The sequence below is a fragment of the Bacillus sp. 3255 genome, from assembly GCF_031456485.1.
Lineage (GTDB): Bacteria > Bacillota > Bacilli > Paenibacillales > NBRC-103111 > Paenibacillus_E.
The window spans coordinates 1-115,343 of record NZ_JAVDUS010000006.1 but is presented as its reverse complement, the minus strand read 5'-3'; the positions used below and the strand labels follow the sequence as shown (position 1 = coordinate 115,343).

Annotated in this window: 115 protein-coding genes, 3 pseudogenes and 1 riboswitch (1 of these 119 running past the window's edge); of the genes and pseudogenes, 27 read left to right on the top strand and 91 right to left on the bottom strand. The window is 46.7% G+C overall.

The genetic code is table 11. The annotated features are described in order from the left end of the window. From J2X61_RS11255 to J2X61_RS11230, 6 genes are all read right to left on the bottom strand, one after another. Window positions 1-651, bottom strand: the 5' portion of a protein-coding gene (locus tag J2X61_RS11255; protein WP_379240052.1) for an ABC transporter permease. 231 nt of this gene lie to the left of the window's left edge; the window shows 651 of its 882 coding nt (coding positions 1-651); it begins with the start codon at window positions 649-651; its stop codon lies off the left edge, out of view. Window positions 652-877: 226 nt separating this feature from the next. Continuing rightward, a complete protein-coding gene (locus J2X61_RS11250) occupies window positions 878-2,689 on the bottom strand; it encodes a cache domain-containing sensor histidine kinase (protein ID WP_274470019.1) in 1,812 nt (603 codons plus the stop codon). After that, window positions 2,686-3,702, bottom strand: coding sequence for a response regulator (locus tag J2X61_RS11245; protein ID WP_310187831.1), 1,017 nt, complete (start codon window positions 3,700-3,702; stop codon window positions 2,686-2,688). Before J2X61_RS11245 ends, J2X61_RS11250 begins: the two co-directional genes overlap by 4 nt. Before the next feature lie 91 nt (window positions 3,703-3,793). Then, window positions 3,794-5,356, bottom strand: coding sequence for an extracellular solute-binding protein (locus J2X61_RS11240; RefSeq protein WP_274470021.1), 1,563 nt, complete (start codon window positions 5,354-5,356; stop codon window positions 3,794-3,796). 112 nt (window positions 5,357-5,468) lie between these two features. Then, window positions 5,469-7,775 carry a glycoside hydrolase family 95 protein gene (locus tag J2X61_RS11235; protein WP_310187829.1) on the bottom strand — a complete coding sequence of 769 codons (2,307 nt, stop codon included), beginning with the start codon at window positions 7,773-7,775 and terminating at the stop codon, window positions 5,469-5,471. Between the two features lie 191 nt (window positions 7,776-7,966). Beyond that, on the bottom strand, window positions 7,967-9,700 hold the full coding sequence (locus tag J2X61_RS11230) for an ABC transporter ATP-binding protein (RefSeq protein WP_310187828.1): 1,734 nt from the start codon (window positions 9,698-9,700) through the stop codon (window positions 7,967-7,969). A gap of 222 nt (window positions 9,701-9,922) precedes the next feature. Between J2X61_RS11230 and J2X61_RS11225 the strand changes: the two genes are divergently transcribed. The 5 genes from J2X61_RS11225 to J2X61_RS11205 all read left to right on the top strand — a co-directional run bounded on the left by J2X61_RS11225 (window position 9,923) and on the right by J2X61_RS11205 (window position 15,953). Further along, on the top strand, window positions 9,923-11,344 hold the full coding sequence (locus J2X61_RS11225; RefSeq protein ID WP_274470889.1) for an ABC transporter permease: 1,422 nt from the start codon (window positions 9,923-9,925) through the stop codon (window positions 11,342-11,344). A 45-nt stretch (window positions 11,345-11,389) separates the two neighbouring features. After that, a complete protein-coding gene (locus J2X61_RS11220; RefSeq protein WP_396135433.1) occupies window positions 11,390-12,871 on the top strand; it encodes an ABC transporter permease in 1,482 nt (493 codons plus the stop codon). A gap of 114 nt (window positions 12,872-12,985) precedes the next feature. Further along, window positions 12,986-14,815, top strand: coding sequence for an ABC transporter substrate-binding protein (locus J2X61_RS11215; RefSeq protein WP_310187826.1), 1,830 nt, complete (start codon window positions 12,986-12,988; stop codon window positions 14,813-14,815). Window positions 14,816-14,902: 87 nt separating this feature from the next. Beyond that, window positions 14,903-15,358 carry a hypothetical protein gene (locus J2X61_RS11210; protein WP_274470026.1) on the top strand — a complete coding sequence of 152 codons (456 nt, stop codon included), beginning with the start codon at window positions 14,903-14,905 and terminating at the stop codon, window positions 15,356-15,358. 166 nt (window positions 15,359-15,524) lie between these two features. Beyond that, the gene (locus tag J2X61_RS11205) at window positions 15,525-15,953 is read left to right on the top strand and encodes an SRPBCC family protein (RefSeq protein WP_274470027.1); all 429 of its coding nucleotides are present in this window, start codon (window positions 15,525-15,527) and stop codon (window positions 15,951-15,953) included. Window positions 15,954-16,232: 279 nt separating this feature from the next. On the opposite strand, the gene J2X61_RS11200 is transcribed toward J2X61_RS11205, so the two are convergent. The 8 genes from J2X61_RS11200 to J2X61_RS11165 form a co-directional block, all read right to left on the bottom strand. After that, a complete protein-coding gene (locus J2X61_RS11200) occupies window positions 16,233-17,948 on the bottom strand; it encodes an adenine deaminase C-terminal domain-containing protein (RefSeq protein WP_310187825.1) in 1,716 nt (571 codons plus the stop codon). A gap of 21 nt (window positions 17,949-17,969) precedes the next feature. Further along, complete coding sequence (locus tag J2X61_RS11195) at window positions 17,970-19,031, bottom strand: ABC transporter ATP-binding protein (protein WP_310187824.1); 1,062 nt, start codon at window positions 19,029-19,031, stop codon at window positions 17,970-17,972. Window positions 19,032-19,046: 15 nt separating this feature from the next. Continuing rightward, window positions 19,047-19,835 carry an ABC transporter permease gene (locus J2X61_RS11190; RefSeq protein WP_274470030.1) on the bottom strand — a complete coding sequence of 263 codons (789 nt, stop codon included), beginning with the start codon at window positions 19,833-19,835 and terminating at the stop codon, window positions 19,047-19,049. Window positions 19,836-19,839: 4 nt separating this feature from the next. Next, window positions 19,840-20,661 carry an ABC transporter permease gene (locus J2X61_RS11185; protein WP_274470032.1) on the bottom strand — a complete coding sequence of 274 codons (822 nt, stop codon included), beginning with the start codon at window positions 20,659-20,661 and terminating at the stop codon, window positions 19,840-19,842. 27 nt (window positions 20,662-20,688) lie between these two features. After that, window positions 20,689-21,621, bottom strand: coding sequence for a nucleoside hydrolase (locus J2X61_RS11180; RefSeq protein ID WP_274470033.1), 933 nt, complete (start codon window positions 21,619-21,621; stop codon window positions 20,689-20,691). A 72-nt stretch (window positions 21,622-21,693) separates the two neighbouring features. Beyond that, the gene (locus J2X61_RS11175) at window positions 21,694-22,791 is read right to left on the bottom strand and encodes an ABC transporter substrate-binding protein (protein ID WP_274470034.1); all 1,098 of its coding nucleotides are present in this window, start codon (window positions 22,789-22,791) and stop codon (window positions 21,694-21,696) included. 266 nt (window positions 22,792-23,057) lie between these two features. Beyond that, window positions 23,058-23,408, bottom strand: a complete 351-nt coding sequence (locus J2X61_RS11170; RefSeq protein ID WP_274470036.1) for a DUF2294 domain-containing protein — start codon at window positions 23,406-23,408, stop codon at window positions 23,058-23,060. A 409-nt stretch (window positions 23,409-23,817) separates the two neighbouring features. Continuing rightward, window positions 23,818-24,492 (bottom strand): O-methyltransferase, encoded by a 675-nt coding sequence (locus J2X61_RS11165; protein WP_274470037.1) that lies wholly within the window; start codon window positions 24,490-24,492, stop codon window positions 23,818-23,820. A gap of 130 nt (window positions 24,493-24,622) precedes the next feature. Between J2X61_RS11165 and J2X61_RS11160 the strand changes: the two genes are divergently transcribed. Continuing rightward, window positions 24,623-25,510, top strand: coding sequence for a LysR substrate-binding domain-containing protein (locus tag J2X61_RS11160; protein ID WP_310187822.1), 888 nt, complete (start codon window positions 24,623-24,625; stop codon window positions 25,508-25,510). Here the strand turns inward: J2X61_RS11160 and J2X61_RS11155 are convergent. Further along, the gene (locus J2X61_RS11155; RefSeq protein WP_310188062.1) at window positions 25,482-26,063 is read right to left on the bottom strand and encodes a cysteine hydrolase family protein; all 582 of its coding nucleotides are present in this window, start codon (window positions 26,061-26,063) and stop codon (window positions 25,482-25,484) included. The two genes, J2X61_RS11160 and J2X61_RS11155, sit on opposite strands and share 29 nt — an antisense overlap. A gap of 151 nt (window positions 26,064-26,214) precedes the next feature. On the opposite strand from J2X61_RS11155, the gene J2X61_RS11150 reads away from it, so the two are divergent. Next, a complete protein-coding gene (locus J2X61_RS11150) occupies window positions 26,215-26,637 on the top strand; it encodes an Lrp/AsnC family transcriptional regulator (protein ID WP_274470039.1) in 423 nt (140 codons plus the stop codon). Between the two features lie 60 nt (window positions 26,638-26,697). Here J2X61_RS11150 and J2X61_RS11145 read toward each other — a convergent pair whose 3' ends face one another. Next, window positions 26,698-27,150 carry a GNAT family N-acetyltransferase gene (locus J2X61_RS11145; protein WP_310187820.1) on the bottom strand — a complete coding sequence of 151 codons (453 nt, stop codon included), beginning with the start codon at window positions 27,148-27,150 and terminating at the stop codon, window positions 26,698-26,700. Window positions 27,151-27,290: 140 nt separating this feature from the next. Between J2X61_RS11145 and J2X61_RS11140 the strand changes: the two genes are divergently transcribed. After that, window positions 27,291-28,205, top strand: a complete 915-nt coding sequence (locus tag J2X61_RS11140; protein ID WP_310187819.1) for a hypothetical protein — start codon at window positions 27,291-27,293, stop codon at window positions 28,203-28,205. Window positions 28,206-28,261: 56 nt separating this feature from the next. Here J2X61_RS11140 and J2X61_RS11135 read toward each other — a convergent pair whose 3' ends face one another. Together J2X61_RS11135 and J2X61_RS11130 are read right to left on the bottom strand one after the other, a co-directional pair. Next, window positions 28,262-29,020 (bottom strand): cyclase family protein, encoded by a 759-nt coding sequence (locus J2X61_RS11135; protein WP_274470892.1) that lies wholly within the window; start codon window positions 29,018-29,020, stop codon window positions 28,262-28,264. A 103-nt stretch (window positions 29,021-29,123) separates the two neighbouring features. Beyond that, window positions 29,124-29,678, bottom strand: coding sequence for a protein-tyrosine phosphatase family protein (locus J2X61_RS11130; protein WP_310187817.1), 555 nt, complete (start codon window positions 29,676-29,678; stop codon window positions 29,124-29,126). On the opposite strand from J2X61_RS11130, the gene J2X61_RS11125 reads away from it, so the two are divergent. Continuing rightward, a complete protein-coding gene (locus J2X61_RS11125) occupies window positions 29,658-30,293 on the top strand; it encodes a peptide-methionine (S)-S-oxide reductase MsrA (protein WP_310187815.1) in 636 nt (211 codons plus the stop codon). The two genes, J2X61_RS11130 and J2X61_RS11125, sit on opposite strands and share 21 nt — an antisense overlap. A 15-nt stretch (window positions 30,294-30,308) precedes the next feature. Here the strand turns inward: J2X61_RS11125 and J2X61_RS11120 are convergent, their stop codons facing one another. Then, window positions 30,309-30,944 (bottom strand): TetR/AcrR family transcriptional regulator, encoded by a 636-nt coding sequence (locus tag J2X61_RS11120; RefSeq protein ID WP_396135432.1) that lies wholly within the window; start codon window positions 30,942-30,944, stop codon window positions 30,309-30,311. A 142-nt stretch (window positions 30,945-31,086) separates the two neighbouring features. Here J2X61_RS11120 and J2X61_RS11115 point away from each other — a divergent pair, with 142 nt between their 5' ends. Continuing rightward, a complete protein-coding gene (locus J2X61_RS11115; RefSeq protein WP_310187813.1) occupies window positions 31,087-31,740 on the top strand; it encodes a peroxiredoxin-like family protein in 654 nt (217 codons plus the stop codon). 60 nt (window positions 31,741-31,800) lie between these two features. Here the strand turns inward: J2X61_RS11115 and J2X61_RS11110 are convergent, their stop codons facing one another. Beyond that, window positions 31,801-32,682, bottom strand: a complete 882-nt coding sequence (locus J2X61_RS11110) for a putative RNA methyltransferase (RefSeq protein ID WP_274470048.1) — start codon at window positions 32,680-32,682, stop codon at window positions 31,801-31,803. Window positions 32,683-32,954: 272 nt separating this feature from the next. Here J2X61_RS11110 and J2X61_RS11105 point away from each other — a divergent pair, with 272 nt between their 5' ends. Next, window positions 32,955-33,509 carry a DUF3231 family protein gene (locus J2X61_RS11105; protein ID WP_274470049.1) on the top strand — a complete coding sequence of 185 codons (555 nt, stop codon included), beginning with the start codon at window positions 32,955-32,957 and terminating at the stop codon, window positions 33,507-33,509. A 122-nt stretch (window positions 33,510-33,631) separates the two neighbouring features. Here the strand turns inward: J2X61_RS11105 and J2X61_RS11100 are convergent, their stop codons facing one another. Then, window positions 33,632-34,363: a DUF4253 domain-containing protein gene (locus J2X61_RS11100; protein ID WP_310187810.1), complete on the bottom strand. Its 732-nt coding sequence runs from the start codon at window positions 34,361-34,363 to the stop codon at window positions 33,632-33,634. A gap of 300 nt (window positions 34,364-34,663) precedes the next feature. On the opposite strand from J2X61_RS11100, the gene J2X61_RS11095 reads away from it, so the two are divergent. Together J2X61_RS11095 and J2X61_RS11090 are read left to right on the top strand one after the other, a co-directional pair. Continuing rightward, the gene (locus J2X61_RS11095; RefSeq protein ID WP_274470051.1) at window positions 34,664-35,065 is read left to right on the top strand and encodes a VOC family protein; all 402 of its coding nucleotides are present in this window, start codon (window positions 34,664-34,666) and stop codon (window positions 35,063-35,065) included. A gap of 158 nt (window positions 35,066-35,223) precedes the next feature. After that, entirely contained in the window at window positions 35,224-36,510 is a 1,287-nt protein-coding gene (locus J2X61_RS11090; RefSeq protein WP_310187807.1) for a galactokinase, read from the top strand. Window positions 36,511-36,708: 198 nt separating this feature from the next. Here the strand turns inward: J2X61_RS11090 and J2X61_RS11085 are convergent, their stop codons facing one another. From J2X61_RS11085 to J2X61_RS11010, 16 genes are all read right to left on the bottom strand, one after another. After that, entirely contained in the window at window positions 36,709-37,710 is a 1,002-nt protein-coding gene (locus tag J2X61_RS11085; RefSeq protein WP_274470053.1) for a type I glyceraldehyde-3-phosphate dehydrogenase, read from the bottom strand. A gap of 32 nt (window positions 37,711-37,742) precedes the next feature. After that, a complete protein-coding gene (locus J2X61_RS11080; protein ID WP_274470054.1) occupies window positions 37,743-38,309 on the bottom strand; it encodes an NADPH-dependent FMN reductase in 567 nt (188 codons plus the stop codon). Between the two features lie 163 nt (window positions 38,310-38,472). Continuing rightward, on the bottom strand, window positions 38,473-38,697 hold the full coding sequence (locus J2X61_RS11075) for a DUF896 domain-containing protein (RefSeq protein ID WP_310187806.1): 225 nt from the start codon (window positions 38,695-38,697) through the stop codon (window positions 38,473-38,475). A 170-nt stretch (window positions 38,698-38,867) separates the two neighbouring features. After that, on the bottom strand, window positions 38,868-40,727 hold the full coding sequence (locus J2X61_RS11070; RefSeq protein WP_310187804.1) for an FtsX-like permease family protein: 1,860 nt from the start codon (window positions 40,725-40,727) through the stop codon (window positions 38,868-38,870). Beyond that, window positions 40,717-41,472, bottom strand: coding sequence for an ABC transporter ATP-binding protein (locus tag J2X61_RS11065; RefSeq protein WP_310187802.1), 756 nt, complete (start codon window positions 41,470-41,472; stop codon window positions 40,717-40,719). The genes J2X61_RS11070 and J2X61_RS11065 overlap by 11 nt, the downstream gene beginning before the upstream one ends. 161 nt (window positions 41,473-41,633) lie before the next feature. Beyond that, window positions 41,634-42,629, bottom strand: coding sequence for a sensor histidine kinase (locus tag J2X61_RS11060; protein WP_274470058.1), 996 nt, complete (start codon window positions 42,627-42,629; stop codon window positions 41,634-41,636). A 13-nt stretch (window positions 42,630-42,642) separates the two neighbouring features. Continuing rightward, window positions 42,643-43,335, bottom strand: coding sequence for a response regulator transcription factor (locus J2X61_RS11055; protein WP_274470060.1), 693 nt, complete (start codon window positions 43,333-43,335; stop codon window positions 42,643-42,645). Between the two features lie 89 nt (window positions 43,336-43,424). Next, window positions 43,425-44,147 (bottom strand): class I SAM-dependent methyltransferase, encoded by a 723-nt coding sequence (locus J2X61_RS11050; RefSeq protein ID WP_379240069.1) that lies wholly within the window; start codon window positions 44,145-44,147, stop codon window positions 43,425-43,427. Between the two features lie 39 nt (window positions 44,148-44,186). Next, a complete protein-coding gene (locus J2X61_RS11045; RefSeq protein ID WP_310187800.1) occupies window positions 44,187-44,405 on the bottom strand; it encodes a hypothetical protein in 219 nt (72 codons plus the stop codon). Window positions 44,406-44,872: 467 nt separating this feature from the next. Continuing rightward, complete coding sequence (locus tag J2X61_RS11040; protein WP_310187798.1) at window positions 44,873-45,490, bottom strand: hypothetical protein; 618 nt, start codon at window positions 45,488-45,490, stop codon at window positions 44,873-44,875. Further along, complete coding sequence (locus tag J2X61_RS11035; RefSeq protein ID WP_310187795.1) at window positions 45,447-45,974, bottom strand: RNA polymerase subunit sigma; 528 nt, start codon at window positions 45,972-45,974, stop codon at window positions 45,447-45,449. The genes J2X61_RS11040 and J2X61_RS11035 overlap by 44 nt, the downstream gene beginning before the upstream one ends. 166 nt (window positions 45,975-46,140) lie before the next feature. Beyond that, complete coding sequence (locus J2X61_RS11030; RefSeq protein ID WP_310187794.1) at window positions 46,141-46,416, bottom strand: hypothetical protein; 276 nt, start codon at window positions 46,414-46,416, stop codon at window positions 46,141-46,143. A gap of 255 nt (window positions 46,417-46,671) precedes the next feature. Next, window positions 46,672-47,205: a hypothetical protein gene (locus J2X61_RS11025; RefSeq protein ID WP_310187793.1), complete on the bottom strand. Its 534-nt coding sequence runs from the start codon at window positions 47,203-47,205 to the stop codon at window positions 46,672-46,674. A 160-nt stretch (window positions 47,206-47,365) separates the two neighbouring features. Continuing rightward, on the bottom strand, window positions 47,366-47,842 hold the full coding sequence (locus J2X61_RS11020) for a hypothetical protein (RefSeq protein ID WP_310187791.1): 477 nt from the start codon (window positions 47,840-47,842) through the stop codon (window positions 47,366-47,368). 289 nt (window positions 47,843-48,131) lie between these two features. Further along, complete coding sequence (locus J2X61_RS11015; RefSeq protein ID WP_310187789.1) at window positions 48,132-49,562, bottom strand: aldehyde dehydrogenase family protein; 1,431 nt, start codon at window positions 49,560-49,562, stop codon at window positions 48,132-48,134. 61 nt (window positions 49,563-49,623) lie between these two features. Beyond that, entirely contained in the window at window positions 49,624-50,766 is a 1,143-nt protein-coding gene (locus tag J2X61_RS11010; RefSeq protein WP_310187788.1) for an MFS transporter, read from the bottom strand. Window positions 50,767-51,123: 357 nt separating this feature from the next. Here J2X61_RS11010 and J2X61_RS11005 point away from each other — a divergent pair, with 357 nt between their 5' ends. Together J2X61_RS11005 and J2X61_RS11000 are read left to right on the top strand one after the other, a co-directional pair. Then, window positions 51,124-51,789 (top strand): TetR/AcrR family transcriptional regulator, encoded by a 666-nt coding sequence (locus J2X61_RS11005; protein ID WP_274470072.1) that lies wholly within the window; start codon window positions 51,124-51,126, stop codon window positions 51,787-51,789. A gap of 221 nt (window positions 51,790-52,010) precedes the next feature. After that, a complete protein-coding gene (locus J2X61_RS11000) occupies window positions 52,011-52,880 on the top strand; it encodes a hypothetical protein (RefSeq protein WP_396135431.1) in 870 nt (289 codons plus the stop codon). Between the two features lie 57 nt (window positions 52,881-52,937). Here the strand turns inward: J2X61_RS11000 and J2X61_RS10995 are convergent, their stop codons facing one another. Then, window positions 52,938-54,080: a sensor histidine kinase gene (locus tag J2X61_RS10995; RefSeq protein WP_274470074.1), complete on the bottom strand. Its 1,143-nt coding sequence runs from the start codon at window positions 54,078-54,080 to the stop codon at window positions 52,938-52,940. Beyond that, on the bottom strand, window positions 54,077-54,769 hold the full coding sequence (locus J2X61_RS10990; RefSeq protein WP_274470075.1) for a response regulator transcription factor: 693 nt from the start codon (window positions 54,767-54,769) through the stop codon (window positions 54,077-54,079). The genes J2X61_RS10995 and J2X61_RS10990 overlap by 4 nt, the downstream gene beginning before the upstream one ends. A 171-nt stretch (window positions 54,770-54,940) precedes the next feature. Between J2X61_RS10990 and J2X61_RS10985 the strand changes: the two genes are divergently transcribed. Further along, window positions 54,941-55,339 carry a DUF6223 family protein gene (locus tag J2X61_RS10985; RefSeq protein WP_274470076.1) on the top strand — a complete coding sequence of 133 codons (399 nt, stop codon included), beginning with the start codon at window positions 54,941-54,943 and terminating at the stop codon, window positions 55,337-55,339. A 76-nt stretch (window positions 55,340-55,415) separates the two neighbouring features. After that, window positions 55,416-55,805 (top strand): DUF6223 family protein, encoded by a 390-nt coding sequence (locus tag J2X61_RS10980; protein WP_274470077.1) that lies wholly within the window; start codon window positions 55,416-55,418, stop codon window positions 55,803-55,805. Window positions 55,806-56,222: 417 nt separating this feature from the next. On the opposite strand, the gene J2X61_RS10975 is transcribed toward J2X61_RS10980, so the two are convergent. The 4 genes and pseudogenes from J2X61_RS10975 to J2X61_RS10960 form a co-directional block, all read right to left on the bottom strand. Continuing rightward, a complete protein-coding gene (locus J2X61_RS10975) occupies window positions 56,223-56,804 on the bottom strand; it encodes a histidine phosphatase family protein (protein WP_310187785.1) in 582 nt (193 codons plus the stop codon). Window positions 56,805-56,913: 109 nt separating this feature from the next. Further along, window positions 56,914-57,900, bottom strand: coding sequence for a Rieske 2Fe-2S domain-containing protein (locus tag J2X61_RS10970; protein WP_310187784.1), 987 nt, complete (start codon window positions 57,898-57,900; stop codon window positions 56,914-56,916). A gap of 81 nt (window positions 57,901-57,981) precedes the next feature. Next, window positions 57,982-58,077 (bottom strand): annotated as a pseudogene (locus tag J2X61_RS10965) (tryptophan-rich sensory protein); the annotation flags it as partial. Window positions 58,078-58,327: 250 nt separating this feature from the next. After that, on the bottom strand, window positions 58,328-59,620 hold the full coding sequence (locus J2X61_RS10960; RefSeq protein WP_310187783.1) for a histidine--tRNA ligase: 1,293 nt from the start codon (window positions 59,618-59,620) through the stop codon (window positions 58,328-58,330). Here J2X61_RS10960 and J2X61_RS10955 point away from each other — a divergent pair. Next, entirely contained in the window at window positions 59,615-59,866 is a 252-nt protein-coding gene (locus tag J2X61_RS10955) for a hypothetical protein (RefSeq protein ID WP_310187781.1), read from the top strand. The genes J2X61_RS10960 and J2X61_RS10955 overlap by 6 nt on opposite strands. A 113-nt stretch (window positions 59,867-59,979) precedes the next feature. Here the strand turns inward: J2X61_RS10955 and J2X61_RS10950 are convergent, their stop codons facing one another. From J2X61_RS10950 to J2X61_RS10865, 18 genes are all read right to left on the bottom strand, one after another. After that, window positions 59,980-60,486, bottom strand: a complete 507-nt coding sequence (locus tag J2X61_RS10950) for a DinB family protein (protein ID WP_274470083.1) — start codon at window positions 60,484-60,486, stop codon at window positions 59,980-59,982. A gap of 342 nt (window positions 60,487-60,828) precedes the next feature. Continuing rightward, the gene (locus J2X61_RS10945) at window positions 60,829-61,203 is read right to left on the bottom strand and encodes a YciI family protein (protein WP_274470084.1); all 375 of its coding nucleotides are present in this window, start codon (window positions 61,201-61,203) and stop codon (window positions 60,829-60,831) included. An 833-nt stretch (window positions 61,204-62,036) separates the two neighbouring features. Beyond that, window positions 62,037-62,201, bottom strand: a complete 165-nt coding sequence (locus J2X61_RS10940) for a hypothetical protein (RefSeq protein ID WP_158082244.1) — start codon at window positions 62,199-62,201, stop codon at window positions 62,037-62,039. A 166-nt stretch (window positions 62,202-62,367) separates the two neighbouring features. Further along, complete coding sequence (locus tag J2X61_RS10935; RefSeq protein WP_274470087.1) at window positions 62,368-63,561, bottom strand: acyl-CoA dehydrogenase family protein; 1,194 nt, start codon at window positions 63,559-63,561, stop codon at window positions 62,368-62,370. A 341-nt stretch (window positions 63,562-63,902) separates the two neighbouring features. After that, window positions 63,903-64,463 (bottom strand): GNAT family N-acetyltransferase, encoded by a 561-nt coding sequence (locus tag J2X61_RS10930; protein ID WP_274470089.1) that lies wholly within the window; start codon window positions 64,461-64,463, stop codon window positions 63,903-63,905. Between the two features lie 168 nt (window positions 64,464-64,631). Then, on the bottom strand, window positions 64,632-65,489 hold the full coding sequence (locus J2X61_RS10925) for an aldo/keto reductase (RefSeq protein WP_310187778.1): 858 nt from the start codon (window positions 65,487-65,489) through the stop codon (window positions 64,632-64,634). 253 nt (window positions 65,490-65,742) lie between these two features. Then, on the bottom strand, window positions 65,743-66,924 hold the full coding sequence (locus tag J2X61_RS10920; protein WP_310187775.1) for an MFS transporter: 1,182 nt from the start codon (window positions 66,922-66,924) through the stop codon (window positions 65,743-65,745). 80 nt (window positions 66,925-67,004) lie between these two features. Then, entirely contained in the window at window positions 67,005-67,277 is a 273-nt protein-coding gene (locus tag J2X61_RS10915; RefSeq protein WP_396135429.1) for an ArsR/SmtB family transcription factor, read from the bottom strand. A 618-nt stretch (window positions 67,278-67,895) separates the two neighbouring features. Continuing rightward, window positions 67,896-69,143, bottom strand: coding sequence for an amidohydrolase family protein (locus J2X61_RS10910; RefSeq protein ID WP_274470094.1), 1,248 nt, complete (start codon window positions 69,141-69,143; stop codon window positions 67,896-67,898). A 30-nt stretch (window positions 69,144-69,173) separates the two neighbouring features. After that, window positions 69,174-69,989: an ABC transporter permease gene (locus tag J2X61_RS10905; RefSeq protein ID WP_274470894.1), complete on the bottom strand. Its 816-nt coding sequence runs from the start codon at window positions 69,987-69,989 to the stop codon at window positions 69,174-69,176. 96 nt (window positions 69,990-70,085) lie between these two features. Continuing rightward, complete coding sequence (locus J2X61_RS10900) at window positions 70,086-71,432, bottom strand: FAD-binding oxidoreductase (protein WP_274470095.1); 1,347 nt, start codon at window positions 71,430-71,432, stop codon at window positions 70,086-70,088. 17 nt (window positions 71,433-71,449) lie between these two features. Continuing rightward, window positions 71,450-72,247: an ABC transporter ATP-binding protein gene (locus J2X61_RS10895; protein ID WP_379240369.1), complete on the bottom strand. Its 798-nt coding sequence runs from the start codon at window positions 72,245-72,247 to the stop codon at window positions 71,450-71,452. A gap of 21 nt (window positions 72,248-72,268) precedes the next feature. Further along, window positions 72,269-73,102: a creatininase family protein gene (locus J2X61_RS10890; RefSeq protein ID WP_379240083.1), complete on the bottom strand. Its 834-nt coding sequence runs from the start codon at window positions 73,100-73,102 to the stop codon at window positions 72,269-72,271. Between the two features lie 57 nt (window positions 73,103-73,159). Further along, window positions 73,160-73,882: an NAD(P)H:quinone oxidoreductase gene (gene wrbA / locus J2X61_RS10885; protein WP_274470099.1), complete on the bottom strand. Its 723-nt coding sequence runs from the start codon at window positions 73,880-73,882 to the stop codon at window positions 73,160-73,162. An 11-nt stretch (window positions 73,883-73,893) separates the two neighbouring features. After that, window positions 73,894-75,270, bottom strand: a complete 1,377-nt coding sequence (locus tag J2X61_RS10880; RefSeq protein WP_274470100.1) for an amidohydrolase family protein — start codon at window positions 75,268-75,270, stop codon at window positions 73,894-73,896. A 23-nt stretch (window positions 75,271-75,293) separates the two neighbouring features. Further along, window positions 75,294-76,379 (bottom strand): ABC transporter substrate-binding protein, encoded by a 1,086-nt coding sequence (locus tag J2X61_RS10875; protein ID WP_274470101.1) that lies wholly within the window; start codon window positions 76,377-76,379, stop codon window positions 75,294-75,296. A 202-nt stretch (window positions 76,380-76,581) separates the two neighbouring features. Next, on the bottom strand, window positions 76,582-77,577 hold the full coding sequence (locus J2X61_RS10870; RefSeq protein ID WP_310187771.1) for an aromatic ring-hydroxylating dioxygenase subunit alpha: 996 nt from the start codon (window positions 77,575-77,577) through the stop codon (window positions 76,582-76,584). A 30-nt stretch (window positions 77,578-77,607) separates the two neighbouring features. Continuing rightward, window positions 77,608-78,993 carry an amidohydrolase family protein gene (locus J2X61_RS10865; RefSeq protein WP_274470103.1) on the bottom strand — a complete coding sequence of 462 codons (1,386 nt, stop codon included), beginning with the start codon at window positions 78,991-78,993 and terminating at the stop codon, window positions 77,608-77,610. A gap of 277 nt (window positions 78,994-79,270) precedes the next feature. On the opposite strand from J2X61_RS10865, the gene J2X61_RS10860 reads away from it, so the two are divergent. Then, the gene (locus tag J2X61_RS10860; RefSeq protein WP_310187770.1) at window positions 79,271-79,729 is read left to right on the top strand and encodes an Lrp/AsnC family transcriptional regulator; all 459 of its coding nucleotides are present in this window, start codon (window positions 79,271-79,273) and stop codon (window positions 79,727-79,729) included. 50 nt (window positions 79,730-79,779) lie between these two features. Here J2X61_RS10860 and J2X61_RS10855 read toward each other — a convergent pair. Then, window positions 79,780-80,497: pseudogene (locus J2X61_RS10855) on the bottom strand (HD domain-containing protein); the annotation flags it as partial. A gap of 442 nt (window positions 80,498-80,939) precedes the next feature. Here J2X61_RS10855 and J2X61_RS10850 point away from each other — a divergent pair. Next, the gene (locus J2X61_RS10850; RefSeq protein WP_310187769.1) at window positions 80,940-81,113 is read left to right on the top strand and encodes a dehydrogenase; all 174 of its coding nucleotides are present in this window, start codon (window positions 80,940-80,942) and stop codon (window positions 81,111-81,113) included. 1,100 nt (window positions 81,114-82,213) lie between these two features. Here the strand turns inward: J2X61_RS10850 and J2X61_RS10845 are convergent. Together J2X61_RS10845 and J2X61_RS10840 are read right to left on the bottom strand one after the other, a co-directional pair. After that, window positions 82,214-82,657 carry a GlcG/HbpS family heme-binding protein gene (locus J2X61_RS10845; protein WP_274470107.1) on the bottom strand — a complete coding sequence of 148 codons (444 nt, stop codon included), beginning with the start codon at window positions 82,655-82,657 and terminating at the stop codon, window positions 82,214-82,216. A gap of 444 nt (window positions 82,658-83,101) precedes the next feature. After that, entirely contained in the window at window positions 83,102-83,833 is a 732-nt protein-coding gene (locus J2X61_RS10840) for an NADPH-dependent F420 reductase (protein ID WP_274470108.1), read from the bottom strand. Between the two features lie 152 nt (window positions 83,834-83,985). Here J2X61_RS10840 and J2X61_RS10835 point away from each other — a divergent pair, with 152 nt between their 5' ends. After that, window positions 83,986-84,345 carry a winged helix-turn-helix transcriptional regulator gene (locus J2X61_RS10835; protein WP_274470109.1) on the top strand — a complete coding sequence of 120 codons (360 nt, stop codon included), beginning with the start codon at window positions 83,986-83,988 and terminating at the stop codon, window positions 84,343-84,345. Window positions 84,346-84,498: 153 nt separating this feature from the next. Here J2X61_RS10835 and J2X61_RS10830 read toward each other — a convergent pair whose 3' ends face one another. From J2X61_RS10830 to J2X61_RS10760, 16 genes are all read right to left on the bottom strand, one after another. Further along, window positions 84,499-85,080 (bottom strand): dienelactone hydrolase family protein, encoded by a 582-nt coding sequence (locus J2X61_RS10830; RefSeq protein ID WP_310187768.1) that lies wholly within the window; start codon window positions 85,078-85,080, stop codon window positions 84,499-84,501. 159 nt (window positions 85,081-85,239) lie between these two features. Then, window positions 85,240-85,689, bottom strand: a complete 450-nt coding sequence (locus J2X61_RS10825) for a GNAT family N-acetyltransferase (RefSeq protein WP_274470112.1) — start codon at window positions 85,687-85,689, stop codon at window positions 85,240-85,242. 197 nt (window positions 85,690-85,886) lie between these two features. Then, window positions 85,887-86,495 (bottom strand): hypothetical protein, encoded by a 609-nt coding sequence (locus J2X61_RS10820; protein ID WP_310187767.1) that lies wholly within the window; start codon window positions 86,493-86,495, stop codon window positions 85,887-85,889. Window positions 86,496-86,723: 228 nt separating this feature from the next. After that, window positions 86,724-87,107, bottom strand: coding sequence for a hypothetical protein (locus J2X61_RS10815; RefSeq protein ID WP_310187766.1), 384 nt, complete (start codon window positions 87,105-87,107; stop codon window positions 86,724-86,726). Between the two features lie 253 nt (window positions 87,108-87,360). After that, the gene (locus J2X61_RS10810; protein WP_310188056.1) at window positions 87,361-87,579 is read right to left on the bottom strand and encodes a helix-turn-helix domain-containing protein; all 219 of its coding nucleotides are present in this window, start codon (window positions 87,577-87,579) and stop codon (window positions 87,361-87,363) included. Window positions 87,580-87,582: 3 nt separating this feature from the next. Next, the gene (locus J2X61_RS36340) at window positions 87,583-87,780 is read right to left on the bottom strand and encodes a hypothetical protein (RefSeq protein ID WP_396135428.1); all 198 of its coding nucleotides are present in this window, start codon (window positions 87,778-87,780) and stop codon (window positions 87,583-87,585) included. Next, window positions 87,764-87,994, bottom strand: coding sequence for a helix-turn-helix domain-containing protein (locus J2X61_RS10805; protein ID WP_274470118.1), 231 nt, complete (start codon window positions 87,992-87,994; stop codon window positions 87,764-87,766). The genes J2X61_RS36340 and J2X61_RS10805 overlap by 17 nt, the downstream gene beginning before the upstream one ends. Window positions 87,995-88,325: 331 nt before the next feature. Further along, the gene (locus tag J2X61_RS10800) at window positions 88,326-88,796 is read right to left on the bottom strand and encodes a hypothetical protein (protein ID WP_310187765.1); all 471 of its coding nucleotides are present in this window, start codon (window positions 88,794-88,796) and stop codon (window positions 88,326-88,328) included. A gap of 263 nt (window positions 88,797-89,059) precedes the next feature. Continuing rightward, the gene (locus J2X61_RS10795; RefSeq protein WP_310187764.1) at window positions 89,060-89,437 is read right to left on the bottom strand and encodes a VOC family protein; all 378 of its coding nucleotides are present in this window, start codon (window positions 89,435-89,437) and stop codon (window positions 89,060-89,062) included. Between the two features lie 86 nt (window positions 89,438-89,523). Continuing rightward, a complete protein-coding gene (locus tag J2X61_RS10790; RefSeq protein ID WP_310187763.1) occupies window positions 89,524-90,342 on the bottom strand; it encodes a helix-turn-helix transcriptional regulator in 819 nt (272 codons plus the stop codon). Between the two features lie 402 nt (window positions 90,343-90,744). Then, window positions 90,745-90,909, bottom strand: coding sequence for a hypothetical protein (locus J2X61_RS10785; RefSeq protein WP_310187762.1), 165 nt, complete (start codon window positions 90,907-90,909; stop codon window positions 90,745-90,747). Window positions 90,910-90,967: 58 nt separating this feature from the next. Beyond that, window positions 90,968-91,234 carry an NUDIX hydrolase gene (locus J2X61_RS10780; RefSeq protein WP_310188054.1) on the bottom strand — a complete coding sequence of 89 codons (267 nt, stop codon included), beginning with the start codon at window positions 91,232-91,234 and terminating at the stop codon, window positions 90,968-90,970. 14 nt (window positions 91,235-91,248) lie between these two features. Further along, window positions 91,249-91,440 (bottom strand): hypothetical protein, encoded by a 192-nt coding sequence (locus tag J2X61_RS10775; protein WP_310187760.1) that lies wholly within the window; start codon window positions 91,438-91,440, stop codon window positions 91,249-91,251. A 110-nt stretch (window positions 91,441-91,550) separates the two neighbouring features. Next, on the bottom strand, window positions 91,551-91,949 hold the full coding sequence (locus J2X61_RS10770; protein WP_310187759.1) for a hypothetical protein: 399 nt from the start codon (window positions 91,947-91,949) through the stop codon (window positions 91,551-91,553). A 574-nt stretch (window positions 91,950-92,523) separates the two neighbouring features. After that, entirely contained in the window at window positions 92,524-93,387 is an 864-nt protein-coding gene (locus J2X61_RS10765; RefSeq protein WP_274470127.1) for an RNA polymerase sigma-70 factor, read from the bottom strand. After that, window positions 93,365-94,666 carry an NAD(P)/FAD-dependent oxidoreductase gene (locus J2X61_RS10760; RefSeq protein ID WP_274470128.1) on the bottom strand — a complete coding sequence of 434 codons (1,302 nt, stop codon included), beginning with the start codon at window positions 94,664-94,666 and terminating at the stop codon, window positions 93,365-93,367. Before J2X61_RS10760 ends, J2X61_RS10765 begins: the two co-directional genes overlap by 23 nt. Before the next feature lie 277 nt (window positions 94,667-94,943). Between J2X61_RS10760 and J2X61_RS10755 the strand changes: the two genes are divergently transcribed. Continuing rightward, window positions 94,944-95,528: a TetR/AcrR family transcriptional regulator gene (locus tag J2X61_RS10755; RefSeq protein WP_274470129.1), complete on the top strand. Its 585-nt coding sequence runs from the start codon at window positions 94,944-94,946 to the stop codon at window positions 95,526-95,528. A gap of 7 nt (window positions 95,529-95,535) precedes the next feature. Further along, the gene (gene map / locus J2X61_RS10750) at window positions 95,536-96,282 is read left to right on the top strand and encodes a type I methionyl aminopeptidase (protein ID WP_274470130.1); all 747 of its coding nucleotides are present in this window, start codon (window positions 95,536-95,538) and stop codon (window positions 96,280-96,282) included. A gap of 479 nt (window positions 96,283-96,761) precedes the next feature. Here the strand turns inward: map and J2X61_RS10745 are convergent, their stop codons facing one another. Next, window positions 96,762-98,117 carry a hypothetical protein gene (locus J2X61_RS10745; RefSeq protein ID WP_310187758.1) on the bottom strand — a complete coding sequence of 452 codons (1,356 nt, stop codon included), beginning with the start codon at window positions 98,115-98,117 and terminating at the stop codon, window positions 96,762-96,764. Between the two features lie 1,373 nt (window positions 98,118-99,490). Here J2X61_RS10745 and J2X61_RS10740 point away from each other — a divergent pair. Further along, entirely contained in the window at window positions 99,491-102,319 is a 2,829-nt protein-coding gene (locus tag J2X61_RS10740; protein WP_310187756.1) for an NPCBM/NEW2 domain-containing protein, read from the top strand. A 189-nt stretch (window positions 102,320-102,508) separates the two neighbouring features. On the opposite strand, the gene J2X61_RS10735 is transcribed toward J2X61_RS10740, so the two are convergent. From J2X61_RS10735 to J2X61_RS10695, 9 genes are all read right to left on the bottom strand, one after another. Next, window positions 102,509-103,141, bottom strand: a complete 633-nt coding sequence (locus J2X61_RS10735) for a hypothetical protein (protein ID WP_310187755.1) — start codon at window positions 103,139-103,141, stop codon at window positions 102,509-102,511. A gap of 170 nt (window positions 103,142-103,311) precedes the next feature. Further along, window positions 103,312-104,529: an MFS transporter gene (locus tag J2X61_RS10730; RefSeq protein ID WP_310187754.1), complete on the bottom strand. Its 1,218-nt coding sequence runs from the start codon at window positions 104,527-104,529 to the stop codon at window positions 103,312-103,314. A gap of 68 nt (window positions 104,530-104,597) precedes the next feature. Further along, window positions 104,598-105,173: a TetR/AcrR family transcriptional regulator gene (locus J2X61_RS10725; RefSeq protein ID WP_310187752.1), complete on the bottom strand. Its 576-nt coding sequence runs from the start codon at window positions 105,171-105,173 to the stop codon at window positions 104,598-104,600. A gap of 99 nt (window positions 105,174-105,272) precedes the next feature. Beyond that, the gene (locus J2X61_RS10720; protein WP_310187750.1) at window positions 105,273-105,782 is read right to left on the bottom strand and encodes an AAA family ATPase; all 510 of its coding nucleotides are present in this window, start codon (window positions 105,780-105,782) and stop codon (window positions 105,273-105,275) included. A gap of 154 nt (window positions 105,783-105,936) precedes the next feature. Beyond that, the gene (locus tag J2X61_RS10715; RefSeq protein ID WP_310187749.1) at window positions 105,937-107,412 is read right to left on the bottom strand and encodes an amidase family protein; all 1,476 of its coding nucleotides are present in this window, start codon (window positions 107,410-107,412) and stop codon (window positions 105,937-105,939) included. A 743-nt stretch (window positions 107,413-108,155) separates the two neighbouring features. Further along, window positions 108,156-109,103, bottom strand: coding sequence for an EamA family transporter (locus tag J2X61_RS10710; RefSeq protein WP_274470138.1), 948 nt, complete (start codon window positions 109,101-109,103; stop codon window positions 108,156-108,158). A gap of 80 nt (window positions 109,104-109,183) precedes the next feature. Beyond that, a riboswitch (purine riboswitch) is annotated at window positions 109,184-109,284 on the bottom strand. Between the two features lie 111 nt (window positions 109,285-109,395). Beyond that, on the bottom strand, window positions 109,396-109,896 hold the full coding sequence (locus J2X61_RS10705; RefSeq protein ID WP_274470139.1) for a hypothetical protein: 501 nt from the start codon (window positions 109,894-109,896) through the stop codon (window positions 109,396-109,398). Between the two features lie 305 nt (window positions 109,897-110,201). Then, a complete protein-coding gene (locus tag J2X61_RS10700; RefSeq protein ID WP_274470140.1) occupies window positions 110,202-110,636 on the bottom strand; it encodes a hypothetical protein in 435 nt (144 codons plus the stop codon). 209 nt (window positions 110,637-110,845) lie between these two features. Next, window positions 110,846-111,193, bottom strand: a complete 348-nt coding sequence (locus J2X61_RS10695) for a winged helix-turn-helix transcriptional regulator (protein WP_274470141.1) — start codon at window positions 111,191-111,193, stop codon at window positions 110,846-110,848. A gap of 128 nt (window positions 111,194-111,321) precedes the next feature. Between J2X61_RS10695 and J2X61_RS10690 the strand changes: the two genes are divergently transcribed. Further along, window positions 111,322-112,110: an SDR family NAD(P)-dependent oxidoreductase gene (locus tag J2X61_RS10690; RefSeq protein ID WP_274470142.1), complete on the top strand. Its 789-nt coding sequence runs from the start codon at window positions 111,322-111,324 to the stop codon at window positions 112,108-112,110. Window positions 112,111-112,916: 806 nt separating this feature from the next. Here J2X61_RS10690 and J2X61_RS10680 read toward each other — a convergent pair. Further along, on the bottom strand, window positions 112,917-113,582 hold the full coding sequence (locus tag J2X61_RS10680) for a GntR family transcriptional regulator (RefSeq protein WP_274470143.1): 666 nt from the start codon (window positions 113,580-113,582) through the stop codon (window positions 112,917-112,919). Window positions 113,583-113,758: 176 nt separating this feature from the next. On the opposite strand from J2X61_RS10680, the gene J2X61_RS10675 reads away from it, so the two are divergent. Together J2X61_RS10675 and J2X61_RS10670 are read left to right on the top strand one after the other, a co-directional pair. Beyond that, the gene (locus tag J2X61_RS10675) at window positions 113,759-114,292 is read left to right on the top strand and encodes a YbhB/YbcL family Raf kinase inhibitor-like protein (protein WP_274470144.1); all 534 of its coding nucleotides are present in this window, start codon (window positions 113,759-113,761) and stop codon (window positions 114,290-114,292) included. Between the two features lie 283 nt (window positions 114,293-114,575). Next, window positions 114,576-115,247, top strand: a pseudogene (locus tag J2X61_RS10670) (MFS transporter); the annotation flags it as partial. Window positions 115,248-115,343 lie beyond the last annotated feature (96 nt).

Below are 115,343 nucleotides of genomic sequence, written 5' to 3'. Positions count from 1 at the left end.
CAATAAGAACAAGATCGTTATTGTCGGCATAATCGACGGCAGCGTTATCGACAGCACCTGGCGGAACCTGCCTGCCCCATCGATTTCAGCCGCTTCATAGAGATCCGGATTAATCCCCGCAATAGCCGCCAAATAAATAATCGTTCCCCAACCGCTATCCTTCCATATGCCTGAGGTAATCAGAATCGAACGAATATAGCTGTTCTCACCGAGGAAATAAATAGGCTCAATATGAAACAAGCCCAGGATGTGGTTGATAATGCCGGTCGTTGGCGACAGGATCCCGATGACAATCCCGCCGACAATGACCCAGGAAAGGAAATGCGGCATGTAGATGACCGTCTGCAGAACTCTTTTGTACCCATTGAACCGGATTTCATTTAACAACAGAGCTAAGATGATCGGCACGGGAAAAGCAAAGAGCAAATCATAAACGCCGAGCAATATCGTGTTCTTGAGAATGATGAGAAACTCATCATAAGCGAACATCCGTCGAAAGTGTTCGAAGCCTACCCACGGGCTGCCTGTTAAGCCTTTGAAGATATTGTAATTCTGGAAAGCAATTGACGAGCCGAGCAAGGGAATATATTTGAATATGACAAAATAAATAAGCCCCGGAATCGAAATGACATATAAAGGCCAGTGTTTCATGACAAAGGCTCTTTTCGCTTTTCGAGATGCAAATGTGTACACCGGCTGGCCGGCTGATTCTGTTTTGGACGCCATGATGTTCTTTCCTTTCTCTCCATCGGAATTTGATGGACTCATCATACTATGGACATCCGGGTGAAACCATGGAGAAACTTCAATTCCAGGTGTGTTTTTCAACAATCCGGGCATAAAAAAAGAACCGCAGCATGGCGGTCCTTCCCTACAATCAATTACCCCTGGCCAAGGTAGGCATGACCATGATCAGCTTGGTCCCCTTGTCCACTTGACTCTCGATCTGCAAGCCGTACTGTTCGCCGAACACCATCTGAATTCTCCGGTGGACATTCACCATGCCAATGCCGCCGATGCCTGTGGCAGCGTCCTTCTCTTTATCCGCGAGCTGGTTCGTGTGCAGCTTCTCACGCAGCTCCTCCAGCCTGGCCTCGTTGATACCGAGTCCGTTATCCTCCACGCTAACCCAGAACTTATCTTCATCCTCCCCTGCGTCGATGCGAATATAATGATAATCCTCCACGCCGTCTGCGAAAGCATGTTGGAAAGCGTTCTCGATCAGCGGCTGCAGCGTTAACCGAACCATGTTGTACAGCAAATAATCCGGATGAATCCGGACATCGATATCGAACTCCCTGCCGATACGATGCTTAAGAACGACGAGGTAGAACATAACATGCTTTAATTCGTTCGTGACGGTGATCTCTTCCAAATTCGTCTGTACCGAATAACGCAGCATATAGGCAAGCGCCTTGACGATTTCATATATTTCTTTGGAATCCCGGATGACTGCATAACAGACGATCGTTTCCAGCGTATTGTACAGGAAATGCGGATTTATTTGCAGCTGCAAAGACTGCAGCTCCGCCTTCTGGCGCTCCATCTGACTCTTCTGATCGCTTAACTCGGCTTGATAGACCTGATTGATAAGCTCCGAAAGGCGGGTCACCATGAGATTATAACGGCTCATCAGCTCCGTAACCTCATCCCGGTGCTCCGGAAGCGGAATTTGCACCCAGTTCCCTTGCTCCGTCTGGCGCATTGCACCTCGCAGCAAGCGTATCGGCCCCGTGATCGACCGGCCGAACCGGAATGCGATCCACAGCGCAATACCGAGCGTAAAGCACCCGACAACGATCGTCGTCGTCCGAATCGTATCGCTCGGTTTGCGCAGCTCCGCCACCGACATGGCGACAACCAGCCGCCAATCGCCATATGTGGAGCGCTTGCTCATGAACATTTGCGGCTTGCCGTCCAGAATCGCCGTGAAGGCATGCGAGCCTGCCTCCAGCACCTGGCTGCGTATCTCTTCGGGCAGCTTCGTGGCCGTTCGCTCCGTCTCCGGGTGATACACATACTTGCCGTTCTCATCGGAGATGAAGAAGTAGCCGTTCTCCCCCAGATCAATGCCCTTCCACAGCTCGGACAGCTCGGCCGCCCGCAATTCCACCACCAGAATGCCTCGGGGTTCCGTCGAGGAAAGTCCGCGAATCTGCCGGACCAGCGAGATATTGGGTTGTCCGGTCACAATGCTGTAGTTCAGCACGCTCAGGCTTCCACTCGGATCCGTATTGGCTTTGAGAAATTCCAGCTGTTGTTGAGCTTCCAGCTTGTTGAACGAGCCGCCAACGGAATCATTATAGAAATACATCGCATTGTTATGGAAGGAGATCATATAAATATTGGAAATTTCCGGGTTACGGGCGAACGCCGGTTCAATAATAAGCTCCTTAATCAGCTTGCGCAGCTCATAATAAGGGTATCCGTTCTCACCTTCAGGGAGGTCGATGAACCTCTTTACATCATTGCTGCTCAATAATGACACCATCGACCTCTCATAGCTCCGAATATACAGATCCGTATGGTGAGCGGCATTGCCTACCACCTGTGCCAGCTGCTTCTCCACGATTTGATCCAGTTCGTTGGAGGAGCTCCAGTAGGAGAAAACGCCGACGCTGGTCAAAGAAATCAGAATCACAACCAAATAGGACAGAAACAATTTAGGGTATAAATTCAATCTCTTCATTTCATGCCGAGCGTATCCCGGTAATCCGATGGTGAAATACCGAAGATTTTCTTGAAGGTTTTGGTGAAATGGGGGTAATCCTCGTATCCTACCTCTGCCGCAATGTCCACGGTTCGCAGGTGTGGAACCGCCAGCAGCTCGCGAGCTTTGTTCATACGTTTATGAATCCGGTAACTGACGAAGGTTTCATTCGTCATCTTTTTGAACAAGGTGCTGAAATAATTCGGTGTAATCCCTACCCGATCCGCCACTTCCTTGAGAGAAATATCGACGGACAGATGATTATCGATGTAAGATTTGGCTTCCTCCATGGGATCTTTGAAATTGCCCCGGCGCATAACCAAAATATCCGACATCACAGTTTGCAGCCGATCCTCGAATTCTTGATAAAGCTCCGCCTTGGAAGACGCTTCGAAGGCTTCCGTCATCTCGGTGCTGAGCTGCCGGTTCTTCTCTTGGAACTGTTTCTGCAGCAGCGCTGCCGTATCCAGCAGTTGACTCTTCAGCTGAGCCGCAGTCAAATGGGAGCCGGATTCTTTCCACTCCTCCATAATTTTCCGCAGCTCGTCTTCCTGAAGCAGCCAGATACTGTGTTCGATCCGTTCAACCCAGTCCACATAGCGTGTAACCGGAATATACCCTTGCGATTGCGATTTCATCATACTGTCGAATACATCATGCAGATCCGGCGGTGTAACCGGCTTAAGCAAATAGTGTTTGACTCCGTATGACAGGCACTTCTGCGCGTAATCGAAATCGCTGTAGCCCGACACAACGACCATCATAATATGCGGGTAATTCTCATAAACGTTACGGCAAAGCTCCAAGCCGTCCATCTTGGGCATTCGGATATCCGTCACAAGCAGGTCCGGTTCAAACTGCATAATGTACTCCAGTGCGTCCACACCATTGACCGAAGTTTCAATGTTTTGAAACTTGTGCGTATAGCTTTGCGCCATCATCATCAGGCCGTTGCGAATTACAGGTTCATCATCTACGATTAACAGTCTCATGCTGCCCAAGCCTCCGCCTCCGCTCCAAAGAAAAAAGGGACTTGTCCACCGCTTGCGGGAACAATTCCCTTTTTCCTGTGAACTGACCATCTTAATTTACATTTTTGGAAACGATAGCGCCATTGCCTTTCTTATAACGCTCCGTAGCTTCTTTTATAATATCATTGCCGCCTTTATTCTTATACTCTTCAATCACTTTCGGCCAATCGGAGATCGGCTCTTTGCCGTAAATCATCTTAACCATATGCTCGAGGATAAGTTTCGGTCCTACATCGTCGCCCGCAGGGGCTGCGTCCGGATACTTCGAGAACGATTCAAGCTGCGGTACGAAACGGATCGTGCCTAAGCCCTCCTTGGAGACGACCGTGTCCAGGTACTTGATCATATCGCGCCCGTCCGCGGACATCTCTTCTTTGGCTTTGTTGTAGACGACATCATGCACGAACCAGAACATCCCGCGGAATTGATCTTCCTCAATGGCAGCAGTAGCCGTTGGAGGCGTAAATTTGATTTGGCCATTCTCGGTCGTATACGTATCGCCTTCGATGCCGAAGGAGAAATATTTCTCGGCTTCCGGCGTCAGCATCCATTCGAAGAATTGAATAATCCCGATCGCTTTCTCCTTCGAGACCTTATTATTAATGTAATAGGACGTACCGATACTGGAGTAAAGCAGATGTCCGCCGAAGTTCTCCGGACCGCGAGGGGATGAAATAATTTCAATTTTCCCATCCGGCACCAGGTTCTTCAATTTGTTGCGGTAATTGGACAAGCTTTGAGCATTCGCCGACCACATACCGACCTTGCCCGCTTCGATGTTTTTGTTATAATCGGTTGAACTGATGGAGGCGAAATCCTTGGGAATCAAGCCTTCGTCAAACATCGTCTTGAACGTCTGAAGCGCCTTGGTCATATTCTCCACATCGAAAAATTTCGGAACGACTTGCTCACCCTTCACTTCGAATTGCGCAGGGAGCACGTCGAACGCGCCGAGAATCGTATCGGCATACTTGAAATTCTCACGCATTTGGTACGGATTCTCAACCCCGTTGGCTTTGAGCGCTCTCATCACATTCAGAAATTCATCCACTGTTTTTGGTGCGGGAAGTCCTGTTTTGGCAAGTAAATCCGTTCGAATGAAGGTGGCACGGCGGGACGGATTGGAGAGCCACGATGGAATCCCGTAGATTTGACCGTTATAGCTGGTCTCTTGCCACGCTTCCTTTGGCACCGCTTTCATGATGTTTGGAGCATACTGCTTCAATAAATCGTCCAATGGCATGAAGACCCCGGCTTCCACCGATCCTGACATCCCCTTCGTCGTAGCGCCACCGACATTTTGCACGACATCCGGAATATCGTTGGAAGCGAACATCAGAGACATCTTCTGGTCGAAATCTTTCAGAGGAATCATCCGAAGATCGAGATCAACGTTCGTCAGTTCCTCCAGCTTTTTCACCCATTTCTCCTTATTCACATCTGGCGTTTGCTCGGCATATTTGAATCCGCTGGTGCTCATGGACATGGAAAATTTCTGTACGTCTTCTTTCTTGGCTGCCTGGCCCGCCTGCGGTTTCGGATCTCCGCTCCCGCACCCCATCAGCGCGCCAGCTGCCAGAACCAGGGTTAATGTAACAACCATCCCTTTTCTCATTCGTTTCTGCCCCATTCTTTATCGTAATTATCCAACGGAATCGGATATCTACATCTTACCCTCGCTGGGGACGATCAGGAATGTGTTTTTTACCACTGATGTTGTGTTTGTATTAACACTTGAGGAGCCGGTACGTATGTCCCCCCTGCACTTGGAAGCTTGTTAACGGATCCTTGCCGGACCGGGCGACCTCCTGTTCATCCAACATCACGACGATAGGGACGGTGCTGCGAACCGTACAGACACCACTCCTAGATGCTTGTATCGCCGCTTCGCTTAATTGCCCTTCGTCCCAAACCAGATCAACAACATAGCCGCCTCGCGCTCTAATGCCCTTGATACGGCCGGACTTCCACTCGTCAGGCAGGGCCGGCAGCAGATTAAGCTCGCCCATGTGGCTCTGGAGCAGCATCTCTGCAATGCCCGCTACCGCCCCGAAATTCCCGTCAATCTGGAATGGCGGATGTGCGTCGAATAAATTCGGGTATGTGGATTTCTCGAACAGATTCGACAGATAGGCGAGCGCCGAGCCGCCATCCCCGAGCCGTGCGAACATGTTGATGATCCACGCACAGCTCCATCCCGTATGGCCGCCTCCGTTCGCCAGTCTGTTTCGCAGCGTCACCATAGCGGCTTCCGCAAGCTCCGGCGTCGCATGGATGTCAATCTGTGTTCCGGGATGCAGCGCAAACAGGTGCGAGATATGCCGGTGGCCGGGTTCGAATTCCGCATAATCCTCGAGCCATTCCAATAACTGGCCGTTCGCTCCGATTCGCGGCTGCGGAAGCTTAGCCATTCGCTCCGTCAATTGGCTGCGAAAGTCTTCGTCGCACGACAACAGCCCGCTGCTTGCGATGCAAGCTTCGAACAAGGCGCGGACGATCTGCGTATCCATGGACGGGCCCATGCACAGAGTACCTTTCACTCCGTTCGGCAATATATAGCTGTTCTCCGGAGAAATCGAAGGCCCTGTCACATAGGTTCCATCCGGGGCTTCCGTCAAATAGTCCATGAAGAACTCCGCCGCTTCTTTTAACACAGGATAAGCCCGCTCCTGCAGAAAGGTCAAATCCAACGTATACGCATAATGCTCCCACAGATGCAGGCTTAACCATGCCGCCCCCATCGGCCACAGGACGCTGGTGGCGAGAATACCCTCAGGCCGGGTCTCCCCCCATATATTCGTATTATGGTGCGCCACGAAACCTCCGCAGCCGTACAGCTTCTTCGCCGTTACTCTTCCTGGGACTCGCATTCTTTCCACCAGCCCAAACAGCGGTTCATGGCATTCCGACAGACCACAGACCTCAACCGGCCAATAATTCATTTGTGTATTAATATTAATCGTATACTTAGACTCCCATGGGGGCGTGAAGCTGTCATTCCATATCCCTTGCAGGTTGGAAGGGAGACTTCCGGGACGGGAACTGGCAATGGTCAGATAACGGCCATACTGGAAATATAGTTCCGTCAACCGCTCGCTTTGCTTCGGCCTTCCCTCCGCTGCCGCTTGCATGAGCTCGTCGGTTGCCAGTAGCTGCTCCTCTTCCGGTGACGACAAGCTGAATTCGACGCGTTCGAACAGCGACCGGTAATCCGCGGAGTGCCTCTGTTTCAGCTCGGCATATGTGTACGCATCCGCTTCCTCCAGCTGGCGCAAGCAGGCTGCTGCCGGATCGGCCTCCCGGAATGTACTGTTGGCCGCAAATAGCAGCGTCACTTCGGAGGCGCCTTCCACGGAAATAAAGTCGCCGATCGTCTTGATCACGCCATCCGGAGACTTGGCTCTAAGCACGCCGCTGAAGGCAACTCCGTCCTTGCCGCATTCGCCGTTCATCACAATGCTGTCTGAGGACCGTGCATAGCTATCTCCCTCATAAGGACGCCGGTTCAAATTCACACAGAACGTAAGCCCGCCCGGCTTGCTGCAGGTCATATGAATGGCCATCACCTGGTCCGGGTAGCTTGCGAAGATTTCCCTGGTGTAAGCCGTATCGCCAACATGGTAAAGAACCCGGGTTATCCCTGTCTGCAGGTCCAATTCACGCAAGTAAGAGTGGACCTCTCCTTGCCTAATGTTGAAAAACAGCTTCATCTCCCCAAGCGGCTGATACGGATTATAATATTTGGGCGATGAGAACATGGACATCCTCGCTAGATAAGTCGCTTGCTCTACATCACCATCGAATAGCAGCTTGCGAATATGCGGGAGGTTCTCCAGCGCGTCCGGATTCTCTCCCACCTTGGGCCCGCCATACCAGATGGAATCCTCGTTTAACTGGATCTTCTCCTCCATGACCTGGCCGAAAATCATGCCGCCTAAACGACCGTTGCCTACCGGCAATGCCTCCGTCCACTGCTTGGCCGGCTTCCGGTACCATAATCTAAGTTTCTTATTCGCCGCTTCCAGGTTTCTCATAGTCTCTCCTTGTCAACATTTGTTATATGGATTAAAAGATAGCTTAACAAAACCTGACCGTTTTATGTTTGGCTGAATTACGATAAAATGTTGCTGCATTATGATTTGATTCTCATCCGCGCTTTCGGTCACCACGATTAAAAAAAGCTGCCATATCGGCTGCTCTGCATCATTCATACTTCTATTCTCCGTTACTCGCTTACCGCCAGCCAATGCCCGGTCTTCACTTCCACGAACCGCGACCGTTCCAGCCCGTACGGATCCTGAGTCGTAGGATCGATAGGCGGCACGAACTTCTTGCGGGACTCCACCGCTGGATCTGGCACCGGAATCGCAGCCAGCAGCGACTTGGTATATGGATGCAGCGGGTTTGCGTACAGCTCTTCGCTCTCCGCCAGCTCGACGATCTTCCCTTTATACATAACAGCCACACGGTCGCTGATATGCTTAACCATCGACAGATCGTGAGCGATGAACAAATACGTCAGCCCCAGCCGCTGCTGCAGTTCCTCCAGCAGCTTGACGATCTGGGCTTGAATGGAGACGTCGAGTGCTGACAACGGCTCGTCGCAGACGATAAACTCGGGCTCGACAGCCAATGTGCGGGCGATGCCGATTCGTTGCCGCTGACCGCCCGAGAACTCGTGCGGGTAGCGCATAGCATGCGATGCGCTGAGACCGACCATGTCCAGCAGCTCCTCGATCCTTCGCTGCCGCTCCAGCTTGCCGGTGGTCATCCGATGAAGGTCCAATGCTTCGCCGATAATATCGGCAATGCGCAGCCGGGGATTGAGCGATGCATAGGGGTCCTGAAAGATCATCTGCATGTAACGCCGCATCGTCTTCATCTCGCTGCGGGACAGCCGATTGATCGGGATGCCTTTGTACAGCACCTCTCCGCCCGTCGCCTCATGCAATCTCAGAATGGTCCGCCCGGTGGTGGATTTGCCGCTGCCGGATTCACCGACGACGCCAAGTGTCTCCCCTGCGCGGATATCGAAGCTGATATCGTTGACTGCTCGAATAATCTGTCCTTTGCCCAAATTGAAGTGTTGTCTGAGCGACCGGACTTCCAGCAGGGGAAGGTTATTGGTTGAACGGCTGACAGCGGAGACTGGCTTGGCCTTCTTCTTCTCATCAAGCCGGGGTAATGCCTGCAGCAGACGCACCGTATATGGATGTTTCGGCGAAGAGAAAATTTCCTGCGTCGTGCCGGTCTCGACGACCTCACCGTCCTTCATAACGACAACACGGTCGCACATTCCGGCAACCACCCCCAGATCATGGGTAATTAAAATAATCGATGTGCCGAGCTTGCGCTGAATTTCCTTCATCTGGTGCAAAATTTGCGATTGAATAGTGACATCCAGAGAAGTCGTCGGTTCGTCGGCGATAAGCAGTGACGGCCGGCAAGCAAGAGCAATTGCGATCATCACCCGCTGGCGCATCCCGCCGGAAAATTCATGCGGATACTGGAAATAGCGGGCTTCTGCGTCAGGAATGCCGACCAGCTTCAGCATCTCGACCGCATCCCGATGCGCCTGCTCCTTGCCGAGCCCCCTGTGCTTAATCAGACTCTCCTCAATCTGCCGGCCAATGCGCATCGTCGGGTTCAAGGAGGACATCGGATCCTGGAAGATCATGCCGATATCACGTCCGCGAATCTCCTCCATCTCCGAATCCGTCTTATCCGCCAGATTCTCTCCTTTGAACAGAACCTTCCCGTTCTTCACCTTTGAAGGAGGCGCGGGCAACAGCCGCATAATCGTACGTGCCGTAACGCTTTTCCCGCTGCCGGATTCCCCTACGATGCCCAGCGTTTCGCCTTCATGTACCGAGAAGCTTACATGGCGAACGGCTTCAACTTCTTTATCCCTGGCATAGAACGAAACAGATAAGTTGTTTACTTCTAAGATTGACTTCATAGGATCACCTTTGTCTTATGAATAATTGGCAAAATCATTCTATTGATCTGAGTCACTTGCAAAAATATAAGTTTATCAAAATCATACAGAAAGAAATAATATTTCAAGTGTTATTGACAACTTTGATTGCTCAATTTAAAATCTACTATATCGATCGGAATAATGCAATATAAAACTAACCAATAAAAGGAGCACACAAACTTGAGCGGGCACACTGTCCCAATGGATTCCCGTTTAGTCGACCGACTCGGGAACATCTTCATCAAAATGCTATTGCATCCGACTTACCGCATCTTGCTCCTGCTGACCGGAGCTCCCTTGCATCCAGTCATCTATCTCGTCTACCTCCGCCGCAAGAAGGAGAGTAGGTATAAGAATGCGCTGGATAAGTTAGAGCGGGAATGGATTGCATCCGGCTGCAGGGACAAGCTGCTCACGGAGACGAAGGAACAGCTTGTACGCAAGCATCAATTTTTCGGACAAGCCGTTATGCCGGAGAAGCTGGAACGGGATGCTGACCGGATTGCGTCGGCCACATTCAAGGAAGCCTTATTAAGCGAGCTCACAGCCGGGTCCAATCGAGAGGACCAAACGCCGGTTACTTATGCGGATACGTTTGTCCGGTTAATCCGACACCCTGTGTTTCTCACGATATCGGTTATCCTTGGCTTCCTTATGTATGCGCTGATGTTCATCTATAGCAACCCTTATCTAAAATATACAATCGAGCGTCTTTGGATGACCGTCTTTGTTATTTTCGGAGTCGCTTTTCTCGTCTTTACCATTCTCTATGTATCGCCGATGAATCCAGCCGCCAACATTATTGGGGAGACCGCTACCGCTGAGCAGATTGCCGCATTCAACAAGGTATACGGACTGGACCAGCCCTATCTCATTCAGCTCTGGGATACGTTCCGGGGTATACTGACTTTCGATCTGGGCAAGTCATTCGCAGGCAATGAAGTGGTCACCACTTCCATCGCTTCGAAGTTTCCCGTGACACTGACGCTGACCGTCATCTCGACGGTCGCAGCCGTTTTGATCGCGCTGCCCATTGGGCTCATTTCTGCTACACGGCCTAATTCATTCTTGGACTACACGTTCATGCTTCTCGCTCTGATCGGACTATCGATCCCGAACTTCTGGCAAGGACTGATTCTGATTCTGAATTTCTCTATCAAGCTGCATTGGCTGCCCGCTACATATAATCCGCAGAACGCGTTGACGATGATCCTGCCGATTATCGTATTGGGAACCGGTCTTACGGCAGCTGTCGCCCGAATGACCCGCTCTTCTATACTTGAGGTCATTCACGAGGATTATATTACGACGGCGAAGGCCAAAGGACTGTCGCGCAGGCAAGTGCTGTGGAAGCACGCTGTCGGCAATGCCCTGATCCCTATCATTACAGTCATCGGACTTCAGTTCGGCGGAATGCTCGGAGGAGCTGCCGTGACGGAGAAGGTTTTCAATATCAGCGGGCTTGGAAGCTATATCGTAGACAAGCAGTTCATCCCTGATATCCCAAGCATTATGGGCGGGGTCATCTATACCGCCATCACGATCTCGATCGTCAACGTTATCATTGATATTTTGTACGCTTTCATCGATCCAAGAATACGTTCCAAAATGAAACAATATTAGCAGGTGAGCCGCATGATCCGACAACCCACTCTATCGAAACAACACATGCACTTCAGACTACGTTCCTGTGCCGAATACGGGCAAGCCGGCTTCGCCGGAATAGCTTCGTTGGTTATGGCCTTGGTACTGCTCATGAACAGCTTGCAGGGGGGCGAAGCATCGTTCGTGAAGCCTGTCGTCTTCGCTACCTTTGCTGCCTATTTGCTCTTCACGCTGCTCCAACTGGGTACAATGGCTCTGATCCGCAGAGACTTGATCCGCCACGGAGAGCTGCGCCGCACCACCCGCTTAACTGGCTATGTGCTGCTAACCAGTTTGCTGACCGTCAATATCTTTGTCGTAACGGCTGCCTTTCAGCTTATCAAGCGCCAAAAGAGCTCAGCTTACACACTCGCGGTCTACGCGCTGTTGACGACCGTATTCGTTTGCGCCGTATCGGCATTGAACGTCTTTAAGCCATATGTATCCAACTTATTCGTGCCCGGTATGTCTCTTCTGCTGGCGGCCGGAGCCGTTCAATTGATTGCCCTGCTGCTAGTCGCCAAATACGCAGAAAATAAGATCATGCCCAAGTGGATGTGGATAGTCACCGCCCTGCTGTTGGTGACCTCCGTAACCGGTAATTTGTTCGCGCTGACGCTCGGTGTCCTGTTGATAGCCAAGCTTCGGAATACGGACGGTACGTCAGAATCGAAGCTGAATGAGGTCATCGACCGGCTGTCCCGCAGCACCACCTCAATGCTGGGCTTGTGGTTCATTGGCTTTCTCCTGGCTATCTCCTTGTGCAGCTACTTGACGTTCGATTATGGAATCGCCATCGACAATAATTACGGGGCGATCTTGCAAGCTCCAAGCCTGGCTTATCCGCTAGGGACAGACAATTTCGGACGCTGCTTGTTCTCCCGGATCGTATTCGGCGCTCGCATCTCGCTCTTCGTCGGCATCCTCTCCACGTTGATCCCCGTCATCGTCGGCGGGGCATTGGGGGCGGTATCCGGTTACTATGGACGCCATACGGACAATCTCATCATGCGGGCGCTCGATGTTCTGTACGCCATTCCCGGCATCCTGCTGGCCATTGCGATCATCGCCGCTTTCGGCGCCAGTACGGTCAATCTCATCCTTGCGCTGAGCATAGGGGCCATCCCTACGTATGCCCGAACGATGCGAGCTACCGTACTGCTCGTCTCATCGCTTGAGTATGTGCAGGCTGCACGCGCCTTCGGTGCAGGAGATCTGACTATCCTTCTCAGGCATATCGTACCGAACGCCATTGCGCCGATGATTGTCAAGTCCACGTTGACTGTCGGCGGAGCTGTCATCTCAACGAGCTCCTTGAGCTATCTCGGGCTAGGCGTTGAACCGCATATCCCGGAGTGGGGCAATATTTTGAAAGTAGGCAGTTCCTATCTCGAAACACATGCCTATACGGCCATATATCCCGGCCTTGCCATCATTGCGTTGGTGCTGTCCTTCAACTTTCTAGGAGACGGATTACGCGATGCGCTTGATCCCAAGCTGGACTAAAGTTATGCTTCAGGAATTTCCATTCTTACTCCATAGCCGCTACGTTACGAAACATGCAGGATTTCGGTATGAATGTACGTTCATATATTAGATATTAATAGGAGGGCAAGTTCCATGATTAAGAAAAGTAAGATTATCTTCCCCGTTATCCTCAGCGCCACTATGCTGCTAAGCGGATGCAACCTCACAACCAAGAATGAGGCTGCCGTAACGCCAGCACCAGGAAGTGAGAACGCTGCCGTCAGCAACACTCCCGTTGATATTGAGCTGTTGGGCACGAGCGCGAATGAGACTGACCTTAACATCGTCCGCGATCAACTGACCAAGAACGGCTTCAACGTCAAACTGAACATCCAACCGGATTACGGCACGTTCAAAGCCCAGCAGGACGCAGGCAATTTCGATATCGCCCTGTCCAGCTGGACTACCGTAACCGGCAATCCGGACTATGCGGTGCGTTCCCTCTTCAAAACTGGCGGCGACTACAGCATCATGAGCGATCCCGAGATCGACAAATTGATCGATCAAGCCGCAGCGCAGACACCGGAACAGTACGCGGAAACATACAAGAAATTCGAGCAGCAGCTCGTTTTTGACAAAGCCTATATCGCGCCGCTCTACAACTCGCTTAAAGCCCAGGCGTTTAATCAGGATATTCTAAAGAAAGAGTCTGTACGCCTCTCGAAATCACGTTCCCTTCCATGGGAGGAGCTGGACTTCAAGGATACCTCCAAACGTGCCAAGGATCCTATCATATTGCAATCATCGCTTCCTTCATTAACGTCCCTTGACCCGATTAAGGCTAACGATGGCTCCATTAATATTATCAACACGAACATGTACGTGCGCTTACTGAACTTAGCAGACGACGACAAGCTGACCCCCGAAGGTTCCCTGTCGTATAACTTTGCAATCGCCGAAGGCAATTCCGACTATTATTTCATCCTGCGGGACGATATTCGATTCGCCGAGATTAAGGACAAGCTCGCGGCCGATTCCGGCGAACGCGTAGGCGGAGAAGATGTCATCTTCTCACTGAATCGCGCTAAGGACAAAAATTCCGTTCCGAATCACCGCACCTTCACTTTACATGAACATATCAAAAACGTTGAGCTTGTAACGGACCCCGCCGTTCTCGAAACCGTCAAAGTGTCAGGCAGTTCTGACACGGTCAAATCCGCATTGGAAAAAGGCCTTGATGCGAAAATTTCGTCATTGGTCTCCGACAAAGCCAAGGCCAGCAATAAGGAAGGCAAGTATCAGATCGTTAAGCTGACAACGACGGAGCCCTTCCCGCAAGTATTGAACTATCTCGCCCACCAATCGGCGGGTATCGTCTCGAAGAAGCAAGTCCAAAGCATTAATACGTACGATGTGGCGAAATACGACGTGAATAAAGATATCTCTTACGGCGACCAGGTAACCGTTACCGAAGGCGCCAAATACAATAATAAGTTGTATACAAGCGGTCCTTATATCCTGTCCTATAAAAACGATTATGAGGCTGTCTTCTACAAAAACCCGGGATACATGAAAGGCACGAAATACGAGCCCAAAGTAGACTCGATTAAAGTTCGCTTCATTAAAGACGCGGAAAGCTCCCTGTCGGCGCTAAGGAGCGGTGAGATTCATCTGTTCTACGGCGTGTCCGAGATTAAATTCGACGTTGTGAAAGCCGATAGCAAGCTTTCGCTCCAAACGATTCCTAGTAACGCTGTGTCTTACCTGTTGTTCAACACCAAGAATCGCGAAGTGGCGAAGAGTGCCGACTTGCGCAGAGCCTTGCTGTACTCTCTGAATCAAGACGAGTTCCTGGCTTATTACAAAAACAATAAGTTCAAAGCCGTATCGACGTTGAGTCCGCTAGTCAAAACGGGCTTGGAAGTCAAAGCCGATCCGGCTAAAGCGAAAGAGTTCCTGAGCAAATATAAAACTAGCAAGTAAACCGCATGCAAAAAAGACTGCCTCATTCTGAAAAATGACGTAGCAGTCTCTTTCTTGCATCGTACTCGCAGATAGGAGCGATTAAGGATGTCCTCTTCCGAAACAAACCTGGTTAAACTGTCCCAATGGGATGCGCTTATCCTGGAGTCGCTTAAGAGTCTAGGTTGGCAGGCCGATGAGCTGCTTCGCCGGGTCCGTGACGGCGAGCTCCCCACAGACGACAGCAAATTCAAATTCGACTATACGCGCTTAACCGAGCTGGCGGGCAGCGATTCGGCTGCCTTCGAACATGCCGTCCGGCATGGGTACCGAATCAAATACAATACACTTCGCGGCATCGCCAGCTGGCTGCTGCTCGCTTACGGGCATGAAGCCGAACTAAACCTGGAGCCAAGTCGCGAATCCGTCGTGGCTCATCTTACCGAGAAGGAGCGCGACGGATTGAAAGCTGTGCTTTCCTATGGATGGGTCGTACACGGCAAACATGACGCTTCACCCGAAACGACATCTACTTACATCATCGAGCCATTGGTCCGAGGTTGATGTTAGATATGACTAGACAGCCCTTTCGTCATTCATGGCGGAAGGGCTGTCTTGCGTATCCAACCGATTTCGTTATTGTTATTATTATTGTAAAACTTTCGATTCCTGTCCTGGTAATGGTATAATTAGTCAGAAGTCCAAATCTCTATAGTGAGGCGGTAGGATAATGGAAACAGGTAACAAAGTGACAATAACGGTTGAAACCACAGTCCATGCACCGGTTGAGAAAGTGTGGGCCAATTGGACGGAACCGCAGCACATTACGCAATGGTCTTTCGCTTCCGATGACTGGCATGCGCCGAACGCTGAAAATGATTTAAGGGCTGGCGGTAAATTCCTAACCCGAATGGAAGCTAAGGATGGCAGCTTTGGCTTTGATTTTGGCGGTGTGTATGATGAAGTGAAAACAAACGAATTGCTTGTGTACACGCTTGGAGATGGCAGACAAGTGACCATTCATTTTACTGCGCAAGGTAATGACACCAGAATTGTTGAAGAGTTTGAAGCGGAAGGAACGCATCCCGTCGAGCAGCAGCAAGCAGGCTGGCAGGCGTTTCTTGACAATTTCAAGAAATATACGGAGAATGCTAAGTAATCTTGGGCATACCCATAGAAATAAACCTTCCTTTCGGAAGGTTTATTTTTATGGCTCGAACACCTTAATTTTCCTTAAGTTCGCGCTGATTCTATCATAAATAAGTATATTGCCTGTGGAATCAATCGCATATTCGGGGGATATGCCTAACGTAAATCGTGATTCTTGGGGATACCCCGCCTTAGTAGGCATAGGTTCATAGTTACCGGTCAGATTGTTATAGAATTCATCCGGATTCAACGCAAAAAGCCGCGATTGACGCAGCAGCTTCCTGCTGGATTATATACGATTGATAAGGAGAGGCACGACAGCCCCCTGATTCACGTCGATTAAGCCGAAATCGGTAATTTTCAAAGCCGGACTGACAGGCAGTGAATGCGTGCTGATGGACATGATCGGATTATAATGGCTATAGCCTAACGACTCCATCGCTTTCCGCAATTGTTCCACTTCCGACGCAACCTCTTCGAGCGGCGCTTCGGTCAGAATCCCGCCAACCGGCAGCTTCAGACCGGCGATCACTTTGCCATCCACTACGACGCTGAAGCCCCCTTGATTGCGAATCACTTCATTGGCGGCGATCATCATATCGCGGGCATTGTGTCCGACAACGAGCAAATTATGATTATCGTGGGAATAGGTCGTCGCCACTGCGCCGCGTTTAATCGTATCGCCGCCAATCAAACCGTAAGCGCGGTTGCCGTTTTTCCCATAGCGTTCGAAAGTAGCAATAAGTCCCTTGCCGCTTCCCTGCCAGCGGAGCTCCCCCGCGTGAACATCCACCTCAACGTGCTGTTCTTCCGTGAACGTTGAGCCGTTCTTCACCATCATGGCGCGGCAAGCATAACGGCCATCCGCCGCTTCCGCCTTGACAGCGAAATCGGCTTCCGTTAACAGCGGCATATGGACGCTCTCATAATAATGCGCAGGAAAAGCTGGAGAGCTGGCCGTATACGTGTACGCCTCCTGAACATCATAGACCTTGCGTCCGTTCTTGAAGACTTGATCGATCGTCAAATGATCAAGATCGGTTACTAATTGAAAGTCACCGATTTTGCCCGGCGCAATCACGCCGCGGTCATACATTCGCATTCTTTTGGCCGGCGACAGCGTACTGGCATAAATCGCATGCTCCGGTTTCATGCCCATCCGGATCGCTTTGCGGACAATATGGTTCAAGTGCCCCCTCCGCTCGAACGAATCTGCCATCACATCGTCGGTTACAAAGCAGTAATGCTCGGACACCTCATGCTCCATCAAATACGCCATCACTTCAGGCGTCATGGATTTCTCCTGAATCTCAATGAACATACCTGCCGCGATCCGGGCCTCCATGCCCTCAATCGTCTGGTGCGTATGGTCGGAATCAACCCCGCTGTAGATCATCCGGTGCAAATCCAGATCCAATAATTTCGGCACATGCCCCTCAATAATGAGATGAGGATAATTCTTACGAATATGGCGCAGAATTTGGTTCGTTTTGCAGTCCGGATCCGTGATCACGTCAACATAATTCATAATCTCGCCCAAACAAATAATTCGCTCCGTCCGCAGCAGCTCATCCAGATCCGCAATCTCGATCGAGCCCCCGGTCGTTTCCATCGAAGTGGCCGGTACCGAGCTTGGAATGGCATAGAACATATCCGCCGTGCAATTCTTGCTGGCCTTGATGAATTCCTTAACCCCGTCAAGACCGAACACGTTGGCGATCTCATGAGGCTCCGGCACGATCGTCGTCACACCGTTGCGAATGAGACCGTAGGAGAACGTCTCCGGCGTGACCATCGTACTTTCAATATGCAGATGGATATCAATGAGACCGGGGATCATGTAACGCCCGTCCCCATCTACGGTTTCGGCCGCTTCGAACGTGTCCGCGCCATTCTTCCCGATATATAGAAACTTGCCATCCAGCAAGGCGGCGTTGCCCTTAATGAATGTCTTGAAGTAGCTATTGTATATCTGTACATTCTCGATCAGCAAATCTACTTGCATATGTCTTAACCTCCAAGTACACTACTCAACTAATACCAATTTCTCGCTTGGAAAATGAAGCCCTACCTCTTGACCGTTCGCATACGGAGTTTCCATCTCTTTATTCACGGTGAAATCTCCCAGCGGCGTTTCAACGACATATTGATAGCTTCTCCCCAAGAAGGTGCTCACCTTCACACGGCCCGTCAAGCGATTCGGCCCATCCTCGATTTCGGCAGGCAGTGCGATCCCCACGTCGTCCGGGCGAATAGCCCCTTTCAGGCCAAGCTGCTCGCCTTTACCGGCATCCTTCGTTACCGTGAACATGCGTTCTTTCACCTTCAAGGCGATATGTTCGTTGGTATCAAATCTTGTATCAAAGGTGATGAAATTCGTAAACCCGATGAATCTGGCAACGAACTCTGTTTTCGGATATTTGAAAATCGTCGCCGGTGCGCCTAATTGCTCGATAATCCCTTTATTCATAATGGCAACTTGATCCGAGATCGAGAAACATTCCTCTTGATCATGGGAAACATAGACCGTAGTGATCCCCAGCTCCTGCTGGATCCGCCGGATCTCGACCCGCATGTTGATGCGCAGATTGGCGTCCAGGTTGCTTAGGGGCTCGTCGAAGAGCAGCAGCTCGGGCTCGATGACTAGTGCTCTGGCGATGGCTACCCGCTGTCTTTGGCCTCCCGAGAGCTCTTTCGGATAACGCTTCTCGAATCCGGACAAGCTGACGACATCCAGAATCTTCCGGACACGACGATCCAGCTCGGCGCCGCTCACCTTCCGAAGGCGAAGGCCGAAGGCGACATTATCATAAATCGACAAGTGCGGAAACAAGGCGTAGCTCTGGAAAACGAAGCCGAAATTGCGCTTGTTAACAGGGATGCGTGTGTAATCTTTGCCGTTTAAAGCGAATTTGCCGGCCTTAGCTTCCAGGAATCCGGCGATGAGCCGTAACGTCGTCGTTTTGCCGCAACCGCTTGGCCCTAGCAGCGAAATCAAGTTTCCTTTGTCTACTTGCAAGTTGAAGTCCTTCAAAATATATTGCTGATCATAGGCTACAGAAATATTCTCCAGCGTAAGCAATGCCATGGATGTAACCCTCCGTTATCGTTTGGTGAAGTAGGATAATCCCATCAACCGTTCAATGATGAACATAAGTACCGCGGTGAAGATCATGAGCAGGACCGAAATAGCGGCAATCGTCGGGTCAAAATGATTCTCCACATAGGTCAGCATTTGGATAGGCAGCGTGCTGACCCCCGGCCCTGTCATGAAGACCGAGATGTCGACATTATTAAACGATTCCAGGAAGGCAATCAGAATCGCCGCAATAATACCGGATTTGATGTTCGGCAGAACGACTGTGAAAAAAGTTTTCAATTGGCCGGAGCCCAGACTTAATGCCGCTTCTTCAATGGCAAAATCGAAATTCGCCAAGCTCGAGGCAATGACTCTAATAATGAAAGGTAGCATAATCACCGTGTGCCCGATCAGCAAGGCTGCATAGATGGGAAGGTGATAAGTGACGATCAAATACTTCAGCATCGTGAACCCCAGCACGATACCCGGAATAAGCACGGGAGAAATAAAAACGGCATTGAGCGCCTCTTTCCCCTTAAACGAAAACCGGCTTAACGCATAGGCGGCCGGAATGCCAAGCAGCAGAGCGAACAGATTGCCGATCAGCGATACGATGACAGAGGTGACCGCGGTCGTCATGAACATCTTGACTTCCAGAATGTTGCGGTACCACTTCAACGAGAATCCTGTCGGCGGAAATTTCAATACGCTTCCCGGCTCGAATGAAGCAAAAGCTATAATAACGAGCGGCCCGAGCAAGAATACATAGACAAGAAACGTAAATAAGGCCAGTCCTCGATTCTTTTCCCGCATATTACTACCCCTTCGGATTTAATTTGGTCGCCAGCTTGTTCATCAGTGCGATGACGACGAAGGTGATCACGATCATAATGACGGCGATGACGGAAGCAAGATACCAATCGTTGAGCGTAATCGCATTCTGATAGAGGAAGGTGGAGATGACCCGCTGCTTGCCTCCGAGCAATGCAGGCGTCGTGTACGCCGTCAAGCTTCCGACAAAAACAAGAATACTGCCTATGATTAGGCCCGGCACGCTGAGCGGCACGATGACTTTGACGAAGGCCGTGAACCGGTTAGCGCCCAAGCTCTCCGCCGCTTTGATCAGATCCGGATCAATATTCTCAAGAACGCCGACCAGCGTAATCAGAATGAGCGGCAGGAACAAATGGATCAGACCGATCATCATCGCTGCCGGCGTGTACAAAATATCAAGCGGCTCTTGAATGAGACCGATGGCAAGCAGCACATTATTAAGCAATCCTTTTTTTCCCAAAATGATCATCCAGCTGAACGACCTGACCACAGAGCTCGTCAACAGCGGAAATATCGCTAAGGCCAGCAGAACCGCCTTCATTCTCGGACTCTGCTTAGAAATGTAATAAGCGACCGGAAAGCCCAGCAAGATACAAAGCAGCGTGGTTACGAGGCTGACACGCAGCGTCGTCAACACGATCTTAAGAAAATAAGGGTCTTTGAAGAAATTCATGTAGCCACCGAACGTAAATGACCCTTTGTCAAAAAAAGTTGAACCTATCGTCAGAAGGATCGGGACTACCATGAATACCGTCAGGAACAAAAGTCCCGGCAGCAAAAGCAAATATAAGTACGTTTTTTTCATGCAGCTTACTCCTGTTCCTAAGGTTCGCTAAGCACGCAGCGTGCGGATGAAAAGTTGGAGAAATTCGTCGGCCGATACCTCTAAACACACATGAACATTAGCTTCTCGCGCCAGACGGCCTTGGAAATCGCAGACCGTTTGCCCGTCGCAGAGCTCGCTTCGCGTTTCAACATCAACATAATACTGTTTGGTTGTAACCAGCCCTTTATTCAGTGCCACCCCGACAGCAAGCGGGTCGTGCAAGGCACAAGCTCTAACTCCGTTGCGTTCATAGTAACGCTCCATATACGCCGCTGTGCTTTCTTTGACATACCGGCCAATCGGCGAGTCCCCGAGCTGGCGGATATGCTCCTCTGTCAGCAGCGCTTTCCGGGTTACATCCAACCCAACGAGCGTTAACGCCGGGAAACCCGCTTGGCAGACGATCTTGGCGGCTTCCGGATCGACGTACATATTAAATTCCGCCGTAGGGGTTACATTGCCGAAGCCTTGGACGACGCCGCCCATCACGATGACTTCCTGTACCTGATGAACGAGTTCAGGATACTTCATAACAGCCAAAGCCAGATTCGTTAACGGTGCTGTCATGACCAGCGTGACTTCTCCCGGATGGCGCTTCACTTGGTCGATGATGAAATCAACGGCATGCCCTTCTGCAGCCTGTATATGAACCGGCATATCGCTTAATGCGCCGCCAAGCCCGTCATGACCATGAACGCGATGCTCGAAAAAAGTTCCCCGCATCAAAGGCTTGTTCGCTCCTTTGATAACCGGGATCTCATGCTCCATGCCAAGCAGCTGCAGGATCTTGCAAGTATTCTTCGTTGCTTGGTCCAATGAGACGTTGCCGTTCACCGTCGTGATCCCAAGCACATCCATCTCTCCGCTGCGGACGGCGAGCAGAATGCCTAACGCATCGTCGATTCCCGTATCCACATCGAGGATGACCTTTTTTTTCATGACTGTGCCCCCTTCTAGTCCATTTGAAAAAACAAGGGTATATCCTGTTCATATACCCTTGTGTGCATGTATTTATTGAGCGACTTCTTTGTTCCAGCGGTCAATCCACGATTTGAGATGCTGATTGACGAATTTCATATCCAATTTGTGCAGCCCGCTCACGACATCGGCGCCGTAAGTAATCCCTTGCGCATCTTCAGCCGAGAGTTGAAGCGTCGTGTTCACCGGTGAATCCACTTTGGCCTTCGCCGATTTCTCCTGAACTTCCTTGCTCAAGTGCCAGTTGATGAAATCTTCCGCCAGCTGCTTATTCGCGCTTCCTTTGACTACGTTGACCGTATTCATGATGGCATAGGCCCCTTCGGTCGGGGAGATGAACTTCGTATCCGGCACGGCCGCCTTCAGATCCTTCACGTACATTTCCATAATCGGGCCGGCGGCAATTTCACCTTGGGAGAACATATTGACGAATTCGGACGTTTGGCCGTAATACTTCACGACGCTTTTGTTCAATTCTTTCACTTTGGCGAAAGCTTGATCCTCATTGAACGTCGTGTTCCCGGCTACCAAAGATGCCGCATCCAGGACCATCGGCCCCGTCGTGGACGTAATGTTAGGCATCGTCAGCTTCTTCGCGAGTTCAGGACTCCACAGGTCGCTCCACGACTTGATCTCTTTGCCCGCTGCTTTGGGGCTGTAGGCAATCCCCAAACGGCCTACCGTATAAGCCGGACCGTAGTCCTCTCCGAGCGGAGCTTTGGCGATATCGTAGATATCTTTTAAATTCGGAATGCGGCTGCGGTCGATTTTCTCGAACAATCCCGCTTCAATCCCTTGTTGGGCATAATAATCGGATAAATAGATAAGATCCACTTTGGAAGTGCCTTGTTTCACTTTATTCAAACGTTCGGAGTTATTCCCGATCTCCAGGACAATCTTCACATTATGTTCTTTCTCAAACGGTGCGTAGACTTCTTTCTTGAAGAAATCATCCGAGAACCCCCAAGTAGAAATAACCAATTGCGTAGGCTCCCCTTTGGCTGCTCCAGCAGGCGATGCCGCTGACGTACTGGCTCCCCCTTGTTCTTGCGAAGGCGCAGTTCCGCACCCCGTCAACGCCAAACCTACTACTGATAAAGAAATCAAACCTCGAAGCATTTTTTGTTTCATCTTCAACAACCTCCCAATTTCTTGTTCATATATAGTTTGATGCGTAAATCCCGTGTAAAATTTTACTAATATTCTACCCTTGTCATCGGCAGATCTATCCGCCTTGTTCCCAGCTATAGCTATAAAAAAACAGAAAAGTGCCCTTGGTAGAAGAAAAACTTCTAACAAGAGCACTTTCCATCGTAAACAATGTAAAGAGACATCTGTCTAAGGATATGAACCGGTTGGCTCTTAAGATAGATCAAAAGAGAATAACCGACATCTGACTATTTCGCTGGTTTGAGAATAATGTTCGTTATGGCCCATTGAGTCGGTGGATCATAGTCTCTTAAAACCGCCTCCATGGACAAACCGAGTTCCTGCTCCAGCCTTTCCCGGATTCGCTTCTTATAGATCGAGGACATATAGAAGTCGACCTCGTGCTTCAGCGTCGGGGCCTCGCCCTCCAAAGCAGTAGAGCGCGGTGAACGGCGATGCTTGGCATGAAAGGTAATGATGTTCTGTTCTATCGATACCTTGAGCAGCGTTGTGCCAAAACCGAATAATTCCTTGGATATCTCGTTATACAGGTGACATAGCTTCTTCTTAAATTCATTCGAATCATCCGGCAAGGACATGATATCACCTTCAAACACAAATAATAAACAAGTATGTGGGGCAACTATATTCATAATACAGAGATTTCTCGAATTTATCAAGACAATCGTTCGTGATTTTATCTGAATCATGCTTGCATTTACCTTCAGCCATTCAAAAACCGCTCGATTTCCGAATGTCATGACAAAAAAAAGAAGCTGAAACCATCAATTTCAGCTTCTTGCTTGCGTTTTACCTGAAAGGAGAACTCAACAAATTGCAGGCGATACTTCATTTCATTTTCAATTCCACAATGGATACACTTTATATAACGAACATTATCCGGTAAATCAGTCTTGCTTCCCGTTCCATTCATAACGCAATAAATGATAGTATGGCCATTGAATTAACGAATTATACATGATGCCGCAACAAATTTGATCGATTCGTTTACGCGCTTGTCACGATCCCCATGACGAACCCGTCATATCCTTTACTTCCGACAGTCTGAATGGCGGTTGCCGTGATCCGCGGCTCATCGGCCAGCAATTCATAAAACGCTCTTACCCCCTTCACACGCGGATCCTCCGTATGTTCGTTAATGATTTCACCATCACGAATGACATTATCGCCAAGAATGACCGTACCGGGATGCGAGAAATGAAGCGCCCATTGCAAATAGTTAGGATTATTAGGCTTATCGGCATCTATGAAAATGAAATCAAAAGGAGCGACGCCCTCGTCTTTCATCCGTGCCAATTGTTCCAACGCATCGCCGACCCGAAGCTCGACAAGTTCATTCAACGAAGCGAGCGCCAGATTGGCCCGCGCCACCTCGGCATGATGCGGATCCAGCTCCAAGGTGACCAACTGGCCCCCGGCAGGCAGCGCTCGGGCTAACCATATTGTACTGTATCCGCCCAAAGTACCGATCTCCAAGATCCGTTTGGAGCCATGCATGCGAACCAACAGGTTGAGAAATTTCCCTTGATTCGGCGTAACGTCATAAGGCGGCAATCCTGCCTGTTGATTGCTTCGCAGAACGGACTCCAGAATATTATCCTGCGGAATCAATTGCTGAGTAATATACTGGTCTACATGTTCCCATACGTTGGCTTGATTCATTCCGATCACGTCTCCTCTTCTTTTGTACTTCTGCTATCAGTATAGAGGAGTTATAATCATAAATATAATATAAGATTAACGACTATTTATATATTATTTGTATAAGTCGCAGAGACAGGGGAAGATCGCAATGAACCTCCATGCCTTACGCTTGTTTCATGTCATCGCTACGACCGGAAGCGTGACACGCGCCTCCAAAGAGCTGAATATAAGCCAGCCTGCCATTACCGCCCAAATCAAAAAATTCGAGAAAGAGCTGCGTCTCACACTGCTGGAACCTCAAGGCAGAGGCGTAGCCTTAACCGAAGCCGGGAGCGAGATTGCTAATCTGGCGAAACGGCTTTTTGCCGTCGAACAACAAATTGAACAGTTCTCCCAGGATTACCGCAACGGGGTCAAGGGCTGCATTCGGATAGCCGCAACCTATTTGCCCGCTCATTTCCTGCTGCCTGTCTGGATCGCCAATTTCAAACAACAATACGAGCTGGTTGAAATGATGATTACCACGACGAATTCAACGGATGCTCTGAAGCAGCTGTTGCATGCGCACGTGGATATCGCCATTTACGGGGGAATCCCCGAGGTATACCCGGATACGATTCAGTCCGAAGAATTGTTTCAGGACGAGCTGTGGTTTGTCGTCGCACCTGCTCATCGCTATGCCAACCAGCGGGTTTCTCTGTCCGAGATGATGAAAGAACCCTTTGTCATGCGTGAGGAGGGGAGTTCGACGAGAGAACGATTATTATCTCTCTGCCGGACCTACAATTCCCCCACGCCGACGATCTCTTTGCAATTCAACGGGCTATATGAAGCGATAACGGCCGTTATCGCGGGTTACGGCGCAAGCTTCGTCTCGTCATTAGTTGTACGTGAACATGTTGAGCGCGGACAGCTATGCCGGGTTCATGTCGATGGAATCAACCTCATCAATTCGATTGCGATCTGCACGCGCAGAAACGAGCCATTATCTGCTTCTGCCATGAATTTTATCCATATGATTCGTGATAATCTATGATCGCAAGTACATCGCTGGTTGTACTAATCTGTGCGAACTCTTCATGCAAGTTCACTAGAGTCATCTCGTGAATGTTCTCTGGCGTGTGATAGGTTCCATCAGGTCCGCTGCGACCGAATGTCGCACAAGCATCTTCGACAAGGATAGGATTAAATCCTAAATTGCCGGCCATACGGGTTGTCGTTTCCACACAATGATTCGTCGTTAGCCCTACGATCACTATTTGCTCACACGCCATCTGCCTAAGTACTTGCTCTAGATTAGTGCCAATGAATGAACTGTTCACGTTCTTAAGGAAAATGTGCTCTCCACCCATCGGCTCGATCCCCGTTTTGAATTGGCAAGTTGGTTGATTGTGATAAAAAAGCGATGATTCTATTGGCGATACGTGCTGAACGAACATGACGGGTCTCCCTGAAGATCTCCAAGCTTTCAGCAATACCTTCATATTATCCTCTGCATCCTTATTATTTCGTTCCCCCCATTTGGGGTCGTCAAATGCTTTCTGTACATCAATCATGAGTAAGGGTGTTTTTGGTGCTATCAAGCTCATCGTCACAGTTTTGCTACCTCCGTAAGTTAATGCAATCATTCTACCGAAAAGATCAGCTCATTTACACAAGGATATGAATGTGTTTTAATGAATCGACTTATGAAAGCAAGGAATTTGCGAGGATATACTTATTAAAATAAAGGAGGCCCTCATGGACCAGGTTGACCTTAAAATTGTGTTGGAACTTCAGATGAACGCGCGCATTTCGATGACGGAGCTAGGCCAGCGCGTTGGCCTCACAGCCCCAGCGACTGCTGAACGCGTCAAAAAGCTTGAGGATCGTGGCGTCATCGAAGCCTATCGGGCGAAGCTATCTGCGGAAGCCTTTAATAAACGGGTAACAGCTTACATTTTATTTGAGACGGAACGCTGCAAAGCTTTCGCAGAATTCTGTAAGGAGCATCCAGAAGTGATGGAATGTCATCGACTTGCGGGACAATACAGCTACCTTGTTAAACTTGTCACCGAATCGGTACAAACTTTGGAAGCTTTTATCGACAATGCCATGCCCTATGGCAAATCGTCTACACATATCCAGCTCTCTTCCCCAGTTGACTACAAAAGCTTTCGCTAACTGCAGGATTACACTCCAAAAAAGGCAACCGATCTGTTCGGCTGCCTTTGCTTTATAAACTTATAAGTCTTGAGATAATCGAATCATATCCCTACACGGAATTCCGTTCTCATAGATCTCTTCTTCGTAGTGTCTAATGAAAAAGTCCACATCCACACCAATAATTCTAAAGCCACACTTTTGATAGAGGGCTAATTGTCCAATGCCAGAATTCCCTGTACCAATTTCGATTGTTTGATATCCTTTCTCCTTGGCTGTATGGACGGCATGTAAGACTAACTGCTTCCCTAGACCTTGTCCTTGCCTATCTTCCGTAACCGCAACGTTCACCAATTCAACCGTGGCAGGTCTTGTAGGTAAAAGCACATAAGTACCAATTATTCGGTTATCCTCTTCGGCTACAACACACTCCCCTCTTTTGACATATTCCTCTACGAGCTTTCGGGATGGGTCCGCTAATAATAACAATTCCATTGGATAATTTTCGTTCGAATTCAGTTTTCTGATGTTCATTTCTTTCTCCTTCTAGATTGGTAAAAAGCAAGATGATCGGGTTGTGCCTAGCAATCTCTTTATTTTGCTCTCCATTCAATATTGAGGTACCATGAATTGTGGCAGTAACACATATAAGCTTTCAGTTAGGAGAAACTGATATGAAAAACAAAGCAGGAAATATGCTAAAGGCGGCAGTACTTGCGTTTGCAGTCATTCTGGCGGCAGTTCCAACCTTCACCCAAACCGTTTCAGCGAATTCGTCCCTCCAGAGAAACCAGAGAACATCCTCAGTTTCTGCCGATCAACCGATCTACAAATACCCGTTTGAAGTGATGAAGGCAGTTAGAATCTATCTAGGCGCTAAGCCAAATTCGACAGAGATGGATCGTCAGATTAACACAATGTCAAAAACAGAAGTCATGGATATCTACCTTGCATCCAAACATAATAAAGCAAAAGGGAAAGTCATAAGAAAAGCTGTAGATGATATTTTCAACATAAGTCTGGATACCATCTCCGCGAAAGGGGAAGGAAATATCATGGCTAGCTACCCTGCAGACATCATGGAGGGCGTCCGTAAATCGTTGCATATTGATCCTTCATCTACAGAACTCGATGCCAAAATCATGTCTATGGCCAAAGTCGCCGTTATGGACAAATTCCTTCAATCCTTTGGCAAAGAAATTTCCGGATCGGAAAGCAGATGGATGATTAATGAAATATTCGGTGTTAATCTGAATGGAATTGATTCATTAGCCAAAGCCCGTATATCTCTTTTCTCAAAAGGACAATGGATCACTCAAACTCCTACAGATATCTTCGTTATTCTTACAGGAAAAGGTGACGTCGATATAAATGTTGGTGTTACAGATTACTACAAGCAAAAAACAGGATCCGATCAGCTGCCGGTTGAGGTTCAGGACTTCCTGGAAAATCTTGGTTTTACATATCAAATTGAAACTAACTTCTATACGTACACGAATCCTAGCGGCGAATCAGTGCCTGATTCGTTCAAAGGTCAATTGATTGGGAAACTGGTTTCATACATCCATGATCATTATTTAACACCGTAATATGAATTACAAGAAACCAGCAAACTCAAGGGTTTGCTGGTTTTTTCATAACAAATTCATTCCTCTACGATTGCGACCGGGCGTGACCAGCCCGCACTCGCCTTTTCCACTTTGACCGGAAAGCAGCATACTTTGAAGCCGAACGGCTTCGGAATTTTTTCCAAATTGGCCAGTTTCTCGATCTGGCAATATTCCCGGTCCTTGCCGACATAATGTGCGGCCCACAGGACACCTTCCCTTGGCTGCTTCTTGTAAGCTTCCGCTTGCAGGTTGAGCGGGATGTCCCAGCCCCAGCCGTCCGTACCGACTACCTTGATGCCTTGATCCAGCAGCCAAAGCGTAGCTTCGGCCGATACACCGGCGTGAAGGAACGCATAATGCTCGTGATACAACCGCTTGTCCGCATCGCTCCGGATGAGAACAATATCGTACGGTTTCAACGTGTACGCGATCCGTTTCAGCTCGGCTTTCAAGTCATCCGTCGTAATCTCGTAACCCGGCGGCTTCGTGCTGAAATCGAGCACGACCCCGTCGGAATAAAACCATTCTAACGGCAGTTCGTCAATGGTTCTTGCCTCTTTCCCTTCCGAAGTTGGCCAGTAGTGCCATGGTGCGTCGATATGAGTACCCGCATGCGTATTCAGGGTTACCGTTTCCGTCGCCCACGCTTTACTTTCCGGAAAATCCTCCTGCTTAAGCCCAAGTGCCGCCGCCGCTTGCTGTGCCCCAGCCTCATGGTTCGAATACTCGATCTTCGCCGGTAAAGGCTCGCGGATACGCGGGCTAATCGGCACGCTTAAGTCGATAAGCTTCATCATTGGTTCCTCCCTTGTCTCCCGATTCAAGCCCATTATAGCATAATCATCCAATTGCAGAACCTCCACCCTTGCGGGATGGCCTCTTCTCCCAAGAAAATGATCAATTCCCGTCAAATATTTTCTCTAGAGCTTCACGCTGCGGAGGCTTAATATTTACTTTTGGACGTATGCTTTTTGCCATGGCCTCAGCTTCGTCAAGGGTTTTCGCTATCCCTAAAGTGATGAGGGTTCCAGCAGCCACCGCGCCGGCCCGGCCGCCGCCGCCGCCGCAGTGAAAGCCAACCTTCTTACCGCTTTTGTAGGCTTCAACCACATGGTTAATCGCTTTCTGGAACCATTCATCTTGGGGACCTTGTGCATTGTCTCCCAGCGGGACTTTAATCCATTCTACGTTAGCGTTTGGATCCGCACATTCCGTCGCTTCGCCGCGTAGATCTACAATCACTTCCACGTTTTCGTTTTTCACCATGTCTGCAACGTCCGCAGCGCCGCCGAAGAAGATCTTATCGTCAATGAGGCTTTGATAGTTTTTTGGCATGTCATTCTCCTTTAGTTTGGGTTTTCTAAGCAAGCTGTTTTCTCCGTTTTCATTATCGAGCTTCCAAATGGTATGATGAATATGGAGGTGGCCAAGATGAATGATGGCACAATTCAAACTTTAACATTGGGTATGGGTTGCTTCTGGAGCCCTGACGCTTTGTTCGGACAATTAACCGGCATCATAAGAACGCGTGTAGGCTTTGCCGGAGGGACGACGGATCATCCGACTTACCGGCATCTAGGAGACCATAGCGAAATGGTCGAAATGGATTTCGATTCTGGTATCGTAAGTTTGGAGACCCTGTTGAATGTGTTCTGGAGCAACCATAATCCATTGAATATCAACGATTACAAAGGCCGACAGTATAGATCCTTGATATTATTTCGAGATTCCACACAGAACGATGTCATCCAGGAGGTCAAGAGAAGCATCGAGGAACAAGGCCAAGGAATACTGGACACCGAGATTGCTCCTTTTACCGTTTTTTATCCTGCCGCAGATCGACATCAGAAATATTATTTGAAACGGTATCCAGCTGCGGTTGAAAAACTGAGAACGATCCTTCCCACCGATGAAGAACTGACGAATGCCACCTTGGCTGCACGCTTAAACGGTTTGGCTAAAGGTTATACCAATTTGGAGAAAATTATCAATGAAATCCGGACCTGGCAAATGAGCGGTAAGGAACAAGAAGAGATCATCCAGCTAATCAAACAAATAAAATGGTGAGGGCAACCGGGTTGTTCAATGGATCTTCGAGCAGAATTGCTCCAGGTAGGAAGAGAAACTGACCATATTCATTTTCATGTATCTGTTGTCTCCTTCCAGCTTGCTGAGCATAATGCCGCCTTCCAATAACGAAAAGGCAAACGAGGCTAATGCGTCCATATCTAGGTTTTCTTTGAATTCCCCTGTTTGTATCCCTTCATTAATGATCCGCTTCATCATGTCCAAAGCATCGTGTAGACCGTGTTGGGCTCTTTGACGCAATGTGGGATGTGTATCGTCACTCTCTACGGCTGTGTTCTGTAAGGGGCAACCGCCTATGAATGGGGGATTGTTCACAACATCCTCATATACACGGAAGAATGCGAGCAGTCGGCCCGCTGCGGACTCCTCTTTACTAATCGCTTCGGCTAAACTCCTGCCTACAACACTGGCGGCATACTGATAGGCTTCCAGGGCAATTTCGTCTTTGCTGCTGAAGTGGCGATAGATTCCTCCCTTCTGGATCCCGGTAGCGGCGATAATATCGTTTAATGACGAACCGGCGTATCCTTGTTGGTTAAAAAGCTGCGCGGATTTCATGATGATATGTTCCCGTGTTTTTTCCCCTTTTTTCATATATCCTCCCCTACGAGTGAGATTCTGTTTAATCATTATAACAAAATTTAGGATTACACTCTTGCCTTCCGCTCGGGATGTGATAAAATCAAAAAAGATACCACATGGTATCTTTTGCTAATATGTTTATATGGGTGTTGTCACGTCTCTAATGTCCACAAAAAAGGAAAGTTGTGCCATGACGCTTCAAGAACAATTGGATCAGCAAAAAGCGGGCTTTATGACAAGAGTACTTGCAGAGGTTCAGGCTGATATTTTACGGCTCGTGAAGGAGCAGCAGCAATCCGGTATCGATTTCGGCCTGAAGGAAGGGGCCCAAGCTCCGAATTTCACGTTGACCAATCCGCTCGGCGAACCAATCACCCTGTATGACGAGCTTGCCCAAGGGCCGGTTGTCCTGGCCTTCTACCGCGGCAGCTGGTGTCCGTTCTGCAATATTCAGCTCAGAGCCTACCAGCAATTACTGCCTGAGATGGAGAAGTACGGCGGCAGGCTGATTGCCGTCTCTCCGCAAAGCCCTGATAACACGCTATCCCAGAAGGAGAAAGAGGAGCTGACCTTCCAGGTGCTAAGCGATCCGAACGGCCTTGTCGCCGAGAGCTACAACCTTTTGTTTGAATTGCCCGTTTATCTTCAGCACACCTATCAAAAGCTTGGACGGGATCTCACCGGGTTCAATAACACAGACCGTTGGATACTGCCGGTTCCGGCGACGTTGATCATCGATAAGGAGCATATCGTGCGTCGCGCCTACGTCGATCCGGATTTCATGAAGCGGATGGAACCGGAGGAAATCATCGATCTATTGAAGAAAATGAACGGCGGGTATTGATCGTTCAAATTAAATAACGGCAGTCTTGTCAACTGCCGTTTCTTTGTATGCATTTGAGCTCTATCTCTTTCCAATCAAAATTTTAAAGTCCATAGTAACTTGTTTCAGATTCATCCGTGCGATTTTTTCTATGCGCTCCTTGGAAGTCCCCCAGGATAACGGCGTCATGCCGAGCAAAGGTTCGATTAAGGGCCCACTCAAGTTTACTTGATAGCGAATGCTTGCAACATCTAACAACTTGAACTGCTCGCTGAAATGACGAATTGTAAGTGAATTTGAATAAACCTGTTTATCGGATCCCTGATAGAAGATTTCTCTTAGTTCTTTCAGATAATCCCGTTCAGGGACGACTTTAATCACCAAACCATGATCCGTCATCAATCTCTGGAATTCTGAATAATTTGCCGGTGAAAGAATGTTTAGAATGAATTTGAATTGCTGATTTGCAAATGGGGAGTTCGCAATGTCCGCGACACACCAAATCACATCCGAATATTCGGCTGCAGCCAAACGAATCCCCTCTTTTGAAATATCAATTCCTACAGCCAATAGCGGGTTTAGTTTTTTCCGCTTTATTTCTATTAGTATGTTATTTAAGTGAGTGCCTTCCCCACAACCTGCATCCAGTATGCTTATAGGTTCATAGCTCGGGAGTTGACTCCTAATAATGTCACTTACCGCAGCATGTAAGGGATTAAATAAACCCCTTTTGCTGATCACCCTTCTGTCTTCAAAAATTTTTTGATCATACTTTGTATTACTGGCTCGGGACAGCAGGTTCATATATCCTTGTTTTGCTATATCAAAACAGTGCTGATTGCTGCAAACTAGACTTCGTAAATGGATCATTTGCATCTGTTTTTTACATAAGGGGCAAATAAATATCTCTTGAAAGCTTTCAATTTTACCAGCGCTCATCAACTTTTTACTTTTTTCGAACACAAAAAGCACCCTTTCATTCGTATTAGGTGAATGAAAAAAGGCACAGTCAAATAAGCCCTAGCCATTTTTGTAAAAAAAAGCTGGGTTATGTGAGCTGCACCTTACATTACCGTAAACGAATGAATTTGATGATCATGGGTTAACGCTCCTTCATTGTCCTCCATTAAAACATTCTTATATTAGCATGTTTCAGCTTGTAAGAGAATTGAATAAAAAAACCTTTCCTTGCAAAAAATAACTTTCGACATCATTACATATCAGGAGTTGAATCAATGACTAATATATTGGAATCAGCCATCGATACGATTAAATCGCTAACGGATGAAAAAAAGCCTCAACCCCTTCATGTAGGAGAGGTCATGGCTTGTTGGTTTTACTTGGCGGGACTTGAATTGGCCAAAGTAACGGTTCAATCCGGTATGAATACCACGAATGACACGGAACTTCAAAACATGCTGAAACAAGATTTGGAACTCAACAAAAGTCAACGGGAACAGCTCTATACCTTCATGCTGAAAGAAGGAATAACTTTACCGCCTGCTCATGAAGATATGCCCAACTCGGATCCTAACAGTGTCCCGCTTGGTGTGAAATTGAAGGATGAAGTGCTGGCCAATGAGTTATCTTTAAAAATAGCCAGTTTGATTATCCGTGCGGCAAGTGCCAATGCAGAATCGATTCGCACGGATTTTGGCATCATGTTCCTTCAATTCCAGGCCGAAAAAGTCATGCTGGGGGCTAAATTAAAACAATTAATGCGAACTCGCGGCTGGATTAAAATACCTCCGCTATTCATTCCACCCGGTTCCGAGCACTCACAAACTTGAGATTCACCTATACTGGCTCCTCTTTAGAGACGATCTGAAGAGGAGCCTTCTGCGTTTGTATCCTATTGCCCCTTTATCAATGTTATGAACTAAAGTTTACCGTCAGTGTATTAACAATGTTCTTAGTCCCACCAAAAATACCATCGTGGGGAATTAATAAGTAATCCTGCTAGAGAATTTACTGTTCCCACCCCTTGCCAAACAATGTCACCACAAAACCCAAATTGTTCCCAAGCTAGAAATTCTGATTCTTCCTGTGTTTTAGGCGGTTTCTCAACAAGTAATTCCCAAACATCATGAGTGACTAATCCTGGTCTGGCTCCATATTTTTCATACCAGTATTTGAACACTGCAACTTGCTCCTCTGGTAAAGGACAAGAATTAAATCCGCCCATCGGTATCCAAGCGGCCACTTCCCAAGGTTTAATTGCAGGGATTTTTGCAATTATTATAGTCTGATTACCCACATTTTCGATTGACATAAAATCATTCATCTGTTCCTCTATAGAAAACTCACCAATGATGTCGTACTCTTCCTCCTCAGGCATGACTTCATCAATTCGTTTCTTTAATAATTCTATTGCATCAATATCATTCGCCTTGGCTATGATTGATTCTCTACGATACTTATCAGTCATGGTATCAACGATTTCAATCATAATCTCAGAAGGAATAATTATTAGAGGCGTATATCCTTCGTCTTCTCCCTTAATTAGAGCTTGCTGGTACTTAGTCATAATTCTTTGAACATCGTTTTCTCGAATAATTTGACACTCACAGCCTAATTTAGAAATGATCTCTTTTAGACTATCCTTCTTTTCCGTTTTTTTCCTGAACCTATCGAATATTCCCACGCCTAATTAACCTCCTAAATTAAATCTATAGGTATAGGTCTAACAATATCATTAATCGTTCACCGTTTCGTGGTTCTCTCAATGCCTTAATATCTCTATTGGTTATGCCATACAAGTTCAACACGATATCACGTAATCCTGTCCGTTTGCCCGTTTGCCCGTTTCGTAGCCGACGCGAAATCCAGCAGACGCCGCATCCAAGCCCCCTATACAAGATTCGCTTCTGCTGCCAGAAGTAGAGTATAATAGGTGTAGTTGAGATTATTTTCCATTGAGATTATATTCCAGGAGGCTACCGCCATGTCACAGGAGATTTGGATTAACCTGCCGGTCAAAGATGTTGAGAGGTCAACTGCCTTTTTCAATGAGATTGGATTACATGCAGTGAGTTTTGGTAACGAGAGAGCCAAGCTTGCCATCGGCCAAACAACGATTCTGCTGTTCCCGGATGCGGCGTTCGAGAAATTTACAGGTTCAAAAATCGCAGATACTTCCCATAGCGCAGAAGTCATATTTTCAATTGGCGCTGAAAGCCGAGAACAAGTAGATGCCTTCATTCAAAAAGTAGAGTTTGCCGGAGGAAGCATCTTTGGCAAGCCGAGCGAAACGGACGGCTGGATGTACGGTGCAGGATTTGCCGACCTGGACGGTCACCGCTGGAACCTGCTGTACATGGATCAGAGCAAAATGCCGAAACGCTAATAAGGAAACGCCGGTCACCTGCTTAAGGTTACCGGCGTTTTTAGATGGACGTGCCTCCGATGACTTTCATAAATATGCTACCTGTGAGCGCTGCCTTCCGGTACAATGGACATGATAACTACTAACACAAACTGTTAGAACTAGGAGGAACATTCACGATGAACGATCAATTCGAGCAGCTTTTTCATTCGGCTCAGGCCCAACAGCTACTGGACCAGATGTACGGTAGCGAAGAACGAGAGGGACAGATCGACAGGTACAGGAGGTGTAAGGAAGGATACAGTACCCAATATGGAAGTACAGAGTCCTTGAAATACTTCAGTGCTCCGGGTCGCACCGAGATAGGCGGCAATCATACGGACCATAACAATGGAAAGGTGCTGGCGGCTAGTATTCAGTTAGATACGATTGCGGCTGCAGCAGCCGTGGACACCGGAGTGATTACCGTCGTTTCCGAAGGGTATCCAGGCATGTCAGTCATCCATCTAAATGATCTAGAGCCTCAGTCAGGCGAGCGCGGGACGGCTGCTTTGATTCGCGGTATCGTACACGGCTTCCAGCAGCACGGGTACCGAATCGGCGGATTCAATGCATACGTCAGCAGTAACGTGCTTCCGGCATCAGGTCTCAGCTCCTCTGCATCTTTCGAAGTTCTGGTCTGCCAGATACTAAGTACCTTTTATAACAACGGAGAGATGGATGCGGTCATGATGTCGCGCATCGGCAAGCATGCCGAGAATCTTTATTGGAACAAGCCGTCAGGAATGCTAGACCAGATGGCCTGCTCGCACGGCGGTATGATCACAATCGACTTTAAGGAGCCGACAGAGCCTCAGATCGAGCGTATTCCAGGTACTTTCGAAGCTGCAGGCTACAGCCTTGTCATCGTCAGCACCGGCGGTAATCATGCTGACCTGACGAAGGACTATGCATCGATTCCGAACGAGATGCGGGCGGTGGCGCAAGCCTTCGGCGTAGAGGTATGTCGCGATTTGACGGCAGAGATGATCTACGGCCGGCTCGCGGAACTCCGTGAAACTGCCGGAGATCGCGCGGTACTGCGGGCGCTCCACTTCCTGGATGAAAATGACCGCGTAGGGCGGCAGGTAGAAGCAATTCAGGCGGGCGAGTGGCAGAACGTGCTGAAGTATATTACCGCCTCAGGGAATTCCTCGTGGAAATGGCTGCAGAACATCTACCAAGAATCGGTGTCGCGCGAACAGGGGATTGCGCTTACGCTCGCCATTACCGAACGTTTCATCGACCGGTTAGGCGATGGTGCTTGCAGAGTACACGGCGGCGGGTTCGCCGGCGTCATTCTCGCCGTTCTGCCACATGCGGCGGTAGCGGAATACCGGGAACTCATCGCGCGTACGACTGGAACGGAAGTGTTCAAGATCCGGGTACGCGAAATCGGTGCGGTCTGCTTGAATACGCTCTTATAGGTTCCTTGGCTTAATCAACGATTGTATGCTTCCCTTATGCCAAAGGTTATTTATAACTCACCTGTCGTAAGGGGAGCATGCTTTTTTTGTTCAAGCCGAGTATAGACGAAAAAGATGCACCCAAGCATGCACGGGCTGCCACTTTCGGCTCCGCGCATACGATCTTAGATGCATCCGTTTCGTCATCCATTATCCAGCTTATGATTTTGCAACAAGATAAGCGGCTACTTCAGCTAACCGAGAAGCATAACCCCATTCATTGTCATACCAAGTAGCGACGGACAATAGTTCACCTTGTACTTGGGTCAATGGCAAGTCAATAATCGAAGAATGTGGATCCGCTACAATACGGGACGAAGCCCATTCCCCTTCCAATACATCAAGAACACCTTTCAATTCGCCTTCTCTTGCCGCTTTTCGGAACATATCGTTAATCTCTTGAACCGTGCACGGCTGTTCCGTTATCAAATTAAGCTCCGCGATGCTTCCCGTACGGGTCGGAATCCGATAGGCTTTGCCTGTGATTTGCAGGTCGTTCCAAATGAATTTCAGCGCTTTGGCTGCACCTGAGGACGACGGAATGATGTTCTCGGCGGCGGCCCATGAATCGCGGCGATCCTTCATCGGCTGATCCGTTAACGATTGCGTGTTCGTATACGAGTGCACCGTGGAGAATAATCCATATTTAATGCCAAAGTTTTCTCTGACCAATTTGACAACCGGTGCAAGCGCATTGGTCGTACAACTCGCCATGCTTATGATTTTATGCTTTTCCGGATCGAAGCTTTCTAAGTTGATTCCTTTCAGTAAGACGGCGTCGCAATCGTCTAAGGTTTTGCTCGGACCGCTGACAAGCACCCTTTTGGCCCCTCGCTCCAAGTGCAGTTCGGCTACGGCTCGCGTAACGGCTCGTCCGGTACAATCAATGACCAGCTCAACGCCAAGCTCACCCCAATTGGGTAACTCGCTGGCCGAATTTAAGAACCGGATCTCACGGTCGCCGATGACGATTGCACCTTCATGTGCAGATACTTGCTCATGCCAACGCTTGTAATTCGTATCCACTTCAAAAAGTGCGGCAAGCGTAGATTCGTCTTTAATATCTGATATCGAATAGGGTGTAAACAAATTTTGTTGCAGAGCTGCCCGAAGGAGCTGTCTTCCGATACGTCCAAATCCAAAAATCGCAATTTTACTCATAATAGCCTCCATATATGTTAGATTAGTTAATCTTACTGCTCATTCAGCCGTTGTACCTGATCCATCCATTGCACAAATGATTGAACGTACCGCTGCACATATTTGCGAGTCGTTTCATCTGTGAGCTTGCGGGTAGTTGAATCAATCTTATCTGTGATTTGCGAAATATACATTTTCTGAGCTGGCATCACATAGGACAAGGTGGCATCCAACGTTTGCCTGATTTGCTGCTGCGAAAGAATCGTCCCTTTGGCGCCAGGTGTTGCGCCTATCACACCTACAGGTTTATGAATTAAGACAGCCGTTTTGGTTGGTGTCGATGCCCAGTCCAGGGCATTCTTCAATACACCCGGTATGCCTGAATTATACTCTGGGCTAACTATGAGAAGACCATCTGTCTTCTGTAATGCCTCGCGAAAATGCCTAACTGAATCCGGCCCGTCCCCATGATCCAAATCCGCGTTATACAAAGGTAAATTAGCAATCGATATGTTTTCATATGCTGCAGAATCTACAAGGTCCGGTATCGTATTTGCTATCATTCGGTTGAACGAGTTTTCTCTCAAACTTCCTACAATAATCCCTATCCTTTTAGACATCAAACAACCTCCAGAATTCAATCTCAAAATAATCATACAATACTTTCCATAGTTCGTGTGAGGTAACTTTAGATAAGCGTACCGCCGCTGTTAACCTGGCAGGATGCCAACCACCAAGTTATCTCTATTTCAACATTCTTAAAATTAAGATATGTGGCGTGAATTATTGAGTATTAGCTATTTTTTGGGCAATAAGCTTTTTCGGCGTCACATCGTTCCCTAACTCATCCATTACAGAGACTCCCAACAGCGTCGAGAATAGTTGCCCGCGTAAAATCTGTAAATACTGCGTCCGGAGTTCTGCCTGTTCCAATTTCTCGGTATCAGATAGGCCTGTGCTGCGCTCAATTCTGCTTAGTTCATTAATTCGGTTCAAAATTGGAATCATGTTCTTTACCTCCTCGAAGTCGATATCTTAATTTCGTTTATCTTAATTTAAAGATAACTGATTTAAAGATAATTGTCAATAGCTATCTGAAAGATTATTCATCGCACTTCGATTTCAAAGAAAAAAGCAACCGCATCATGACGGCTGCTGCTGTGGAGTTTATACCCGCTTCAACTGAAGCTTAAATGCTTTCTGATCACAGTCAAGTAATTCCTTCTAATGAATAAGAAATAACCGATCTGAAGGAGCAGGAAGATGCCCATCACGGTAACCGCGGCGGCGCCGACTTCCAGCTTAAACAGCCTCTGCAGAGTTCCTAGCGCAACGGCGGCATGAACCGATGCCACGATGTACGGGAACAAGAACAGTACGCCGATTTCTATCGAAACCATTCTTCTCATTTCTTTCCACGTTACACCGATTTTGTGCAATTGTTTATACTTCTGTTTGTCCGTTTCCTGATCCATATAAAATTTGTTGTAAATGAAGCTGCCTGAGGCCACGAAGAAGATGGTGCCTAAGAATACGGATAAGAACATAATCGTGCCGTAAGCTCTTTTTTCCGTTTCATAAACATGAGATTTGGACACAAATAACACGCTCTGGTTATCTCCATACTTCTTCTCATATTCATCATAGACGACATAAGTGCTAGACCAATCTTTTACGTCAAACAGATACTGGGGCTGAACTTCTTCCGAAGATACAAGTCGATCAAATGCACTATCGGAAACAACATATATCGCATGAAATTGATCTTGAAACAGCTTTGCTCGTATTTCTTCCGTTATAGGGATGCTGTTTCCCTTAATGACTAAATGATTAACGCCGACGTTTTCCTCGGGTGGAACGATGATGACTGCTTCTTGCTCCCGAAGAGCAACGGTTTTCAAGTTTAATGGCTTGGAGAGTTGATTATAAACGCTTGCTTTGATTACCGGTAATGCCGCCCCGTCCTCTTGGGAAACATATTTGGTATCTATCACTATTTCTTCATAGGGAAAACGATGCTGCTGCAGCTGTTCTTCAATCCAGCGGATTTCTTCTGAGGCGGAAGGATGACTACCTAGCGTTTGGTAAGTGAAAGCCAGCGGATACCGCTCTTCGATTTGATTGAAGGTATTCGCCCAAAAGACATAGGAAGCGCCGCTCAAGATAATAGCAGCTGTCGATGTGATCGTAATGATGAAAAACATGCGGGTATTGTCACGTATTCGATAGAACAGATTGGATACCCAGATTAGATTCGTGTTTCGTAAATAAAAGAACCTGTTCTTTTTTAATAATGCGATCGCGTAAACGCTGGACTGCGAGAATAACAAATACGTTGCTATGACGACCATGCCGATAATCATTAAAATGAATTTCTCCAGATTCTCCTTGATCGGAACCAAGGATAAGGCATATCCGCCAATCAGCAGAAGGAAGCCGAAGACCGCGATCCCTTTGGAAAACTTGGGAATGCTCTTAGGAGCCCTCGTTGCTTTAAGCAGACGTAAAATATCTTGGTCCTTCACGATCCAAGATGTGAAGAAAGAGACGAATACACCGAGCAGCAGGAAGCATCCGAGCGTGATTAGCATCGCTTTTCCCGGGAAATAAAACGGCAAGGAAGAAAGCCTCAGCAGCTTCTCGATGATGATCAGGAACAGTTTGGAGAAAACCAAACCTGTTAAGATGCCGCCGATGGCTGCCGCGGTACTGATGATCATATTTTCTATGGCAATCATCTTGAGAAGCTGTTTCCTTGACATGCCGAGCATATATAGGGTACCGAACTCCTTGTACCGCTTTTTCAATAATACGCTGATGGAATAAAAGACAAAGAAAAACAAAAATAAGTAAGCAATTATTTCAGCTCCCATAAGAGATACTTGAATATAGGATTTGAATGTTCCTTTATCGGGATGCAAAATAAACGTAGTCAGAGAGAAAAATAAGGTAACGGAGATCAACGTACTTAAGAAATAAGCGAAATATGCCTTTCCGTTGCGCAGGACATTTCTCGCCGCGAACTGCTTAAACTCCATGCGAAGCTCCTCCTAAAAGCGAAAGCACGTCCAGGATTCGTTGGTAGAACTGCACCCTGCTCCCACCGCTGTGAATTTCATTGTAGATCGTGCCGTCTTTAATGAAGATGATCAGATCGCAATAGCTGGCTGCCATAGCGTCATGAGTTACCATCATTGTGGTCAGCTGCTGTTCCTTATTGACCTTCTCAAACAGCTCCATGACGGTTCTTGCTGATTTAGAATCCAAATTTCCGGTTGGTTCATCGGCCAGGAGGAGAGAAGGATGATGAATGATGGCTCTAGCAATCGCCGTTCGCTGTGCTTCGCCTCCGGAAACTTCATAGGTTCTTTTGCCCAGCAGGTGATCAATACGCAGTGTTTTGGCAATAGCGTTCAGTCTACTTTCCTGCTCCATCACCGGGATCCGGTCCAACGTAAGGGGCAAAACCACGTTCTCCCCGATGGTTAACGTATCCAGCAGGTTAAAATCTTGAAAGACAAAGCCAAGCTCCCTGCGTCTAAAAAGCGCTAATTGATCTCCCTTCAACTGTAACGGATTGAGGCCTTTAATTAGAATGTCTCCTGCTGTGGGCTGGTCGACCGTCGAAATCATATTTAACAATGTCGTTTTGCCGCTGCCCGATGGTCCCATGACGCCCACAAATTCCCCGGGTTCAACGGAAAAACTGATTTGATTTAAAGCATGATGCAGCACTTCTTTGCCATAGGTTTTACTCACATGACTGACTGTTAACATGTCCATTGCGACGACTCCTTTGTATCATAACTTTCATCTATCTACACTTTACCTCGCCGCCTCCCTATGAGCGATTCATCTTGCTTACTCGAAGCTTACATTGTTGTAAGGTTCGAAGGATGCAAAAAGAACATGCACGAGAAGCAAGGCACGTTCTTCAGAAGGTACTAGCTATGATTCGCTTGGATATGATCAAAAAGAATGGTGACTTTCGTCCCCCGGTTCACTTCGGACTGAATATGAATGGGATGATGGAGGTTGTCGCATATCTTCTTGGCAAGATACAGCCCCATTCCCGTCGATTCTCCCATAATCCTTCCATTTTCCCCGGTGAAGAAAGGGTGGAAAACTCTTTTGATATCCTTCGGATGGATACCAATGCCCTCATCCGTGACTTCCAGCACACTATGCTCGTCTGTCTTATAAGCGGATACTGTCAAATATTTGCCCTTACCGCTGGAATACTTGATGCCGTTGATTATCAGTTGCTCGATCACAAATTTTATCCATTTGGCATCGGTATATACCTCAATGCTGTCATCCACATCTGCTTTCGGCAGGATTTGATTTTTAATGAACAGCTTTTTCTCCTGGCTGATGCTATCTACAATTAACGGCTTCAAACGGACCTTCTCGATTACAAAATCTCTTTCAAACGCATCGAGTCGCGCATAATATAAGGCCATATTGAGGCCTTTTTCCATTTTATAAACTTCTTCGCTCATGCTGTGCACATAAGGCGCTCTGCTTGCTTCCAGCTCAAGCCTGATGACCGAAAGCGGTGTTTTCATCTGATGCACCCATTGATTGATGAAAGTTAAGTGTTCTTGATGGTTCTTGTTGATTTGCTGTATGTTCTCTTCATATAAACGGTATTGCTGCTTGAAAAGCGCGGAAATCTGGCGCCCCCAAAATGAATCGCCTTGATCCACAGAGGACTCCTCGATAGATTGGAAACTACGGTGCAATAAGGCATAGACATCTTTAGTCTTCACATATTTCCAGCCTAAGCATACAAGAAGAATGAAAGAATTGAATAAGAATGCGTACAAAACATCTGCCAATCGAAAATCGCTTGCAAGAACGCAGTAAAAAGTGGTTAACATCACCGATAAATAGTAAACAGCGATATAACCCTTATGCTCATCTAAAAACAAACGCATATGCCACCGCCTTCTACCAGCTCTTGTTTAATTTGTAGCCCAAGCCTCTAACCGTTTCGATCCCATGCTCGATAGCAAGATCCTGCAATTTTTTTCTTAGCCTGGTGACATTGACGTTGAGCGTGTTCTCTTCCACAAAATCAGCGTGATCCCACATTTGTTCCAAGAGATAGTTCCTGTTCACTACCCGAGGGTAGGTTTGAATCAAGCTTTCGAGCAGGATCGCTTCTTTCTTGGTCAGAACGGCCGTCTTGCCTTGAAACACCAGCTCTAATCGTTCCGGGTATAATTGTAAACCGTCCAGTTCGATGACCCGCTCGCCGGCCGCATGAGCATAGTCTCCAAAGACTCGTCTGATTTGGCTGTTTATTTTGGCCATGACGACCTCGTAGGAGAATGGCTTCGTGATGTAATCGTCGGCACCGTTCTCAAGAGCTCTCACTTGATCCAGCCCGCTTTCTCTCGCCGATATGAATAGGATGGGGACCTTGGAAGTTTCCCTGATCCGCCTGCACCAATAAAACCCGTCAAACTTGGGCAAGTTAACGTCCAGCAGGACGAGATGAGGCTTGATGAGATGAAATTGTTCCATGATGCTTTCAAAATTCTCCGCCACGCTTGCCGAAAGTCCATATTTCTCAATATGCTCTTTCAGCAGACGGCTTATCGAGGTATCATCTTCTATAATGAATATTGTATAGTTCATAGCGAACGCCGCTCCCCCACGTTTAAAATCACTCCCTTCATACCATTTTAACCAATCGTGTTTATAACCATAAGAGCGGGTATTGCTCTTCAATTACACCTACGGCTATCTTGTACTGCCCAGGTTACAACGTCACTTTTCAGTAACACTTCTTTACCATCTCTAATAATTTCAATTTCGTAACCCTTAACAGTTTGTTTCAACACTCGCCAATTCTTATACAACATTTGGAGTTTGCTAACTAACTCATCTGTATCGAACAGTAATTCGAACATAGGATCTATCTGTGCACCTGTTCCTATAACAGTTTCACTAATGTTCGAATTAATAATCAAACAATGAATCCCTTGTTCTCTTGTTCCCTCTATCATTTTTGTTAGTACCCTATCGAAAGTTACCTTAGAATCCAAATGCTCTAACGCTGATACTGAAAATAAATAATCATAGGAATTAGGTAAAATGTTGAAATCACTAATATCAGAAATAACTGTTTCAATTCTATCGATAACCTCGTATTGCTTACCATAATTCTCAAGATTTCTTATAGCAGATTGAAGCAAATCCACACAGACAACTTTCCCGCCAGCATTCGTGAGCCTTTGGGCTAAGGGAATACTGTTTCTTCCGACGCCGCATCCTAGATCCAGTATCCGCAAGTCATTTTTCTCATCCAATCCTTCGAATAAATCTAGAATCGTTTTTACGGGTTTATGCAGCCAAGAACCATGCTGAAAAAGTATAGAATTTTCATAACAATCATCGTGATACTGTTTTTCTTTCGATCGAATTCTCTCAAGTCGGTTAACTGACAACACTTTCCCCCCAATGGTTTTTACATTAAAATCTCTACTTTATTTTGACTCATTTAAAACCCCGTAACCACCATCTGAATTAGCGCCATATCGGTTCTTTCTTATTGTATCAATAACGGTTTCATGAAGCTCTTTCTGGGTTTTTAGGCCTTTCGTTATTCCTTCCTGCCATTTAGCGAATGCCGGTGCTTCTAAGTGAGAAACTTGTCTCCAAGTAAATGGGCGAACCACTTCATTAGCATAGACGGCTAGAATCATGCAATCCCCTGTCGTATGAACTCCACACCATCATCCTGAATACACCATCCAAAGCTCCATACAAATTTGCTTTCGGATGCATTATAATAGCATCCTCATTTAGTACACCAACGCCTTTCTTGGTGATCTCCTCATAAGTAACATTCAAGAAGTTGTTCACCTCTTTCTCAGTAATATTCTCGATCTATTTTACCATTTTCTTCTCTACCAAGTATTGGAACTATCCCACTCTTTAGTTCAAAGAAAAAAGCAGCCGTTCCCTGACCGGCTGCCGCGCTGCTAATCACTATCGTGTCCTGTTAATTGAATACTTGCGCTCTTGCTCAATTTCACTTCGGCGTTGTAATAATGCATCAATGTATTTTTCAAAATCATGGAAGTCGCGTACACCAATCGAAATCAACGATGCCCCCTTCCTTACGAATACATTCATATAATAATTTTACTTCCGTGCACCCCATAGAGGATTATGAGGCTGATTCGTTCCAATATCCCAATTTCAACTTCTCATCTACAATTTGAAACCGGAATTGCTGCTTTCCAATCCAAAATGGATTCGGATCGTTCGCTTGATGGCGTAGTTCAGCATAAGCATTAATGATGACTACGGGACCATCCGCCCGGATCTGATCCGTTGCCCTCAGCTTTAATGTTTCTCCCTCCGTAAACCGTACAGAGCCCGCCGTATCCACTGCCTCGAACTTATCTCCGTCCTTTTGCGGAATACGGTTGTTAAACACATACACATAATCATCCAATAAAGCCACTACCTCTTTGCCTAACGGTGATAATGCTTTACGCTCCTCTAAATCCATTACTTCTGGATTCGGTGGCACATGATCGGTATACGGTTTAAACGAATCGGAGCCTGTACTCGGCAGTACCGATATGGCGGGACTAGTCGCTCGTGGAGATTCCTCTCCCACGCAACCTGTCGCGCTGGCCAATACAATTAGAAAGACAAATATATATTTCATCATAGGATCTCCACCCGTTAGGTCATAAAGGCCACCGATCAACCGGCAGCCTTGCGTTGCTCGTCTATTGAATAGGCGTAAATGAAACATTCCAAATACCATCATCATCTTTAATCATTTTAAATCCCGATTTGCTTTGTGCATCTTCACTTGACTGATACTCAATATACCCTTCAAAATCGCTTAATTGTACGAATTCCCCGTTTTCAATATTACGAAATGTTTTAAGAATTTGTTCTTTTGTTCCTCTATCGGAACTCGGGATTTTTTTATCCTCTTCCTTTGACCATTGAACATACCCGCTTTTATCTGTATATAGTTCATATGCAACCTCATTTTTATTGTCCAATCTGGCTTGAACATATAACTTTGCAATACTAATTGGTTCTAATACTTTCAAATGCTGTTCATTTAAGTCTTTTTGAAAGTTGCTATACACCTCATGTTCTCTGTCTGACAATTTAAAATCTGACGATGAGGTTGTAAGTGCTGTCTGAAGTGGTGTTGTTTCAGCGTTCTTACTTTCCTTGCTAAAGCAACCTGTAATTGTGACAAGTATTACCACCAATGATAAAACTATATTCATCTTCATTTTCTAACTTCACTCCTTTACATACACATGCCAATATTTACCAACAAAGTGATAGACGCGATATCCTTATATAAAGTTTCGAAATACAAGCTCAATTAGATTTTTTTTAAACGCCAATAGCTTAATGAGGCCGCCGAGGATCGTAACAATTTCAGATAATTATCTCCTATCTATACAACATTTTTACACTTTCTAATTTATCTTCTATGGTTGCACTCACCAATATAGATCCAGTCATCATTTTATATAGAGTATACAGTTCCATATTGTAGGATGTTACTGATAAGACTTGTAATTTGTTATTACCATCAGTACTTCTTAAATCATACCTTAAGATATCTCCTACGCAAATAACTTCACAAGCACGCCCTGCTATGTTCCAACGTCCTGCCCCTAAGTTATCAACACTTCCGACAATGAATGCCTCAATTCCATTCATCATTTGTAAGCCTCCAATATGGTAAATACTGAAATAGACGCTATAAACATAATGATAGTTGCGTGTATCTGCCCGTTACTTAATGAAACAAGGGACAGCTGCCTGCCTCGGCATTCTGTCCCTTGTTTTCACACTATCGTGTCCTATTAATTCAATATCATCTAATCAGTGTCTACTTGCCTTCCCAACTGCTCGTCCCCGCTTCGTCACAACAAAAAAGGCACTGATCATTGTAATCAGCGCCTACATTGTGCATGTTCATTTGTCCGTCCGGTACCGCCGCTTGAACCTGCGGCCGTAGTCCTCCAGCTGACGAAACGGCAACTGGTGACACACCAGCCCGTTCACGAGAAGCTTTTCGGAACCCGGTAACGCACTCCATTTCGAGAAGAGCCTTTCCGTCTCCGATTGCCCCTCCTCTACCCAAAACTGAACCTTCTCCACATCCGGACTGCCGGCTTTGATCATGTCTAGAAGCGCCACAAGACCTTGCACAAACAAGGTCGAACGTCGGTATTCCGGACGCAGGTACGCGACCTCCACTTGACAGATGTGCCGATCCTCATAGCCGTTAAGACCGGTTCCATAGACGAAACCGGCAGCTCCGACAACCTCGTAATCCTCTTCCGAGAGGATCAACATCGCCTTACCGAACATAAGTGGACTGCTCACAAAACTAAGTTGAACGGCAAATGCATACGACATGTTCAGATCGGCATAGTGCCGGAGCAAGAACTTCACGTAAATCTCATAATCCAGTTCCGTCGTACACGGTCGGCATAGATAGGACATTACTTAGCAGGTTGCGGCTGTACTTGTGGAATTGCTCTCAAGGTATCATTGAGAATAGCGAATCTTCCCAATTTACCGCCAGTTTTTTTGTCGATATTTGGTGGTGGCAAAAACATTGTGTGATCCTCCATTTCGCATTAAGTAGTATTTATTACCTACATTATACCTTGAAAAGTCGGGTTAAGGTAGTCCTTATTTGGTGAATTTTGACACAAAACACAGTCTCTTCTCCAAGCGGACTCTCTTGCGTATGGCTTATATTGGCAAATTTGGAATAAAGTTTGCATATGTATGTATTCTCCGATAAAGCATTGAATCTGAGTTCCTGAACATTCGGATGCGCTTCGGCGATCAGTTCAACCATGTAATAGAGTCCTTTCACAAATAGGCGTGTCCCCCGGTGTGCTTTGTCCATAATAGCAAAATTTACGAAGGCGATTTCCTGATCGGCGAAATCTTTCTCAGGCGTGCCTTGATAATAAGTCATCATCCCCAGCACGTTATCGTCTGAATCCATGATAGCAATCAAATGGCCCTGCGTAATATGAGAACATAATAGGGAGACCATGTCCAAAGTACCATAAGAAGGATGCAATTCACGTCTGTTCTCAACAGCAAATAAACTGACTTTGGCCAAATCCTCGTCGCTGACGCAACGTTTGCAGTAGGTTGTCATCTATAGAGCTCCTTTCCCGGTATTGCCTTTCATGTACGGCTCATCCGTATTCGTTTCAACGTGTCACGACACAGACTAATAGGCTACGGCATAAGCGCCTTCAACTAGTCTCCGCCTTTCATTACTCATAGAGTATCGCAGTTTGTCGAAGCTGTAAACGATTGCGGGTTCATTCGCAACAAAAAAGGAGCCTCTCGCTTTTCGAGTGCCCCTTAGAAGCTTCACTTCTTTAAACTTACCCAATTTCAATTTAGTTACTTACGCCATGGCCTGTAATTGTTTTCGTTTCCAAACACTCTTCTATACCATATTCCCCATATTCCCGTCCAATTCCCGATTGCTTATACCCGCCGAACGGCGCTTTCATTTCGTGAACGGCCCCGTTAATGAGGATGGTTCCCGCCTCAATTTGGGAAGCAAGCTCATTCGCTTTCTCCAAATTTCCGGAGTGAATATAGGCAGAGAGGCCGTAGGCCGTATGATTGGCCATCTCAACAGCTTCTTCTTCTGTTTTATAAGTGAGAATCGCTTGTACCGGTCCAAAAATTTCTTCTTTCGCAATCGTCATTTCTTGCGTTACATTCGCGAAAAGCGTTGGCTTCACGAAATATCCGCTCTCCAGACCCTCGGGATGACCAAGCCCGCCGGTGACCAGTTCGGCGCCTTCGTCCAAACCGATTTGAATATATCTCTGCACATTCTGATATTGTTTTTCTGTAATAATCGGACCGAGCGCAGTATCTTCATGTGAAGGCAGGCCGACTTTCGCGGCTTCCAGCGCCGCTTTTGCCAATTGCTTAACCTCTTCAAGGCGGTGCTCTGGAACAAGAAGGCGAGAACCGGCGATACAAGCTTGACCGTTGTTAGTAAGAGCTTGGTTTACGGCAATCGGTATCGCTTTTGCAAAATCCGCATCGTCCAAGACGATAATTGGCGACTTGCCGCCAAGCTCCAGCGTGACTCGTTTCATGGTATCGACGGCGCCACGGCGGATCTCTTTCCCAACACGAGTTGAACCTGTAAAGTTAATCATGGCAACATCCGGGTGACGTGTCAACTCGGCTCCAACCGTGTGTCCGTACCCATTCACGATATTAATCACCCCTTTGGGCACACCTGCCTGGTGGAAAGCTTCGACGATCTCATCCGTCTGAATGGCGCTAAGCTCGCTTGGCTTAATGACAGCCGTACACCCCACCGCAATCGCCGCAGATAACTTCGCTGTAATTTGAGAATAACTTGCATTCCATGGAGTGATAATCCCAATTACACCAATTGGCTCAGATACGATTTTGGCTGAGGCAATATAGCGCGTGAACTCAAATTTCTCTAAGGCTTCCTTCGTATTCAAGAAGTTGCTGGCTGCAAGTTTCACTCTGCCGACCGCCATTCTCCTCGGAGCGCCATATTCTTCGATATTGGCTTCAACCATGCTGTCCATGTTAGCCATGATTGCGTCGTGCAACCGCCCAAGGATTTCAAGACGTTCCTGAACGGATGTATGTCTGAATGTCTTGTAAGCTTCTTTAGCAGCTGCGATAGCTTTCTTCGCGTCTTCTTCATTTCCAAGAATGACTTTTCCGATAACTTCTTTGTTCGAAGGATTAATTAGTACCTGTTCGTCTGTCCCCAGTGGTTGAACAAATTCCCCGTTAATATAAATTCGATTAATTTTGCGCATATATATATCCTCCCTCTCCGGCCAATCATATTTTTTGATTATTGCTTCAATGTGGTACGCATTAATTGTTTCTCAGCTCCGCAGCTTGCGGTGTCTGTACTCTTTTGGCTAATAGAATCGATATCAAGGCAGATGCACCTAAAACGATGGAAATAAGTAAAAATGTTTCTCTTGTAGATTTGAATCCAAACAACGATGGCACAACATTCATGAAAAGCGGACAAATAAACTGGAACGTATAAATACTGGCCAATAAGATCGAAATTGCCATTGTGAGTCGCTCTTTCGATACCATTTGAGCTGTTTTCGTGAAAGACATCGGGAAGAAGAATCCTTGCGCAAAGCCTAGCAAAAAGACAGCAAAAGCAATCATCCATATATTCTGTGCGTAGCTTTCGACTAAAAATCCTAGACTATACAACATGATTCCAAATGCAACCATATAGCGATGGAATACCCGAGTAAGCATGGGAAACGCAAGTCCAGCAAGAAAAATACTAAACAAGGATAGGGCAGAAAAATAACCGACACTCGAAGCCGTACCGACACCTATTTCCGCTAAATATAAAGACATGCTGGTTGGAATCGTAAAATAAAGCAGGACATGCAGCCCGCTTAACATGGCAACTACATAAAAAAATGCAGGAATCTTCGCCACTGAAGTGTTTACCGTGCTTTGAACTTGGACGGGCGGAAATTTCGGAATAAAGCAAATAACCAAGATCAGCAAGATAATCGCGTAGGAATAGCTTAAGAAAACGCTTCTCCAGCCGAATGAGGCAACAAAGCCACCGATCGATAGAAAAATAGCTCCTCCGATTCCATTTATAGCTGTAACCCAGCCGTTCATTTTGGTGCGTTCATCACCTTGAAAATTCTCAGCAATGAGGGCATTAAAGGTTGGTGAAATTAATCCGATACTCAATCCAAGAATAGCCCGGAAAACCAGGATCAAAGGAATGGAGTTAACGAATGAAGGTCCGATTCCTCCAATGATATAAAGCATTAAACCCACAATAAGTATGCTTTTCCTGGAAAATTTTTTGGCCAAAGTACTGGCGAATAGTAACGTAGGCAAAATAAATAAAGAAGATAAAGTGACTACCCATTGAATGAGCAGGGAACTGGTATCCGGGAAATCAAGTTTTAATAATTTGATTGCAGGAGCTGCCAGCATGGGTGCGAATGAAGCCGTAACTGCCAAGAATAACAAAGCTATTCTCGCGCTTGTTTTCATACTTATTTGTCCTTTCTTTCTTCAAATTCAAATGATGATTCCATTGTTTTCATTATCTACATATTTCTCCTCCTCGTTCCCACATAGTTAGAAATGCATCGTCGACATGATTCATTATATACAAAAAACATACATTTCGTCTATTATAAATATTCCGTTCATTTTGTATCGCCATAAAACAAATTATAAGACAGTGCAGATTCTCGTCTGCTCTGTCTCACCATTTTTAGACTAAATAAATATATAACGTCTTTTTTATTTTTAATGTTTATAGTTCAGATTTTTCATGTATAATAGAAGGAGAGTTCGCAGGGAGGCAAAACAATGAATAAACCAGTACATCAACCAGATGGAACGAAGATTAAATTACTTAAGAAGCTAATTACGTCTGTCATGAAAGATGGCTTTCAAAGCTTAAGGATGGATGATATCGCCAAATATATGGATGTTAGCAGAGCCACGATGTACAAGCACTTTTCTTCCAAAGAAGAAGTCATCGAAGGCGTCGTTCGAGTTTTTGTCGATTATATTAACGAGCTTGAAGATCCCAAGTTGGAAAATGACGATACCTCATTCGGCACCTGGTTTCAGCAATTGTTTGAACAATCCTTATCGCTTGTCGGCAAGATTACGGACGTTTTTTTAAAAGATCTTCAAGCAGCTTATCCGGATTTATACGATTTGCTGAAAGGAACTTTGAATAAGCGTGAGCAGCAAACACTGAAGTTTTATCAATACGGAAAAGACAAAGGTATTTTCAACCCGATAAATGAGAAATTCATTTTACTGCAAGATGATATTTTGCTTCGTGAAATCATTCAAGTGAAGTACTTACTCTATAATCAAATATCCATTCAACAAGTTTTACATGATTATTATCAATTTAAGAAGATTCAACTATTCAAAGCGGATAAGATGTCCATCGTCGATGACGCCAACATACATCCAATCATCGACCATATCGTTGAGAAATTTAACCGAACATTATAAGTTGCGAATACGGTTCACCGTTTCAGTCGATATAACTAAGGCCAACCTTTTGCGGGTTGGCCTTTTCTATTTCGTCGCTTACAAGCATGTCATTAAGACTTAAGTCCAGTATAAAGCTATAACTTGAGTCTAACTTTGTTTCATTCCCAAGTCTGTTACGTCGTACCATATTCTGCCTGTAAAGTGAAGGTAATAAATCTTTTATGAAAGGGTGTTCGGAATTGATAAATCAAACTTGGGGAACGAAGCCGAAAGTGAGGGTTTTTGAAGGGGAGAAATGGCTGGTGATTACCGGATTGCTCGGTTTTCTGCTGGCAGGGATTTGCGGGGTATGGGTCATATTTCATGGTGCAGAGATAGCTCCGCATGGGGATGTCTCCAAAGCAATCTCGTTTAATGCTGCACTCGGCATCTTTATTTTATCGACGGCAGCGATTAGTCCGTTTTCTGCATTAGGAACGAAAAGCAGAACGGTCTTTCGCTGGTCTTACATCGTGCTTGCTCTGTATTCCTACTTTGCCGAAACGGTCCAAAATTTTCGCGGCGTCAACCCGAGATTTGTGAAGAACGGTACAGCCTTCGATCAAGGGGTCGGTTCTATCTTCGCCTTTGTAGCGCTGCTACTGGTGCTGTTCTATTTGTTTCTGGCGATTCAATATTTCCGGAAAAAAGCTTACAAGCTCCGTCCCGAACTCGTGCTTAGCATCCGCTATGCGATGATAGCCGTAATGTTCTCGTTTGCGGCCGGAATCTGGATATCCGTCAATCAGGGCCGAACCGTCGGCCTGCATGGGAACATCATTTGGCTGCATGGCCTCGGTTTCCACGCTCTTCAAGCATTGCCGTTGGTTGCGTGGCTGACAAAGCGCTCATCGCTAACAACTACGGTTCCCAGCAAACCTATCCATATTACGGGCGGCGCCTATTTACTTGGATTAACAGCGATCGGCACGCAGACGATTCTCGGCTCCTCGATTTTGGAATGGTCTATACTTCCGCTTCTCGCCCTTGGTTTCTTTTTGATTTCATTAGTGCCTGCAATACTTCTGGTTCGTTCGCGTCATATTGCCTCCATCAATAAGAGCTATTAAGCCCAGCAATTTCTTCTATACTGTATCACCATCAAGGTTGCGCCGGGTTATAACGATTTAAATATCATTCCCTTTAGGCAGATAAACGATAAATGTAGTACCTGCATCATGCTGACTCGCAACGCGAATGAAACCGCCGTGGGCTCTTACAAATTGATGAACGATAGATAATCCCAGCCCCGTTCCGCCTGTATGACGCGAACGGGCCTTTTCCACGCGATAAAAACGATCGAACAGGTGAGGAAGCTCTTCCGCGGGAATTCCGATGCCGGTGTCCATTATAGAGACACATGCATAGACCGCATTCTGGTCCATGACATTATCTTCAATAACGACCGAAATCTTTCCGCCTTCCGGCGTGTAACGGATTGCATTGGTCAGTAGATTGATAAATACCTGGGTGATCCGTCTCACATCAACCATAACTATCACTGGCCTCGTGCTCGACGAGAGGCAGATTGCCAGTCCGTTCTCTTCAGCCTCCATTTTCACATCATCCACGATTTGTTCAAGTCTATCCGTTAGATCGAGCGGTTTGCGATCCAAGGTTAACCGGCCCGCTTCAGCCAATGACAAAACATGTAGATCCTCCACCAGCAGGCTCAAGCGGATCACTTCGTCATGCAGTCTAAGCAGCGTTTCAGAAGGAATGTATGGACCGGCCTGTTGGGCATTTTCCAATTTTAGCTGCATAATGGACAGCGGCGTACGAAGCTCGTGAGCAACATCAGCCACCAATCTTCTGCGGGCTTCCTCGGCTTCGTGCAGACGAAATGTCATATCATTGAACGTTCGGGCGACTTTCCCATACTCATCTTTCGTGTCTATTGGTACTTTGACGTTCAGGTCGCCCTGTGCAACCCGCTCTATGGCGGCTATAAGCTTTTTGAGCGGGAGGGTCAGCACACCCGATATCCAAAAATTGAAGAACAACCCAATTGCAACAAAAAAGAACAAGCGCACGCCGTGTGTGACATTAAGCAGTGCACTCAACCGCATATTTTCAAGGATATAAGATTTAAAGACTTCGATTTGCTCTTCGGGCGTGGCATTCAAATAATTGGCATCGATTTGTTCCCTTTTAAATTGATCGATCAAACCGCCTGTGTATACTTGCGTTGTAAGGGAGAAAGTGATGCTTACAATAAGCACGAGCAGTCCCATATAGGCAAATATTTTCATACGGACCGTCATCTTCATGAGCGTTCACCGAATCGGTAGCCGAAGCCATATACCGTTTGAATATATTGTGGACTAGCAGGATCGTCCCCCAGTTTGCGGCGAAGATTCCGGATATGGGAATCCATCGTTCTTTCGTATCCCATGTACTCATTCTCCATAGCAGCATTTAATAATTGCAAACGGCTAAAGACAATGCCGGGACGACTCGCCAGTGTGAACAGAATTTTGAATTCAGTAGGTGTTAATTGGATTTCCTGACCGTCTTTAAATACCTGGCACTTAGCTTCGGAAATAAACAAGTTGTCTCTTTCCAAGAACATCGCCCTGTCTTTGTCTTCAGGTCCGCGTAAGCGGCGAAGTAAAGCCCGAATGCGCGAAGTGAGCTCACGCAAGCTGAACGGCTTCGTCAAATAATCATCCGCGCCAATTTCCAAACCGACAATTTTATCCGATTCATCCGATCGCGCTGTGACCATAATAATGCCGCAATGTGAGGTTTGCCTGATTTCGCGGCACACGTCAATTCCGCTTATCTCCGGGAGCATCCAATCAAGAACCACGAGATCAGGCCGTTCAGACCGGGCTATGATAAGTGCCTCCCTGCCCGTACGGGCGGTCAATACCCGGAACCCTTCTCGTTGCAAATAGGTCTGAATCTCCTCCAGCATGCCCTGCTCGTCTTCAACTAGCAACAATTTCGGCTCCATTCCCATCACATCATTCCTTATAGACTTATTCTATTGACGAGAGTTATATCACTTACCGAAATTATACCGTGATTTGGTAGATTCTTAAAGAAATCCACACAAAGAGAGGAAGATCTGCATAAGTTCTCGACATTTGTTGTGTAAACTGGCTGTGAAAGGAGAGAAATCATCATGAAAGTTAAACTTGTTTCATTCGCAATTCTTTCTGTATTTCTACTAGTTGTCCCGACGATCGCCTTTGCTGAAGGGACTGGTGTTGGTTATGGCACTATCACCCCCGGGCGGCTCTTGACGATCGCGGCTGCGTTGATTGGGTTATGCAGCGCAGTTGCTGCTGGGATCACTCTCGCCCGTCCAACCGGTCGTTTGGCCACTGGAAAATGGTCGTCTGTTATGTCCATTGTGTTGAGTCTGTTTTGTGTGCTTCTCTCTGCATTTCATCTAGCCGTTACCCCTGGCGGTTTCAACACTGGCAACGGACGTGCTGGAGCGATCATAGCGATCGCGATCGGCCTAATCGGCTTGCTGCTTGCTGGTACGGCTTGGACCCGCTCTCTTCGTAACAAATAATTTGACGATTGTTCTGCCTCTCTTGAGAACGTGCTTTTTGGAGGGCGCAAGTAATGTCAGTGGAAGGAGAATAAGCGTGAAATTAAAACTTGTTTCGATCGTAATCCTTTGTGCACTTCTATTTGTGCCAACAATTGCCTCAGCTGAACAGGTCTACGGTTTTACCCCCGCACGAATCAAGATTATCGTTACGGTAGTAATGGGGTTGGGCAGTTTGGTCATCAGCTGGTGGTCCTTGGTCCGTGCCTCTGATCGTTCCGGCAAAGGGAATTGGCGAATTGGGACCATCGTGGCCGTCGTGTTGGCATTGATTGCCTATTTCATCGCTGGGCCGCACTTTAGTCACACTCCTGGCGATATTGGTTCCGGTAACGGGCGGGGCGGTGCCGCCTTCGCTGTCATACTGTCGATAATCTCGACTGTCCTCTCTGGAATGGCTTGGTACAGTTCCCGCCGTACCCGCTGAACCGATGTATATCATAAATAAAAAAGCAAGCGGCCACAGCCCCGCTCGACTCGGACTTCGGCCGTGAGGCTTGGACCCAGGCGTGCGACGGTACGATCCTGAAGCCCGAGCTGCCATGGGAGGGCGAGTGTATCGAAGCCGCCGCCATGTGCAAGCGGGAAGGCAAGCTGATCATGTTCTATGCCGGGGCCTATAATAATTGGCCCCAGCAGATCGGATGCGCCGTAAGCGATGACGGTATCCGTTGGGAGAGGTTGTTTGGGACGGGTATATCCCTCAGCTTAGAAGGTAATGCGTGATTGCAGAAAGATCGTCCGGTATTTTTCCGGACGATCTTTTCTAGTCATCTTTTCTGCTTCCTAAGAACCACTTATCCGCCAAATTCACTCCTTTTTGATATTCAACTGTCGTGTCGCGCTAGCTTAACCCAAAATCCTCATTCCACAGTCTAATTACTTCTTTTAATTCTAAATTTTCAAAGCTTAATTTATAAATATCTGGTTTCTTTAATTGATTTAAAAAATCCAAACCATAACTTGAATCAAAATAATTCATCATCAAAGTCATGACAAGTCCATGTGTTCCAATAGCTATCTTTTTCCCAGAGTGTTCTTTCAATATGTTTATTATCACTGAAATCGATCTATTCTGGCAATCAGAATTAGACTCCCCTCCCGGTAAAGAATAATCAAACTCATAAAATTTCTCTCTAATAACTGACATTAACTCACCATTTTCAATCATTTCACCTGCAAAATCCCTTTCCCTGAGATCTTCAAACGTTTTGATGTCTAATTCTAAGTGCTGTGCCAGTCCCTCAATACTCAGGATTGCTCGGTTATAAGGGCTAGATATAATAACATCTATTCCTTCTTCTTTAAGAATTTCTGTAACTTTTTCAACATCGCCTTCGCCCTTAGTGGTAAGTCCTCTTGTTCTTTCGGTTCCTTCAGTGTATGGTGATTCGGCATGCCTAACCATATAGAGGGTGGTCTTCATATAATCCTCCTTGAAATGCTAACTTACGTGTTTCAACTTATTGAACCACATTTTGGTTTTTTATAGTAAGAAAGTTAAGTAAAATTTTCTTTTCGTGAGGAGACCCCCACTAAACATAAATCCGGGGTTCGTTGCCAGCCAGAAACTTATACCACCGCTGCCGGAACCTAACCTGCGGACCATCAGCCGGCACATGCGCCTCCATGCGTAACGCCTCCGGGATTGGCCGAGGATGCTGACTTTCGACAATGTCTCGGTCTTCCTCAAGAACCCTAGAGCTGTATTTGGAAAATAAATAGTTCATCCCCGGCACGAACGTTGCAAAATTACGGCCTGCATACCCGTATATGGCGGTTATTTCCTCTTCAATTGGGGTGAACGTGACGTAATTGATGAATTTATTTTTTGCTTCCTGGATCGGGGTCAGAATCCATTGCTGGGGGAAGCGATATTTCAACTGAGCCCCTCCATTGCTGACAAGGATGTCGTCCCCTTCAGTTTCGAACGAAATACGGATTTCCACGGAAGAGTTTTTGCCAATCGTCTTGCGGTGAACGATGGGAACATGGGCTACGTCGATGACGCTTTCGATCACTCTCGTCAAATGCGCATTCCATTTAGCGTCGTATGCGGCCCATTTAAACGTGGGGTCATTCAGTTCGGCGAACAACTGGGGCTCCAACAGCAGCTCCTGAGACTTATCCCCTTTTGCTTGCGGGTACACCCATAGCAGTCCTGCCCGTTCTATGGCGGGGTATACAACCGTATGGGCGAATTCCGGAATCGCCCGCTCCGGGTGAGCCGGAATATCGATACAACGCCCGTCGGCATCGAATGTCCAAGCGTGGTAAGCACACCTCAACTGCCCTCCGCGACAGGATCCAAGGGATAAATCCGCCCCTCGGTGCGGGCAATAGGCATGTATCGCTTGCAATGCTCCAGCACTGTCTCGATACAACACGACATCCTTACCTAGAAGCCTACGCTTTATCGGCTTCGAACTCAGCTCCTTCGACCAACCGACAGCATACCAAGCTAGAGGAAACACGCGCTGATCACTTTCTTTAATTTCCCGATACAATATCGTATCAGACATGAGATTGTAGCCCTCCTATGTGTTAGCATACCATCAGTTCTACTTTATAGGCAGTTGGAGCATCATTTCGGGCATCTTCATTTAAGCATTAAGCTTATAGATGGTCCAAGCAAAAAGAGTGGCAAAGCAAGACCAAAGTAAATACGGAACCAGCAGCCAAGCTGCAAATTTAGAATAAGGAACACTCCAAAAATAAGTTCGTCCATTTGATTATTATTATTAAGTTACAACCAAAGGTATTACTATTCGGCCCATCCTAACATTCCTAAAACTCTTTCGTTCAATCCATTGTCAACTAAGGTTCAGTCCTCCAGCTAGACTTCCTGGCAGCAGATAATGTGTTTTCATTAATGTTAATGAACATTTCAGTAGGACAATCTTTAGCTTTACATTATTGATTTAGTTTACAATTAAGCCCCATAGAATTTTAATCCACAATCGTGATACTTGAGGAGATTAAGTCAATGACCTCCTGAATACTCAGCAATATTTCCTTCTGTTCGTCCATGTCCTTCAAACAAAGTTTCCCAAGTTTTTCTTCATTTTCACCTATCAGAATCACATATCGAATCCCCTTAGAAGAGGCTGCTGCAAGTGATTTTCTTAACTTTCTTCCACTTGTGTCTATACTTGTACGCAAACCATTTGCTCGCAATTTAGCAGCTGTTTTAAGCACTTCTGGAACCGTTTCCCCAATAGGAATTACTAAGACTAAAGGGACTGGTAGTTGAACTGGGCGATTCTTAAGCATCTCCATGATTGATTCCATTCCAAAAGAAATGCCTACTGTTGGATATTGAATATCGTCCCTACCGATTAACTGTCCAATAATGGCATCATAACGGCCACCACCGCCTAAGCTTGAAGTAAAAGAGCCAGAAGCGTCGAAGATCTCATAAACAGTTCCTGTATAAAAAGATAATCCACGAGATAGATAGGGATCAAACTTGCATATTTGCTCTAACCCCAAATTCTGGATGATATTCTGCAGATACTGGACTTCTAGTGACCCGGGGGTTTCTTGGATTCCATATTTATATGACACCATCTCAAAAGTTGGATTGCCTAATTCCATTAATCCTTTTATTGCATTGATTACTTGGGAATCTAAACCTTTGCTAACAAGCTCATTTATTACCCCGACATTCCCAACTTTTTCAATTTTATCGAGTGTCAACATAACAGATTGCTTTTCACTGGAAGGGACACCAATTGATTCAAGAACTTCACTCAAAAAACGTCTATTGTTCCACTTGAGAGTAATCGGTATCTCCAACCTTTTGAAAACCTCAACTGCTAACTGCATTAACTCAGCTTCTGCCTCAGGTCCTGCAATTCCAACTACATCAACATCACACTGCAAAAATTCACGTAAACGACCTCTCTTAACAGGTCCATCTCGAAATACCTTACCAATTTCGTACCTCTTATAAGGAAGCTCAATACCTGGATTTAATGCGATCACTTTTGCAAAAGGAATAGTGAGGTCATATCGAAGTCCAAGATTTCGCATACCTTGATCTGTTATTTGGTACATTTCCTTTAGTATTTCATCGCCGCCTGAATACTTCGATGCCAAAAGATCGAGCTCGTTTAGTATAGTGGAATCCATCCCATCAAAATCATACAGTTCAAACACTTCTTGAAGTGTGGATTGAACTTTTTTTCTAAGCGATTGTTCCTTTCCAAAAAAATCATAGGTACCTTTTACATTTTGCACAAGAATCAATCCTTTCAATTTTTTGATAAAATAAAAAACGCGCAGGACCTCATGGTCCTGCGCGCTCGATATGCCGCAGGGAGGCCAACGCGAAAAGCGTTAGCCCACCCTGGATTTTTTACAGGTGTGCTAACGCCTTTTGTGATGATGAAGTTGATTCAACATGATTCTTTTCATGAGGCTCAATCTCCTTTGACACTTGAATACAACGATTATAACGGATCACACCAACCCATGCAAGATTGATTCGGTGTGTCTGTCGCGGCCAGCTGGCTGTCCCTTGTTTTTGCATTATCGTTCCTCGCTAGCGGAGCAAAGAGGCAGACGCCGTGTCGGCACTGCCTCTTCAATATATTTCATTAATTGTTCGCGCGGGCTGCGCGCATGGCCGCGGTTTCCTCTTCGTTCGGTCCGTAGATGCCCGGAGCCGCAAGTCCCGCTTGACGCATCAGAATCGTCATCTGACCACGGTGATGGATTTGATGGCGGATCAATATTTGCAGCACACCGCCGTATGTCGTCTCGATAAAGCCGAACAGGACCAACTTCTCCAGCAGCTTGGCGTCCGTCCATTGCTCCTTCAACGCCGACGAGACTATGTCATAAACCTTGCGATAAGTCTTGGTGATTTCGGCTGCGGAAGCTGGCTGCTTCGAAAGGTCCGGACCTTCCATCTGCAGACTTGCCGCTCTCAGAAAAGCGCCGTAGCTGCCCACCAGATGCCAGGCCAGTTCGCCTAACGTCCGTGGCTGAGCCTCCGAAACGGCTTGCATCAGCGAATCGTCCGTCAGCTTGTCCAATACTTTCAATGTCAGCTCTGCCTCTTGCCTACTATCTTCTAGAAATGCATTTACGCTCGTGTACATCATCATCTCTCCTCATAGAGTTGGATTAAAATACGCTGCCGACGACAACCTTCATAGCTCGCCTTGAGGAAACGCATCTACCTGCAATCGATATGCATTGCAAGGTGGTCTCAGGAAATATCTTACATCACAACAGATACAAACGCCATTAAAAATTCATCGCCGATATATGCTTCGTCCTCTCCCCCTGTTCGTCTGATTGCTTAAAGTTGATACAAGAGCGTCTTCTCCTTGATGGTGCGGGTTTCTAACTGAATTTAACGGCAAGTTTTTAAGGCCACTCCTTGCGGAATGGCCCTTACTTTCATACAGTGAACGATCTTTTCCATAAAACAGTTGAGTCTAATCTCTCGAATCAAAATAGTGAATCGGACGGATCTCAATCCCCCATCCAAATTGCTCGCCCGAAGTCACTTGCACGGCTGGGTGTAAGGAAGCAATCTGAATCGCTTCCTCTATGTCCCGTGCTTCTATGAGAAAAGCACTGCCAATCATCTCCTTCGTTTCGATAAAGGGACCGTCCATAACCATCACTTTCCCATTCGCCCGCCGCAAGCATTTCGCTTCGGGTGCGAGACCTGCATCGATAATCACTTGCCCGCTCTTGTATAAATTCTTCAGGTGGGGCGGACATTCGTTCATTATAGCGTCAATCTCATCCTTTGGTCGGGCATCCATTTTATCTGAATCCAAGTAACCCAAACACAGAAATTTCATTTTCATTTCTCCTCTATCGTGAGTTTGGAGCATTCATTCTCGCTTCTATTTAATCGACGAACTGTATACAAGTAAATCGACATACCCTTAAAAGTATTTTATAAAAATCATCGAAGGCTTCTTTATCTTTACATAGATTGATCTGTGCAATGGCACGCAAATTGGAACATCCGAAATAGAACATGTCTTGCCGATCAGAAATGCATTTTCGAAATAACCATCAATTTTTACTATCAAATTTATCACCGCTAGTTTAATGAGTTATTTGTTTTTTAACAAAGCAGTTAAGTCAATTTCTTTCCCAGAATCTGCAGAGGTAGAATTCTTAGCTTTTCCATATTCAAAATGTTACGGCGATCTGCTCCTTGGTAATTATGCTAACGTTTCCCGATAGATTAACAATAACTACTCTTCACTAGACTTTTTGTTTTGTCTATACCGCACTATCGCCAGTGGTAAATTTGCCACTCCAAGGATGAAACAAGATACAATAGGTATTAACTGAGGTATAGTGGGATAATTCGGTTTTCCATCTCCTACAGGTCCTATTTTTGGTTGATGGGCATCCCACAAACCATATAAAAGCCCTACCACGGGTATCAAAATACAAATTACACTGGTAATCATGTGAAACACATACTTGTTCAATTATTCCCCCTCCATCCGATGTCGCTTGAGTACATCTCCTAATCTATACGTTTCCTCAAATAGGGAGTTACGTTAATCTGCCCGTTACTTCAATGAAACAAGGGACAGCTACCTGTCGCGGCGATCTGTCCCTTGTTTTTGCACTATCGTTCTCCGTTTCTTCAATGAATCCCGAACATTGTTTCCTAATTTTTCTCTAATATAACAAGTGAATAAACTGTTGCACCCATCTCACCACCTGACATAGCACTCTGAGATACAACCTTCCATCCCTCTTGTAAAAGCTGATTTAAATCACTTAAGTTATTCTTTTTATCGTTATAATAATGAACTACAATTGCCTTTTGCATGAATACACCTCCAGAACACCATCGTACCATACATATTATTCCATCAACCTGCCCGTTAGCATGGAAACGGCAGCCGATCGTAGCTCTGATTCCTTGGAATGCCTCGACGATTTGGCAATGGCGTGGAAGAAAGATGGCTTCATTTACATCCCCTCACCACCGGCTTTTATGTATTCGTAAGTTTCACTTCATCCAAAGCTCTCTGCGCCAATCCGTTAACCACGATGTCGTCCATCGGCGGATTATGCAGTCCTGCCCGCACGTCGCGGTACATCCGCTCCAATGGTAAACTGCGTGACAAACTCGCAGCACCGACGATACGCATCGCTGTATCTACAATCGAGATAGCTTGATTCGTGGCCACATGTTTGGCCAAGCCCAGCTCCGGCTTTAGCGCTTTGCGCTGCTTAGGTTCCCGGTCCCAGCGATCGGCAACCGAGTAAAGCACCATGCGAGCCGTTACAAGCGCGATTTCCATTTCGCCAATTTGACGCCGAATATTCGGTAATTCAGCTATCGGTGTGGTCAAGCTGTTCGGTCGATACTGCTGCGCGAAGTTAATCGCAAAGCTTCTAGCCGCATGTGCAATCCCGATATAACAAGCGGGAATATGCAATAGCCAGCCACCGTCGTCCGGTCTGCGCTCCTCGCGTGGTGCTCCCGAACGATGAACAAGCTGATCGTCTGGCACGAATACGTCTTCAAGCACCACATCGTGGCTCCCCGTAGCGCGCATACCAAGTGTGTTCCATGTTTCTTCTACACGTACGCCAGATCCGTAACGCACAAAAAACTCCCCGGTTTCCTCCGTGCCCTCAATCGCCGCCGAAACAGTAAAACATGTGAGTATCGGACTCAGCGTACTGTAGGTTTTGCGTCCACTCAGCAGCCATCCGCCCTCGGTGGCAACAGCCTTCGTTTCCGGTCTTCCCCCTCGACTCGGACTCCCTGTTGCCCGTTCCGTCGCCAAATGATTAATTAATGCACCTGTTTCTACCGATTCTCGGCAAAAACGTGCGTACAACGTTTCCGGCCAAGCATTCGTAAAGCGTAGCTGATGCAGCAAACCAACGTGCCAGCCCACCGCAAGCGTTGTTGAACCATCGCCTCGCGCGAGTCGTTCCTGGGCAAGTACCAATTCGTACAGCGACGCTTCCTCTCCGCCGTAAGCTCGCGGCACTGTCAACTGCAAGTAGCCTGCTTCACGAAGATCCGCGAAATTGGCGAACGGAAAGCTTCCCTCTGCATCATGATGTGCCGAACGACTCGCGAAGCGAGCGGCTAATCGATCAGAACGTTGCGCAATTTCCGCCTCTCGTTCATTACGAATATATATATCAGTTCCTATGCTTCCAGTCATTTCTCTCTCTCCTCTGCTTGTAAATTAAGTCCCTTAATTTCGACTTTTGAGATCAAAGGTATTTTATTGAAATCCTCAAACGTCTTTATCTCGTAAGTTATCTTCAAATATTTCGCATCCTATGAGTTCTTGTTCTGTGAAATTCTGTCTTCTAGCGGTAGTTGTTCTCCATAATTTTAACACAGATATTGATTGATATTATTGAAGAAATCTGCCCGCTAACGTAACGAAGCTGCCGATAGTGCCGGCAGCTTCAACTATAGTTCCCAGTTAGCTAAACATTCAATTTTTCGAGAAAGGAAAGCACGCTATCTTTCGTAGTTTCTTCCAGAATGGTTTTCCTATATGCATTGTTGTTTGGAACCACTAGATAGTTTTAAGTATTCATGCTTCAAAATACTCATCATTATACGATCGACATATTGACCATTTTTATAGACTTCGTCTCTTAGTATGCCATCCTTATTGAAACCAGCCTTTTCATAACTCCGAATAGCACCAGGATTATCAGCATCTACCGTCAAATACACTTTATGAAGGTTTAAACGCTCGAATGCAAAATCCAGGACAACACCTGTCACTTCTGTAGCATAACCTTGCCCCCATACCATTTTGTCCCCAATCCAAATACCAAATTCAGCATGCTTGGACCAAGGGTGGATATTAAACAATTGGGTATTGCCAATCGGGATGCCGTCTTCTTTTATTATGGTAAAATAGACAGATGATAGATCTGTTTGCGCGTACTTCCGTGTACGTTCTCTGACCACTTCCGGTGTTAGGGGCATACCACTTCCTGATGGTAACGTTCGGTTAACTACAGGATCGGACAGCCATTCATATCGCTTTTCCCAATCTTCTTCAACAACACGCCTTAATGTTACTCGTTGTCCGTATAGCATATTTCCCCTCCGTGTACCTAGATTGGTACTTATTTTGTATACAGTAAATCCATATGTAGGGTATTCGCGAAAGCTTTTTGACTATCCTGCCCGTTAGCGGGGAAAAGGCCGCCGGTTCATATTGGCTGCCTGGTTCTAGTCAGTATTAAGCTATAGTTCCCTGTTAGCTTAACTTATTCCGCCGAATGGGAAGTGAAACTCTATCTGTTCAAGATCTTCTTTTTCTAACTCCCAGTTCAATGCATTTAGATTATCTATAATATGTTCCTTATTCGACGCTTTGGGGATTGAAACTAATCCTTCCTGCCTTAACACCCAATTTAATGCTACTTGATGAGCAGTCTTATTGTATTTTACCCCTATTGAATCTAATACGTTTCTTTCCTGTGATCCGACCCTAGGGAAACCCTTCATACCAAATACACCTGGTGCATATCCAAATGGTGAATATCCCATAATCGTAAGCCCATTCTCCTTAGCAAAGGGCAAAACGTCACTCTCAATACTTCTATCATTCAAATGGTATCCAACTTGATTACAAACCAATGGTACTTTACCTAAATGGAATTGGGCCCGTTCCATTAAATTAATTGAGAAATTGCTCACCCCAACATATTTAACAAACCCCTTGTTCACTAGTTCAACCATTGCCCCCATTGTTTCTGAAACATCGTACTGATCACTCGGCCAGTGCTGTAAATACATATCGATATGACTTGTCTTTAAACGATCCAGACTTGCCTCAGCAGCGTTTAGAACACCTTTGTAGGAACAATTCCTAGCAGAAACCTTCGTCACAAGGAAGACTTCTTTTCTTATGTCTTGTATTGCCTTGCCTACAACTTTTTCTGCTCCGCCATTAGCATATTCTTCAGCAGTATCAATTAACTTTAGCCCATTTGCTATTCCGAAACGTAAGGCTTCAATTTCTTCTAACTCCCGATCTTTATCCTCACCAAATTTCCAGGTACCTTGGCCTATAACAGGAATACTTATCCCCGTTTTGCCCAGTTCACGAAATAGCATAACAATCCCCCTTAGAACGCTATTATTCAACTATAGTATAACATTCTTATTAGCGAGAAGGCTGCCACTCTATGTTCTAGCGGCAGCCTTGTTAGAAGTCTATGTAACTATCGTGTCCCGTTAGTTCAATAACGCTGAGAAGAATGTTGTTTATTTGAGATATTCGGAAGCTATGGTGGAAAAGGCTACGAAACTCCGTTTCTCCTACTTTTCAATCAAAATGGAAATATCCAGATGAATTTCTTCTATGCATTTATGAGGCAAACTCCTTCTTTGTTTTCGCTTCCCTTGCTAAAATACCGCTGAAAATAAAAGATAACAACGAACCGGCAAAGCAAATAGCCGCAAAAATGCCTACTGCAGAAAAACCGTTAAAAGCCGCGTAAATCAGGCCTGCAATCCAAGAACCGAACGTTGTCGCAGCGTACATGATCGAATTTGCTAAGCTGGAGATCGTGCCGCGGATGGCTGGATTTAATGAATTCAGCAAGCCCAATATTAATGGAAAAGTGATCCCCATGTTCACGAATATGAAAAAGTAAACACTTTCGAAAGCCGTAACCGATGGCAAGTGAGGCAAAACAATAAAACATATGATTGAGACAAAAAAGCCCACAACCAGTGTATTAAAACGGTTTAGCGCTTTGATGACGTAGGCACCGCCTATGCTGCCAACTATATTCCCGAGACCAAGAAAAAACATCACGTACCCCGCTTGATCAATGGAAAGATGAAAGCGATCTGCCACCCATTTTCCAATGAACGAAAAGGCTGCAAAGAATCCGCATTGAAATAAGAAATGTGCGAGGAAAGCCCTTCTAGCAGTTCGACTATTCAATAGTGGGAGGTATCTGCTGAAAATCGAAGTCTTGGCCTTTGGATCTTGATTCGGTTTCATTTCAGGCAAAGCATAGAAGATGAATACCGCCACCAATAACGCACATATCCCGATTGTAAAAAAAGGATAAGACCAATGGGTTGAGGCAAGCAGACTCCCGATAGGGATACCGAACGCTTGGGAGGCAGCCAAGCCTGCCATGACGATTCCTGATACTTTGGCGATTTTTTGTGCTGGGAACAGAGCAGGGATCATGGCCCAAACTTGAGGCGCTGTGAATGCAGCGCTAACACCGGCTAAAAAGCGGAATAAGAACATCGACCAAAAACCTGTGGCTAAGCCGCACAACATAGTTGAAACCGAGAAACAAACCATGCCGAAAAGCATGACCTTTTTGCGGTCCCGACCATCGGAAAGCGGTCCGGCAATTAGCGCAAATAGGGCATAACCTAAAGCATAAGATCCTACCATCCAACCCGAATACTCGGTCGGAATATGAAATAAAGATTGTAGCGTGGGGATAAGCGGAGAAATCAAAAACGTATCTGTACCGATTACAAACATGATGAGGAAAAACAAGGTTGTTAATTTAAACATGATTAATCACCTTTCGCCCTTCTCATTTAGTTCTATAGTTCAAATATTATTGAACAAATGAAGAAAAAAGAAATTTCCTTCTACAACGTATCCAGAAATCCAGGTAGGTATGTTTGAAATGTCTCTAATTCGATACTCATATACTTCGCTTGAGCTTCTTTTCGTACTTTTATCAATTTCGCCTCCTTTAAAGTACGTAAGTGATACGAAGTATTCGATTTCGAAGTATCGCGAATGTCTCCTACTTCTCCACAATTCATCTCCTTCTTACTGGCGTATAAAGCTCGTATGATGTCTAATCTGGTTTCATCAGCTAATGCTTTAAATATTTTGACTCTGAGCTCGTCATGCATAGTATTTTGAGTAGTCATAAAACTATTGTACTAAGATTTCTCTACAAATCAAGTCTTTAAAAATAACTCCACCTTCTCGGAATTATCATGCAATCTTAAAAGTTAAAATCACACACAAGTCAACATCAACAACAAGTATTATTTCCCTCTTATTGAACTCTCTGCCTGCTTTCCGCGGGAATGAGATAAAGTTCTTGTCACCCGACTCCTTCGGTGAGAAGGTTGTCTTTTTTCTTTCCCTACACCTACACTATCTAAAGTGATTATCATTAAAAATAGCAGCTAAATAAGTTATTAATTTAGAATGAACTAACTCTATTTTTATCTTCTGACACGGGAAGATAGCTACCACATCAGGCTCCATTCTGGAATCATTTTCAAATCAAGAGATTGTTCGTTTTGCTTGGGCTCGGGAACCTGTCCATACACTAGATAATATGACAATAACTAGCCCTATCCTGCACGTCTGAATGAACCGCTTCACACCTTCATCTCCCCCGACAAAACTTACAACTTTGAACATTGCCATTAACATTCAGATCACCTTTCCTTCTTTTACCTAGTAAACATTAGTAGAACAAAAAATACCCCCTGTTCAACGTAACCAGGAGGCGGTTATTAAAGGTCATATACAAGGGTTCGTGCGGGCTCCGTTTCCGCTGCGATGCGGCCGTGACTGACCACATACCGGCTCAGCGGCTGCTCGCGCACCAAATCGAAGGCATCGCGCCCGGGCAGCAGCACGAAGGAGGCCGGCAGGCCGGGCGCCAGCCCGTAATCCCGGAGCTGCAGCACCTTCGCTGCGCCGGACGTGACCATGCGCACGAGCGCGGCCACTTCTTCGCGCCCGGTCATATGCGCGAGATGAGCCGCCATATGGGCGGCAGAGAGCAGGTTGCCCGTGCCCAGCGGATAGAAAGGTGTCTGTATGTCGTCATGCGCCAGACTGACATTCACGCCGGCCGCCCGCAATTCTTTGATCCTGGCGATGCCTCGGCCTCGCGGGTACGCGTCGTACCGCCCCTGCATCGCACTGTTAATGAGCGGGCAGCATACGATATGGATACCGGAGCGAGCCGTCAGAGCCAGCACCTTCTGAAAGTAGGCCTCACCGTAATAGGCCGTAGCGTTCGCATGCGCTGCGGTTACACGCTCGCGCAGGCCGTAACGTATGGCGAGATGGGCCGTGCTTTCCAGGAAGGTGGAGCCGGCATCGTCCGTTTCATCGCAGAAAATATGAACGAAACCGCCATGCTTCTCCGCCAGCTGGAACACGATATCGAGCGAAGCCAGCCCTTCCTCGCGCGTAGGCTCAAGATGGGGCACAGCGCCGACGCCGTCCGCGCCGAGCGCCAGCGCCTGCTCCAGCCTGCGCTCATTATCCGGGCAAGCCCGGATGCCATCTTGCGGGAACGCGATAACCTGCACATGCATGTGCGGCTTCATCCGTTCGCGCAAATCGAGCAGCGCCCGCAGCGCCGTCAGGTGCGGATCGGATATGTCCGTCTGCGTGCGGACATGAAGAACGCCAGCGGCCATGAGCTGCCGAAGCACCTGCTCCGCTCGCCGCAGAACGTCCTCGTGCGTGAGCATCGCTTTGCGCTTCTGCCACAGCCTGATGCCCTCGAACAAAGTGCCGCTTTCGTTCCATGCCGGTTCCCCGGCCGTGAGGACGGTGTCCAAATGGATGTGCGACTCCACGAAAGGCGGAAGCAGTACATGCCCGCTGGCATCGATCTCCCTCTCCGCCTGATCGTCCACCTGTCCGATGACAGCGATCCGGCCGTCTTTCACACCGACATCGACAACGCCCCGGTTCTCCGGATCATCGAGGATCCGAGCCTTACGAACAATCATATCCAGCATCGGCTTCACCTTCTTCCCACGTTGTTTCGATTAGCCTTCCTTTTTCATCTCGGATTCGTGCCAGGAGCTTAACACCCATTTGGCGAAGGCATTGACCAAGAGAAAGAAGAAAATGCCGAGAGCGGATGCGGAGAGCCCGCAAGCGAACAAATAAGCGGTCTTCAACCTGGCGGCGGCATACGTAATCGCATAGCCCAGCCCGCCATGGCCCCCGCCGATCCCGGCGATATATTCGCCGACGATGGCTCCGACGACGGACAGCGTGCAGGAAATTTTCAGTCCGGCAATCATGTACGGCAGCGCAGCGGGAATGCGCAGCCGCCACATCGTTTGAAACGCATTGGCATTGTAGAGATAAAACAAATTGCTCATATTTTGATCCGTCGAGTTCAGTCCGATCAAGGTGTTCGACAGCATCGGGAAAAAGCCGATCAGGAATGTGATGATGACGATGGCATTCATACCTGCATCGAACCAGATGACGATCAACGGTGCAACGGCAACGATCGGAATCGTCTGCAAAATAATGGCGTACGGATACACGCTTTTCTCAATCCATTTGGAGCTGGCCAGCAGAATCGCCCCCGCTACGCCCATAATAATGCTGAGAAAGAAGCCAAGCACAGCTTCCATCGTCGTCGTTCGGACGGATACCCATAACGAATGCTCGTTTTCGATGGCTGCCGCCACGATATCGGAAGGTTTCGGCACCAGATAGACCGGCGCCTTGACCAGATAGGCGATAAGCTCCCAGCCGCCGATGAATACGACGAAGGCGACTAGCGGAGGCAGCAGGTGTTTGAACAAAAACAGGAAGCGTTCCCCAGGGGAGACGCCGCCGTCCATCCGGTTCGCCCAAGCCGCCCGCTCACGGGCAGGAAATATTTCGTCGGGCAGCATTTGCACATATTTTGAATCTACAGCCATGATCGTATCTCCCTTCTAGTTAAGGTTCAGGCTCATCCTTAATTTCCCCGGATTCAGCAGCCCCCTGGGATCGTTCTCGCGCTTCCTGCGCTCCATGCCGCCGACTTCACCTCGTCCGCCTTGCTCGAGCACCCAGGTATGAGGATCGAAGATGCGGACGCCGATGGATTCGCAGTATGCAATCATTTCGTACAAACGCTCCTCGCTATGGAATCGCACGACAGGAAGCGCATTAGGCGTAATCTCGCCCCCGCTGCGCACCCACTCGAAATGCAAGTACATCTCATCGCCGAACTTCGCTTTTAAGAGCTCTATTTGTTCGAGATAACGGTCCAATTCGAAGCCGGCTTGCAAATAGGTCATGGACGCATCGGTCTTCATGGCCCACAAGGTCGTGTGATTCCATGTGAAATCCGATACACCGATCGTTTTACGGTACTGCTCCGCTGCGATGTAATGTCCGATGTGTCCGCCATATTGGCCGGCCAAAGCTTCAACTGCCGCCCTGCTGTCCTCCGCAAACTCCAGCATTACTGCGGCCATGCCGGGCCGGATCACTTTGGCGAAGGGAACGAAATAAGAGGGAATCGGCCATTCCATCGGCGCAATCAAACGCTTGGGAACCGACTCCTCTCTCGCCAGAGCCTCTCCGAACCGCATCGACTGCTGCAGCGTAGCGAACTGTACGATCGCTTGCGCCCACTCCGTACGCGGAGAGAGCGGAATCGTCACCTCCGTCAGAATGCCGGTCGTACCATAATTGTGAATGTAATTGAACAATTCCCGGCCTTGAACGACCAGACGCCGAGGCTGCTCCTCCATGGTGTAGATAACGGCTTCCAGCACATTGCCGTCCCACAAATTGCCATGCGTGATCGAGCCGATTCCGCCGGAGCCGCCGCTGACGAAGCCGCCAACGGTCGCTTTCACGTAGGTACTCGGATAAATGCGGATCTCCTGCCCGGCTTCTCGCGTTTTTTTGTCGATCACGCCTAACCGGACGCCGCACTGCAGCCTGGCATAGCCGGGGCCGATCTCGATAATTTCGTCCAAGCGGCTTAGATCAAGCACGATGCCTCCCTGCAGCGGAACCGCCTGACCGTAGTTACCCGTACCCGCTCCGCGAACCGTTACCGGAATATTGTGGCGGTAGCCGAAGGCCACAATGTCCGCCACTTCCGCTTCACTGCGAGGTATGGCCACGGCATCGGCCCTAGGTATATGCTGTAATTGCCGGTTAAGCACAGGGGAATACCAGTAATAATCCTTCGAGAGCTTCTCTCGCGTTTCCCCGTCCACATGCACGATGTCTTCTCCCAGAAGCTCCTGCATCGTTCGCTGCCATTCGATTTGCATCGCCATCTCCCTCACCTCCGGTTTTAATGATCCAGCGCCGCCGATACCTCCCGTACCAGATCGCTGAATTGCGACGTCGTGCGGAAGCTTTCATCTCTCGGAAAAGGGACCGGAATATCGATCCGGGCCGATATTTTCCCGGGACGCGGTGTCATAACGACGACACTCGTCGACAGGAACACCGATTCGAATACATTGTGCGTAACGAACAGCACCGTCATCGATTTATCCTGCCGCCAAATGTTAAGCAGCTCCATTTGCAGCGTTTGGCGTGTGATTTCGTCCAATGCGCCGAACGGCTCATCCATGAGCAGCAGCTTCGGCCTGGAGATCAGCGCCCGGGCAATGGAGACGCGCATCTTCATACCGCCGGACAGCTGTCTGGGCAGCACCTTCATATAGTCCTTCAAGCCGACGAGCTCAAGCACGCGCTGCGTCTCTTCCTTCTGCGTCTTCTTGTCGACGCCACGCAACTCCAGAGGCAATCGCACGTTTGCCTCCACCGTCGACCACGGCAGCAGCGTGTGATCCTGGAAAACAAAAGCGATATCGCTTTGCTTGCGCGCTTCCTTCGGCGTCGTTCCGAACACATCCAGCTTCCCGCTGCTCGGTTTGGCCAGCCCCGTAATCATTTTGAATATCGTTGATTTGCCGCAGCCGGATGGACCGACGAAGCAGAGAAATTCCCCTTCCTGGATGCTTAGATTCACATCTTGGAGCGCAATCGTCCCGTTCGGATAGGTTTTGGACAAGCCTTCCATGCTGACAAAAGCCCGTTTGACTCCGAGGCTGCTTGGATTATGAATGAGCGGGGAATTCATGACCATATCAATCATCTCCTACTATTGGTTTTGGACAAGAGCCTGCTTCAACGACTTCATATCAAACGCTTGAAATTCAAGCAAAGCTTCGGCGATCATTTCTCCGTAAGCCGCCGTCATGGCATAACCTTTCTCACAGGAGGCTTGTGTCGCATCTCCGGAAATACCGGAATGGGACAGATCGTCCATCACCCAGGCGAAGGCTTTCTGCCGGAGCATCAGGTACCGGGAGCCGGGATAATTCGGATATTCGGCCGGTGCCGCTTCCATATGCACCCAGTGCGGAATCGCCGACATCACCAGCGACGTCTCCATGTCACCGGCATGAATCCCGGCCTGCTTCTCCAGCGGCGTAATCCACTCGTCGGCTCCTCCAAGACCGCCCGGATCCAGCCTGAATACAGCCAGGCCGGTCTCCATGCGGATCTCCCTGCTCATCATATTGAGCAGATCGGCGTTGCCTCCGTGCGTGTTCACGAGCGCAAGCTTCTGAAAGCCGCTGACGGCAAGGCTCTTGGCGATATCGAGCACGACGGCCATCAACGTCGTTGCGGACAAGGTGATCGTCCCCGGAGCCCCAAGATGCTCCGTGCTCTTCCCGTATGGAATGGCCGGCAGCAGCCAAATGTTCGCGTCCATGGGGAGCTGCTCAAACGCGCTGGTCAGCAACACTTCCGAAATTAACGTGTCAGTAAACACCGGCATGTGCGGACCGTGCTGCTCGACAGCCCCCACCGGCAAGACGAGCAAGGCGTCGTCTTTGGGCAGCCCGGCAACCTCCACTCTGCTTAACCGGGGGAAAAAATGCCGGTCCCACGCTTTGCCTGTATAACGTTGAAATGACAACCCAAGCACCTCCCTTACATGTATGAAAAAGATCCAGTCTCGGGCTGCAAGAACGGATCTTCATGGTCAACCTTCCTCCGTTTTACCGGAAATTCCGCTCTCCCGAAACAGCCGCAAAGCCTCGGCTACGTCCGCAACCCGCTCTCCCAGACGAGCTGCCATGACCAGCTCCCTCGGGTCAGGCGTCAGCGAGCTGTCGGGTCCCGCGAGTGTGGAGGCTCCATAGGGCGAGCAGCCGATAGCGTCCGCCGTCAAATATTCCGGATTCTCGGAATACGGGAGCCCGACGAAAATCATGCCGAAATGAAATAAAGGCACCATGGACGTTAAAATAGCCGCTTCATGCCCCGTATGAATCGAAGCCGTAGAATTGAAAATGCCTGCGGGCTTCCCTTCTAAGGCGCCTTCCACACACAGCTCGCCCGCCAGCTCCAGAAACAGCTTCACTTGCGCCGGCATCGAGCCGTAGTACGTGGGAAAGCCCCAGAGAATCCCGTCCGCCCAGCGCAGATCGTCATTCGTTGCATAAGGGATATGCTGCTGCAGCGATTGTGCAGCTTCATATTTGGTATACCGGTCAGTCAAACGGAATTGGCGGGACAATACCGCCGAATTGGCCGGTTCGTCCTTTTCCCGCCGAATGACCCGGTTCGCCGGGGATGCCATTTCGAGAATGCGGACGATCCGGACGCGATGCGCGCCTGACCGTCCAGCACCGTCGGCTGCAGCATGCGCCATCTGCCAGACATGACCGAAAGCACTGTAATAAATAACGAGCAGGTTAGCCATGGGAGTTTGCTTCACCCTTTCACAAATTCATGTTGGTGGAAGGATACTTTCTCGGCGGCCTCTTGCCAATATCGGGCTAGCTGACTGTCCTGCCACTCCGCTTTGGCTGCGGCTATGCGCACCCAACGCCCCCGGCTGTACACCCACCTGCGCTCCGGCAGCATCGTAAAGATCTCTTCCGGCGTACTTCCGTCCAGAATGACGAAGCTTGCTTCATGGCCTGCCTGTATGCCGGTGCCGGTCAAACCCAGCACCTGGGCGGGAACGTCGGTGATCATCCGCAGCAGCGTTCGCAGGTCGTCCGGCCTCCCCATATGTGCGGCATAGGAGCCGATTAAGGCGATTTGCAGCAGATCCCCTCTTCCGAACGGATGAAACGGATCATGTATATTGTCGGAAGCGACGGCTATCGGAATCCCCGCCTCCCATATTTCCTTCAGCCTCGTTACACCTCGCCGCACCGGGAAGCTGTCATGCCGGCCCTGCAAATACAAATTGACGGCCGGCAGGGAAACAGCCTTCAGACGGGCATCGGCCATCCGGTTGATAATACCGTGAGCGTCGGCATCCGTCATAGAAGCCAGCGCGCATAAATGGTCGACGGTGACCCGTCCTTCGTACCCTTGCGACTTCGTCCTCTCCGCGATATGCAGAACGGTGCGCATCGCCGGATTATCCGTCTCATCGCAGTGAAGATCGACCGGCACGTCATATTTCTCCGCCAATTTGAACACGTAATCGATATCTTCCTTCGGTGTGATCGACAAATGCGGCGCTCCGCCGATGCCGTCCACGCCCATTCTCAAAGCTTCTTCAATCGCCTCCGCATCCAAGCTCATGAAGTTGTAGGGACACATCGGAAACAACTGAATCGTCACATAGGAAGCGAGAGCTTCCTTCGCTTCCAGCGCAGCCTCAATGGTTCGCAAGGCAACTTCCCGGGATACGCGCAGGTTGAAATCGAGATGCGTACGAATATGCGTAGTTCCGAAGGATAAGGCCTGCATCGCCGAACGCATGATTCTGGCTTTGATGTCCTGCTTCGTGAAAGCAGGCGATGCCTGCGAATAATTGAGCACCGCTTCTTCCAGCGTGCCGCTGCGATTCCCCACCGAAGCGAGCGAGAACGCTTTGTCCAGATGCATGTGAGCGTCGACGAAGCCGGGAAGCAGCATTTTGCCTTCAAGGTCGATGACCTCAAACATCCCCGCCTTTCCCTGGAACTGCTTCATATTGTCTAGCGAGACGGCTTCGGGAGGGGATGCGGCTCCATCCTGCCGAATGATCTGCGTCCATACCCCGTCTCGTATCGACAGGCGATACAGCTGCCTCTCATCCTCCATGGGCAATCGAACATTCACGAAATCCACATTCGCTACAGCTGTCAACGGCGTCCCCTCCCTGGCTTTTCTTATTTTTTAGGTAAAAACTGTGTCGTAAACACCTTGTCAATGCTTTCTGCCGATTTCAAAACGCCTACATCGACTAATTGCTTTTGAACCTCTTCCCATCGCTCCTTGGTCATGATGCCCGTACCTTTGGCCACCGCATCGCCTCCGAAGACGAAATCCATTTCTTTGGCAGCGCTGAATTTCATCATATCAAGGCCCATATCCGGGTTCTTCTCCTGGATGCTCGGGTTGATCTCATCAGAGTGATCCTTGTAGTAATCCCAGCCTTTGACTGTCGCCTCGACAAAGGCTTTCACCTGGTCCGGATGCTCGGCGATCATTTTCTCCGTTGTGAAGTAGACGCCCGCATAGATGTTGTACCCGGAATCGGCATTGAGCAGCGTGCCGTATTCAACCTTTTGCTGCTCCAGCGTAAACGGTTCACTCGTTACGTATCCTTGGGTGAGCGCTGTTTTATCGCTAACGAAATTCACTAATTGACCTGTATATTTCATTTCCTGGGCGGTGTCCAGCTTGTATTTCTTCTTCATGAACTGCCAGAAGCTCGCTGTAGAGGCCACATATACTTTGCGCCCGTTCAGATCGGCGAAATCCTTCACGCCCGAATCTTTGTGGTAGAACAACGCTTGCGGACTCTTCTGCATGGAGGTTGCAATCGCGACGATCGGAATGCCTTCCTGTCTGGCAACCAGAATGTCATCTCCGTTGGCCATCCCGAACTGCGCTTTGCCTGAAGCTACGATTTGTGTCGAAGACACCTGCGGTCCGCCCGGCATCAGCGTCATATCGAAGCCGGCTTCCTTGTAATATCCTTTGGCCAGCGCCGCAAAATTCCCGCCGTGTTCCGGCTCGGCGAACCAATTGAGCACGAGCGTTGCAGGCACAGCCGCCTTAGGCGCCGTGGATGGGGCGGCCGATGCTGCCGATGCCGTGACCGGTGCTGCGGTCGGCGCTGCGGCCGGCGATGAAACTGGGGCGCTTCCGCTTCCGCAGGCTGCGAGCAGACTGGAAATCAGGATGAAGCTGACGGACAGGAATACCGGGCGCTTGGCGGCTGACGGATTCGAAACTTTCAATAATTTCATATGAACATCCCCTCCATATTGGTTATTTCTGCAAAGTCCTTGCGTCTTTAGTCAACTATAGAATCGAACGCCGGCGACCGTCAACGAAGATGCTAACGTTTTGTGTTTAATCACAATAAAAGTACGTCTTTTTATTACTTTTTCAAGATTTATATGTAAATAACGCATTATATATGATATAAACACGAACATTAATCGTTTTCTAAATAATTCCCACTTTAACCCCCAACTCGCGCAGCCAACGGCGGTATGCAATGGAGAAACGGTCTACTCTGTGGTTGAGCTCCACTTGAAGATCCAACGGAAGCAGCTCGGGCTTCTGCGTTTCGATGACCTTGGCATCCTGATCGAACACCGTATCCTGGAATCGAATGAAATTGGCGTCATCCACATCGAACGCATAGTTGCGGGATACGATCATATGAACGATGCATGCTTCCGCCGCAACGGGCAGCACGGTCAGCATGATCCAGAGCGTCTGGCCGTTGCTCGGGTCCGCCTTGGACAAACGCGCCGATAACGGACGGTAAACTTCTTTCATATACACATAAGTCGTTCCTTCGCTTTTATCCGAACCTGAGTGGGCGACAGGCTGGAAGATCGGAATGTTCTCGATATATATCCGTTCCTTCTCCTTCACCACCTGGAAATCAGGCAGCTCCGCATAATCGGGGTGTCCGAGCAAATTTTGATGAACGAACATTAAATGGGCGAAATCCGTGAAATTTTCGATGACCCTCGTTCCCGCTGCCGCCACCTTGTAGGGACCGCATGGCAGAGGACGGTAATCCGGGTTGGCGAACTCCTCAAAATGAGGCAATGGCGCCGCGGGCTCGCCGATACACACCCAGATGAAGCCGTACTTTTCCTGACAGTGGTACAGCTGCGCTTTCGCTCTTGGCGGAATTTTCTCGCCCCTCGGCTGCGCCGGAATGCATACGCATTGACCGGATGAATCGTACTGCCACCCATGGTAAGGGCATACGAGCACATCATTTTGCACCCAACCCTTGGAAAGCATAGCTCCCCGGTGAATGCACAGATCCTGCATGGCGTGGACGCCTTGGCTGGAGCGGTAGATGGCGACTCTTTCGCCTAAAATAATAACCCCCACCGGCTGATCCTTCAGCTCGGAGGCCAGGTGTACCGCGTGCCAATCATTTTCAAGTACCGGATCATGCAGACGTTGTAAGACCATAACAAATCATCCTCCTCTATTAGTAAGAAATTAATCGATCAGCGCGAAAATCGGATACGATCCCGCCAGCTTGGCGCGCAGCGTATCGACTCTTGCCTGCGCTCTCTGCAAAATCTCCCTTTCATCGACCTGCGTGCAGCGCCCATGCTCGACAACCACCTGACCGCCGACGATAACGAGATCGACGTCGTTGCCGTTCGCATTGTACACAAGCGCCGAAGAGGCCCGGTGTACTGGACTAATGTGCGCCTTCATCATATCGACGGTCACGACATCCGCCTTCTTGCCAGGCTCGAGGCTGCCCAGGTCCGCGCTTCGGCCCACCGCTTTGGAGCCGTTAACCGTGGCCATGCGCAGCACGTCCATCGGCGGCAGCAGCGTCGCGTCCAGCTCATTCACTTTGTGCAGGCAAGCGGTAAATTTCAGCACCTCCAGATTGTCCTGACAGTTGTTGCTGCCGGGGCCGTCCGTCCCTAGGGCGACATTAATGCCCATGCGCTGCATGGCGGGAACTCGGGCTACACCGGAAGCTAAATACATGTTGGACACCGGACAATGGATGACGGAAGCGCCCTTGTCCCGGATCAGCTCCAGCTCGCCGTCATCGAGCCATACCCCGTGCACGACCTGGGTTTGGCTGCCGAGAAGTCCGACTTCGTTCAGCAGCTCCAGATTGCGCAATCCGTACCGGGCCATCGTGTTCTCGATCTGCTCGCTCGTTTCCGCTACGTGCACGTGGGTAATGAGCTTGCGGTCCCGGCTGAACACCGCCGCCCGCTCCAAATAGCCACGGGAGCAGCCATAGAGATTGAGCGGGCCTAGCGCAATGCTGATTCTGCCGGAAGCGGCTCCTTCCCATTCGTCCAGCAAGCGGTCCGTGCCGCCGAATATTTGCTCCTCGGTCTCCCGCAGCCGAACCTCACCGGACATATCGGAGCCGCCTCTGGCCAGATGCCCGCGAATGCCGGAGTCCGCCATCGCCCGCAGCACGCCGGCATCATTTTCCGGAAACGTATGAATGTAGTGATGATCCATGATGTAGGTGGCGCCTGACTTCAGATTCTCTATACAGCCGATTAATGCGGCCAAATAAAAATCCTCCGGCTCCATCGCCAGACTCATCGGCCAGATGATCTCTTTCAGCCACTGGGCTAGCGGGGAATGGTCGGACACGCCTCTCATGAACGTTTGGAACAGATGGGTATGACCATTGACGATGCCCGGAATGACAACTTTGCCTGCAGCGTCATATCGGTAGTCGGCTTGCGATTTCAAGCGGTCGAGACGGTCGTCCGGAGACCAGGCTCCCACCTCGACAATCACATCGTGTTCGATATACACATAGCCCTTTTGAAAAATTTGATTAGCCGCATTCATCGTCAAAATCGTGCCATTGTAAATCAGTTTGGCGCTCATCCGTTTACCACCGTCTTTCCATATGTTATTTTTTATTACATTGTTCAAAAATTTATTCTTATGTGTTATGTTAATTAACATGATTATAGAAGCGACAATCCATCGCCGTCAAACCGGTTTGTAAATGAAAACAATACAAGTCGTAACGTTTATGGCACTTTTACAGAATAATTGATTAACAGTTTCGAGAATTCTTACCAACCGCCGCTCAAAATTCATTGTTTTCACGGTTTTGTAACCAAGTGTATATATTTTCTATGTAAGGAGTTGTTACATCGTGGACCTACCTCACCTCGATCAAGTCGATCAGGAAATCATTAAACTGCTGCATGAAAACGGCCGGCTCTCCTATGCTAAAATCGGTGAAATGCTCAATCTCTCACGCGTTGCCATTCAGAAAAGAGTCGAGAATCTCATCGACAACGAGGTCATCGAGAACTTCACGATTCGTCTGAATGCGACGAAGCTGGGCAAAGTGGTCAGCGCCTTTTTCGAAGTCGAGGTGGAGCCGCGCTTTGCCGAAGAGGTAGGGAACGCGCTTGCGGAGGACGCCAACGTCATCTCGATTTATCAGATGACCGGAACCAGCTCCCTGCACATGCATGCTCTGCTGAAGGACGATGCGGCGCTGGAGGATTTTCTGTACCGGCATATTTACAAGCTGAACGGGGTCGTTCGCGTGAATACGCAGGTTGTGATCAAGCGCTTCAAGCAGGGGACGGGGTTGGAGTTGTAGCTTGCACCAGAGCATAAAAAAAGCCGCCAGGCTCTCCTGGCGGCTTCCAACTATAAGTTCAAACGATACATTGCCTTATTTTCCAATCCGCGAATCATCGACGTCCAAACATCCGTCTCCGGCGTTACCTGCAACACATCCTCAACCATCTGCACTTCGCATCCATCAGGTCGATATAAGCAGGGCGACGGCCTCCGGAATCTGCGGCGGCACCGGGCTCCCCCACTCCGGCAAGTTGTGATGGGACAGCATGATGTGCTGCAGTCCGATCACCACGTCGGACTGCAGATCCAGCCCATGGTGCAGAGCCGCTTCCGTGATCCAGTTCGACGCCATCGAGATATGGCCAAGCAGCTTGCCCTGCACACTGTATTCCGCGACGATGCCCAACTGGGCGATCATCTCTTCCGGCTTAGCGATATCGTGCAGAATGATGCCCGCTTTAATCAGATTCGGATTCAGGAACGAACGCTGCTTGCAAATGAACTCGCCGATTTCCAGCATGCGCACAATGTGATACTCAAGACCTGCGAAATACGCATGATGATGCGTTTTGGCGGCCGGATAATGGCTCAGCTTCTCCCCTGCCTTGTTCACGCAGAAAGAGACGATCGATTTCACCGCCTCATTCGTAATGCTTGCCATAACGCCATTTATCGTATGAATGAGATCCATCGGACTAACCGGTGCCGCACGGATGAACTCCGTCATCTGGACGCCGTCCTCCGGCAGCACCTTACGGATTCTCACGACTTTGACCTGCAGTTTAGGCTGCCGCGGTATCTCTACTCAGCTATCGTTCCCCGTCCCTCGGTTTTAAGGGTTTATCTCACATATACTCACTCATTCGCAGGACTTCATCACCTTTGATCTGATCAATCTTAGGGTAGAGCACAGTTGAACCCGGTTGAGGTGGCGGGCTGGGCATGCGGAAATAGAGGACTATCAGGAAATATTCCCCAATTATCTTCTACTGCACGCATACTCCACTAATCCCTTGGCGTTCACCCTCCCATGACTCTACGGGTCACTGCCCTTACAATCCTTCGTTATACTTGTCCAAGGTGTGGAGACCGATCGCGTTTAGCTGATGGGTCTTAGCCCTTAAGGGGAACGAATTCGGTCCTCCGTGCTTTCTTTGTGAAATCCCGGGAATGTCGGAATTGTATTGTCCGGTATACGTAATTATGCTCCAAACCTGCACAATGAGTTGAAAGAAAAAGGTGTATTTGTCGGTCATCTCTCCATCGGAACCATGATTCAACCCGGAACTCCTGGAGACCCAGAGCTCATTGCAGATACTTGGTATAACCTATACGAGAAAAAAGATCACTTTGAAGAAATATTCCCTCAAGGTTTTGACCCGTCTAAACTCCCTATTTAATTGCAAAGAAGAGAGATAAAATGGTACCCATACACTGGACACTTAGAAAAAAGTGTTTGGTGTATGGGTATCTTTTTGCAAACCATATAATAGCTCTGAATTAAACATAATTCATTAACGTAATCTGACCGTTAGCGTAGTGACGTCAGTCAACGATAATACACGATTGGATCCATTACCGCACTAAGATCAGTGTGCGAACGTCGTGCAAATAAGTTAGTAATAACTTTTATCCGGTTACTTAAAGGTGAATGAAGTTTAATCAAATCGCCATAAAAAACGGCGCCTGCCTTAGGCAAGCGCCGTTCAACTTACTCATCACCGATAGGCTCACATTGGACCTCTGTAAACAAATTCAGCGGAAACAACGTGGACACACTGCCGCGTGACTGTATTAACTCTACGAAGTTGCGACCGACTTGCACAAGCTGCCCTCCGATTTCGCCCAGATCCTCAGCCCTCGCATTCACATTGAACGGCAGGAGTGGCCTCCCCCGCACCGGCAGCAAGATATAGAATGATGTTGCAAACGGCACCCGCAAGGACCCCACTGTGAAACCACCCGCTGAGTTGTTTGATAACACTCCTGTTGTCCGGATTAAACCGGGAGTAACGACTGTAACGATCTTGCCGACAAACGGGGCAAGTCGAGCCGCCAGAGTTATCGGTTTTGGGAGTGGGCAGCCGGAAATGTTTCTGCGCATAGCCATCTCATCCTTTCGGTTATTTTTCCTATAAAGGATATGCGGCCGCTCCCCCACCCGATTGGACGTTCTGTTGTTGAATCTGCCTATTACTTCAACAGGCTATCCTCAGTGACAGCTGCCAGATGAGATGAAGCTATCGTGTCCCGTTAGATTCCTGTAGATGGATAAATTTCAGCTTTGTAAAAAAACGAGCGCCTCGGTACGATGGGGTTACGCAAAAGGTTATTCAATGATCCCAGTTTGATGTCGCTATACATTACTTTGTTGGTATTAAGACCACCGATCCATTTCATTATTCGATCATACCATCCTCCCCCGTCACAGACTAGCAAAAGAGAAGCCGCCGGGTAGACGAACTTCTCTTTTGTACTGCTATTCTATTCCTACTACGGTTTACCAAAACGTCCGGGCGGTACCCTTGGGAGGATTAGCATGCATAGCGGCGAAGGCATGAACGGCGGCATTGGCCACTTCCATGTCTTGCGCCATGGTACCCCCGGCGACGCCGATGCCGCCAACGATCATACCTTCACGGACGAGTGGGATGCCGCCTCCTAAGATGGTGACCCTTCCTTGGTTCGTCGTGTTGACCCCATAGTGTTGACCGCCGGGGAGCGCCGACTGAGCTAAGTTAGCCGTGGGCATTTGCATGGCTACACTCGTCCAGGCCTTCCCCTTGGAGATTTCGATCCCGGCGATCCGGGCATGATCCATCCGGTGGAAGGCGACCAAGTTAGCCCCGGCGTCGACGATTGCAATATCGAAGGCGAGTCCCATTTGACGGGCTTTCTGTTCCGCAACCGCGAGCAGTTGTTTGGCAATTTCCAATGTAAGCAAATCATTCACTCCTTGGGTTTCGATGCTACCCTATTTTATGGGTCATCACCCAAATTGGGAACATGTAACAGCGATAATAAATTAATTCAGTATTCTCAACGAAAAGTGGAAATATCAATAATGATGCCGAAGTTAAAGGTACTAATTTACTGTCAAAAACGGATAAAGGGAATAGTTTACTGTCACGTTTGAATGACATTAAACTAATCCCATAATGTTCAAAAACCCCCTGATATATCTACGAATGCAATGATCCCAGTATAATGTCAAACAATTCAATTCTCAATTCACCTCTATAATCTAAAACTATGTTGTCCCATTTATGTTCCAGAGTCTAGCAAATCCACCCGTTAATGGGCAAAGTGCTGCCACGCGGCAGCACTTCGTTGTTTAACTATCGTGTCCCATTAGTTGAATGTCAATTCCTCAATAAGGGCTTCTAACTTAATAATTGTATATTTCTCTATTTGCTTTAATAACATCTTGAATTGAAACCGCACCTTGAGAAGTTGACAGCTTTTCCATCACCTTATCACGAAGAAATGGAGCTTTTTCTTTATTCGCTTTATTTAATGCTATGGCTAATTCCTCTTTTGTAAGTTCTGTGCAGTACGCAGGGGTTCCTGGCTGTTGTCTCCACGAATCGCTTAAAGAACCACTATCTACGGCGTCGAAGCCTAGATCATTTGCGACACCCATGATTATTTGTTTATGGGACAGGTTATCACCAGCAATCGCTATAGCAATGCGTCCATGAGTCCCTTCGGGAGTTCCATGATGTTCTAACGTATAGGCTAGAAAATTGTTGAAAGCTTTAATGATAGGTCTACCTAAATGATTGGATACCCAAACACTTTCTACCATTCCGTTCTCAATTTCCTCAATTTTACCGCTCAATTGAGGATAATAATTTGAAGTGTCGACAACAACAACTTCCTCCCCAACTTTATCTACAACGTTACGAATGCTTGGCAGTGCGTGGAAAGGGATAGATGTTATAAGAACATCAATATTTTTAATTACATCTTCTACGATCACAGGTGTTCCTGTGAGTTTTTTTCCTTCCAAGCGTTCAATTCCACGAGCATCTGCAATCTTGACATCATGTCCATTCTCAACCAATTTGTTCGCAATATTAGATCCAATTGGTCCTGCACCTATAATTCCAAATCTCATTTTCATTCCTCCTATTTCCATTAAAATTGACCCGATTGAGTAATTTGTATACATGCACTACTATATATACGTTACTCAGTTTTTTGAAGAGGGCAATAAATAATGGCATAGTACTTATTTTTGTACCTAACAGCAGAATGAGGTGGTAACGAGTGTCTAGAATAAACAAAGATGGATTTAATGAAGAATGTAAGAAGGATCACAGAGAAATATATGGCATTGCCTATACCCAAAACCTGCTTTCAGGACGTTGGAAGTATCTGATTCTTTGGTTTTTAAAGTTTAAACCGCATCGATACAATGAAATCAAGACTCTTTTATGGGGAATTTCGCAAGGGTCTCTAACAAAACAACTTCGAGAATTAGAAGCGGATGGCTTAATTAATCGCAAAGTTTATCCCGAGGTGCCACCGCGTGTTGAGTATTCATTAACATCAAAAGGGGAGCAATTGATTCCAATTATTGATCTAATGGAGGAATTCGGAAAGAAGTTTGGAGATAAATTAGATTAATCATAATGGGTATTTTTAAATTAATCTGCCCTTTAGCTTAATGACAGAAGGAGCAGTTGCCGCGGCGGCAAACTGCTCCTGGATCGCTGAACTATCGTTCCCAGTTAGCTTAACTGGCTACCCGCATGAAAGCAACTGTTCCTAAACAAACGCTCAGGCATCCAAATGCCGGAGGAATTCGAGTACACGCTGCAACAGCAGCGTTGTCGCGTCAATGTCAAATGACGGCAAACTGCTATCTGCGAACAAGTGTTGATTTCCCGGGTACAAAAAGAGTTCGGCGTGATCGGCCGTCGTCACGAGCTCGCGTGCCGCCTCAATGTCGCTCTCATCAACGAAATTGGGATCTGCGTCCATGCCGTGAATCTGCACTGGCAGTTCCGCCGGCCAGGGAGATCCGAACATCGAGGTCGGAACGCAAGAGTAAAACAACAATGCACCACGAGCGCCTTCACGAGTCTGAGCGAGCTTCTGGGCTGCAACCACACCGAGCGAAAACCCCGCGTAGACGATCTCACGTGGAAACTCACTAGCCACACGTATACCTCGCTCGGTTATCTCTTCGAAGCCGATCTCCTTGACATAGGCCATGCCATCCTCGATAGTGGTAAACAAATGACCGCTGAAAAGGTCAGGAACATGAACAGTGTGACCCGCCCCTCTGAGCTTGTCGGCGAAAGCTTTAATACCCTTTGTCAGTCCCAATGCGTGGTGCAATAAAAGAATCTCTGCCATTTCTCTTCTCCTTCTAAGACCCAATAATGATGGAAATTTTACTCATCATAGATATCGCTTTCTTACTGTCGTTATCCTGCCCGCTAGCTTAAAGACAGAAGGAGCAGTTGCGCAGGCAGCATTCTGCTCTAGGTCGTTGAACTATCGTGTCCCGTTAGTTTAGTCTTCGAGTTTTTTTATATAATTCTTTTGATCCTTTGTAAACATATAGCCTCGTCTCTCATAGAACCTGTGAGCATGAATTCGACTTGGGTGGGATAACAGTTTTATTCCAGAATATCCACTGTCCTTCCCCCACTGTTCCAGGCGATCAATCAAGATACTGCCTATACCCTGATTCCTGTAACTTTCTTTAACAACAAAACCCAGAACGTTTAATAAAGAGTCGGAAAAAAGTAACTCATACGGGCTTCCATGAATATATCCTATTACCTCAGTGTCTTGTTCGTAAACAAAGATGATATCTTTAGTTTTCTTTGTAATGATTTCAATCTTCGCTCTTACTCTCTCTTCCGTAAATACACGTAGATTCGGGTTAAAGTCTTGATTTAGCAAATAAATATCATGATAATCAGTTTCTCGAATTTCCCTGACATTGTTTTCTTTCACGTTTAAACGCCTCAATTCTTTGAATCATTACAATATCTAAAATAAAATTTACAGGTGATTGTATATCTTGGCCATGGCAAGTCACTTTGTATGAACTTAACTCTAATTACTCCAACGGGTAACAGCAGCCAATCGTTGCCGGTGCCTGTGATTCCCTATTGAACTATCGTTCTCCGTTAGCGCAATCATTCGTTCAGCTATGTATTTGAACAAAAGAAATTACTCATCATCGCTTTTACTTCATCTGGATTTCTTAGCTCTATGAGATTACCGTCTTCATCAAAAGTATAATGACCCTTAAATGCTTCTGGCATCTCATTATTCTGTTTCTCCTCTTGTTTAAGAGCTTTTTCAAAACAAGAATATCCGTAATTTTTTATTAAATACGGGAGTCCACAGGAAGAACGGATAAATTCATATTCTTGATAGTTGTAAGGTGTATTCTCTGGTCGTTTCATTAACAGCTTCAAGAAGTGTTCCATGATTTGCTCAACTTCAGTTTCTGTTGCGTAATTCGCTAAGCCACGAACTGCTTTCAACTTCATATCCAAGTATCGTTCTTTTTTATATGCCTCCAAAAAAAATTGCTTTAGTCCAATCTCATTAAGCATTAAAACTCCAAGTATTTTATTTCGTAAGGTAATGTCCATTAATTTAAAATAAATATCTTTTAAAACTTGAACATCATTGGCCTTTATAAAATGATAATCCAAATTATTTATTGCTTCTCTACATTGTGAATTTCTTTCGGAAAAAATAGCTATCTTCAGATACTCAATGGCTGCCTCATGACGGGTTTGTTTCACAAACAATCCTCCATTTTCACTTAGAACGGTCCAATTCATTTTAACTTAATTTGAGGATTACTGCTCGTTAGGTGAACGAAAGGCTGCCATTTGCGCCGGCATCCTCATAATGTATGGGTTATTGGGTTATCGTTCTCCGTTAGCCAAGTTATCAAAGAAAAGAAGCCACTTTTGACAAGAGTGGCTTCGCCGCGTGTATAATCTTTGACCTGTCTTAGGATTACTTTTTTAAGTAAAAGGACGCCGAATAACTTTAATAATGCGTGCCCCTTTACTTATTAGTTTCTGTGCCTGAGCCACGTTGATTCTTACAAGCACCGCTTCATCGGTAGAATTTTCAATATCAAATACAGAAAATATTTGCCCATTCGCAAATAAAACACCCTTCAGCTCAACTTCTTTACCTCGAGTCGGTCTCGGAGTAGTATTTTGAATTTTACAGCGCATTACACCAGCACGTAAGAGACGGCGCGCTTGTTGTGCAGTCGATCTAATAGCAAATAACGGGTCAATCTCAACACCTGGTACTTTAGCTTCAATTTCTGCTATTAAAAAAAATTGATTTCCTATTTTAGCGAGACAATTGGAACCAATGAAAACTGGATTTGCCATCTTTCATCACCCCCTCAACACAAGGTATGGGGGGTAAGAACAATTAGAAACGGACAATCGTGTAGAAATGATTGATTGGATTCTGCCATCGTACTTAAGGTAAAGCATCTTCTATATTATTCATTCTCTCTAATTTGAACTATTAGCTGAGAAAACGGCAACCGATTATGAACAGCCCCCCGTCAAGTAGACAGTACAAATAATAAAAACAGTTAGGCGGCCCTGTTCCTGAATTCCATCGAACTAAGGCCGTTTAATTTTGCTTGTAGCGCTCAATTTCGTACTCCATCTGCTTCATCTTGAGTTTCTGTTGCTCAGCCTCCGTTAACTCTTCAGGGGCTTTCTTTCTGCCCCGGCCATCCTTTAACGCATCCTGGCCACCATCGGCAAACTTCTTTACCCATTGATACACTTGTTGGTAGGAGACTTGGAATTGTCCCGCTGTTTTTTGATAGTCATGCTGATTGGTCAGGCATTACTGAACAATCTCTATCCGTTCCTGCCACGTTGTAGTACGACCCTTTGTCATAGCTTTTGCTTCCCCTTTATAGGCTTTTAAGCTGCTATGACCATTATACTTCTTAATCCAGTCGGAAAGTTGTCTCGTACTAGCTATCTTGTATTTCTCAATGATCTGGTACTGAGATAATTCTCCTTCAAGATAATCCTTCACCGCTTGGAGTTTTAAGTTCAGCGCTGTAACTTTGGTTATGTGTACGGCTCTTCAGACCTTCAGATCCATACAGCTTGTAGCGGCGCTGCCATTTCATCAAAGTTGTTTTGTTAATCTCATATTTCTTAGCAGCAGCTAGAGAGCCAATCTCTCCCCTTGACACTTCCTCAAGTATATTGAGTTTCTCTAGCGCGTTATATTTTCCTCTAGCCATAGAAAAAGCTCCCCTTACAACAAACAGGTTTTATTTTTTCACCTGTCTACCGTAAGGGGAGCATATCATTATCTAGCTGGCTGCCGTCATGTCTTGATTGATATAGTTCTCCGCCTGCATATGCAACAACGCAAATTGCAAATATTTTCGTAAACAATGGTACTCGTGGGTCACGATATGCCAAAAGTCACAAAAATAAAAAAAGCCAAGGTATGCATCCCCTGACCTGATTCCATGCTTTTTTAAAGCCAGGGCGTCTGTTCCACGACTCCCGTTAAGCATAACACTTTATTCAGGATTTACTACTGGGAAATCAAGGAATTCCTGTGACTTAGCGTAATGACGTTCCAGGCATTCTTACTATCTGTCTATGCTTAACTCCCATGTATGAATACGTTATTTTCACACTTTCGGGGTTATTTATCGATTCATTCATAATTTTTGCGAGATATTCAATATTTACACCCTGGCTGTTGGTAGACCAATCACCATTACTCATATAATATCTGTGACTGGGTATTAATTGGGGTATGAATGGTTCTCCGTCAATTGTAAGATTGTTTAACGTGATGCCTACAAAGCCCTGTAATTCGATATTTAAGAGTTTTATTTTTTTATCACTTACGTTGACTAGCCTAAATCCATACTTTTGTTCGGTACTAACTAACTCAGTAGCTGCCGATTCCGTCATTTCATGTGAGGAATCAATGGTAAACGCATCTTTGGCTTGAGTGAAGATGTAATAGAACGATATCCCCATAATGGTCGCTAATAAAAGAATTATTATAATAATTTTTTTCAATTAAGATTTCCTCCAGTGCTTGTTATTCACCATTTATAATACCACATATTGGAATTATTCTGCCCTTTACTTCAACAAAAGCTGCAGCAGATCCTCAGATCCGGCTGCAGCTTTATTAATTGAACTAAAGTTCCCCGTCGTTTAATGAAAAAAAGAGCATCGCCGCGGCGGCCTAAGCCTACTCCCTGTTCCTAAAGGCGAAGATACACTGGCGACAGTGCTTCCCTTCTGCTTGTTGTTTAATGGCGCATTCCTTCTCTTCGCTAAGCGACGAGACTGATTAAATTGTTATCGGGGTCCTTTATGATCGCATATCGCTCTCCCCACGGTGTATCTCGCGGCTCGAGGAAGCCGTCATACCCAAGCGTCGTCAACTGACGGTACACGTCGTCCAGCGCTTCGTTGCTGGAGAACTGAAAGGCGAGCTCTGTCCGGTAGCCGACAGGATCTTCCCAGCCTTCAAAAACACGCTTTACCGATTCCACCATATCGAATGTAAACACAATTCCTTCTTGCTCCACGTCTACGTGATGCGCTTCGTCGGCGCCGTCTGGAATAGTCAGTCCCAACACGCGATAAAAATCCAACGCCCTCTTCATCTCTTCTACATAAATCGCGACTCGTTTCAACTTTACCTTCATGCTCTGCTGCTCCCCTCGCCTTGCTTGATTTTCACTCCCATTATAGTAATTGTCCCTCATTGCAAAATAGTAAAAAACGGACTTCCTCACTCCTGCTTGGTCAGCCGTTTGAGTGGAAGTCCGTAATATCGCTTAAAAACGCCAGCGAAGTGCGACTGATCGTAGTACCCGTGTTGAAGCGCCAAATCCGTCATGTTGAAATAGTCTCCGTTGTACAATTCCTCCAGCACGCTTTGAAAGCGGACGATGCCGAGCATCTCCTTCGGGCTGAGGCCAAGCTCCAGTTCAAAGACCCTTCGCAGATGCCTCTCACTGAAGTTCACTTTATCCGCCAAATCCGTTACGGAAAGATTACCTTTGACCTCGTATATATACTGCATGCTCTGGTAGATCAAAGTGGGAGCAGGTGCCTCGTTCGCAGCCAGTATTCGGCCCAATTGCTGCTCTACGACCTCGATCCTGTCTGGTAACGATTGGGCAGTCAGTAGCTTTTCGACCCAATCCAGAGCCTCTTGTCCCCAGAGATCCTCCAAAAACACACGATTTGCCGTTAATGTCGATATAGGAGACTTCAGGATCGTGCGGGCCGACTCCGAATACAGCCGGATGCCCCATATCGAGCGTGCTTTAGCAAATTGCAAAACTTCGACTTGTGCCGTTAGCCCTACGACATAAGCGGCCTGCCTGCTTGATGAAGCCAACAGGTCCACTATAATATCGACGCAGCCATCGGGAATGACTCGATGTCCCGGATTTCCCGGTACCGGCAGGAAATCCACTGTCCAATAGGCTGCTACATGCGACGCCAGGCGACGGCTCGGCGCAAACTCCCGGAAGTTGTGCGAGAGGATATGCAACTGCGGCTGCAATTGGGGAGCATGCAAGGGTCGGTAAGGATGGGTCATCTGCGCTTCTTCCCCCTATTACGTAAAAATTTTGACACCTTGGCGGCTTTCAAGGCTAACTTGGCTCGCCGAGGACTGTATTCCACCTCATGAATGTATTGTAACAAATAACTGATAAGCAGACATATGTCCTTTTCAATTCAATAATGCAGTGTCGAAGTTTATCTTTTCCGGAAAAGGAGAATGAGATTATGAATGTTTATATAGGAAAGACAGCTTTGATCACCAGTGCTTCTACTAGTAACGGTTTGGTTAACTTTAAGTATCGAATGTTCCATCCTAAATCGATTAAGCGCCACAATTCATCATTTTCATTATTGTAACTAGCCTGCCCTTTAGCTCAAAAAAGGAACAGCTGCCGGCCGCGACAATCTGCTCCCTTATTTTGAACTAACGTTTCCGTTAGCCAGAAGGCAGGATCAACGGAGCGATACCTTGTTGATATAACATTGCGGCTCTTTCCATTAACTGAGGATGACTTGCACCTGGAATTAAAATTACATCTGAATGACCCAACTCGGTTTCGAAAAACATAAAATCGCTAATACAGTCAAATGGAAAAGACATATAAAAATCTCCCTTCTAACCATACGGGATAGATTAATTCATTTTTGTCTGAAATTTTTCAAAAAGCACGACTTATTACTTGACCATGATACTCCAATGCGTCTAAAGCCCTTATTCGTTGTACCTCGCTTAATGAAAAAATATCCACCCATTTATATTCAGAATGTTCGGAACTAAGTTTTATTTCCGCATCCTCTGGTAAGTAACAGCGAAATATTCCAACTTGTGCATTAATACTAATATGATAATAAAATCCCGTTAATACAGCATTCTGAACTTCTATTCCAAGTTCTTCACAACATTCTCGAAATAACGCTTGATGAATAGTTTCATCAGCGTCTACACCACCACCTGGTAAACTCCATCCTTTATTTCCAATGTTCGCTTTAACAGAAGTATTTGACCTTCGGAAGTTGTTATTATAGCATGAACGCCAAAACCAAACTTAACAAAACCCACTAATATCCTCTCCATTTCAAATCTCAGAGCCATCGTCAGCTTCAGTTTCAGTTCTTTTTTATAATACCACATATTGTAAGTATCCTGCCCTTTAGTTGAAAAAACGACAGCCGATCACTGATCAGCTGCCGTTATGCGGGTTTAAGCTATCCTGTGTCCCGATAGCTTAACGAAACTTGTTCTTATTCTTCTTCTACCTCAATCTCTTTTAGGAGGTCCATAATTAAAACTGCCTTTGACTCTATAAGTTCATTTTTCAACCAAGCCACACATTCTTCTGATGGACCATTGCGCTCGTCGCTTAGGAAGTGGTTTATCCAAGCAAACACCTGTTTAGATTCACTTATGCCCATGTAAAACATCGGACGTATTGCTATTTTCAAAAGCGCCCGTTCGAGACGTGGACGAGCATGAACAACTACAGGAACAATTTCTAAAAATCCATTCGCAGCACCCTCACAATTGTAGCTTGGAATCCAATTCCCAATCATCTCCACAATCTGATCGTCTTCGAGATTACAGGAAGCATCTTTTATGCTATCGAGCAGTTTGTCAATCTGTATCTTAGAGATTTTCTGCATATCTACCGCGTCACCTCAAATGATTCTCCCCGCTAGTTTGAAAACGACAAGCAAATTTCATTGCCAACTAACATATGTCTCGATTATGCTATCGTTCTCCGTTAGCTTAATGAACAACCGCTATCATTCTACAACGATATGTGACTTCTCAACGATTTAACCAATTCAGTATAAATCATTCCATATTTTAATTATGACATGAGGACCGAAATCTTGGGGGTATGATATCAATGCAACAAAAACTGTTAACAAAGATACTAAAATCCATTTCATTGCGTAATGTGGTTTTTTTAAATATATACTCCATGTTGTACCCATGATAATAATTACACCGTTAAATACAATAGTAAGTGGTAGGGTTATAATTCTACCCAGACCTGTGTGCGGATAGAATCTTAACAACAGATAAAGTGTTATCACAGTTGGTAGGGTTAATGTGACGAAAATCAAGAATCGGTAAAAATAAACCAGCATATATATGTCCCTCATGACCAATTAAAATGATATTAAAGCATTCCACATTTCTATAACGCTTTCTAAACTAACGTCTCCCGTTAGCTTAATCAACCAATCACTATAGATGTCTTAACTTTTCCGGATTTGCGACAGTATAAATCGCTTCGATCTTATGATCTCGATAAGCAAAAGAATAAACATATTGAATCCCTTCATCCAAACGAATACGGATTCCGGGGAGCCCATTCACCATGAGGAACGAGTACGCAAATTTACCCGCATGCATGTTGATCACATGTTGATGAAGCTTCATCACTTGCTCAAACCCGACAACAGGCACTTGTGCCGCGCTTACTTTGCCTCCGCCGTCCGAGTAGAGAACAACATTCTCACTAACCAGTTCAAGAAGCTTCGTCGTATTTCCTTGCAACAGCGAATTCACAAACTCTTTTATCCTATCCTCCGCAATGGAAACCGACGGTTGTTGGTCCGGGTCGAAATGGATGCTTTTTTTGGCGCGGTGGAAAATTTGCCGGCAATTCGCACTGCTTTTCCCGACGATATCGGCAATCTCTTCAAACGAATAATGAAAAATCTCCCGAAGAAGAAAAACCGCCCTTTCCGTTGCACTCAATTGCTGCAGAAGCAGAAGATAAGCCGTGGAAATCGATTCCGACCGCAAATATCTATAAGATGGATCGTTGTCCGAAGCCCCTTTTTCGATCAGGGGCTCCGGAAGCCATGGACCGACGTACATTTCCCGTTTTTTGGCTGACGAGCGTAGAAGATCAAGACAACGATTCGTTACGATTTTGTATAGAAATGCCCTTTCGTTACGGATTGTCCCGGCGTCGTATATCCCGTCATAACTCAAAAAAGCATCTTGTACGATATCTTCCGCATCCATGACGCTGCCGAGCATTCGATAGGCTAACGAAAATAGCTCCGTTTTATGACGTTTATATAATTCCTCTGTGCTCATTAAAGGAATTCCTCTCCTTACTCTCAAGTGAGAGCATCTGTTGTATGGCTCTTTTGGCGCTTGCCGTTGCAGCATCAACCAATACTTCACCGTGCGATGCCCATTCTCCTGCAACATATAATCCTTGTACTTCCGGGACAGCGGGTCCGGGATTCTCACGTCGTTTCATATGCATAAAATCGTGACAAACCGTCATTTTAGGAAGGTATTGCTTGACAATCAATTCTTCCCGCCATCCCGGCTGCATCAAATCCAGCACACCCTCCAGTTCTTGCAAATCTTTATCCGGGTCCGGTTCTTTCCCTTGATACTTAATGAGCGATATGACTTGCGCACTATCGTCGCTTAGGTAAGCCGCACGCGAATAATTGCTAAGAAGTATGGTTTGATCTATCCCGTAAGCAAATTGTTGCTTAGGCTTGGGAAGTCGTTTCAAGGCCACATCCAGGCAAGCCGCTGTGACCTCAATCGCTTGTTCTTTCCATGTATGAATGGCGGTTTTTTCTGCAAAGGGCACCAACTCATTGGCAATAGTAGGCGATGTGGCAAGGATAACATGGTGCGTATCGATTTTCGTCCCGTCTTCAAAGAGAACCTGCCGCACGATCCCACCGCGGGTATCGATGGACGAGACTTTGGTGTTTATTAATAACTGAACTCCAAGGTCGGATGCCTTTTTCCGCATTTCCTCGATCAATTCGCCCCAGCCACGATCCAGGTACAACGCGCCTTTAAGGGCATTCTGCAGCTGTTTCAATACAGGACCCGCGGCTGGCAAATCCGGCCCGACCACATAACTGGCGGCACGAAGTAACGAATAAAAGATATTGCGTACCATGGGATCTCGCAAATTCCCTTCTACCCATTCACGGATACTGATCCGGTCAAATTGACGAGTATCCGCTTTTTTAACTTTCATAAGACAGGAAGCAAACTCCATCTTTCCTTTCCAGGACAACAACGGGGTCGTAAACAAGGATTTCAAATCCGAAGGCAAGGTGTTCAATTTCCCTTTCCAAACGCCATAAGCGAACGATGAAGGCCGCTTTCCTTGCAACGCCAGTCCCAATTCCTGGAAAGTGTCGTACGCATCTCCCTTATACAAGGAATGCGCACCTAAATTGAAGTAAGCTCCTTTTTTCTTATTGGAGATGGCTCGGCCGCCTAAGCGATTCTGTTTTTCAATGAGCACCGTTTGTTTCCCGGCTATGGCTGCGTAAATTGCTGCGGTTAAACCCGCAATCCCTCCACCAACCACGACCACATCAACCTTTTGCATCGCTCATCATCCCTTTCAAATTTTACCTGTATGACGGGCAAGGGATGTAAAGTGTGACAGAAAAGCAAAAAGAAAATGAATGCCACGGTCTTTGATTAAGTACTATTTGCGGCGCGCAGAATAGACTAAGCTTTGCATCATCTCCACACATATTCTGTGAATACAATTGTATTGAAGTTATTCATTAATGATAGTAAGGTTTGCATATCCCCGCTAAGGATGTTATTATTTTTATATCGACAAATTTGTAGGTCTATACAAGGAGGTTCTCGCACTTATGTGTCCCCGTACCAAAGAACAAAATGAGCTTATTCGCATGCAGCGCAGTGAACAGATCCTAGACGCCGCCGCGCGCACCTACTTCCGTACAGGCGGGAGCTTTGATATTCGCGATGTCGCCCGCGAGGCTGAGCTCGGTTACGGGACTGTATACCATTACTACCCCAACCGACATTTATTAATAGATGATTTGCTGGGCAGCGGCTTCGAACGATGCGAGCAAGCCTTGGCAGAATGGGCAAACATCTGCGGCGGCAAATCGGATGACAGGCAGCTGTTGACATACTGCAAGACACTGCTCGGACTGTGGCGGTTGGACGCCCGCACATATCTCGTCTACAAGATGGCGTCGGAGCATTTTGCAGGCTTGCCTGAGAAGGATCGGTCCGCCACCAAGAGACGATTCATGGAAAAGCTGTATGTACCGCTCCAATCGATCGCCCAACGCGAAGACGACAGTGTCGACCATATGCTTGCCGTGCTGGTTGGCTGTTGTGGGCTGCACTACTATGCAGGCACTTCCGAGCTGGACGTTGATCGAATTGCCCTGCTCGCAATGCAAGCCATTACAAAGGAGCCCTGATACGAACATGGTCATCTTAAAAAGCAAGCATGAAATCGAAGCCATCCGGAAGGCATGTCAAGTGGTAGCCGAATGCCATCGCACAATTGCCCCGCTCATCCAACCGGGCATCACGACGAACGAGATTGAGCGCATCTTCGAGGATATTATCTTGAAGCACGGCGCCAAGCCTTACACGAAGGGCTATAAGGGATATCCTTATGCGACCTGTGCCTCCGTCAACGATGTGATCGCACATGGCTTTCCTAGCGATAAGCCACTTGAGGAAGGTGATATCGTGACGATCGACACGGTCGCAGAACTCGACGGCTGGCTCGGCGATTCGGCCTGGAGCTATGCGGTCGGGAAGATCTCACCGACGGCCGAGAAGCTAATGCGCGTCACGAAGGAGTGCCTTGACCTCGGCATCGTGCAGGCGCAGCCCGGCAATCGGCTAGGCGACGTAACGAGCGTGATCCAGCGGCATGCCGAATCGAACGGCTTCGGCGTCGTGCGCGACCTTCTCGCGCATGGTATCGGACGGGACCTGCACGAGGATCCGAACTATATGCATGTCGGCAAGCCCGGCAAGGGCCTTCGCATGAAGGAAGGTATGGTTTTCACGATCGAGCCTATGATCACCGAAGGAACCTACTATATGACAATCGATGCAGATGGCTGGACTGCGCGGACGCTGGACCGCAAGCTCGCCGCCCAATACGAGCATACGATCGCTATCACCGCTGAAGGTCCCCAGATCCTGACCGCACAATAATACAAGTAGTAGTCGACCAACGAGATGGTCGACTTGTTTTTATGTATGCGGCATAGCATATTTCTTCATCCTATAAATGCGTTTTACCAATCTCTCATAGAGCACAGAGCTCTTCGGCAAATTGAAAGGACTGACGTCCGGTTAACTATCGTTCTGCGTTAATCATCCTCGATGAAAACATGGACCAGCTGCGCGGCAGACTGCTACCTGTTCTGGTTCAACTATAGTCTCCCGTTTCGGGAATGTCATAATGTTCTTGTCTAAATCGGGAATGACCTCAAGTTCTTGTCATCTAATTTTGACAAAAACTTGAGGTCATTCAATGAAAAAGCCACAGTACATGCAACTTAGGCGCCCCAATTAATGCAATTATGAGAGAGCATCACAATCCTCATTCAAATCCGATTCCACTTCGACTTAACAACCTATACCTATATCCCATATTTTATGCATTGGCTTCTAACATTCTTATAATTTCGTTATTCAATTGTAAAATGATTTACCGCTTGCTCTCTGCCTCCAGCCTTGTAAGTTTCCAAGGCATCCTTCCCGTCAGCCGTAAACGTAATATTGAGGGGCGACTTGAGTTGCACAAAATAGTCCCCCGGGGCAACTTGTTTACCGTCCGCATCCTTCTGGTTCCATGGCTGGAACGTAATTTCCTCAGCCCCCCATTTCCCAGGAATAACACCGGATAATGGTGGAATCTGACCACTCCAAACCAGTTGCTTCCCATCAACGGTTAGACGGTATATCTCTATTTCAGATGTCAATGGGCTTTTTAGGGTGAGAGAAGAATCGCTAAGATTGATTAACATTAGCCGGAGCTTTATTGGTGTACCTAGTTTAAACCCGTTGTCAATCGTATTCTGTCCATCAATATAGATATAAGGGTCAATTGGATAATTATTTACCCGTGTCCCTGGATCAAGCTGATGAAATTCCCATTCACCCTCCAATTGAACAGAGGGAAAGAAGGTCGGTGGCATATATGTTTGAGGATCTACATCTGGATAAATCCAGCCATCCCCAACCCAAGTCGTGTGGATATGATACCATCCGTCCACCTGTTCGAAGGCCGTAATATCTTGCGGAGCAAGCATTCCCAGCATTTTGGTCTCATGGCTAGGATACTTATAGATTCGGGCAGCAGCGGTTAAGGAAATGCTTTTATTGCTTTCTACTTTGTTGATGGGCAATGAGATTCTCGGGTTTACCCATTGGGTGCCCAACCAGGTATTGACGTGATACCAGTTATCGGCTCTCTCAAAATAAACCAGCTGCTGTGGAGACAACTCGCCGACGACATTACTGTCGGATTTCGGAAGCGCAAAAATTGGGGTGATCCCGTTCATATCAAGAATCCCTGTATTCGGATGTACATCGTATTTAACCATATGCTTAGGATTAATCCACTTATCGCCTAACCACGATTTAATTTTCAACCAAGGACCCAAGATAGATATGGCATCAACCGTCTGGGGGGAGATCGTCCCCCCATTTCTGTACCCGGACAGCGGATAATCGTATAAGTCTTCATCCCCCGTGAGCGCTATTTCCTTGTTTAACGGTAATTCTTCTCCGGGATAGCCGAGATTAGGCTGGATCCACTCAACCCCCAGCCAGGTATTGATCATAAACCAAGGATTATCTTTCATTATCCACCCGGGTTCTGTTCCGATTACCTGTACCGTTTGTGGAGAAAGCGTTGCGATAGGATCTGAATGAGCATCCGGAGAACGATAGAGCTTTGTATTTTCAAATAGTGTTATTTTTTGGGGTGACGAATCGTGTGAATTAGCATTTGCAGTTCCCCAGCACAACATGGAAGACATAAGAATTGTAGCGGTTAACAAGACAGATACCTTTCTCAGGTCTACACCTCCAATTCGCTTTCCTATTATAGTCGCGGAAGAAAAACACTTTCCACACAACATCTTATACGGATAAAACTGGAAAAAGTTCTTTGGGAAATAGTGCATTCGTATGAAATTCGAGACCTTTTTTGATTCCATATAGTATCCTCAGCATAAAGTTCCCCGTTAGTTTGTAGTAATAAGTTTTCTTTTTTTAATTTCGTTATTATTCATTTCTCCTTGGATAAAACTGGGTTACATTCAAAAACGAACATTTGTTCGTTTTTCTGCAAAAAAACGTATGCATGACAGACACAGCCTTGTTCGTCCTCTGCCCTTTAGAATAAATTTGGAACTTTTAAATAAATTCCCGAGTGTTTTTATAGAAAGTGTATATCTTTTCAACAATCGAATACGTGCTAGCAAGTCAATACATAAAAATCTTCACTTTTCTAAAAAAAAATTACATTCTGAAATGATTGCGTTTAAGTTAAACTGAACACAGTAATTATCACAACACAGTAATTTTGGTAATTACAAATGACTGAAAGGGGTGTAAACAAAACATGATACGGCGGTAAGAGCGAATCAGCCGTTATCATACATAGGATTTTGAACAATGTAGTTTAAAGACGGCGGCATCCGGAGACTGATTAGTGCTGCCTTGTCCTGAAGAAAGGTTTTTGCTGTGGAGGATCATTCAATGTATGAACCGCCAAATCTTCACTGAAATTTCATTTCATTATTTGATAAAAATCTATAAATGACTTTAGCATCTCGTGCTCTCGTCGCATTTCCCTTTGGTTCGAAGTACCCCTGTTACTCCCTCCATTAGCTTTGACTGTTTTGCAGCCCGTACGGCATCCTTGGCGTATGCCGAGATTAGATCCTGATCAAGGATTGCACCATTTGCCTGTACAGTTGTAGAACTAATAATCTTTAAAGCCCGTTAAATAATCATCACCATATCTTCGCGACTGATTTGCTCGTTTACACCGATGCTGCCGTCTTGCCTTGCACGTTGCCGAGCTTCTGTGCAGCAATGGAACTTTACGAACTCTGCTCTTGTTACCTCCCAGCCGGAATAAAATGGTCCTCACTTCTACCGTTCACTACTTTCTCCAATTTTCCACCTTCTGCCGTAAAGCAAATGACTACCTGATAAGGATTTCATTAGACGTTTTATAAGGTATTTCTACTATGACACTGATCAAGAACAATTCGATTAAGGGAAACCGTAGAAGTTCCTTCTCAACCCTTACCGTCTTTGATCTATGTTTTGAAAGCGCAAACAGTTTTGTAGTATTCAGCCTAAACTTATTTTATCTAAATACCATGGAGGTTGAAAAAACATGAGAAGAGCTTGGCTGATTGTTACACTTTTAATTATGGTCAGCATGTATTTCTTTACTCCAAGTATTCCAGCAGAAGCTTCAGAGAATGGTCTTGCTAAGACACCACCAATGGGATGGAACACCTGGAACAAATTTGGTTGCAATGTTAGTGAAAGCTTGGTTAAAGAAATGGCTGACGCTATGGTTTCAAGTGGTATGAAGGATGCCGGATATCAATATGTGAATATCGACGATTGTTGGCAAACTTCTAGAGATGCAACAACGGGTAAAATTGTGGTTGACCCCGTACGGTTCCCAAATGGAATGAAAGCTCTTGCTGATTATATCCACTCGAAAGGTTTAAAACTTGGACTGTATACGGATGTTGGTTATAAGACTTGTGCAGGGCGTCCGGGCAGTCGAGGTTACTACGATATAGATGCGCAAACGTATGCTGAATGGGGGGTTGACTATGTCAAAGTGGATTGGTGTTATGTTGATCCAGATGCGAAATTATTAAACTCCGGTCCGAAACCTAATGCGGCAACTTGGTACGGTGAATTCGGGAAAGCACTAAACAATTCCGGAAGAGGAATTGTTTATAGTATTTGCAACTGGGGGGAGCAATCACCATGGGAGTGGGGACCGCAAATCGGTAATTTGTGGCGCACTGGCCAGGATATTGGGGATGCATGGGAAAAAGGGACTAATTGGTATAACGGGATCATTAATGCTTATGATACAGCTGTCACTCATAATACCAGCGCAGGACCTGGCGGCTGGAATGACCCGGATATGCTTGAAATAGGTAATGGTGGTGCGACTACAGAAGAATACCGTTCACAGTTCAGCTTGTGGAGCATGCTAGCGTCGCCACTTATTGCCGGGAATGATCTCAGAAGTATGTCACAAGCCACTAAAGATATTTTAATGAATAAAGAAGTAATTGCTGTAAATCAGGACCCGCTTGGAGTTCAAGCTGCTAAAATTATTGACAATGGAGATACCGAAGTGCTTGTGAAACCACTTGCGAATGGTGACAAAGCAGTCGCATTGTTAAATAGAGGGGCACAAGCAACGAAAATTCGTTTAACAGCTGCCGATATAGGACTTCCCTCTTCAGAAGGATACCTAGTTAGAGACTTATGGTCGCATCAGAGCAAGGGATCTTTTGGAACAATCAGCGCTGATGTACCTTCTCACGGTACTGCAATGTTCAGAATAACGCCGGCAGCATTAGCTGATGTGCCTGCTTCACTGGATATTACACCTGCGGCTTCAAATGCTAATTTAGAGGCAGGTAAAACTGTTAGTTACTCAATTACTATTTACAATAGTGGTGTCAAGAATATTCAAGACGCATCTGTAAGTTTACAAGTTCCTAATGGTTGGACAGTAGCGCCAACATCCGCCAACAGATTTAATAACATTGCAATTGGAGAAACGGTAACGGCTAGCTGGAATATTGCTGCTCCTTCTACTTCAGTAGGGTCACAAGATATTGGTATCACATTGAACTACTTAGACGGGAGTATTACAAGGCAGCAGCAAGAAAGTTTAAAAGTTGTAGTAAATTTATCTGACGGCAGCGCGTATTTAAGTGACTTAGCATGGGTCTCATCAACAAATGGATGGGGACCGGTAGAGAAGGATATGTCGGTTGGAAACAATGGTACAAATGACGGAAAAAAAATAACCCTTAATGGTGTCCAGTATAACAAAGGCTTGGGTACAAATTCACGAAGTGAAATCACTTACAATTTAAACGGTAAATATGAATCTTTTATTTCTGATGTAGGAATTGATGATGAGGTCAACCAGGGCAGTGTTACGTTTCAGGTTTTTGGAGATGGGGTAAAGCTGTGGGAAAGCGGACTCATGACAGCAACTAGCCCTACTGTAACTGCGAATATAAATATAAAAGGAGCACAGATTCTCAAACTGGTCGTAACCGATGGTGGGGATGGGAACGCATATGATCATGGTGATTGGGCAGGTGCCAGAGTGATTGCAGCGAAAGTACCCACTACTGCACTCTCAGGAGACAGCAGTGTGAACCCTGGAAGCAGCTTTACAGTAGGAGTTAGCCTGAACAACGTAACACAAAGTGTTTATGCCCAGGACATTACCATGTCTTATGATTCCAACGTATTTGATTATGTGAGTGCGGCAAGCGCAAACAACAACATTCAGATCGTGATAGAGGATAAAGCCACTGCCGGGAAAGTTAGACTCATTACCGCCAATACCGGAGGGGGAATATCCGGAGACACTACGCCGGTTCTAAATCTAACCTTCAAAGTAAAAGCTGGTGTTCAGAATACAAACGGAACGATTGCAGCTACTCTGGCAAAGCTTGGTGTGGCTCCAGAGGGAACCGTAATTCAGGCGGCACTTGGCAGTAAGAGCATTTCAGTAAGCAGTATTGAAGTGGTTGTAGATAAGACAGCTTTGACATCAGCCATTACGAATGCACAGAGCTTGTATGACGCAGCAGTCGTTGGTACAGCCGCTGGTCAATACTCACAGGCAGCCAAGGATGCATTCGGTGCAGCCCTCACTGCAGCAAAAGCTGTAAAAGACAATCAGAGTGCAACACAGTCCCAGGTTGACAATGCCGTAACAGCACTGAACAGTGCAGTTGATGCCTTCAAAGCAGCAGTTATGAAGTCTGCAGACCTCAACAAGGATGGAAGCATCAATGTAGGCGATCTTGCGATGGTTGCTTACTATTACGGTAAGGATTCCACTAGCACAGACTGGGCGGCAGCCAGGATTGCTGATATGAACAACGATAATAAGATCGATATTAGTGATCTTGCGTATGTTGCATCCAAAATCCAATAAGTTATTGCAGCATTATGTCTCCTAGATGATGTTTGCCAGCTGCCGGAACCAAAACGGACCAAGGATACACTCTATTTAGCTTCAGTGGCGGCCGATATGAAAAGCTAATCTGATATCGGCCGCCTAATAAAGACATAACTGCATTCTGATACGCAACTAAAACGTTTTCTGATATTCCAGATTTGTATATCAGCGTAATAACTCTAATTCTTGAAGAACTTCCTTTACATCACAGTCGGGATTCAAGATATTGATCATCTCTTCCGTAATCGGGAAATCATCGTAAATTTTTGCAACAACATCTAATGATGGTGATAATTCAAAATAACCCATAGCAAACTCTACAAAATCCTCTGGTGTATGGCATATACAGCCCAATAAAAAATCAGAACCATCGCTCTCACCTTGTGAAATCTCAACTTTTCCCTTGTGCCAGTTAGTGTCGTTGTTTTTACGCCAAATACAAAAAGTCACATCGTCTTTTTCAATTGCATCGTCTTCAAGTAAAGATAATAATTCCTTTGGAACGTCATCATAAATCCCTTGCATTACTTTATGTTCATCTTGTGCATATGGACTTAATTCAGATTCATGGTCGAAACCTTTCATTATGGAGCCTTCAGGGGAAAACAACATAATTAGATGATCACCTGCTCCATTATTTATTTTCGCCATACAAACACCCTCATCCCAATCTTGAACAAAGCTATGGTAACGAAGCCATTCATCTTGACAAAGAATAATATTTAATGTTGCTTGGATTTTCATTAGCTTTTTTAAGTTTACCGGATTTGGTAAACGCTCTAACACATTTACTTCCATGAATCCTCATCCTTTCATAATCCTTTATTGAATTATTCTTGAAACTATTCGGCTATCCTCCCGTTAGCCGAAAAAAACGGCAGCCGTTCGTTGGCCGGCAAGCCGCAGTATCGTCATTGAGCTAGAGTATCCAGTTAACTTAGAACGTGCGGATTACCCAACTGTGATCCTCAGCCAATGAGATTTTCCTTCCTTAATCTCGCAAACTCCGTCGTATAATACGCCATGGCGATGGCCGGTAAGGCGATTCCGATCAGCAGTGCCGCCTCCCAGCCCCCCGCTGCGTAAGCCCATCCCCCTGCCGCTGAGCCGATAGCGCCCCCTAAAAAGAAAATGGCCATATATAAACCGTTAAGCCTGCTGCGGAATTCCGCTCCTAAAGAGAAAATCACCCGCTGCCCGAGAACCATGTTGGCGGAAACCCCCATGTCTAGCAAAATCGCCGCAACTACGAGGATGGGAACTGCAAATGCAGAACTTGATGGAACCAGCAAGGGAAGCAGCCCGGAAATGATGACGATCGCTAATGCCCATCCCGTAGCCGGGCGAACCCATCCACGGTCTGCCATTCGGCCCGCCGCAGGCGCCACAATTGCCCCCGTTACCCCGACTAATGCGAACAGAGCGACCTCCTTCTGGGTGAAATGGAACGGCGGACTTGTCAATACCAATGGAACTGTAGTCCAAAACAAACTGAACGTTCCGAATACACAAGCATGATAAATTGCCCTCCGGCGTAATGCCGGTGTCGCCTTCAGCAGATACAGCATGGAGTGCAGCAGCGCCGGGTAAGTTGTAGCGGTCGAAGGCCTCCTTGCGGGTAGTGACTTTGCCAATACAAGTGCCAGCGCGAAGATCAATGCTGCAGAGATGAAATAGATGGCGCGCCAGCCCATATACTCCGCCACCAAGCTTGAAACGGGACGCGCGAGCATAATCCCCAGAAGCAACCCGCTCATGACGTTGCCCACATTGCGACCGCGCACGGCTTCAGGCGAAAGATGAGCCGCATACGGCACAAGGATTTGGGCTGCTACGGAACCTACTCCGATCACGAGTGAAGCGGTGAGGAACAGGATGGCGCTTTTGATTACAGCGGCAATTATCAAAACGGCGGCTGTAAGGAGCAATGATGAAAGGATCAACTTACGATTTTCCAGGATGTCTCCCAACGGTACGATAAATAACAAGCCGATCCCGTAGCCGACTTGAGTCAACGTAACGATGAGTGCGGCATTCCCGGAGGAGAGCCCGATGGTCGAACCGATCGAGCCTATCAATGGTTGAGCATAATAAAGATTTGCCGCTATAATGCCGCAAGCGGCTGCCAGGATAAAAATCAGCGATGGCGAAACCAATTTTTCCGTTGGAATGGAAGCTGAATGCATAGAAAGTCCCCTTTGCTCACCAGAAATTTTTCCGGAACAGTCGTTCCGAAATGGGCAAAAAAAATGTTTTATAGCATTTCCATCACCATGTCTACCATCTGCTGCATCTTGCTGCGGTCCCCCTGCACCTTCACAACGATATTTATACTGTGATTCAGGTTTGAGAGCAGATAAGATAAAGTCTTGATATCTTTCTCAGGCATGATTTCCCCCGTCTCCTGACCTTTGCGCAGCAGCTCGTAGAAGGATTGCTCCAACTCGTCAAACCGCTCCCTGATCAACGCATTCAGGGGCTCATCTGGCGAATCCATGCCGACTGCTGCATTAGTAATGAGACAGCCCTTCGGCGACTCGCCGTCCAAGGCGGAATCGATATGTATCTCGAAGTACTGCCGGATTCCCAATTTTGCGGATGTCGCATTGACGAGGATGTCCCGCTTGGCTTGCTTCCACTTCTTGTACCAGTTGATCGCCTCGATATAAAGCGATTGTTTGTCCCCGAACGTTTCGTACAGACTTGATCTGCTAAGATCCATAGCTTCCAGCAAATCGGGAATGCTTGCCGCTTCGTAGCCCTTCTTCCAAAAAACGAGCATCGCTTTATGAAGCACCGCTTCTTTATCAAACTCTTTGTGGCGTCCCATGGTACTCCCTCCGTTTCCGTAGGTACAGTATATACTTTTCCGGAACGGTAAGTCCAGTATTTCCTGCGGATATGAAGTTAGCTCAGGCTGGGATAAGAGTTACCGTTCATTGGCATCGATATGATGGAGGATTTCGTCAACGACGTGCGCGATCGGTGGGGTGGCGTCGATTAGAATCCCGTTCTGGGGAACGCCTTCTCTCGTTTGATGCAAGCGCCGACTGATTTCCCGTTCCTCTGGTCTGCCACCCCAGTCGGTTGGGTCCAGTGCCACTCGCTCATCAATCCGCCGGAGACAGGTCTCCAGGTCGACCTCAAGGATAAACACGCTGTCGAAGAGATCGATGAATTTGGGAAAATTCCGCGAGCCGCCACAGAAAAATGTTGCCGCCTCATCTTGATTGGCGACCAAAGCTTTTACTTTATCTACACGCCAAATGTGGTGTTCGGGTTTAAAGCCATCCGTCGGGGTGCCAGTTTCCGGGTCGCCTTGATAGGCCAATTCACGGTCACCATGAATAGCATGGTAGCCGCGCCGCTGCAATTCGTTGCAGACCGTAGTTTTGCCGGCGCCGGAAACGCCTTCAATCAGATAATTCCTAATGCCCATGTTAGACCCTCCACGAAGAATAAAATGACAAATAAAGTTTTGAAATGGATTTTAAGGTGAATTGTTTGAATAACAAATTAGTTTTGAAGTACTTCTGACAAATTAAATAGAATTACAAATCATAAGACTTGTTGAACTAACGTCACCCGTTAGCTTAGCCCATTTCTGGTTGACGACGGATTAGTGTTGCCTGCTCAAAACTATAGGCGATGCTGATTAGCGTGGGCTCACTTAAAGCCCTCCCGGAAAAGACAACACCAAATGGCCCCTGCGTCGAATCGCCATCAGCATCAATTGTTCCTTTTGCTGAATAACCGGCGGGCACCGTAATAAGGGGATACCCTAACCGGGCAGCAATGTACATGCCATCAACGTCACCGGGTAACATTAAAGCATCTAAGCCGTGTTGATCGAGTACATAGTCAATCCCTTGCGTTACAGCCGGATGGTTATATTCTTGTCGTTTAAGTTGATATGTTGTTTCGTTTAGCGTATTTTGTTCCGAACGAATCAGATTATCTTGGCCAAACTTCAATGCGGATGCAGCGTGTTTCTGATTATAAGCTATCAGATCTTGAAGAGAATGTACGGGCAGATCCGAGTTCAACTTTGATAAATAGCGATTCAGGCCTGTTTTGAATTCGTAGCAGATAACATCATTGTTCCATGGATGCTGTTCCAAATGGAGGTCCACAGGATCGATAACTGTAGCACCTTGCTCACGCAGAACATTAATGGCGGATTCCATGATGGAAAGTCTTTCTTCATCCAACGACCGATAGTAATGTCTAGGAATCCCAATTCGAGTTTTACACAGAAAGTCTCGGTCTAGATAAGTTGTGTAGTCATGAAAAGTACGATGTGTGCTAGTCCAAGTTGCCTTATCGTTTTCGTCAATCCCAACGATTGCCCCAAGTAGAATCGCTGCATCAGTGACTGTCTTTGAAATCGGTCCTGGCGTATCCTGACTTATAGAGATTGGGATAATTCCGCTGCGGCTCGCAAGCCCTACAGTAGGTTTTATTCCGACGAGAAATTGTTGGCTGGCCGGCCCAATAATCGAACCTGCGGTTTCTGTTCCGATCGCTGCTGCTGTCAGGTTCGCCGCTACGGCTGCAGCCGATCCTGAACTTGATCCGCTGACGAAGAGCTTGCCAGGTCCATATGGATTCAACACATATCCTCCTCTGGAACTGTATCCAGCTGGCATACGATTGGACATAAAGTTCGACCACTCGGTCATATTGGCCTTACCTAGAAGAACAGCGCCAGCAGCCCGGAGCTTTGCGGCTACGAACGCATCTTCAGGAGCAAACGACTCAGCCAATGCGATTGAACCAGCGCTCGTATGCATCCGGTCGTACGTATCGATGTTATCCTTTAGCAGGATTGGAATTCCGTGCAGCGGCCCCCTACTACCTGTTGTATTTCGCTCAAGGTCAAGATTCCTTGCTATTACAAGAGCATCTGGATTGATCTCTAATACGGCATTGATCAGAGGATTATACCTATGAATGCGTTCGATATATGCAAGGACGAGGGCTTCGGATGTACATTCACCCGAAGACATTGCCTTTTGCATGCTCACCAAATCGGCTTCCTGAATCCAATCTTGTAAGTTAATGCTCATATATTAAAATACCCCCGGTACTGGTGAATTTTCGGACAACAGTAATATGGTAACATGCTGCCTTGCCAAGGGTATAGGTAAAGTTTTGATTAGATAAGAATGTATCGGTTGGGCATCGCAGTAGAGCTTGTGTTTTCCCGAAGGTTAATGTTGTAACTAAAGTAATCTGCCCGTTACTTCAATGAAGTTAAATTTCGAGACTTTTACGTTAGAAATACGATTAAGTTACAAATTGCTTAGCATATTATTGTTAAAATGTGCTAATATTGTTAATAAGGCGGTGGTAAATAAAATGCAACAAATCTCTGATTATCTTTTTATGGGTTCTATAATTCTGCTTATATTAACCTTGCTTTTTAAAGGAGTAGGCTCTAAAGGTTCTTCTAATCCTATGGGAAACATCGATTTAGCCATGCATGAGAACCATGGTAATGATTTGAAAAGTCAGGACTCGATTATCAAAAGTATATATAAATCAGTTTTCATATGGATATCAATTTTAGGAATACTTGTATCAATACTCTTGTCGAAATTATAAATTCCTACCAGAAATATTGAACAAAAAAAGGCGCTGAAATAAGCGTCTTTTTTGTTAGCCTCTAAGCAGCCAGGGGGAGATGATCAGCTGGGAATAATACGCCGCTCCGCTTTTCACTAACGTTCTCCGTTAGCGCAATGATCAATTTTTGAAAAAATGATCAATTAAAGCATATTACAATATTTAGCCGGTTGCGCCTTTTGTTTCAACCGGATACGGTATCTTTGCGACCGGCCCATCTCGTTCGCTTCATCAGCTCGGGAAACGCCACCGCAAGCAGTACCAACAAGACCCCAGCCCATTGGAGCAAGCTTACGTGCTCGTGTAGAACGATGGATGACAGCATAACCGCGACAGGCAACTCGGCGGCACCGAGGATGCCTGTCAAACCTTCTCCAATTTTCGGAACCCCTACCGCGAACAATACTGGAGGCAAGAACGCGCCAAACAAGCCGAGCAGTACCCCGAACGGAAGCAATCCCTCCAATAGCGCGTGGTTGAACAGGAAGCTGGGTGGGAACAAGAGAAATACAAATAACATCCCGCCTGTAACCATCCAGGCGCTTCGGTATATCGGATGCATGGAAGGCACAGCTTTGCCACTGAACAGAATAAACAACGAGTAGCTTATCGCGGACATAAAGCCAAATATGACTCCCTTCCAGTTAAACTCAGACAAGCCTTGATCAAGTATGCCGGCCGCTAGCCATGTGCCTCCAAACAGGACGATCAGCGTGATCAACACGATGCCGTTCGGACGCCTCCTCTGTTCGACTGAATTGATTAAAACCCCCATCCATGTGAATTGGAATAGCAACAGAATGGCTAGCGAATTGGGAATATATCGCAGGGATTGGTAATACAACAAACCTGTTACTGCTGTTGGCACACCAGCGACCATCAGGATGACTCGATGCCTCCACGAAAACTTCGTGGCAGTCGTCGTGGATGAAGACGTCGTCTTAACGTTTCCGCTCCATCTTCCCTTCCATTTTATGAATAGAACAAGAGTCCAAGCCAATACGAACCCCGTCAACAATTGACTTCCCACGATTTCTCCGAGCGTATAACCTTTTGCGTATGCCTTTGTAACGATTGTCGATAGAATGCCGTAACAGACCGCGCCTAACAAAACCAATAATCTGTATTTCATCGTTATGATTCCTTCCTTGGGTTCCTCTACTAATATATTGGAAACAAAAAAACTTCCTTACTATCGAATATAGAATCGTTGAAACTCGATTCGATATTCGTAGCAAGGAAGTTAAGGCTTCCTGTAGAGACCCCCACCCTGTATTTCATGGGGTTATACGAATGTATTGTTGATTCCTCAAACTAAAGCAAAACAACATAACAAATAATAAGGCGCTCGCTCGCATTTGTCAACTGATGCCGGCTGCCATGGTGTCTTTATTAAGCTATAGTTCCCCGTTAGCTTAATCCATCTAAATAACTTTTAGGACGAAATAATAAAAAGCATCACCACGAGATTGGTTCTCTACATGTTCATCCATCCACCATACTCCGTATGAATAAAAATAAGTTCCTTTTTGTGTAGGTGCATGAAAACTACTTTCTTTCACCACAACTTCTGTAAGTTTACCTTCATTGATTTGCTCGACATGGTATTTGTTCGGTTGCGGCTCATAATTCATAACGAACTTAATAACTTCACCAGGCTGTACTGAAACTGGATTCTCGCCTTTTAAGAGTTCAACTGGACCAATTGTATCCACACATCTTCCTTGATTTTTTGATTGCCAGCAATATGTGCCGAGTTTTGTCTCATACATTCGGTTACCAATCTGAATCTCAGCCTTAGGCGGTTGCTCTCCCTCAAGTTCCTTGCCTATTGGCTGTTTTGAACCATTTGACTGAGCACCAGAACAACCAACTGAGCCCATGAGCACTAGAGCCATCAAGAAAAACAATAGAAATCTCTTCAAATCCAACCCTCCAGTCTTTATAACGACGTTTATTGTTCAAACGAAAGAACAAGTAGTTAGGTTGCAAACAAAAATACAGGGAATTAGTGAGCAACATTTATGGTTCACTTTTTTCATAATTCCCATAACTTCATTGAACATAACTGCCCGTTAGCGTGGAAAAGACAGCCGATCGTCATGACCGGCCGCCGCGATGTCTTTACTAAGCTATAGTTCCTCGTTACTTCAATGAAACAAGGGTTTGTTACCTATCGCGGCAATCTGTCCCTTGTAAATGCACTATCGTTCCTGCATTAGTTGAATAATCAGCCGCGTTGTCTAAAGTCATCCCAATAATTTTTGCAAATTGTTTTTAAATCTTCAAGTGAAATCGAATTACGCTCAGGGTCATAAATATTAATTTCACTTGCCTTAACGTTAAGATACCCGAAGGACTGCCCTCCGCTTAGACTGCAAAATACCTTTACCTTATCCTCACTAATATCTGTCTTCAAGATTTCAATATCGATTTTGTTTAGTTCATTAAAGTCTTTAATTATAACATTAGTGTCAACGTCTTCTAAGTACAACTCAGCAGGATTAATAAGTTTTACGATAAAGCCTCTAAACTGAGGCTTTATTCGTTCGGCGAGATACATTATATCAACGGTAAATTCAATCCCATCGAAGGTATCCCTAATCTCTTCTATACCACCATCGTGGAAAATACTGAAAAGCATTTCCTGATTCTCTAAGTTCAAATGCATTTCCTCCACTAATTCGACTAATTACAAAACCACGCTATCGTTCCCCGTTAGCTCAATGAGCTAACTCTTCTTTATGATTGGTTACCTTGACGGTCATGAAAATTGAGAAAGGGATTGTTCGTGGCTGCATTGGGACAGTAACCCCGGCCCCTTCCGCTGATAGTCAAGCGGAAGGGGCTTTCCCTTTTGGCGGGAATGCGAGGTCAATCGTCCGAGGAATGAGGATGCCGGCTTGCTCCTTCATTGTAAAGCTCTCCCCATTCTTTCATCAGCAAAATAATTGGGTTCAAGGTTTTACCAAATTCGGTTAGCGAGTATTCTACCTTTGGCGGCACCTGATTGTACGTTTTGCGCTCTATGATTCCTTCACGTTCGAGTTCCCGCAGTTGTAAGGTAAGAATATGATGCGTGACCTGAGGGTAAATTCTGCGAAGCTCACCGAACCGCTTCGTTCCGCTCATTAAGTGATAAAGAATCACCCCTTTCCACTTCCCACCAATAACATCAATCGTCGTTTCGACTGGACACTTTTTTTCTGGAGCATTTGCCATCCCGTTATCCCTCTGCATAGTATTATTTTTGTTACTTGGTATTATTAATTTGCGTACTTTAAGTATATTACTAACTTAAATATAATGAAATAGCCGACGGCATCCAATATGTGAAGGGAATGATTGCAATGGGGAAAGCGGAAGACATAAAGAGATTTGAGGGCCAGACAGCGATTGTCACTGGAGGCGGCACCGGGATGGGCCGTGCTGCAGCGCTAAGGCTCGGCAGGGAAGGCGCCAATGTCGTCATAGCGGGTCGACGAACGAAAGAGCTTCAAGAAGTTTATGAAGAAATTGTCTCTCAGGGAGGTAGGGCCCTCGCTGTTCAGACTGATGTTGCCGATCCTCGTCAGGTCGAAGCGCTTGTAAACAAGACGCTGGATGTGTTTGGAAGTCTGGATATGGCTTGGAACAACGCCGGCATTCTTGGTGCTTTCTCACCTGTACACAAACTATCCTTTGAAGATTTCGATACTCTGATGTCGGTCAATCTGCGTGGTGTGTTCGCCTGTCTAAAATACGAGATCGAAGCAATGCTCGACCGTGGATTCCGGGGCTCGATCGTTAACACTTCTTCGTGGACGGCGCATGGGGCAATGCCGGGTACTTCAGGCTACGCAGCCTCCAAGGGAGCACTCGATGCAATGATGAGAACCGTGGCGTTGGAGGTTGGTCCTAGCAACATTCGGGTTAACAATGTCAGTCCTGGAATGATTGCAACCCCGATGTCGCAGGAGGTTCTAAGCGACGAGACTACGGCGCGTCCCTTCGTCAAGCAAACTCCCTTACAGCGGGTGGGCCAATCCGAAGACGTGGCGGATGTCGTGGTCTGGCTTCTCTCCGACGACGCTCGTTTTGTTACTGGTCAGAGCATACTCGTAGATGGCGGTTACACTATCGGCGGATTACGCCCGTGACTGAACGAAGCGATATATTGAAGCCAAACGGCAGCCGAATGATTAATTCCCGGCTGCCGTTTGGTCGTTTATATATCAATATACATCGTGGCTGTTGTACAAGTAGTCGACGGACTGTGTAGTTTTCTTACAAACAGTACTAACTGAATTGTGATGCCCGATGAATCAACTTCTAGTCTCTAACATCTAAACCTTCTTGTTCTCTAAAACCTAAACTTTTATTATCAATGGCTTTTTTGCGTCTATAATAATGGAAACCATTCCAAGTCCTTCGATAGAATTCCTTGTATCAAACCGAAAGGATCTTCCTATCTTTCCATCCACTTCATTCCAGTAAGTTTAATGAAAATCTCCCTCTTCATCACAATATTCCAGTAATGATACTTCAAACCCCGCTTTTTCAAATACTTCTACGAATGTTTTCGCGTCATAAACTATTTTGTGAGTTGCCGCTGGATGGTCCACCGGACCAGGACCACCGACTTGAACAGCGGCGGACCAAGACTTGAAAAATAAAGTCTTTTAGACTGCCGCTGTATTTGTTCAACTAAGTCTCAAACTGTCGCTGTCCCACTTAACTATCGTTCTTCGTTAGCTTAAAGAATGATTGATTACTAACACCGTGCTTGAGCACTCCTATTTTACGTATTCATAATCCCATTCTACCTTACAAACTCTTGTATTATATCCCCGATACCATTCTGCTGCACCTTTCCTTTTGGCGACTAAATGCCGTTCGTTCTATTTCCAGTTTAGGATGGCCTCAACGGATTTTTGTAAAGGTGGTGATTTGTAGCATAAACTACCTATCGGTTGTCAAATAGGTTATCCGCTGTTAGTTGGATGTGTGCTCTAAAGAGCTCGACGGCACGATCGCTGTCGCGGCTAAGAACGGCATCCGCTAAAGCCTTATGCTCGTCGCGGCCATCGCGAGTCGGCTGCTGTTGGAACGACCAATGTCGATAAAATTCGCTCAAATCCCAAAGGCGTTTGCAGATATCCAATAGAACCGGATTTGGACATGCGGCGATAAGTTCGTAATGAAATTGACGGTGGATGTCAGACCACTCTTCGCGAACGGCAAGCTTTTGATTCACTTCCTTGTACTCGGCCGTTTGCGATAATTTGTGGTGAACGGCGATGACATTGGATTCCCATGTGAGATCGCCATGGGCGATGGACAGGCGTAATGCTGCGGATTCATTGATCGACCGCGCTTCTATGATGCTATTCAGTTCTTCTTCCGACACCGTCTTCACTGAAAATCCGTGATTCGGGTTTTGCAAGACAAGGCCTTGGCTTGCCAACCGGGTCAATGCTTCCCGAACGACAGCAACCGAGACATCGAAACCTTTGGCTAATTCCGAAACGGTTAATGGAGAGCCCGGTTCATATTGTCCGGACAGAATATCAGACTGCAGTTTTTTCGTGACATTTTCGCTTAATGTGGACGAACCATTTCTTTTGGCCATGAAGCCGGCACCATCCTTCATGCACATCGGGATTAAACACGTTTAAATAGTTTACACCTAAATCAATAAAAAGCAAAGATTAAATTCGACAATGGGAACATTAAACGATTATCATTTACAAAATCGATTCTTTTGAATATAATCGATTTTGCATTAAAAAAAGGAGGTAGTTTACTGTGAGCAACAACCCATTTGCCAAATTACCGGAAGTCGCAGTCTTTCAGGTGACGAGTAACGACATTGCGGAGGGCCTTCCTCTACCGCCACAGCAATTCTCGGGGATGTCAGGGGTGGAAGGCGGCCAAGATCTTTCTCCCCATTTGAAATGGTCGGGTGCGCCCGAAGGGACGAAGAGTTTCGCCGTAACCGCGTATGACCCGGATGCCCCGACCGGATCGGGCTTATGGCACTGGGCCGTCATCAACATCCCTGCCAGCGTCACCGAACTGCCGGCCGGCGCAGGCGACGAGCATGGTAGCGGTTTGCCGCAAGGCGCCTTGCAACTGCCTAACGATGTGCGACTCGAACGGTTTATCGGTGCGGCGCCTCCAGCGGGACACGGTCCGCATCGGTATTATTTTGTCGTTCATGCACTGGATGTCGAGAACATCGGCGTCGACCCTAAAGCCACGCCGGCTCTCTTAGGATTCACTATGCTGAGCCATACGCTGGGGAGAGCCATCCTCGTGGCAACAGGGGAAATCAAGTAACTTGTGCCACCAGCCGATAGAATTTTGAGGCGTTAGATCATTTGCGGCTGTGGGCGCAAAATCAATTTACCCTAATTATGAGAACTTCTCTGTGTTGTGGTGTAGAGCAACAACCCCGGCAGAGTTATTGAAGTATTTCTTTGCTGCCAGTACTTAGAGGCATTTCTTTGCTGTTGCGGCAAAGAAATACTTCCAGTTTCACGGAGTGATAAATTTATCATCACAGGCATTCAGGAGCGTTGCTTAGCAATGCTGTTTTGTCCTATAGAAATGAGGCGTCCCAATGCAAATAAATCATCGCATTCAAAAAACTGCCGGAGAGCTATTGCTGGGCATTCTTGTCTTTACACTCATTATCTCCGTTATGAATGCAACCATGTTTAATGTTGTACTTCCGGCTATCAGCAAACAGTTCCAACTTTCGCCATCGCAAGCGAGCTGGATCATCACGGGCTATATGATTGTATATGCAATTGGCTCGGTAACTTACGGGAAATTGACAGACAGATACAGCTTGAAGAATTTGTTGACGTTTGGTCTGCTACTTTTTGCAATTGGGTCTGTTGTAGGCTTAGTGGCTATTCAATATTGGATGGTAATAGTGGGACGAATTGTACAGGCGGCCGGTGCATCGGTCATTCCGGCGGTTGCAATGATCGTGCCGGTTCGTTACTTTTCACCCGAAAGGCGCGGTCGTGCGCTGGGTACCGTCGCAATCGGGTATGCACTCGGTTTGGCACTCGGTCCGATCATTGCCGGGGTGGTGAGCAGTACGTGGAACTGGCGGGCTTTATTTGTGATTTCGCTTTTATCGCTGCTTACGTTGCCAATGTATCGGAAATATTTAGATGATGAAAAGGGAGTCGCCAGAAAAATGGATTTTATTGGCGGATCGCTTTTGGCGGGCACTGTAGCCGTTCTGTTATTGGCTTTAACAAAAGGGAATATATGGCTAGTGGTCAAGACCCCAAATTGTAGACATTGAAAAAAAGCCCTATACTGCAAGCTGGCGCCGATACTCTATCGGTGTCAGCTTGTTTAGCTTTAATTG

What these genes read in the sequence shown, in the direction of transcription:
- J2X61_RS11250 (WP_274470019.1), bottom strand. Translation starts at nt 2,689, where the DNA reads ATGAAGAGATTGAATTTATACCCTAAATTGTTTCTGTCCTATTTGGTT.
- J2X61_RS11245 (WP_310187831.1), bottom strand. Translation starts at nt 3,702, where the DNA reads ATGAGACTGTTAATCGTAGATGATGAACCTGTAATTCGCAACGGCCTG.
- J2X61_RS11240 (WP_274470021.1), bottom strand. Translation starts at nt 5,356, where the DNA reads ATGAGAAAAGGGATGGTTGTTACATTAACCCTGGTTCTGGCAGCTGGC.
- J2X61_RS11235 (WP_310187829.1), bottom strand. Translation starts at nt 7,775, where the DNA reads ATGAGAAACCTGGAAGCGGCGAATAAGAAACTTAGATTATGGTACCGG.
- J2X61_RS11230 (WP_310187828.1), bottom strand. Translation starts at nt 9,700, where the DNA reads ATGAAGTCAATCTTAGAAGTAAACAACTTATCTGTTTCGTTCTATGCC.
- J2X61_RS11225 (WP_274470889.1), top strand. Translation starts at nt 9,923, where the DNA reads ATGGATTCCCGTTTAGTCGACCGACTCGGGAACATCTTCATCAAAATG.
- J2X61_RS11220 (WP_396135433.1), top strand. Translation starts at nt 11,390, where the DNA reads ATGCACTTCAGACTACGTTCCTGTGCCGAATACGGGCAAGCCGGCTTC.
- J2X61_RS11215 (WP_310187826.1), top strand. Translation starts at nt 12,986, where the DNA reads ATGATTAAGAAAAGTAAGATTATCTTCCCCGTTATCCTCAGCGCCACT.
- J2X61_RS11210 (WP_274470026.1), top strand. Translation starts at nt 14,903, where the DNA reads ATGTCCTCTTCCGAAACAAACCTGGTTAAACTGTCCCAATGGGATGCG.
- J2X61_RS11205 (WP_274470027.1), top strand. Translation starts at nt 15,525, where the DNA reads ATGGAAACAGGTAACAAAGTGACAATAACGGTTGAAACCACAGTCCAT.
- J2X61_RS11200 (WP_310187825.1), bottom strand. Translation starts at nt 17,948, where the DNA reads ATGCAAGTAGATTTGCTGATCGAGAATGTACAGATATACAATAGCTAC.
- J2X61_RS11195 (WP_310187824.1), bottom strand. Translation starts at nt 19,031, where the DNA reads ATGGCATTGCTTACGCTGGAGAATATTTCTGTAGCCTATGATCAGCAA.
- J2X61_RS11190 (WP_274470030.1), bottom strand. Translation starts at nt 19,835, where the DNA reads ATGCGGGAAAAGAATCGAGGACTGGCCTTATTTACGTTTCTTGTCTAT.
- J2X61_RS11185 (WP_274470032.1), bottom strand. Translation starts at nt 20,661, where the DNA reads ATGAAAAAAACGTACTTATATTTGCTTTTGCTGCCGGGACTTTTGTTC.
- J2X61_RS11180 (WP_274470033.1), bottom strand. Translation starts at nt 21,621, where the DNA reads ATGAAAAAAAAGGTCATCCTCGATGTGGATACGGGAATCGACGATGCG.
- J2X61_RS11175 (WP_274470034.1), bottom strand. Translation starts at nt 22,791, where the DNA reads ATGAAACAAAAAATGCTTCGAGGTTTGATTTCTTTATCAGTAGTAGGT.
- J2X61_RS11170 (WP_274470036.1), bottom strand. Translation starts at nt 23,408, where the DNA reads ATGTCCTTGCCGGATGATTCGAATGAATTTAAGAAGAAGCTATGTCAC.
- J2X61_RS11165 (WP_274470037.1), bottom strand. Translation starts at nt 24,492, where the DNA reads ATGAATCAAGCCAACGTATGGGAACATGTAGACCAGTATATTACTCAG.
- J2X61_RS11160 (WP_310187822.1), top strand. Translation starts at nt 24,623, where the DNA reads ATGAACCTCCATGCCTTACGCTTGTTTCATGTCATCGCTACGACCGGA.
- J2X61_RS11155 (WP_310188062.1), bottom strand. Translation starts at nt 26,063, where the DNA reads ATGAGCTTGATAGCACCAAAAACACCCTTACTCATGATTGATGTACAG.
- J2X61_RS11150 (WP_274470039.1), top strand. Translation starts at nt 26,215, where the DNA reads ATGGACCAGGTTGACCTTAAAATTGTGTTGGAACTTCAGATGAACGCG.
- J2X61_RS11145 (WP_310187820.1), bottom strand. Translation starts at nt 27,150, where the DNA reads ATGAACATCAGAAAACTGAATTCGAACGAAAATTATCCAATGGAATTG.
- J2X61_RS11140 (WP_310187819.1), top strand. Translation starts at nt 27,291, where the DNA reads ATGAAAAACAAAGCAGGAAATATGCTAAAGGCGGCAGTACTTGCGTTT.
- J2X61_RS11135 (WP_274470892.1), bottom strand. Translation starts at nt 29,020, where the DNA reads ATGAAGCTTATCGACTTAAGCGTGCCGATTAGCCCGCGTATCCGCGAG.
- J2X61_RS11125 (WP_310187815.1), top strand. Translation starts at nt 29,658, where the DNA reads ATGAATGATGGCACAATTCAAACTTTAACATTGGGTATGGGTTGCTTC.
- J2X61_RS11120 (WP_396135432.1), bottom strand. Translation starts at nt 30,944, where the DNA reads ATGATTAAACAGAATCTCACTCGTAGGGGAGGATATATGAAAAAAGGG.
- J2X61_RS11115 (WP_310187813.1), top strand. Translation starts at nt 31,087, where the DNA reads ATGACGCTTCAAGAACAATTGGATCAGCAAAAAGCGGGCTTTATGACA.
- J2X61_RS11105 (WP_274470049.1), top strand. Translation starts at nt 32,955, where the DNA reads ATGACTAATATATTGGAATCAGCCATCGATACGATTAAATCGCTAACG.
- J2X61_RS11095 (WP_274470051.1), top strand. Translation starts at nt 34,664, where the DNA reads ATGTCACAGGAGATTTGGATTAACCTGCCGGTCAAAGATGTTGAGAGG.
- J2X61_RS11090 (WP_310187807.1), top strand. Translation starts at nt 35,224, where the DNA reads ATGAACGATCAATTCGAGCAGCTTTTTCATTCGGCTCAGGCCCAACAG.
- J2X61_RS11085 (WP_274470053.1), bottom strand. Translation starts at nt 37,710, where the DNA reads ATGAGTAAAATTGCGATTTTTGGATTTGGACGTATCGGAAGACAGCTC.
- J2X61_RS11080 (WP_274470054.1), bottom strand. Translation starts at nt 38,309, where the DNA reads ATGTCTAAAAGGATAGGGATTATTGTAGGAAGTTTGAGAGAAAACTCG.
- J2X61_RS11075 (WP_310187806.1), bottom strand. Translation starts at nt 38,697, where the DNA reads ATGATTCCAATTTTGAACCGAATTAATGAACTAAGCAGAATTGAGCGC.
- J2X61_RS11070 (WP_310187804.1), bottom strand. Translation starts at nt 40,727, where the DNA reads ATGGAGTTTAAGCAGTTCGCGGCGAGAAATGTCCTGCGCAACGGAAAG.
- J2X61_RS11065 (WP_310187802.1), bottom strand. Translation starts at nt 41,472, where the DNA reads ATGGACATGTTAACAGTCAGTCATGTGAGTAAAACCTATGGCAAAGAA.
- J2X61_RS11060 (WP_274470058.1), bottom strand. Translation starts at nt 42,629, where the DNA reads ATGCGTTTGTTTTTAGATGAGCATAAGGGTTATATCGCTGTTTACTAT.
- J2X61_RS11055 (WP_274470060.1), bottom strand. Translation starts at nt 43,335, where the DNA reads ATGAACTATACAATATTCATTATAGAAGATGATACCTCGATAAGCCGT.
- J2X61_RS11045 (WP_310187800.1), bottom strand. Translation starts at nt 44,405, where the DNA reads ATGATTCTAGCCGTCTATGCTAATGAAGTGGTTCGCCCATTTACTTGG.
- J2X61_RS11040 (WP_310187798.1), bottom strand. Translation starts at nt 45,490, where the DNA reads ATGATGATGGTATTTGGAATGTTTCATTTACGCCTATTCAATAGACGA.
- J2X61_RS11035 (WP_310187795.1), bottom strand. Translation starts at nt 45,974, where the DNA reads ATGAAGATGAATATAGTTTTATCATTGGTGGTAATACTTGTCACAATT.
- J2X61_RS11030 (WP_310187794.1), bottom strand. Translation starts at nt 46,416, where the DNA reads ATGATGAATGGAATTGAGGCATTCATTGTCGGAAGTGTTGATAACTTA.
- J2X61_RS11025 (WP_310187793.1), bottom strand. Translation starts at nt 47,205, where the DNA reads ATGTCCTATCTATGCCGACCGTGTACGACGGAACTGGATTATGAGATT.
- J2X61_RS11015 (WP_310187789.1), bottom strand. Translation starts at nt 49,562, where the DNA reads ATGCGCAAAATTAATCGAATTTATATTAACGGGGAATTTGTTCAACCA.
- J2X61_RS11005 (WP_274470072.1), top strand. Translation starts at nt 51,124, where the DNA reads ATGAATAAACCAGTACATCAACCAGATGGAACGAAGATTAAATTACTT.
- J2X61_RS10995 (WP_274470074.1), bottom strand. Translation starts at nt 54,080, where the DNA reads ATGAAGATGACGGTCCGTATGAAAATATTTGCCTATATGGGACTGCTC.
- J2X61_RS10990 (WP_274470075.1), bottom strand. Translation starts at nt 54,769, where the DNA reads ATGGAGCCGAAATTGTTGCTAGTTGAAGACGAGCAGGGCATGCTGGAG.
- J2X61_RS10985 (WP_274470076.1), top strand. Translation starts at nt 54,941, where the DNA reads ATGAAAGTTAAACTTGTTTCATTCGCAATTCTTTCTGTATTTCTACTA.
- J2X61_RS10975 (WP_310187785.1), bottom strand. Translation starts at nt 56,804, where the DNA reads ATGAAGACCACCCTCTATATGGTTAGGCATGCCGAATCACCATACACT.
- J2X61_RS10970 (WP_310187784.1), bottom strand. Translation starts at nt 57,900, where the DNA reads ATGTCTGATACGATATTGTATCGGGAAATTAAAGAAAGTGATCAGCGC.
- J2X61_RS10950 (WP_274470083.1), bottom strand. Translation starts at nt 60,486, where the DNA reads ATGTACACGAGCGTAAATGCATTTCTAGAAGATAGTAGGCAAGAGGCA.
- J2X61_RS10945 (WP_274470084.1), bottom strand. Translation starts at nt 61,203, where the DNA reads ATGAAATTTCTGTGTTTGGGTTACTTGGATTCAGATAAAATGGATGCC.
- J2X61_RS10940 (WP_158082244.1), bottom strand. Translation starts at nt 62,201, where the DNA reads ATGCAAAAGGCAATTGTAGTTCATTATTATAACGATAAAAAGAATAAC.
- J2X61_RS10935 (WP_274470087.1), bottom strand. Translation starts at nt 63,561, where the DNA reads ATGACTGGAAGCATAGGAACTGATATATATATTCGTAATGAACGAGAG.
- J2X61_RS10930 (WP_274470089.1), bottom strand. Translation starts at nt 64,463, where the DNA reads ATGCTATACGGACAACGAGTAACATTAAGGCGTGTTGTTGAAGAAGAT.
- J2X61_RS10925 (WP_310187778.1), bottom strand. Translation starts at nt 65,489, where the DNA reads ATGCTATTTCGTGAACTGGGCAAAACGGGGATAAGTATTCCTGTTATA.
- J2X61_RS10920 (WP_310187775.1), bottom strand. Translation starts at nt 66,924, where the DNA reads ATGTTTAAATTAACAACCTTGTTTTTCCTCATCATGTTTGTAATCGGT.
- J2X61_RS10915 (WP_396135429.1), bottom strand. Translation starts at nt 67,277, where the DNA reads ATGCATGACGAGCTCAGAGTCAAAATATTTAAAGCATTAGCTGATGAA.
- J2X61_RS10910 (WP_274470094.1), bottom strand. Translation starts at nt 69,143, where the DNA reads ATGCTGGATATGATTGTTCGTAAGGCTCGGATCCTCGATGATCCGGAG.
- J2X61_RS10905 (WP_274470894.1), bottom strand. Translation starts at nt 69,989, where the DNA reads ATGGACGGCGGCGTCTCCCCTGGGGAACGCTTCCTGTTTTTGTTCAAA.
- J2X61_RS10900 (WP_274470095.1), bottom strand. Translation starts at nt 71,432, where the DNA reads ATGGCGATGCAAATCGAATGGCAGCGAACGATGCAGGAGCTTCTGGGA.
- J2X61_RS10895 (WP_379240369.1), bottom strand. Translation starts at nt 72,247, where the DNA reads ATGAATTCCCCGCTCATTCATAATCCAAGCAGCCTCGGAGTCAAACGG.
- wrbA (WP_274470099.1), bottom strand. Translation starts at nt 73,882, where the DNA reads ATGGCTAACCTGCTCGTTATTTATTACAGTGCTTTCGGTCATGTCTGG.
- J2X61_RS10875 (WP_274470101.1), bottom strand. Translation starts at nt 76,379, where the DNA reads ATGAAATTATTGAAAGTTTCGAATCCGTCAGCCGCCAAGCGCCCGGTA.
- J2X61_RS10870 (WP_310187771.1), bottom strand. Translation starts at nt 77,577, where the DNA reads ATGGTCTTACAACGTCTGCATGATCCGGTACTTGAAAATGATTGGCAC.
- J2X61_RS10865 (WP_274470103.1), bottom strand. Translation starts at nt 78,993, where the DNA reads ATGAGCGCCAAACTGATTTACAATGGCACGATTTTGACGATGAATGCG.
- J2X61_RS10840 (WP_274470108.1), bottom strand. Translation starts at nt 83,833, where the DNA reads ATGAGATTTGGAATTATAGGTGCAGGACCAATTGGATCTAATATTGCG.
- J2X61_RS10830 (WP_310187768.1), bottom strand. Translation starts at nt 85,080, where the DNA reads ATGGCAGAGATTCTTTTATTGCACCACGCATTGGGACTGACAAAGGGT.
- J2X61_RS10815 (WP_310187766.1), bottom strand. Translation starts at nt 87,107, where the DNA reads ATGGCAAATCCAGTTTTCATTGGTTCCAATTGTCTCGCTAAAATAGGA.
- J2X61_RS10805 (WP_274470118.1), bottom strand. Translation starts at nt 87,994, where the DNA reads ATGGCTAGAGGAAAATATAACGCGCTAGAGAAACTCAATATACTTGAG.
- J2X61_RS10795 (WP_310187764.1), bottom strand. Translation starts at nt 89,437, where the DNA reads ATGAAGGTAAAGTTGAAACGAGTCGCGATTTATGTAGAAGAGATGAAG.
- J2X61_RS10790 (WP_310187763.1), bottom strand. Translation starts at nt 90,342, where the DNA reads ATGACCCATCCTTACCGACCCTTGCATGCTCCCCAATTGCAGCCGCAG.
- J2X61_RS10785 (WP_310187762.1), bottom strand. Translation starts at nt 90,909, where the DNA reads ATGTCTTTTCCATTTGACTGTATTAGCGATTTTATGTTTTTCGAAACC.
- J2X61_RS10775 (WP_310187760.1), bottom strand. Translation starts at nt 91,440, where the DNA reads ATGTGGTATTATAAAAAAGAACTGAAACTGAAGCTGACGATGGCTCTG.
- J2X61_RS10770 (WP_310187759.1), bottom strand. Translation starts at nt 91,949, where the DNA reads ATGCAGAAAATCTCTAAGATACAGATTGACAAACTGCTCGATAGCATA.
- J2X61_RS10765 (WP_274470127.1), bottom strand. Translation starts at nt 93,387, where the DNA reads ATGAGCACAGAGGAATTATATAAACGTCATAAAACGGAGCTATTTTCG.
- J2X61_RS10760 (WP_274470128.1), bottom strand. Translation starts at nt 94,666, where the DNA reads ATGCAAAAGGTTGATGTGGTCGTGGTTGGTGGAGGGATTGCGGGTTTA.
- J2X61_RS10755 (WP_274470129.1), top strand. Translation starts at nt 94,944, where the DNA reads ATGTGTCCCCGTACCAAAGAACAAAATGAGCTTATTCGCATGCAGCGC.
- map (WP_274470130.1), top strand. Translation starts at nt 95,536, where the DNA reads ATGGTCATCTTAAAAAGCAAGCATGAAATCGAAGCCATCCGGAAGGCA.
- J2X61_RS10745 (WP_310187758.1), bottom strand. Translation starts at nt 98,117, where the DNA reads ATGTCTTCCATGTTGTGCTGGGGAACTGCAAATGCTAATTCACACGAT.
- J2X61_RS10740 (WP_310187756.1), top strand. Translation starts at nt 99,491, where the DNA reads ATGAGAAGAGCTTGGCTGATTGTTACACTTTTAATTATGGTCAGCATG.
- J2X61_RS10735 (WP_310187755.1), bottom strand. Translation starts at nt 103,141, where the DNA reads ATGGAAGTAAATGTGTTAGAGCGTTTACCAAATCCGGTAAACTTAAAA.
- J2X61_RS10730 (WP_310187754.1), bottom strand. Translation starts at nt 104,529, where the DNA reads ATGCATTCAGCTTCCATTCCAACGGAAAAATTGGTTTCGCCATCGCTG.
- J2X61_RS10725 (WP_310187752.1), bottom strand. Translation starts at nt 105,173, where the DNA reads ATGGGACGCCACAAAGAGTTTGATAAAGAAGCGGTGCTTCATAAAGCG.
- J2X61_RS10720 (WP_310187750.1), bottom strand. Translation starts at nt 105,782, where the DNA reads ATGGGCATTAGGAATTATCTGATTGAAGGCGTTTCCGGCGCCGGCAAA.
- J2X61_RS10715 (WP_310187749.1), bottom strand. Translation starts at nt 107,412, where the DNA reads ATGAGCATTAACTTACAAGATTGGATTCAGGAAGCCGATTTGGTGAGC.
- J2X61_RS10710 (WP_274470138.1), bottom strand. Translation starts at nt 109,103, where the DNA reads ATGAAATACAGATTATTGGTTTTGTTAGGCGCGGTCTGTTACGGCATT.
- J2X61_RS10695 (WP_274470141.1), bottom strand. Translation starts at nt 111,193, where the DNA reads ATGGCAAATGCTCCAGAAAAAAAGTGTCCAGTCGAAACGACGATTGAT.
- J2X61_RS10690 (WP_274470142.1), top strand. Translation starts at nt 111,322, where the DNA reads ATGGGGAAAGCGGAAGACATAAAGAGATTTGAGGGCCAGACAGCGATT.
- J2X61_RS10680 (WP_274470143.1), bottom strand. Translation starts at nt 113,582, where the DNA reads ATGGCCAAAAGAAATGGTTCGTCCACATTAAGCGAAAATGTCACGAAA.